The organism is Chitinilyticum piscinae, assembly GCF_015223195.1.
In the GTDB taxonomy this organism is placed as follows: Bacteria; Pseudomonadota; Gammaproteobacteria; order Burkholderiales; family Chitinibacteraceae; genus Chitinilyticum; species Chitinilyticum piscinae.
The window spans coordinates 282,275-397,060 of the sequence record NZ_JADFUA010000002.1; the positions used below are offsets into that span (position 1 = coordinate 282,275).

The window sequence follows — 114,786 nt, forward strand, 5'->3', positions numbered from 1 at the left end:
CGCCTGCGCGATGTGCTGCGTACCGGCGAGGAAGAGCTGGCGCTGCCCGAAGGCACGACGCTGGCCGGGCTGGTGGCGCTGCTGGTGGCGCGCGGCGGCGACTGGGCGGCCGAATTCGGTGGCGCGCGCGTATTTCGCGCCGCGATCAATCAGGACATGGCCAGGCCGGACGACGTGATTCCGGCCGGCGCCGAGGTGGCGCTGTTTCCGCCAGTGACCGGGGGTTGAGATGCCGGACCGGGAAATGGACGTCACGATCCGGGTGCAGGAAGGCGACTTCTCGCTGGCCGAGGAATACGCAAAGCTGACGGGTCGCCCCGAGGCTGGCGCGGTGGTTGCCTTTGTCGGCTCGGTGCGCGACGTGGCCAGCGGGCTGGCCAGCATGACGCTGGAGCACTATCCGGGCATGACCGAGAAACAGCTGGGCAAGATTGTCACTGAAGCCGGTACGCGCTGGCCGCTGTCGGCCGTGACGCTGATTCACCGCGTGGGCGAGCTGCAACTGACCGAGCAGATCGTGCTGGTGCTGACCGTCAGCGCACACCGCGATGCCGCCTTTGCCGCCAATCAGTTCATCATGGATTACCTGAAGAACGAAGCGCCGTTCTGGAAAAAGGAAAGCACCGGTGCAGGCGAGGCCTGGGTCGAGGCCAAGGACAGCGATGCGGCCGCGCTGGCCCGCTGGGATGCGCAATGAGTGCACTGGTCAGCGCGCTGATCCTGGCAGGTGGCCGCGGCCAGCGTCTGGGCGGTGTCGACAAGGGGCTGGCGCTGCTCGCCGGCCGCCCGCTGGTGGCCTGGGTGAGCGATGCGCTGGCCAGCCAGACCGAGCCAGTTGGCGACATCCTGATTTCTGCCAACCGTAATCCGGACAGCTATCGGCGCTATGGAACGCGAGTGCTGGCGGATCTGGCTCCGGATTTTCCCGGCCCGTTGGCCGGCATCGAAGCAGGACTTGCTGTCTGCACTACCCCTTGGCTGCTGGTACTGCCCTGCGATGTGCCGCAACTGCCGGCGGATCTGCTTGCGCGCCTGCTGGCGGCCGTACAGGAAGGGGCGCCTGCGGCGTATGCCGTCAGCAGCACGCGCAGTCACCCGGCGCTATGCCTGCTCGCTGTGCAGCTGCTGCCGCATCTGCAGGCGTATCTGGCCAGCGGCCAGCGGCGACTGCAGGGCTGGCTGGATATGGCAGGGGGTATGCCGGTGGCGTTTAGTGATACATTCTTTCCCAATCTGAATACCCCCGAGGATATCCGCGCCATGAGCGAGACACTGGGCAATCACGAGGGCCTGACGCATTTCAATGCGGCGGGCGACGCACACATGGTGAATGTCGGCGGCAAGACCCCGACGCAGCGCGTCGCGCGTGCCGCAGGCCGGATCGTCATGCAGCCGGATACGCTGGCAAAGATCGCCGCCGGCACGCACAAGAAGGGCGATGTGCTCGGTATCGCGCGCATTGCCGCCATCATGGGCGCCAAGCGTACGGCTGATCTGGTGCCGCTGTGCCATCCGCTGCCGCTGTCCGGGGTTGAAGTGGCATTCCGGCTGGATGAGGCCGCCAATTGTGTGCACTGCGAAGTGACGGCATCAACCTTTGGCGTCACCGGCGTTGAAATGGAAGCGCTGACGGCTGTTCAGGTCGCGCTGCTCACCATCTACGACATGTGCAAGGCCGTGGACAAGGGCATGGTCATGGACGGCGTGCGGCTGCTGGAAAAAACCGGTGGCAAATCCGGGCACTGGCGGGCGGAGGGTGTATGAGTGTGGGCGACGCATGATGTTCAGTAGCGTGCAGCTGCCGCGCCAGCGGCTTTCCACCCGCGTGCTCGGCTTTCTGATGCTGACGCTCATGATCGGGCTGAGCGTGATCGGCAGTACGCTGTATCTGTCCTGGCAGCTCGAAGGCGGTGCTGCGGCCATCAATGCGGCTGGCAGTCTGCGCAAGCAGACTTACCAGTTGGGGCTGAGCCTGCAGGAATACACTGCAACCCCCGGTCCTGCCCTCAAGCAGCGCATCCTGGATGAGCGCGATACTTTTCGTGCGACGCTGACGCTGCTTGACCACGGTGATCCGGCCCGGCCGCTGTATCTGCCGCGCGATGAGGGGGTCAGGGAAATTTTCAACGGCATCCGCGCGCAGTTCGACCAGCACATCGCCGTATGGGCCGACGATGCCCTGCAGGGCAAGCCGCTGCCGGCCTGGGCGGAGATGCGCGCCGATTCGGATCGGTTTGTCGCGCAGGTGGATTCGCTGGTGAGCGAAGTCGAGCGCTACAACGCGCGGCGCACGCTGATGCTGCGCCTGTCGCAAATGGTGCTGATTGCCATGGCCGTGGTGGGCTGCGTGGCACAGATCTACCTGATGTTCCTGCTGATCTTCCGTCCGCTGGAGCGGCTGCAGGACGGCATGCAGCGCATGGCCCAGCAGGACCTGAGCGTGCGTCTGCCGGTGGAAACCCGGGATGAATTCGGCGAGCTGGCCGAGGGCTTCAACCGCATGGCTGATCGCCTGTCCGAATCCTACGCGACGCTGGAGGCGCGCGTGGCCGACAAGACTGCAACGCTGAACGACCAGAACCGCGAACTGTCGCTGCTGTACGGCTCGACCGCTTTTCTGAATGAAATCCACCCCGCGCAGGAGCTGTGTCGCGGCTTTGCCGTGCGCCTGCGCGAATGGTTTGGTGCCGATGCGGCCAGCGTACGGGTACTCGACCCGGCGCAGCAGAATGCGCACCTGATGATTGCCGACCAGTTGCCCGAAGTCCTGCAGGATGCGCCGCAATGCCGCCAGATCAATGACTGTCTGTGTGGCGAAGTGGTGCAGAGCAACCATGCGGTCATCCATGATTTTCGGCGAGGCACGCCGGCCGCCAGGGAGCGCGAATGCGAAAAGCAGGGCTTCAGCCAGGTTAGCGCGTTCCCGATCCGTGCACGGCAGGAGCAGACCGGGTATTTCAATCTGTATTTCTCCAGTGCGCATGATTTCACTGCCCGCGAGCTGCAATTGCTCGACACGCTGGGCCACCATCTGGGCAATGCGCTGGAAAACCTGCGGCTGGCCGCCAGCGAACGCGAACTGGCCGTCACGCAGGAGCGCAATCTGCTGGCGCAGGGGCTGCATGACAGCATTGCGCAGGGTCTGTCCTTCCTGAACCTGCAGGTACAGATGCTGGAAGATTCGCTGCGCCGCGATTCGCTGGATGAAGCCCGCGAGATCGTGCCGCTGCTGCATGCCGGTGTGCAGGAAAGCTACGACGATGTGCGCGATCTGCTGCTGAATTTCCGCAGCCGCCTGGGCGAGGGCGATCTCAACAGCGCGCTGGAGTCAACCGTGGCCAAGTTCCGCCGGCAAACCGGCATGAAAGTCTCATTCACCAGCAGTGGCCACGGTGTGCCGCTGCCGCCGGACGAGCAGATCCAGATTCTCTTCATCCTGCAGGAAGCGTTGTCGAACGTGCGCAAGCACGCCATCGGTGCCGACCAGGTAACGGTGATTTTTGTCGAGGGCCCCGATCTGCAGCTCACTGTGCGCGATAACGGCCCGGGTTTTGATGAAGCACTGAAGGCCGAGCGTGCCGAGCGCCACGTCGGCATGCGCATCATGCAAGAACGCGCTGGTCGCGTTGGTGCCGAACTGCATGTCAGCTCGGTGGCCGGGCAGGGCGTAACGGTAAACCTGCTGTTGCCCGAAGCGCGCCGGCATAAAATCCAGAATACTACCGCTTGAGGAAACACCATGTCCGATACCCCGATCCGAGTACTGCTGATCGATGACCACACGCTGTTTCGCAGCGGCGTGAAGCTGTTGTTGTCGAAACAGGCTGACCTGCAGATTGTTGGCGAAGCCAGCGACGGTGCCGAAGGGCTCAAGCGCGTGAACGAGCTGAAACCCGATGTGGTGCTGCTCGATCTCAACATGCCGGGCCTCTCTGGCCTGGAGGTACTGCAGCTGATCCTGCAGGATTCGCCGGATACGGCGGTGCTGATGCTGACTGTTTCCGAGGACGCCGAAGACCTCGCCACCGCACTGCGCAACGGTGCGCGCGGCTACCTGCTGAAAAACATCGACGCCGATTACCTGGTCAACGCCGTGCGCCGTGCGCATGACGGCGAAGCGGTGATCGCCGAAGGCATGACCGCCAAGCTGGTGCAGCAATTCCGCGCCGCCGGCAGCGCACCCGTCGCGGTGGAAAAGGACAAGCTCACCCCGCGCGAGCGCGAAATCCTCGCCTGTCTGGCCCATGGCTCCAGCAACAAGGTGATCGCCCGCCAGCTCGACGTGGCCGAAAGCACCGTGAAAATCCATGTGCAGAACATCCTGAAAAAGCTCGGGCTATCGAGTCGTGTGCAGGCGGCGGTGTATGCTGTTGAACACGGCATTCAATAAGGGGTTTGGCTCGATACTGGCAAGGGTATTGACCTGCTAGCTGCCACCCATGGCCAAGAAATTCCCCCTCAATCCCGCCCACCCCGAGCGCATCTGCTGGGGCTGCGACCGCTACTGCGCCGCCGATGACCTGCGCTGCGGCAACGGTGCCGGCCGCACCCAGCATCCCATGGAAAGCTGGGGCGAGGACTGGGCGACGTGGGAGGGGGAAGAAGAATGCTCTGCCGGAAAGGCTGTCGCGCAAGCAGACTGTTGAAATTTGTCGGCAGCTAGTGCTAGCGTGGGTTGGACAGTTGCATGCTCCACAGGAAATCCCTTCGGGAGAAGCCCGGACATGTGGGAATGCTCATGTTGGGCTTCAAATATTCAGCCCAACGAACTGCAATGCCGCACCCGCAACGTCTCGCGCAGTACATCCAGCAAGCGCGGCGCGGCAGTCCCATCCGGCTGTGTACTTTCTGACATAATCAGCCTCAAGTATTTGAAAAACAAATAAAAAAATGTGTAGCATGCTGCGTTATACACACAGACAACCCAAATATACACCTGCACAGGTGTATATTTCACGTTAGACGCTTCGACCATGCGCTATCTCACACTAGTCACCGTAATTCTTGGCGCATTGCTTCTTGGGCAAGTCGCAATTGCCTCTCAAGAGGGAGTTTTAGCGTTTGGAGAGTTTCAGTTCTCCTCCCCTGGTATCGGGGAGTCTGGTCCTGTGGTTGTTTCTGGCGCGCAGAGCGGAAGTCAAATAACAGCCCTTGCTGTTCAAGCATTCGGAAAAACGATTCGCCTTTCAAAATTCGAACTTTCCAAGCTTAAGGTTGGCTTCATCAACGGAATCCAAGTCTCGTACGAAGCCGGCTACAAAGACTTGGGAGGCCGCACTGTTTATTTGGTTCTGTCCAAAGGCTTTACTTCTGGCACAAAAAACAGCCAGCACATTTCTATAAATGAGCACGGCAAAGTGGAGATCGCGAGTCCAAATGAAAAATAGAGCGTCTAACCTTTCGGTCAACCGGTCCGCCCAAAAGCTGCGCTTTTTGGGCCCCTCCGCGCTGCGCGCTGCGGCGGCCGGTTACCTCCAACGTTAGGTCACACGATGAATTGGCGCCCGCTTGCAAACTGCAAGAAAAAATCTTTTGGAAGAGGTGTGGTATTCCGTTTCCCTGCAAAAGCTCCATTTGAGAAAATCGTCGATTTCATGATTATCGAGGAACATGATTCACCAACGTTTTATAAGCTGATATGCTCATCTGGCCATCATGCCGGGCAAACCGAGTTGGTGTTTCCAGCCGAAGCAAAACATGAAACTGGCGCAGTATCAGTGGCTTGGCTAAAGAAGAATTGGCAAACCTGGATTTATCCTGAGTGCGAAGTTGAAGCTGTCAGTTACGTGGACTGTTATCCACCGGGCCACGACGTGAAACCTAACTAGCAAGCGTAGCCTGCGCAAGCTGACGTAGGGTTTGCAAACCGCCAGCTTTGCGAACGCGGTCATCCGCCGCGATTACCCGAGTTGTTTATTTGAACGAACGGCCTTGTGGTGCGTAATTCCCCGTGGGTTTTGCGACACCCTACAGTCCACATTTTTACGAGCCCCCCATGTCTGATCCCGTCAAAATCGGCCTTGTTTCCACCTCCGACCGCGCCAGCCTCGGCGTATATGAGGACAAGGGCATTCCGGCGCTGCGCGAGTGGCTGTCTGGCGCTTTGCTCAATCCCTGCGAATTTGTCGAGCGGCTGATTGCGGATGAGCAGGCCAACATCGAGGCGGCGCTGATTGAACTGGTTGACGAGCACGGCTGCGATCTGGTGCTGACCACCGGCGGCACCGGGCCGGCGATTCGTGACGTCACTCCTGATGCCACGCTGGCGGTGGCCGACCGCGTGATGCCGGGCTTCGGCGAGCAGATGCGCCAAGTTAGCCTGCATTATGTGCCGACCGCGATTCTCAGCCGGCAGGTGGGGGTGATCCGCGGGCGCTGCCTGATTCTGAATCTGCCGGGCCAGCCCAAGTCGATCAAGGAAACGCTGGAAGGCGTGAAGGATGCCGAGGGCAAGACGCTGGTGCATGGCGTGTTTGCCGCCGTGCCGTATTGCGTGCAGCTGTTGGAAGGCCCGTATCTGGAAACGCGCGCCGAGGTGGTGGCCGCATTCCGCCCGAAATCTGCGCAGCGATAATGCGGGGTATATGGGTGTAGCCATTTTCTGATAATGGCTATGGTCATATACATGGCTATCTATATTGTGGCGGTCTACTCGTGCGGGTTGGGCGCCGGAGTGCCGCGCCCTTAATCCTGCCCGCGCTGCTGTTGCGCTTCGCGGCGCAGCCGGGCGTCGAGTTCTTCGACCTTGGCGCGTGCCCATGGCGTGCGGCGCAGGAATTTCAGGCTGGATTTGATCGAGGGCTCGTTGTGGAAGCACTGGATGGGAATCTGCCGAGCCAGCTCCTTCCAGCCGAAATAGTCCACCAGATCGAGCAGCATGCGCTCCAGCGTGATGCCGTGTTGCGGGTTGTTCTTTTGCGTCTCGTTCATCGGCGTTGTCTGTCTGGTGAATGCGGAAAGCTGGGCAGTATATGCGCCACAGCGTTTCTGCCCAAGCAGCCACAGGGGCGGCCTGCGACCGGTTGCACCGGCGTGTTGCGGATTCTGGCGGAACTGGCCGCGCTTTGGGGTATGCCAGCCTGCCATGTATAAGCCGGAAGCACAGGCATGCCATCGCTTATGGGTTGATACCCTGTTTGGTATTTGTGTTTGCACCGACTTTGCCCGTGTGGCTGTACGGTGCTTCGCCGTTTGGCCGTGCTGATGTCGATCAAGCCCACCGCAATCAGCGAGCCGCCTAGTTCGAAGGAACTAGGGTGACCACGTCGTTTGGTGGCTTGGCTCTAGCCCGCTTGCGCGGGAACTCTGCACCCATTGATGAATGCCGCCCGGTGCCTGTCGCTCGTATGCTTTGTCCATATGCCTTGAAGGGTTTTCAGGACGGGAGACGGACATGACTGCAAGCACGCATGCCGGCCGCAAGTGGTCGGTACTGGTGGCCAGTACGCTGGCGTTCACTGTCTGTTTCACCGTATGGATGATGTTCGCGGTGATCGGCATTCCGATCAAGAGCACGCTGGGCCTGAATGAAACCGAGTTCGGCCTGCTGACGGCGATGCCGGTGCTGACCGGCTCGCTGGTGCGGGTGCCGCTGGGCATCTGGACCGACCGCTTCGGTGGGCGGGTGGTGCTGTTTGTGCTGATGCTGGCCACCGTGATTCCGATCTGGCTGATTTCCTATGCCACGGCCTACTGGCATTTCCTGGTGCTGGGCCTGTTTGTCGGGCTGGCGGGTGGTTCCTTTTCGGTGGGCACGCCGTATGTGGCGCGCTGGTTCGGCAAGAGCCAGCAAGGTCTGGCGATGGGGATTTTCGGCGCCGGCAATTCTGGCGCGGCGGTCAACAAGTTCATCGCGCCGGTGCTGATCGCGGCCTATGGCTGGGTGGTGGTGCCGCAGGTGTATGCGGTGGGCATGCTGCTGATGGCGGTGGCATTCTGGTTCCTGAGCAGTACCGATCCCAGCCATCACAGCGGCGCAGGCATCAGCTTCGGCAAACAGCTGTCGATGCTCAAGGATGCCAGGGTATGGCGCTACAGCCAGTATTACTCGGTAGTTTTCGGCGGATACGTCGGTCTGTCGCTGTGGCTGGTGAAGTATTACGTCACTGAATACAACCTGGATATCCGGCATGCCGCGCTGCTGGCGGCGTGTTTTTCGCTGCCGGGCGGGGTGTTGCGGGCACTGGGTGGCTGGCTGTCCGACAGGTTTGGTGCCTACAAGGTCACCTGGGGTGTGATGTGGGTGATGTGGGTGGCGTTGTTCCTGCTGTCCTATCCGCAGACCGCGATGATCGTCCAGACCACTCGAGGCCCGCTCGCGATGGAAATCGGCCTGTCGGTTGTGCCCTTTACCGTGCTGCTGTTCGTGGTGGGTATCGCCATGGCGATCGGCAAGGCCTCTGTCTTCAAGTTCATTTCCGACGATTTCAGCAGCAATATCGGTGCAGTCTCTGGTGTAGTCGGGCTGGCCGGCGGGCTGGGCGGCTTCATCCTGCCGATCATGTTTGGTGCGCTGCTTGATCTCACCGGTGTGCGTTCCAGCTGTTTCATGCTGCTGTATGGCACCGTGTGCGTCAGCCTGGTGTGGATGCATTTCAGTTTCAAACCCCTGGCCGAAGCGGAAGCCATCCGCCATGCGTCGGCGCAGAAAACCGCCGCAGCCAGTGGCAAGCTTTAATCAACGAGGAGAACCATAATGTCGAGTGCCGTACTGAAACGCTGGGAGCCGGAAAATTCGGCCTTCTGGCAAGACGAGGGTAGAAGTATTGCCCGGCGCAATCTGTGGATTTCGATTCCCTGCCTGACTCTGGGGTTCGTGATCTCGGTGCTGTGGTCAATGGTGACGCTGAATCTGCCTAATGCCGGCTTCACCTTTACCAAGGATCAGCTGTTTCTGCTGACTGCGTTGCCGCAATTGTCGGGTGCCACCCTGCGCATTTTCTATTCCTTCATGCCGGGGGTGTTTGGTGGCCGCAAATGGACCACCTTCTCGACCGCGCTGCTGCTGATCCCCGCGTTGTGGCTGGGTTTTGCCGTGCAGGATCCGACCACCTCCTACCCGGTCATGCTGACCATCGCGCTGCTGTGCGGTCTGGGTAGCGGCAACTTTGCCAGCTCGATGGCCAATATCGCTTTCTTCTTCCCGGCTGCCGAAAAGGGCAAGGCCAACGGGCTGAATGCCGGTTTCGGCAATCTGGGCGTGTCGCTGGCGCAGCTCCTGATTCCGCTGATGATCACCATGCCGCTGTTTGGTGCCTTTGGTGGTGATGCACAGCACTATCTGAAGGATGGTGTGGAGAAGAGCCTGTGGCTGCAGAACGCCGGCTTCATGTGGGTGCCGCTGATTGCTGTTGCCGCCATTGCGGCCTGGTTCGGCATGAATGACATCGCTGCTGCCAAGTCTTCCTTTGCCGATCAGGCGGTGATTTTCAAGCGTCGCCACAACTGGATCATGTGCTACCTGTACATCGGTACCTTCGGCAGCTTTATCGGCTTTGCCGGCGCCTTCGCGTTGCTGACCAAGACCCTGTTCCCGGAGATTCCGATTGCCAAGTTTGCCTTCATCGGCCCGATGATCGGCGCACTGATCCGTCCGGTAGGCGGCGCCTTGTCCGACAAGGTCGGTGGCGCCAAGGTGACACTGGCGGTGTTCTTCGGCATGGCAGCCGGCGTGTTCGGCGTGCTGTCCGCATTGCCGGTAAAGGTGGATGGTGCCCTGGCTGGTGGCAACTGGACCATGTTCCTGCTGAGCTTCCTGTGGCTGTTTGCCTGGGCCGGCATCGGTAATGGTTCCACCTACAAGATGATCCCGACCATCTTCTCCACCGTCTGCCGTCGCGAAGCCGAGGGCAAGGGTGAGGCTGCGCTACAGCAGGCCAAGCTGGCAGGCCTGAAGGAATCGGCGGCCGCCGCCGGCTTCATCAGTGCGATCGGTGCCTATGGTGGTTTCTTCATCCCGCAGAGCTTCGGCATGTCGATGAAGAGCACTGGTGGTCCGGAAATGGCGCTGTACTGCTTCCTGGCCTTCTATGTCACTTGCATCGTGATTACCTGGTATTGCTACGCACGCAAGAATGCCGAATTGCCGTGCTGATATGACATAAATCGGACAGTTCGCTCCTTGGATGGCCCGCCGGAAACGGCGGGCTTTTTCTTTGCCTGCGGGCGTTAGGGGGGAATGAGTCTGTCAGATTAATTGCTGTTAATTTGGTGTTTGTGGCCTTAAAGCATAATGGAGTTCCATACCAATAAAGTTTGGAGGAATGAGAAGTGCATAATAAAAAACTAATTTATGCTTTGCTATCAGCCGTATCAGTCATTTCTGTGCAGACCTATGCCGCACAGGCCTGGGTTGAGGGTAATACCTATCAGGCCGGTGCTGTTGTCAGCTATGCGGGCAAAGACTATCAGGCGCTGGTCACACATACGGCCTATGTCGGTGCGGGCTGGACGCCGCCCAGCACCCCGACACTGTGGAAGGAAGTAAGTGGCACGGTTAGTCCGACACCGACTGCCACTCCGGCGCCGACTGCCACTCCGGTACCCACGGCGACCCCGACGCCCGTCGTGACGGCAACGCCGACCGCTACCCCGGCTCCCACCGCAACGCCAGCCCCAACCGCCACGCCGACGCCGGTGGCTTCCGCCTGTTATCAGAACTGGATTGCCAGCACGGCCTACAACGGCGGGGCCCGTGTCACCTTTAATGGCCGCAATTACGAGGCCAAGTGGTGGACGCAAGGCGACGATCCGACCAAGTCCGGTGAATGGGGCGTGTGGAAGGATCTGGGTGCCTGCGGTGCCACTCCGACGCCGACGGCCACCCCGACTCCGACGGCAACCCCGACACCGACGGCAACCCCGACACCGACGGCAACCCCGACTCCGACGGCAACCCCGACTCCGACGGCAACCCCGACACCGACAGCAACCCCGACTCCGACGGCCACCCCGACCCCGACAGCAACCCCGACTCCGACGCCGACCGTCACCCCGACGCCGGTTGCCGGCAACAACGACCAGTGCCGCCCGCAGGGCATGGCTGTGTCTGGTGTCAGCAATGTGCCGTACTGTCTGGTCTACGACGATTTCGGCCGCGAAAAGCTCGCCAATGGCCTGCAGCGCCGCAATATCGGTTACTTCACCAGCTGGCGTACCGGCAAGGATGGCCTGCAGCGCTATCTGGCCAGCGACATTCCGTGGGATAGCCTCACCCACATCAACTACGCCTTTGCCCATGTCGATGGCAACAACAAGGTATCGGTGAACCAGGATGTGGCCGGCAACGAAGCCACCGACATGAGCTGGCCGGGGATTGCCGGTGCCGAGCTGGATGCGGCCTTGCCGTACAAGGGCCACTTCAACCTCTTGAACAAGTTCAAGAAGCTGCATCCCGATGTGAAGGTGCTGGTGTCGATCGGTGGCTGGGCGGAAACCGGTGGTTACTTCGGTGCCGATGGCAAGCGCGTGGCCTCTGGCGGCTTCTACAGCATGACGGTGAACGCCGATGGCACCGTGAACACGGCCGGCATCAATGCCTTCGCCGATTCCGTGGTCGCCTTCCTGCGACAGTATGGTTTTGACGGTGCGGATATCGATTATGAATACCCGACCACCATGGAGCAATCTGGCAATCCGCTCGACTGGTCCTTTGCCACGCCGCGCCAGAAGGGCCTGCAGGCCGGTTATCGCGAGCTGATGAAAACGCTGCGCGAGAAACTGAATGCGGCGGCAACGGCTGATGGCAAGTACTATCAGCTGACCGCAGCCGTTCCGGCTTCGGGCTATCTGCTGCGCGGCATGGAGGCCTTCCAGGCCGTACGCTACCTCGATTTCGTCAACGTGATGAGCTATGACCTGCACGGCACGTGGAACGAATTCGTCGGCCCGAATGCGGCCCTGTTCGACGACGGCAAGGATGGCGAGCTGGCCTTCTGGAATGTGTACGGCGATGCGCAGTACGGCAATCTGGGTTACCTGAATACCGACTGGGCTTTCCACTACTACCGTGGTGCCATGCCGGCTGGCCGCATCAACGTGGGTGTGCCGTTCTACACCCGCGGCTGGAAGGACGTCAGCGGCGGCGTGAACGGCCTGTGGGGCAAGGCCTCCACCCAGACCTGCCCGAACGGCCTGACTCCGCCCTGCGGCATCGGGGCTGCCGGCATCGACAACATCTGGTTCGATGTGGACGAGAAGGGGTCGGTGGAAGACGCCGGCTCCAACCCGATGTGGCATGCCAAGAACCTGGAAAAGAACATCGCCGGTGATTACCTCACCAGCTACAAGTTCGGCGCCAAGGACATGGTTGGCCAGTATGCCCGCTACTACGACGCGACGCTGGTGGCACCGTGGCTGTGGAACGAGCAGAAGAAGGTGTTCCTCTCCACCGAGGACGAGCAGTCCATCCAGGCCAAGGCCGACTGGATCATCAAGCACGGTGTTGGCGGTGCGATGAACTGGGAGCTGGCAGGTGATTACGACTGGGATGCCAGCCGTGTGAACCTGAATGGGACGAAGGGCCAATATGTACCGGGGGCAACGCTGACCCGTCTGCTGGCCAGCAACTTCCGTACGGCCAGCCCGATGGGGGCAACCATTGCCAATGGCGCAGTGCCGGCACAGGCAGTCAATCTGACTGCCGAGCTGACGGCCTTCGCGCTCGGTGAGCAGAACTACCCGATCGAGCCGAAGCTGCATATCGTCAACAGCACCGGTCTGACCATTCCGGCCGGCGCCAAGCTGCGCTTCCAGTACCCGACCTCGGCACCGGACAACTTCACCGCCAGCGGTATGGTGGTGACGGCATCGGGCCACACCGGCAACAACATCGGCGGCCTGAAGGGGGATTTCCATACCGTCGAGTACACGCTGCCGAAGCTGGTGCCGGGTGCGGTGAAGGACATCAAGGTGACCTACCGTCTGCCGATTACCGGCCCGAGCAACTTCGTGCTGATCGTCAATGGCAAGGAGTTCGCGCTGTCTCAGGAATATCCGACCAAGCCGCAAGGCACGTTCTGATTGGTTCTGCCTGAGTGAAACAGGGTGGCTGCGGCCACCCTGTTTTTTTGTGCCGCGACAAAATTCATGCGCGCAGCAGGCTGCTTAGGCGATGCACCAGTCCAGCAAAGACAGCCAGCCAGACCGCGCAGGCAATCCAGATCATCAATGTTGCAATCAGCTGCAGTGGCGGAAACTCGGCGGCGAGCCCGAGGCGCGCGCTGGCAACTGCGTACATGCCCAGTGGGAAGACAAAGCTCCACAATACGGGTTCGTAGGCCAGCGGCAGCCGCTTCGCAACATGCTTCCACACGGCAAACAGCAGCAGCATGGGAAGCCACCATGTCGCCCAGGCCCAGCACATCATCGTCACCCCATTGATGAAGGCGTGCTGTTCACGCAAGAAGGGCAAGCCAGCCGGTACCTGCAGCAGACTGGTGCCGGCATTGGCACTGATGGCGGCCGCACCCATGATCACGCCGAACAGCGGCGACACATCCTGCGGCTGCAGGGTCAGAAAGAAAATGCGATAGCAGAACAGCGTGACAAATATCCCGTAAAACACCAGGCCCAGCCCCCACAGCATGTGTATTTCGACCAGCATGAAATTGGCCCACTGCCCGAGATCGGGGGCGATGCGCGCGCCCAGCAGTACCAGCGACTGGGTGCCGACGATGGTGATCAGCCAGCCGCCATGCACGATGTTCACATTATGTTCGTGGCTGACGAAGGTGAGCACGCTGAAGGCGAGGTACAGCAGCGAACACCAGACGACAAACGCCATTGTCCAGCAACCGAGCGCCAGCGATGTGTGCCCGCGGGCATGCAGCAGGATACCGACGATGTCGGTGGTGGCCACCAGCGTGAAATAGCCGAATACCAGGCGCGGGTTCAGCAGGTCCTGTCTCACGGCCGGCAGGTGGCGCAGCAGTCTTAGCACTATCAGTGCCAGCAGGGTGCACCCGCTGCAGAGGGTAAAGAAGTAGAACAGCTCGGCAAGCAATGGCTGACCCAGGGTAGTAAAACCGCTAGAGAGAATGCCGCTGGCCATGACGATTGCGAAATTGCCCGGGTGCAAGTTGCGCAGTGAGTACTTGCTGGCGTGCTCTGTCTGTTGCGTATGGAGGGTATGCTCGGAAAAGTCCATTTGCACTTGGCTTGTATGGTTATGGGGTTGCGGGTATTCGGGGTTTCGATGAGTGGCTCGCGGCCGGAATCAGGACGGTGTGCGCAGCCTGGCGCGAATCGGCAGCCCCGTCGCAGCGGATTGGCTGTTTCCGCTCAGAACCATGCGCCGCCGTGTGCGCCGATTATGCCGCCAGCCATGGTCAGCAGGGCAAGCGCCAGCAGGGCATAATGTAGGCGCTGCAACAGCTGCAAGGTGCCGGCCGGATCGTGACGGGCGCGTTCCTGCAATCTGCCATGCAGTACGATGGGTTCCAGCACGAACAGCATCAGCGTAAAAATCGCCCAGGTTGCCAGCATGGCCCATAGCCACCAGGTATCCCGCAGGCGTGCCCAGCTGTCGCTGAGCCAGAGCATGGCCATTCCGGAAACGAATGCCAGCTGCGTCGTGATGCGCGCCTGGCAGGCGAAGCGGCGCTCAAGTGCATCAAATGCGGCATAATCACAACCTTGCCTGCGCAGAGCAGGGAGCAGTACTGTGGTGACGAAAGCTACCCCGCCGATCCAGAAGACCACCGCCAGCACGTGCAGGCCGCGCCAGAGGGCATGAGCATTCCAATCCATGTGTTTCTCCGAATGTTTCCCGCCAGCAGGGCTGGGCGTGAACCGCTGGCAGCGGGTATCCAGCCTGTAACTGGTCACCGACTGACCGGCGGCATCTGCCAAGAGTGGCTGAAAGTTTCATTTAAAGTACGATATTTAACTGCAGTTTCGCAACGAGTCCTGCCATGCGTCTGAATGCCTTTACTGATTACTCCCTGCGCACGCTGATCTATCTGGCTGTTCAGCCGGAAGGCCTGGCGACCCGCGCGCAGATTGCTGCAGCCTATGGCGTGTCGGATAACCATCTGATGAAGGTCGTGCACTTTCTGGGCAAGGCCGGCCTGATCGAGACGCTTCGCGGACGGGGAGGCGGCATCAGGCTGGGACGTCCGGCGGCTGACATCCGCATTGGTGCGCTGGTGCGTCTGTGCGAGGACGACGCACCCATTGTCGAATGTTTCGAAGAGGGCGGTGGCGGCTGCCGTATCGACGGTATGTGCGTGCTCAAGCGCGCACTGTATGAGGCTCGCGAAGCCATGTACGCCGCACTGGACCGCTACACGCTGGCCGATCTGATTCTCAACCGTGACGCGCTGGCTGGCCAGCTTGGCGTGATTGCCCTAGTACGGGCTGACTGAGGCTGTACCTCGCTCCTGCTTAAATACACTTCCGGGTATTTGCTTGTGGCTGATTTTTAATAGGAGCTCTAGGCATATACCCAGCCATGATCTGCTTCCAGGGACGTTTTCCGCGCTGAGTCTTGCCGCCGCGCCGGCAGCGCGGGGCATCATCAGTGACTGCCGCTTTGCTCGCCCGCACGCCTTGCCTGTTCCTGCAAGACCATGAACAGCTCGCGCTCTTCAAAGCGTACATGCGCAGCCAGCGTCTCGCCGAATTCCGCTAACGCAGCCAGTTCACCCTGCTGTAACCGGTGCATCAGGGCGCGCAAGCGTGCGTGCTCGCCGGCAAAGCGGGCGGCCAGCACTGGCAGTGCGGCCAACGCCGGGGCGAACTGGATTTCTTCGGCGGCAAAGTGGCTTTCCAGTTCGGCCAGAAATGCCGGTGTCGGCATCAGTGCGGCCCGTTCGTGCTCTGCCGCGTGCTGGATACGCTTGGCCAGCACCAGTGCCGGGTGGTGTTCACGCGAGAACTGAATCAGCGCCGGGCTACGTTTCATGGCTTTCTCCTGCCTTGTTGCGACTTTTAATGTGCAAGTATTTTACATATTTAAAGCGCGCGTTCATAATGTGCAAACAAAATACATTTTATTGTCAAGGAGAGTGCAATGGGCGCATTGAGCAGAAGGTGGCGCGGCTTGCTGGCCGTGTTCGTGCTGTCGTTTGCCGTGCTGGGCTGGATCGGGCGCGAGATCTATCTCGCCAAGCCGCCAATCCCGGCGCGGGTCATCAGCAGCAGCGGGCAAGTGCTGTACAGCGGCGAACAGATTCGGCAGGGGCAGTCGGCCTGGCAGGCGGCGGGTGGCCAGCAGGTCGGTTCGGTCTGGGGGCATGGCAGCTATGTGGCGCCGGACTGGTCGGCCGACTGGCTGCATCGTGAAATTGTCGGTTTGCAGGAGGTGCTGGCGCAAAAGCAGTTCGGCCGTGGCTTTGCGGCGCTGAATGCCGCTGAGCAGGCGGCGATCACCGCGCAGGTGAAAGCCGAAATGCGCCGCAATGCCTATGATCCGGCGACCGATACGCTGACCGTCAGCGCCGAGCGTGCGCAGGTGATTGCGCTGCTGGCGCGGCATTATTCCGGCCTGTTCGGTACTGATACGGCACTCAATACGCTGCGCGAAAACTACGCGATGGTGCCGGGTAGCATCCGTGATGCGGATGACCTCAAGGCCTTGCCGGCGTTCTTCTTCTGGTCGTCGTGGTCGGCCGCTACTGATCGGCCGGGCGAGACCAATCTCAGCTACACCAGTAACTGGCCGCACGAGCCACTGATCGGCAATACGCCGACGGCGGGGGCCGGCATGTGGTCTGTTGCGAGTGTGATTCTGCTGATCGCCGGCATCGCCGCGATGATCTGGTACCACAACGCGCACAAGGACGAGGGCGACCCGGTTGCCCCGAAAGCCGATCCGCTGTTCAAGCTCAAGCCCACCGGCTCGATGCTGGCCACGCGCAAGTATTTCTTTGTGGTGATCGCGCTGATCCTGCTGCAGGTGGTGATGGGCATCGTTTCCGCGCATTACTCGGTGGAAGGGCAGAGTTTCTTCGGTCTGCCGCTGGCGGAAATCCTGCCGTTTGTCGCCAGTCGCACGATGCACACCCAGCTGGGCGTGTTGTGGATTGCCACTGCCTGGCTGGCAACCGGGCTGTATATCTCGCCCGCGCTGTCCGGCCATGAACCAAAGCTGCAAAAGCTGGGCGTGAATGTGCTGTTCTGGGCGCTGATCGTTGTTGCACTGGGATCGCTGTTGTGTGGCTGGGTGGGTACGCAAGAGCGCCTAGGTACAAGTTTTGCCTTCTGGCTGGGCAATCAGGGGCTGGAATTCACCAGCATGGGGCGCATCTGGCAGATTGGTCTGTTTATCGGCCTCTTGCTATGGCTGCTGCTGATGGGCCGTGCGCTGTGGCCGGCGTTGAAACAGCCGGGTGAAAGCCGTGGCCTGATCGCGATGGTGTTCCTCTCGGCAATGTGCATCGGGCTGTTTTATGCCAGTTCGCTGATGTGGGGCCAGCGCAGTCACTATTCGATGATCGAATACTGGCGCTGGTGGCTGGTGCACCTGTGGGTGGAAGGTTTCTTCGAAGTGTTCGCCACTGCGGTGATCGCACTGATTTTCAGCCGTCTGGGGCTGATCCGCTCGTCCACCGCCAATGTGGCGATCGTGCTGGAAACCATTGTCTTCCTGTTCGGCGGCATTCTTGGCACCTTGCACCACCTGTACTTCACCGGTACGCCGACGGCGGTGATTGCGATTGGCGCGGTGTTCTCCGCGCTGGAAGTGGTGCCGCTGACGCTGATCGGCTTTGATGCCGTGGCGATGTATCGCCGTAGCAAGGCTGCGCCGTGGGTGGCGGCGTACCGCTGGCCGATCCTGTGCTTTGTCGCAGTGGGTTTCTGGAACATGGTCGGCGCCGGCTTGCTGGGCTTTGCGATCAATCCGCCGATTGCCCTGTACTACGTGCAGGGGCTCAACATGACCCCGGCGCACGGCCATGCCGCGTTGTTTGGCGTGTACGGCATGCTCGGCATCGGCCTGATGCTGTTCTGCCTGCGAGGCCTCTATCCGCGCGAAAACTGGCAGGACAAGCCACTGGCGATTGCCTTCTGGAGCCTGAATATCGGTCTGGCGATGATGGTATTCATGTCGCTGCTGCCGGCCGGCATTTACCAGGCCTATCACAGCGTCACCAGCGGGCTGTGGCTGGCGCGCTCGGCCGAAATCGTTCAGTCGCCGGTGATGCACGCTTTCGTCTGGCTGCGCGTGCCGGGTGACATCGTGTTCTCGGTCGGCGTGCTGTTCCTGGCGCTGTTTGCCTGGCGCCTGCTGCTGGGTGCGCGTCGCCGCGCAGCTGAGCTTGCCGCCGCCCGCGCCTGATCAATTCATCCATTTTTCGGCAGGCCTGCGGGCCTGCCCTGCAAACCCCAGGAGAAATACCATGGCCCATGATTGTTCCATTCCCGTCATCCAGGACGGTACCTACGCCTTCGATGCACGCGGCATCGCCCGCCGTTTCCGCCACGCGGCGATTTTTGGCGCGCTCAACGCCTTGCAGCCTGGCGAAACCATGCGTTTCTGCAATGATCACGACCCGCTGCCACTGCTGGCGCAGATCGAGCAATTCTTCGGCGCGCGCGTGCGCATCGAATACGTGCAGCGCGAGCCGGGCGAGATCGTGATCGATTTCCGCATCATGGCGGCAGCTTGACTGGATTGAGGGGATGAATTCGATGAATGCAGGGAATCAAGAGTTTAAACTGGATGCGGCAGAGGCCATCGGCCAGATTGCCGTGGCGCTGCCCGGGGCTACCGGGATTTTCCGGCGACTGAAGCTCGACTACTGCTGTGGCGGCCAGATCAGCCTGCAGCAGGCCGCTGCCGACAAGGGTCTGGATGTGCAGACCATTCTCGCCGAGTTGGCCACGCTGCAGCGCAGTGATGCCACGCCACAATTCGCCAGTGCGGCCGAGCTGATCGACCACATTCTGCTGCGCTTTCACGAGGTGCACCGCGCCCAGCTTCCCGAGCTGATCGCCATGGCCAAGCGCGTCGAAGCCGTGCATCGCGATCATCCGGAAACGCCGGCCGGGCTGGCGGCGCTGTTGGTGGAGATTGAAGGCGAGCTTCTCGAACACATGCAAAAGGAGGAACAGGTGCTGTTCCCGATGCTGAAATCGGGCGGGAATCCTTTTGTCGTGCATCCGATCGGCATGATGCGCAGCGAGCACGTCGAACACGGCGCGAATCTGGACAAACTGGCCGCGCTGACCCATGACATGACGCCACCCGCCGATGCGTGCACCACCTGGCGCGCACTCTATGCGGGCCTGCGGCAGCTGGCGGATGATCTTGTCAGCCACATCCATCTGGAAAACAACGTGCTGTTCCCGCAGTTTGAAGCTGCAGCCACGGGTTTAGGCTGCGGGCCCGGTGGCTGTGCGTGCAGTGGCGCCTGATCTGCAGACGGTTGCGGGCTGGTGACAGAAGGGCTGTTAACACGCGAACTGGCCGGATGCGCACAGCCTGTCCTGTATGGACAGGCTGTGCTGCTTACAGGCTTGCGCCAGCGCGCAGCGTGTCGAGAGATCCGGAGGGGGGGGGCTGCGCAGCATTAATACATAAATGGGTATGTCAATGAATGTGTTTTCTGAAATAGACTCTGTGGCTATACCCTGTTATTTCTCGCGCTGGCGTAGTGCGCGATCCGGCAGGGTGAATGGCATATCATCCGAAAGGACTAGTTCCTCCTAGCCCGTCGATGAGCTGGCCATGCTGCCATTGGCGAATGTAGCGCTGGCGGCCACAGGCGTAGCCTGACAGGTGTGCAAAAAACGCCTGAACGGCCCTTGTGGAGGCTCCATGAGTCATTTTCTTGATCGTCTGAAATTCCTCTCCCGCACGGTCGATACCTTTGCCGATGGCCATGGTGCCGTCGTTGCGGAAGATCGCCAGTGGGAAAACGCTTACCGTGCGCGCTGGCAGCAGGACAAAGTGGTTCGCTCCACGCACGGGGTGAACTGTACCGGATCGTGCAGCTGGCGCGTGTTCGTGAAGAACGGCCTGATTACCTGGGAACTGCAGCAGACCGACTACCCGCGCACCCGCCCGGATCTGCCCAACCACGAGCCGCGCGGCTGTCCGCGTGGCGCGTCGTATTCCTGGTATGTGTATTCCGCCCAGCGCGTGAAATATCCGCTGATCCGCGGCAAGCTGGTGGAAATGTGGCGCGAAGCGCGCCAGACCATGGATCCGCTTACCGCCTGGGAATACATCAGCCAGAATCCGGAGCGCGCCAAGGCCTACAAATCCATCCGTGGCCAGGGCGGTTTCGTTCGCGCGGACTGGGATACCGCCACCGAGATCATCGCGGCGGCCAATGCCTACACGATCAAGGAATACGGCCCGGACCGCATTATCGGCTTCTCGCCGATTCCGGCGATGTCGATGGTGTCCTACGCGGCCGGCAGCCGCTACCTCAGCCTGATCGGTGGCGTGTGCATGTCGTTCTACGACTGGTATTGCGATTTGCCGCCGGCGTCACCACAAGTCTGGGGCGAGCAGACCGACGTTCCCGAATCGGCTGACTGGTACAACTCGACCTACCTGATGGTGTGGGGCTCGAACGTGCCGATGACGCGCACCCCCGATGCCCACTTCTACACCGAAGTGCGCTACAAGGGCACCAAGACCGTCGCCGTATCGTCCGATTTCGGTGAAATGGCCAAGTTCGGCGACATCTGGCTGGCCCCGAAGCAGGGTACCGATGCCGCACTGGCGATGGCGATGGGCCATGTGGTGCTCAACGAATTCCACAAGACGGGCAAGAGCGAGTACTTCAAGGCCTACGGCAAGCAGTACACCGATTTCCCGATGCTGGTCATGCTGAAAGACAACGGCCAGGGGCTGGTTGGCGACCATTACCTGCGCGCCTCGCACCTGTCCGGTCACGACGATGCGAATAATCCCGACTGGAAAACGCTGCTGATCGACGAGAAGACCGGCGACATCGTTGTTCCAAATGGAACAGTCGGTCTGCGCTGGGGCGAGCAGGGTGGCAATGTTGGCAAGTGGAATCTGGAACTGAAAGCTGCCGATGGCCGCGAAATTGATCCGCTGCTCTCGCTCAAAGACAAGAGCGACGAGATTGTCAGCGTCGGCTTCCCGTACTTCGGTGGCGAACACAATGACGTGCTGCACCGCAATGTTCCGGCCAAGCGCATTACGCTGAAAGACGGTTCATCGGTTTTGGTGGCGACCGTGTATGACCTGATGCTGGCCAACTACGGCGTGGACAATGGCCACGGTGGTGGCAATGTGGCCACGTCCTACGATCAGGACATCCCCTACACCCCGAAGTGGCAGGAAAAGCACACCGGCGTGAAGGGTATCGACGTGGAAACCGTCGCGCGCGAATTTGCCGACAACGCTGACAAGACGCACGGCAAGAGCATGGTGATCGTCGGTGCGGCGCTGAACCACTGGTACCACATGGACATGACCTATCGCGGCATCATCAACCTGCTGATGATGTGCGGCTGCGTCGGCCAGAGCGGTGGCGGCTGGGCGCACTACGTGGGCCAGGAAAAGCTGCGCCCGCAACAGGGCTGGGTGCCGCTGGCCTTTGCGACCGACTGGAACCGCCCGCCGCGCCACATGAACTCCACCAGCTTCTTCTACAACCACACCAGCCAGTGGCGCCATGAAAAGCTGGGCGTGAACGAAATTCTCAGCCCGACCGCGCAGGCCGCCAAGTTCAAGGACATGGCGCTGCTGGATTTCAACGCCAAATCCGAGCGCATGGGCTGGCTGCCATCCGCACCGCAGCTGGAAACCAACCCGCTGGAAGTGACCCGAGCGGCCGCGGCTGCCGGCAAGGATCCGGTGGCCTACGCCGTCGAGAATCTGAAGGCCGGCACCTTGAACATGTCCTGTGATGATCCGGACAATCCGCGCAACTTCCCGCGCAATATGTTTGTGTGGCGTTCCAATATTCTGGGTTCTTCCGGCAAGGGGCACGAGTATTTCCTCAAGTACCTGCTGGGCACGCAGAACGCGCTGTTCGACAACGAGGCCGACGGCATCAAGCCGACTGAAGTGAAGGTGCGCCCGGCTGCGGAGGGCAAGCTCGACCTGCTGACCGTGCTGGATTTCCGCATGAGCACCACCTGTCTCTACGCTGACATCGTGCTGCCGACCGCGACCTGGTACGAAAAGGACGACCTGAACACGTCCGACATGCACCCCTTCATCCACCCGTTGTCCGAAGCCGTGCAGCCGCTGTGGCAGGCCAAGAGCGACTGGGAAATCTACAAGCTGATTGCCAAGCGCCTCACGGAAATCGGCGGGCCGGTGCTGGGCACGCAGAAGGATCTGGTGCTGGTGCCGCTGCTGCACGACACCCCGGGGGAACTGGGCCAGCCGCTGGAGCCGAAGGACTGGAAAAAGGGCGAATGCGACCTGCTGCCGGGCAAAACCGCGCCGAATATGGTGGTGGTCGAGCGCGACTACACCCGCATTCACGAAAAATTCACCTCGATCGGCCCGCTGCTGGAAAAGGCCGGCAACGGCGGCAAGGGGATTGCGTGGAAAACCGAGCACGAGGTGCATGAACTCGCCGGACTGAACGGCAAGGCGGCCAACGGCCAGCCCAGGCTGGAAAGCGCGATCGATGCCGCGGAAATGATCCTGACGCTGGCGCCGGAAACCAACGGCCACGTTGCCGTGAAGGCCTGGGATGCGCTCTCGAAGATCACCGGGCGCGATCACAAGCATCTGGCAATTCCGCGCGAGCACGACAAGATCAGGTTCAGGGATGTGCAGGCGCAGCCGCGCAAGATCATCTCCAGCCCGACCTGGTCCGGTCTGGAAAGCGAAGAGGTCAGCTACAACGCCGGTTATACCAATGTGCACGAGCTGATTCCCTGGCGCACGCTCACTGGCCGCCAGCAGTTCTATCAGGACCACCGCTGGATGATCGACTTTGGCGAAGGTTTCACCGTCTACAAGCCGCACGTCGATCTGAAGACCACTGACGCGATGCTGAACAAGCTGCCCAACGGCAATCCGGAGCTGGTGCTCAATTTCATCACACCGCACCAGAAGTGGGGTATTCACTCCACCTACTCGGACAACCTGCGCATGTTGACGCTCAGCCGTGGTGGCCCGCACGTGTGGCTTTCCGAGGCGGATGCGAAGAAGGCCGGCATTGTCGACAACGACTGGATCGAGGTCTTCAACGTCAACGGTACGCTGACCGCCCGTGCGGTGGTGAGCCAGCGCGTTCCCGACGGCATGACGCTGATGTATCACGCCCAGGAAAAGATCGTGAATGTGCCGGGCGCCGAAACCAGCAAGAAGCGTGGCGGCATCCACAACTCGGTCACCCGTGCGGTCACCAAGCCCACGCACATGATCGGCGGTTATGCGCAGCAGGCTTACGGCTTCAACTACTACGGCACGGTGGGCAGCAATCGTGATGAGTTTGTCATCGTGCGCAAGATGAAGAACGTCGAGTGGCTGGATCAGCCGCTGAACAAGACCGAGGCCTGAGGAGAAAACCATGAAAATTCGTGCACAAGTGGCGATGGTGCTCAACCTCGACAAATGCATCGGCTGCCACACCTGTTCGATCACCTGCAAGAACGTCTGGACCAGCCGTGACGGCGTCGAATACGCCTGGTTCAACAACGTCGAAACCAAGCCGGGCATCGGCTATCCGAAGGAATGGGAAAACCAGGAAAAATGGAAGGGCGGCTGGCAGCGCAACAGTGCCGGCAAGCTCGAACCGCGCCAGGGCGGCAAGCTGCGCATTCTGGCCAACATCTTCGGTAACCCGAACCTGCCGGAAATCGACGATTACTACGAGCCGTTCACCTACGACTACGAGCACCTGCAGAATGCCCCGCTGATGCAGACCCCGCCGACGGCGCGTCCGGTCTCGGTGATTACCGGCCAGAAGATGGACAAGATCGAGTGGGGCCCGAACTGGGAAGACGATCTGGGCGGCGAATTCAGCAAGCGCAGCAAGGACCAGCTGTTCAAGGATGTCGAGAAGGAGATGTACTCGACGTTTGAGAACACCTTCATGATGTACCTGCCGCGTCTGTGCGAACACTGCCTGAATCCGGCCTGTGTGGCGTCCTGCCCGTCGGGCTCGATCTACAAGCGCGAGGACGACGGTATCGTGCTGGTGGATCAGGACAAGTGCCGCGGCTGGCGGATGTGCATCTCCGGCTGCCCGTACAAGAAGATCTACTACAACTGGGAGTCGGGCAAGGCCGAGAAGTGCACCTTCTGCTACCCGCGCATCGAAGGCGGCCAGCCGACCGTGTGTTCCGAATCCTGTGTGGGCCGTATCCGCTATCTGGGCGTGCTGCTGTACGACGCCGACCAGATCGAGACGGCGGCGAGTGTGGCCAACGAAGAAAACCTGTACAACGCGCAGCTCAAGGTCTTCCTCGACCCGAACCTGCCGTCCGTGATCGAGGAAGCCCGCAAGCAGGGCATTCCGGAATCGTGGCTGGAATCCGCACGCAAGTCGCCGGTGTACAAGATGGCCGTGGAATGGAAGATCGCCTTCCCGCTGCACCCGGAATACCGCACGCTGCCGATGGTGTGGTACATCCCGCCGCTGTCGCCGATTCAGGCGGCCGCCGAGCGCGGCGTGCTGGGCCGCAACGGCATCCTGCCGGACGTGTCCGAAATGCGCATTCCGGTGAAGTACCTGGCCAACCTTCTGACTGCCGGCGACGAAAAGCCGGTACTGGCGGCGCTCGACAAGATGCTGGCCATGCGTGCCTACATGCGCGGCGTGAGCGTGGACAAGACCGAAAATCTGGAGGTGCTGAAACAGGTGGGATTGACCCAGGCGCAGGTCGAAGAGATGTACCAGATCATGGCGATTGCGAATTACGAAGACCGCTTCGTGATACCAAGCAGCCACAAGGAAATGGTCGAGGACAGCTTCAACGACAAGGCCAGCTGTGGCTTCACCTTTGGCAACGGCTGCTCGGGCGGGGTGTCCAGCGGCACGCTGTTCGGCAAGAAGAAGGAAGGCTCGATCATCTTTGTCGACATGCCGAAGTCCCGCAAGAAAGCGGCTCAGGCCGAGTAAGGAGGGGTATCGATGAAACACTTCCAGATTCTGTCGGCTCTGCTGCAATACCCGGAGGAGGTATTGATCGAGGCGCTGCCGGAAATCTGCCAGGAGCTCGAAGACGCACCGGCCGGCATGGCCGGTGTGCTGGAGCCGCTGGTGGATTTTCTTGCCAGCCAGCCGCTGATCAGCCTGCAGGAAAGCTACGTCAACACCTTTGATCGCAGCCGCAGTCACAGCCTGCACCTGTTCGAGCATGTGTACGGCGAAAGCCGCGACCGGGGCCCGGCGATGGTGAGCCTGATGCAGGAATACACCGATCGCGGTTTCTTTATCGCGGCCGACGAGCTGCCGGATTACCTGCCGCTGTTCCTGGAGTTTCTGGGGCAGGTCGATGCGGCCACGGCGGAGGAATTCCTTGGCGAATCGATCCACGTGATTGCCCGCATCGGCGAAAAGCTGCAGGAATCGGGCAGCCCGTATGCCTGTGTGTTCGATGTGTTGCGCAGTCTGACCGACGTTGCGCCGCTGCCGCTGGCCGAACCGCCAGTCCGTGACATGGACGAAGTCATGGAGCAGTTCGGTGCCGGCTTTGACGGCATCGAGCCGCTGCTGCAATTGTCGAAGCCAGGCAGCGCTTGTGGCGGCAATACGCAAACCATCCAGTTCCATCCGCGCAGCAATACCGCTGTGCAGCAAGGAGTATAACGATGAGCTATCTCGACCAATTCCTGTTCGGGATTTACCCGTACATCGCGCTGGCGATTTTCCTGTTCGGCTCGCTGGTGCGCTTCGAGCGCGAACAGTACACCTGGAAGGCCGATTCCACCCAGTTGCTGCACCGTGGTGCGCTGATCACGGGCTCGCGCCTGTTCCACTTCGGCGTGATCGGCGTGTTCCTCGGTCACCTGGGTGGGCTGCTGACGCCCCTGTCGGTGTGGCATGCGCTGGGCGTGGCACCGGAAGCCAAGCAGATTCTGGCAATAGCTGCTGGTGGCATTCTGGGCGGCATCGGCCTGCTCGGCTTGCTGATCCTGCTGCATCGTCGCCTCAGCAATGAGCGCCTCGCTGCCGTGACGCCGCTGCGCGACAAGGTGCTGCTGTCCTGGCTGCTGGTGACCTTGGGTCTGGGGCTGGCGACCATTCCGGTGTCGATGGGGCATATGGATGGCCAGATGATGATGCTGTTCATGGAGTGGGCGCAGCGCATCGTGACCTTCCGCGGTGATGCGGCCAGCTTTGTCGCCGGAGCGCCGCTGGTGTTCAAGCTGCACATCTTCTTCGGGCTCTCCTTCTTCATCATCTTCCCGTTCACCCGCATGGTGCACGCGTGGAGCGGCTTCGGCAGCGTCGGCTATATCACTCGCGCCTGGCAGCTGGTACGCCCGCGCTGACACAAACCGGCACCGGGGTGTTTGCCCCGGTGCTGAACAACGCCCGGGTGCCGGTCCTGTCGCGGTCGTGCAGTTTGCCGATTGCCACCGCGACCTGACCGGCATCCCGGCGTTTCTGCATTCAAAGGAGAGTCGCATGGCCATTCTGGTAAACGGTGTGGAAATCACCGACGCAATGATCGAGGCCGAGCTGCCACACCATCAGCAGGCGGCCAAACCGCTGGATGCCGCCGTGCAGGAGCTGATCCTGCGCGAAGTGCTGCAGCAGGAAGCCGCCAGCCAGGGCTTTGCCGGCGAAGACGCCATTGCCGATCTGCTGGACAGCGCCATTCGCATCCCTGCCGCTGATGACGCGGCCTGCCGCCAGTGGTACGAGCAGCATCCGCAGGCCTTTGTGCATGGCGAGCTGGCTGCGGCCAGCCATATCTTGTTCCAGGTGACCGACAGCGTGCCACTGGATCTGTTGCGTGCGAAGGCCCAAGGGGTATTGGCCGAGTTGCAAGAAAAGCCGGAGCTTTTCGGGCAATACGCCAGGCAGTATTCCAACTGCCCCTCCAGTGACGTGGACGGTAGTCTGGGGCAGTTCGGCCGCGGGCAGATGGTGCCCGAATTCGAGAAAGTCGTCTTTGCGCTGGAGGAGGGCACGATTGCGCCAAGACTGGTGGAAACGCGCTTCGGCCTGCACATCGTGCGCTGCGAACGCAAGGTAGCCGGCATTCGCGCGCCCTTCGCAGCGGTGCAGCAGCGCATTGCCGACTACCTCAGCGATGCGGCCACCCGGCAAGCCATGAATCACTATCTGCAGCAGCTGGCTGGCAAGGCCAGAATCGAAGGCTTCGAGCTGGCCGTGCCGGCATCACCGTTGCTGCAATAGGCAGGGCCCGGCCATGCTTCAGCCGTTCGCCCGACCGTTCAGCGCGCCGCACCGCCTGGGTTTTCTTTGTGGTGGCGCGGTACTGCTGACCGGTTTTCTGCTATGGGGGATCGAGCTGCTGCTGCGCGAGGGCGGTGTGCTGCTGCCGGGTATTCCGCCGCTGTTCTGGCATGGCTATGTGATGCTGTATGGCTTCTTTCCGCTGTTCATGCTGGGTTTCATCTACACGGCGGGGCCGCGCTGGCTGAATGTCACCGTGCCGCCGCGCCGCCATTACGCACCGGTGGTGCTGCTGTATGCCACGGGCAGCGTGCTGGCCTTGCTGGCGCGCGCCTTGCCCTGGCTGCTGCTGCCGGCACTGCTGTTGCATCTGGCCGGCTGGACGCTGGCCTGCCTGATCTGGTTTCGCCTGATCGCCCGCAGCCCGGCCGCCGACAAACTGCATGCGCGGCTGGTGGCGCTGGCCTTCCAGCTGGGGCTGGCGGGGCTGGCCGCACTGCTGCTGTGGGCGCTGAACGGCGACGCCGAGCTGTGGTTGCACGGAGTACAGCTGGGCGTGTGGGGATTGCTGCTGCCGGTGTTTCTGACCATCTGCCACCGCATGCTGCCGTTTTTCAGCGGCAATGTGCTGCAACCCTACCTGCCGTGGCGTCCAGACTGGCTCTTGTATACCTGGGTGGGGTGTTGCTTGCTAGATCTTTTCCTTGAATGGCTGCAGCTCAATACCCTGATTATTGATCTGCCATTTGCTGCCTTACTGCTGTACACCTCCTGGCGCTGGCAGCTGCGGCGTGCGTTCGCGGTGAAGCTGCTGGTGATGTTGCACGCGGCCTTTGCCTGGGCCGGACTCGCACTGCTGCTCTTCAGCATCAGCGAACTGCTGGGGCTGGCCGGGCGTGCGGGGCTGGGGCTGGCGCCGCTGCATGCCCTGACGCTGGGCTTTTTCTGCACCATGCTGCTGGGTTTTGTCACCCGGGTGACGCTGGGGCATTCGGGGCGGCCACTGATTGCGGGCGGGCTGGCATGGACTTGCTACTGGCTGATGCATGGGGTGGCGCTGACCCGGGTCGTGGGCGAGATCGTGCCGGTATTCGGCCACTATGGCTATCTGCTGGCGATGGGCATGGCGCTCGTGGCGCTGGCGCTATGGGGGCGCGTCTACCTGCCGATGTACTGGCAGGCCCGCATAGATGGGCAGGCCGACTAGCGCTGGCTGCCGGTTTCGCTGGCGCTGCCTGCAGGCAGCTTGAGCCCCACGCTTGTGATCTGCCCCTGCTCGATGGCGTGTACAGTGAGCCATACGCGCCCCAGCGCAATCTGATCGCCGACCACCGCCGGGCGATGCAGTGCGTGCCGGATCCACTCAGCCAATGTCTGGTCTTCGGGGCCGGGCAGGCTGCAGCCACAGAACAGCGACACCTCGCCGAGTTCCGCATCACCATGCAGATAGAATTCGCCAAAGAACCGGGTCGCCGGCAGCGTGGCTTCGCTGTGGGACGCGGCAAAATGGTCGCCCAGCTCGGCCATGTCGGCGTCCGCCGCGGCCAGCAGTACCAGATCGCCGGGGCGAAAGCGCAGTCCCGCTTCACGATGCAGCAGCATGCCCTGGCGCCAGACCCCCAGCACCTCGACCACCCCGTGCCTGATTGGCAGCTCGGTACTGGCGACATCGACCACATCGGCATGTTCTGCGACCCGGTATTGCAGCAACTGCCAGTCCTGCGTATCGGCGTCATGCAGGCCATGCTGCGAGAGTGGATCAGGATAGCCGGGGATGTCCACTTTCAGTTTGCGCGCCAGCCAGCCCAGCGTGCTGCCCTGAATGAGCAGCGAGCAGACCACCACGGCCAGCGCCGCATCGAACATCAGCAGGGCATGATCAAGCCCTGCCAGCAGCGGGAACACCGCCAGAACGATGGGCACCGCACCGCGCAGCCCCACCCAGCTGATGAAGACCATTTCCCGCCAGCGAAAGCGCAGCCAGGGCAGGCACAGCATCACGCTGAGCGGGCGGGCCACCAGCATCAGGAACAGCGCAATCGGCAACAGCAGCGGCAGCTCGGGCAACAGACGCGACGGCGTGGACAGCAGCCCCAACAAGAGAAACATGCTGGCCTGAGCCAGCCAGGCCATACCGTCCAGCACATGCAAATTGTGATCGCGCGCCTGCATGGGGCGGTTGCCGATCAGCATGCCGGCGCAATACACCGCCAGAAAACCGCTTCCGCCCAGCTTGGCCGTGGCCCCGAACAGTGCCAGTGCACTGCCCAGCAGCAGCAGCGGATGCAGGCTTTCCGGCAGGAGCAGGCGGCGCGTCAAGCGCCAGATCAGCCAGCCTCCGGCGACACCCGCCAGCAGGCCGATGCCGAACTGGCGGATGAACTCCATCACCATCATCCCGACGGTCACTGCACCGCTTTGCACCATGGCAATCAGCATGATGACCAGGAAAATCGCCATCGGATCATTCATGCCCGATTCGATTTCCAGTGTCGCGCCAACCCGTTCGTTGAGCCGGATGCCGGAGCTGCGCAGCAGGGCAAACACTGCTGCCGCATCGGTTGAACCGACAATCGAGCCGATCAGAAAACCATACAGCAGTGGCAATTGCAGAATCCACGCGGCAAATCCGCCGGTAATCCCTGCCGTCAGTGCTACCCCCAGTGTTGCCAGCAGCAGTGCCGGCCTCAGTGCCACGCGGAAGGTGGCAATCTTGGTGCGCAAGCCGCCATCAAACAGAATGACCGCCAGCGCCAGATTGCCGACGGTAAACGAGAGATCGAAATCGTTGAAAATCAGCCCGCCGGGACCGCTGTCGCCGGCAAGCATGCCCACACCCAGAAATACCAGCAGCAGCGGCATCCCCAGCCGCTTGGTCAGCGAGGTTGCCACCATCGCGGTCAGCAGCAGCGCACCGAACAAGAGGGCCAGGGTATTCACATCAGTCATGTGCGCACTCCTTGTGCGGTGCAGGGCAAGGGGAAGGACATGTAGCCATGCCCAGTCGTCTGGACAACCAGAGTGGTAGAAGAGTTTCGCAGGTTCAGGGGATCATCTATGGCTTCTTGGGGGTTACCTATACGATTTGTTGTACCCGAAGGCAGCAATTTCTAAAGCTGTGCTGAGGGGACTGACTGGGTTATATCCCGCTGGCTGAGATGGGTTGAATTCAGCCGTTGTTTTATTGGTTTGTACCGAGATGATCTGGTTGATAACACTCGCATGCGGCCGGCTCCGGCTGCGGGTGGGCGACTTTTCGGGTAACGAACAGATGTCCAGGGGGCGTGGCATCTTTGGACCGGATAGCAGTGCGTGTTAGCGGATTTGCTTGCATGCTGCAAGCCTTAATGAGCTTCACGTTTGCAAGAGGCTACCAACTGTGTGATGATTAGTAGATCGACTAATTAATCTATTAATTATGCGCCCCATCAATCCTGAACGGCAAGCCGAACGTCGCCAGCACATCCTGGCTGCCGCGCTGCGCTGCTTTGCGCAGAAGGGCTTTCACAAGACGCGCACGGCGGATATTTGCGCCGAGGCCGGCATGAGCCCCGGCAACCTGTTTCATTATTTTGCCAGCAAGGAGGCCCTGATCATTGCCCTGGTCGAGGCTGATCAGGCCGAAGTCTGTGCGCGCTTTGCCAGGGCAACGCAAGCCGAGCAGGGTTGGCAAGCGCTGCTGGCTTTACTGGACCACCACCTGGGCCTGTGTGCCGAACCTGTCTACGTCCAGTTGACACTGGACGTGATCGGGGAGGCCGTACGCAATCCAGCCTTGATGGCCTGCGTACAGCGCAGCGAAGCCGAGCGGCGCGAATGTCTGGCACGCCTGTTCGAACGTCATGCGCAGACGGGCGATTTCCAGCTCAGCAGCCCGCCCGGCCAGGTCGCGGACTGGTTTCTGCTGCTGCTCGACGGCGTGCTTGGACGCGCGATGGTGGAAGCAGATTTTGTCCCGGCGCGCTATCGCGCTGATTTGCTGGCCGCGCTGCAGTTGCAGGTGCGGCCACTCACTTCTTGATTCGGGAAACAACCCGCATGAACAAAACGACTTCAGTCCGGGAAAACCATGTTGATGCGCTGCGAGGCTTCGCTTTGCTCGGCATCGTCATTGTCAATAGCGGTGCAATGGCATCGGCCTGGTACGGCAGTGGCGCAATGGCTCCGGCTTTTTCCGCTCCGCTGGATCAATGGGTGCGCGGGCTGATTGCTGCCCTGTTTGAAACCAAGTTCTACCTGCTGTTTTCCTTCCTGTTCGGCTACAGTTTCACCCTGCAAATGGCGTCCGCCGCGCGTGAGGGGGCCGATTTCATGCCCCGTTTCCTGCGCCGCCTGGCCGGGCTTGCGATATTCGGCCTTGTGCACGCCGTGTTCTTGTTTCAGGGCGATATTCTGTTTACCTACTCCCTGCTCGGTGCTGCGCTGCTCTGCCTGCGCGGCATAGCGCCCCGTACTGCGCTGAAGCTCGCTCTGGGCTTGTGGCTGTTTACCATGCTGGCCTGGGCCGCGCTTGCCGCACTGAGCAGCCTGGCCCCGCAAACGATGGATGTCGCCGCCCTCAATGCTCAGGCAAGCGCCGCCACCGCAGCCTATCAGGGGAGCCCGCAGGCCGTGATCGGGCAACACGTGCGCGACATCGAACAGGGCATCGCGCTGGTGTTGCTGCTGATACAGGCACCTTGCGCCTTTGCCTGCTTCCTGCTGGGTTTCGCGGCTGGCCAGTCCGGCTTTCTGAATCGTCTTGCAGCTGATCCGCTTCGTCTGTGCAGGGCGTTCTTCCGGATGCTCGTCCCGGGTTTGCTGGGAGCGCTGGCTTATGTGTACCTGGAGCGCCAGGCGACTACAGAGCATCAAGCCTTGTTTGCCTTGGCCATTGACCTCGCGACAGCACCCTTTCTCAGTGCCGCATGGGCGCTGGCTTTGCTGTGGAGTTTTCACACGGCCCGCGGCGCCCGCCTGGAAGCGGCGCTGGCACCTGCCGGCCGCCATGCCTTGACGCACTACCTCGGACAATCCCTGATCGGCGCGCTGATTTTTACCGGCTGGGGGGCGGGCCAGATCGGTCTCTGGTCACCGCTGGCCATCCTGGCCTTGGCTGGGGCTGTCTGGTTGCTGCAGGTCGTTCTGTCCAGGTTCTGGGTTTCTCGCTTCGCCTATGGCCCTGCGGAGTGGTTGCTGCGCTCGCTGACCCTTTGGCGCAGGCCGCGCTGGCGACTGCAAGCGGCAAGCTGAGACAGCGGCTCCGGCATACCCGCTAACCGGTGTGCCTGCGGCCACCGGAAAGACTCCATGCGGGATGCAGGCGAGCACAAAGCCGATGGCTGCTGGATGGCGGCAAACTGCGCTTACCCATGCACTGGCTCAATGGAGCATCTTCACCATTGCCCATGCGCATCAGTTCTGGACTTCGATACGCCCGTCGCTGACCCGCACGGCATAGCTCGCCACCGAGTAATCGCGGTTTTCCAGGCACAGGCCGTCGCGCAGGCGAAAGCGCTGTTTTTTCAGCGGGCTGGCCACCCACAGCTCGCCCTGATGCTCGCAGATCAGCCCGCGCGAGAGCACGCTGGCCTCGGCAAACGGGTCGATGTTGGCGATGGCGTAGACGGTGTCATCCGCATGCGGGCGGAAGATGGCGATCTGTGCATCGCCCACCAGCGCACACACGCCAGTGCCGGGGACGATGGCCTTGAGTTCACACACGGTGGTCCACATTACACGGTCTCCACGGGTTTGATCGGGATGATCTTGCGTTCTGCCGGGCTGGCCGGGCGGTGCTGAGCGCGTGCCGGAACAAACTGCACATTCGGGTCGTGCGCGGGACTGTTGATGAAGTGGGCAAAGCGGGCGTGCTGGCTTGTGTCTTCGACGGTCGCTTTCCACTCGCATTCGTACTTGGCGCGGACTTCGGCCATGTCGGCTTCCAGTTGTGCCCCCAGCTCGAGCCTGTCGTCCACGATCACTTCGCGCAGGTAGTCGATGCCGCCGTCGAGGCTTTCCAGCCAGGTCGCGGTACGCTGCAGCTTGTCGGCGGTGGTGGCATAGAACATCAGGAAGCGGTCGAGATAGCGCAGCAGCGTGTCGTGGTCGAGATCGCTTGCCAGCAGGTCGGCGTGGCGCGGTTTCATGCCGCCGTTGCCGCCGACAAACAGGTTCCAGCCGGCGTCGGTGGCAATGATGCCGACGTCCTTGCCCTGGGCTTCGGCACATTCGCGGGTGCAGCCGGATACGCCGAATTTCATCTTGTGCGGTGTGCGGATGCCCTTGTAGCGGTGCTCCAGCTCGACGCCCAGGCCAACGCTATCCTGCACGCCAAAGCGGCACCAGGTACTGCCGACGCAGGTTTTCACCATGCGCAGCGACTTGCCGTAGGCCTGTCCGGTTTCAAAGCCGGCGTCGATCAGCCGGCGCCAGATTTCCGGCAGGTCGCCCTTGTGTGCGCCAAACAGACCAATGCGCTGTGCGCCGGTGATCTTGGTATACAGCTGGAAGTCTTTCGCTACCTGGGCTACTGCCAGTAACCCCTCGGGGGTAACCTCACCGCCGGCCATGCGCGGAATCACCGAGTAAGTGCCGTCCTTCTGCATGTTGCCGAGGAACACGTCGTTGGTGTCCTGCAGCGGGGTGTGCTCGGGCTTGAGGATATAGTCGTTGTGTACCGTCGCCAGAATCGACCCCACCGTCGGCTTGCACACCTCGCAGCCATAGCCGTGGCCGTGTTTCGCAATCACTTCGCCGAATGTCTTCAGGCCGCCGACTTTCACCAGGTGGAACAGCTCCTGGCGTGAGTGCGGGAAGTGCTCGCACAGGTGATTTTTCACCTCGATGCCCTGCTTGGCCAGCTCGGCATTGAGCACCTGGGCAATCAGTGGCACGCAGCCGCCGCAGCCGGTGCCGGCACCGGTTTCCGCCTTGATTGCGGCCACCGTATGGCAGCCGGCGGCAACCGCGTCGGCAATGCGCTGTTTGCTCACGTCAAAACAGGAGCAGATTACGGCCGAAGCGGGCAGGGCATCGACGCCCATCGCCGGCTTGGCGCCGGCGTAGGCCGGCAGGATCAGCGTATCCGGGTGTTCGGGCACCGGCAGATCGTTGAGCTTCATCTGCAGCAGTTGGCCGTAGTCGTCCACATCGCCGACCAGCACCGCGCCGATCAGTTTCGTGCCATCGGGCGAGACGACGATTTTCTTGTAGATGCCCGCCTGATCGTCCTGGAAGATGTAGTTGCGGCTGCCCGGCGTTCTGCCGTGCGCGTCGCCGATACTGCCGACCGATACGCCCAGCAGTTTCAGCTTGGCGCTCATGTCCGCGCCGGTGAAGTTCAATTCCTTGCGGCCCAGCAGGTGGTCGGCGGCGACCTGCGCCATCTTGTAGCCCGGCGCCACCAGGCCGAAATACTGGCCGTGCCACGACGCGCATTCACCAATCGCGTAGATGTCCGGATTGCTGGTCACGCACTGGTCGTTGATGACAATGCCGCCACGCTCGGAGACAAACAGCCCGCTGTAGCGCGCCAGCGTGTCCTGCGGCCGGATGCCGGTGGAAAAGACGATCACATCGGTATCCAGCGTGCTGCCGTCGGCAAAGTTCAGCCGGTGCAGGCCGGTGCGCCCGCCGTGCATGGCGATGTTCACCGTATTGCGGCTGGTGTGTACCGATACACCCAGCGAATTGATCTTGCGGCGCAGCATCTCGCCGCCCATGCGATCCAGCTGCTCGGCCATCAGCACCGGCGCATATTCAACCACGTGGGTATCCAGCCCCAGCGCCTTCAGCGCGCCGGCGGCTTCCAGCCCCAGCAGGCCACCGCCGATCACCACACCGCTCTTGCCCTGCTTGGCGGCGGATTCGATGGCGTTCAGGTCTTCGATGGTGCGGTAAACAAAACACTCGTGGTGCGCGCTGCCGGCAATCGGCGGCACCCACGGATACGAGCCGGTGGCCATCACCAGCTTGTCATACGGCAGGATCTTGCCCTTGTTCGAGTGCACCTGTTTTTGCGCGGTATCGATCTGCTTGACCGCCTCGCCGACCAGAACAGAAATGCCGTACTTCTCGAAAAAGCCGGGCTTGACCAGCGACAAGTCTTCGTCGGTGTGGTGCGAGAAATAGGAGGACAGGTGCACGCGGTCGTAGGCGACGCGTGGCTCGGCACAGAAGACGGTAATGTCGAAGGCGGCCGGGTTGCCTTTCTCGCACAGCTCCTCGAGAAAACGCTGGCCGACCATGCCGTTGCCGACGACGATAAGGCGGGTTTTTGCCATGCTGCAGCTCCGCGATGTGAACGCCAAAATAAAAGAATGAACCCATCTTAAAGCCGCGCAGGCGCAGAAAATTGATGCAGACTAAGATTGGCCCGCCACCCCTGCTACGGGTCTAGTCATTTGGAACTAGAGAGCGATTGCCGTCTCCGCCGGGCGGGCTAGGGTGAGCTTGTCGGTATTGGGGAATGGCTGTGGACGGGTATGCGTCTGTAGCAATCAATAGAATTGATCTGCAGGCAGATGGGGTGATGTGTATCTGCCTTGGCCAAGTGTCGCCCTGCAGACAGCCGATGCGATAATGAGGCATCCGGCCTGAATGGGCTCTGGTGAGAGGAGGCACGCTGCTGCGGCAAATACCGCAGTTGTTGAGCCATAGCGCGGCCAGTATTGACCTGAGATTCGGAGAAACGCAGTGGCTTTTGGGCCACCATTTTCCACCGTTTTCGCCTATAATCGCGCCTTTTTCGGCCTTTTCGCCCATTCTTACGCATCATGAATCATCGCCAGCAGAAACTGAAACGCCTCGCCCTGTCCATGCAATCCCGTGGCAGCAAGCCCCTTGCCGCTTCGGTGGTGGTTGCCAAGCCTGTCCTCCAGCCGGCCGTAAAGGTCGAGGCGATTGTCGCCAGTGCCGGGGCCCGCGTGACGACCAGCAAGGATTACGCCGAAGCTGAGGGTATCAGCGTGTCCACCGCGCGCAGCCGACTGGAAAAACTGGTAGCCGCCGGCGAAGCCAGCCGTGCCGACGTGGTGCGCGATGGTGTGCGCTGCATCGAGTACACCCTGCTGGGCTGATTCTGTCCCGCCGCAGCCACAGACCGCCTCATGGGGCGGTTTTTTTGTGCCGCTTGCGGTTGCTGGCTGGCAAAGCGGCGCGTGTTGAGCCATTACTTGAAGTGGGTTGGCATGGGATGGGGTGCGTTCACGATGGCAGAGCAAGGCAAAACCGGTTTGCCCTCGTCCTTTGTGCGGGTCGGGGAGGCGCTGCCGGTCGATGTCTATCACAAGAGCGGCATCCTGCTGCTGAAGAAGGGGCATTTCGTGCTCAGCCCGGAGCAGCGCAGTGTGCTGGTGAATGCCGGGCAGGGGGATGCGGCGGAAGTGGCGGCACTGCTGGAGCAGGACCGCGAGCGGCGCGAGCTGGCCGAGCGTACCCGCCAGCGCCAGCGCGAGGCCGAATCCCGGCCGCCCAATCCCTTGAGCGAGTTTGCCTTTCTGCTGCGGCGCGGCGAGGGGCTGCTGCAGCACGGGCTGGCGCTCCCGGGGCTGGGGCAGGCCCTGCAGGCGCTGACAAATAGCATCATTGCGCTGGCGCACCAGCAGCCTGATGGTGCGCTGGCGGCCCTGCTGCTGGTGCCCGGGCAGCATCCGGCAGCGGATCATGCGGTGCGGGTCGCGTTGCTGCTGGCCCTGCTGGGGCGGCGCCTCGAACTGGATGAGACACGGCTGCACAGCCTGTGTGCGGCCGGCTTGACGATGAATATCGCCATTACGCCACTGCTGGCGCGGCTGGAAGGGCGGGTGGACCAGATGACGCCCTGGCAGCAGGAGGAGATGCTCACACACCCGCTGACCGGCTCGGCCATGTTGCGTGAGGCAGGCATCGATGACGAACTCTGGCACCTGCTGGTGCAGACGCATCACGAGCAATGCGATGGCAGCGGCTTTCCGCAGGGCTTGCATGGCGACGAGGTGCCGGCTCTGGCATCACTGATCGCGCTGGCTGATCGCTACGATGAACGGGTCAGTGTCGGGCAACAGTTGCCGGCACAAGTGCTGGGAGCGCTGTTTCGCGGAGGCGAAGCAGGGGTTGATCCTGCCCAGGTCAGCCTGTTGGTGCGCGAGCTGGGCATTTATCCGCCCGGCAGTTCTGTGCGGCTGGCCAGCGGCGAGCTGGCGGTGGTGACGCAGCGCACCGGGCGCGCGAATGCCCCGAAAGTTGCTGCCTTGCGCAAACAGGATGGCCCGCCCTATGTGCAGCCGCTGCTGCGTGAAACACGGCAATCGGCATGGCAGGTGGTCGAAGCTGTCGCCGCCGCGGAGCTGCGGGTGAAGCCGGGTTTCTTGCTGCCGCTGTGGCAGCGTTGAAGTGTTAGCGCGGCACAGGGGACAAGCGCAGCAGCGCGCCGTCCTCTTCGTCGGTGAGCAGGTAAATCAGCCCGTCCGGCCCAGTACGCACATCGCGGATGCGGCCATAGCGGTTCTGCAGTAATCGCTCTTCATGGATGACCCGATCACCATCGAGCTCCAGTCGCACCAGCATCTGGTATTTCAGTGCGCCGGCAAACAGATTACCCCGCCAGGCCGGAAAGGCGCTGCCTGCGTAAAAGGCCAGCCCGGATGGAGCAATCGAGGGTGTCCACTGGTGGATGGGCTGCTCCATGCCGGCCTTGGTTGTGCCTTCGCCGATCTTGCTGCCGCTGCCGTAATTGGCGCCGTACGTGATCACCGGCCAGCCATAATTGCGGCCGGCGCGCAGGATATTCAGTTCGTCGCCACCCTGTGGCCCGTGCTCGGTTGCCCAGATTTCGCCTGTCTGCGGGTTCAGTGCGGCGCCCTGCATATTGCGGTGCCCCAGGCTGTAAATGGCCGGATGCGCACCTTTGCGACCGGCAAACGGGTTATCGGGTGGATAGCGGCCATCATCCAGCAGTCGAATACTTTTGCCTGCCAGATCGTCCAGCTGCTGAGCGCGCTGCATTTCGCCACGCTCGCCCTGGGCGATGTGCAGGCCGCCTTGCTTATCGAATACCAGTCGCGCTCCGTAATGCACGTCCGAACTGCCTGCGGGTTTCTGGCGATAAATCTGCTGCAGTTGCGTCAGCCGTAGCACACCAGCATCGTCCGTCAGTTTGCCGCGCACGACCTGCGTACTGCTGCCGCGATCTTCGGCACCGGCATAGGCCAGATACACCCAGCCGGTGCGGACAAAATCGGGATGCAGCGCGACATCCAGCAGGCCTCCCTGACCACGGGCGATGACCGCCGGTGTGCCGGCGACCGGCTCTGGCTGCAGCAGGCCGTCACGGCCAAGCAACCGCAGCCGTCCCGGGCGCTCGGTAACGAGCATGCGGCCATCCGGCAGGAAGGCAAGGCTCCAGGGGTGGGTGAGCCCACGGGTGAGCACGCTGACTTCAAAGCGGACTTTCTCGCTTTGCATCACGTCACCAGCACACGCCACGGCGCTGGTCAGCAGGCTTAGCAGGAGCAAGATGTGCGGCATAGCTGCAGTTCCTTGGAAATCAATTCGCAGGCTGCCAGCCAGCCGGCTTCGAGCGCCTGTTTGCCGGCCTGGCTTAAACCGCTACCAAGCTCGAATGTATTGCCCTGCAGCTCAATGAGGATGGCGTGTGGAATGCGGATACCCAGGAGTGTATCTGCATACCACAATAGCTCGGCCGGTGTGGCAGCATGACTGGCCCAGCAGGCTGGCGCTACCGGAGCGAGCAGGCTGCAGCGGCAGGGCTCACTGATGCGAAGACTCGCATCGGCCAGGATCAGCAGGTGGCGGTCGTACAGATCGCAGGCGTGTTCGGGGCTGAGCTGGAAATCCTCAAGCACCTCAACCTGTTCCTGCAGGCCTTGCTTCCCAAGCCAGTCGGCCAGCCGTGCTGCCAGCAAGGGCCCGAGTGCATCGTCGCCGCGCGCCGGGTTGCCATAGCCGAAAAACAGGATGGGCGCGGTCATGGCAGAGCCCGGCTGAACTGGCCGTCGGCATGGCGGATCAGCTGGCTGACGGGCTGGCCGTCGGCGGCCAGCGCTTCGACGATCAGCGGCATCTGCCCCAAGGCATGCGTGGCACACGACAGGCAGGGATCGTAGGCGCGGATGGCGACCTCGATGCGGTTGAGCAGCCCTTCGGTGATGGTGCGCCCGTCGAAATACTGCGCCGCCACGCCGCGCACGGAGTCATTCATGCCGCGGTTGTTGTGTGTGGTCGAGACAATCAGGTTGGCACAGGCAATCGTGTCGTCCTCGGCGAGACGGTAGTGATGGATCAGTGTGCCGCGCGGGGCCTCGATCACGCCGACTCCTTCGCGCAGCGTGTCGGATGACTCGCCCATGACCTCGCTGCCGGTGAGTTCGGGGGCATCCAGCAGCTCGCGGATGGTTTCCGCGCACATCAGCGTATCGATCATTCTTGCCCAGTGCTGTGCCAGCGCCGCCTGAACCGGTTTGCCGCCGCCATAATCGCTGAATTCGCGTCGCGCCGCTTCAGCCAGCGGCGTGGGCAGGACATCGGCATTGTTGATGCGCGCCAGAGGCCCGACGCGGTAATAACCGCCGTCATGCCCGAAGGGCGCGAGGTAGGGGAATTTCATGTACGACCAGGGCTTGACCTCTTCACGGATCAGATCGCTGTAGCGGGCCGGGTCGTGCCCGTCGACGATGAGTCGCCCTTCGGCATCCTTGACCCGCAGGACGCCGTCATACAGCTCGGCGGCCCCATCAGCTGTCACCAGCGACAGAAAGGCCGAGCGGGTGGCCGCGAAGTTGCGGTATTCGGCCTCATTGGCCAGATACTGGTCGCGCGCCAGCTGCAGGCTGGCTGCGCACCAGTCGATGATCGTGTCGATGTCCTGCTGCATGCTGGCACGAGCCGCGAGGCTCAGTGGGTGCAGAAAGCCGCCGGGAGCACTGCCGGTACCATGCACGCGCTTGCCGGTCAGCAGCCGGATGACTTCCTGCCCGTATTTGCGGATGCGGATCCCGCGCAATCCCAGTTCCCTGTTCGTGGCCAGCACGCCGAAGACATTGCGCTGAGCCGGGTCGGCGTCAAAGCCGAACAGCAGGTCGGGGGATGCCAGATGGAAAAAATGCAGCGCATTCGATTGCAGCACCTGTGCGTGATGCAGCAGGCGGCGCAGCGCCTTCGCCGTGGGGGTAATGGCGGAGGAGCCCAGTACAAAGGGATCACAGGCCTTGGAGGCTGCCAGCAGGTGGCTGACCGGGCAGATGCCGCACAGGCGCTGCACCAGTGTCGGCACTTCACGGAATGGCCGCCCCTGGATGAAGCGCTCGAAGCCGCGGAATTCGACAATATGCAGCCGGGCCTGCTGTACGCGGCCGGCATCATCCAGCAGCAGTGTTACCTTGCCGTGCCCCTCGACGCGGGACACGGGTTCGATCACCAGGCGCTGCAAGCCCTCGGGCTGGCTGGCCTGTTCCAGATGCTCGTGCATGGCGCGCCTCCCTTGTCAGTCAAAACGCCGCAGGGCGTACTCCAGTGCCGGTGGCTGCCCCGCGATGATGGCCGTCAGCAGCGCGTGAAATGCAGCTGCCGGTGGCGGACAGCCCGGCAGCACATGATCGATGCGGACGACTTCGTGCAGCGGGTAGACGCGATCCAGCAGCAAGGGCAGCTCGGGGTCGTCCGGTACGCCGGCCGCTTCGATTCCCGGGCCGTGCAGATAGGCTTCACCCAGGCACGCCGCCAGCGGGATGCCGTTGCGCAGTGCAGGCACGCCGCCCGTGAGCGCACAGGCGCCGACGGCTACCAGAATCCGGCAGCGGCTGCGGAATTCGCGCAGCGTGTGCACATTTTCGGCGTTGCAGACGCCGCCTTCGATCAGGCCGATGTCGATGCCGTCCCCGGCGAGGTGCTTGATGTCGGTGAGCGGGCTGCGGTCGAGCTCGATCTGTTCGGCCAGCCCGGCCAGTTGCTCGTCCAGATCGAGAAATGACATGTGGCAGCCGAAACACCCGGCCAGCGAACAGGTTGCGATGCGCAGCTTGCTCATGGCATTTGCTCCGGGGAGGGAGGATCGGGCGGTGCATTGTGCGCAATATCGCGGAGATCGTACTGGCGAGCCCCGATGGGGCGGAGGTAGGCCTCGCGTTTCGGAATCAGTGCGCCGGTGGGGCAGATGCGGGCGGCAACATCGTCTGCGCTGAAATCACTGTCGCCGAGCAAGCCGCTTTCGCTATTGACCACCACCCGGGTGCGGGAGCCGCGCCCGGCCAGCCCGAAGACTGCCTTGCCGTCGCTCTCGAGGCTGGCGCGCACGCACAGTTCGCAGGCAATGCAGCGGTCGCGGTCAAGCAGCATGTCGGGGTGCGAGGCATCGAGCTGGCGCAGCGGGTAGAAGTGCGGATAGTGCGAATCGGTCATGCCGACGTGATAGGCCACCGCCTGCAGCTGGCAGTTGCCGCTCTTTTCGCAGTGCGGGCAATAGTGGTTGCCTTCGACAAACAGCATCTGCACGAGGCGCCGCCGCATCGCGGTCAGTTCATCCGTATCGTTGTCGATCTGCATGCCCGGTTGCACCGGCATCGTGCAGGCGCTGCCGAAGCGGCCGTTGATTTTGACCGTGCACAGTTTGCAGCTGCCGCGCGGACGGTAATCCGCGTGATAGCACAGGTGCGGGATGTAGATGCCTGCCTGTGTCGCGGCCTCCATGATGGTCTGGCCGGGTTCGAAGCGGATGTTCTCGCCGTCGAGCACAAAGGTAAAGTCATTGCCATTCATCGTCGTGCTCCTGCGCCCTCGCTGTTGACGATGCAGCCGAGCTCGTCACAGCGCTGGCCAAGATGTGCTGCAGCGTCATCCCGCCGGCTCAGCTCCCGTGCTGGCGCCAGTGCACCATCGAGATCGAAGCCCGGCACGAAATCCAGCGAGGTCAGCCGCGATTCGTACAACGGGCGCATGCGCTGCAGCGTATCGAGCAGCGGATTGGCGCAGGTCTGGCCCAGCCCGCAATGGCTCATGCTGCGGATGGTGCTGGCGGTTTCGGCAATATCGGCCAGCTCGCGGGCGCTGGCATGGCCGGCCATGATCTTGTCGATCGACTGCCTCAACAACTGGGTGCCGACCCGGCAGGGTGTGCAGAAGCCGCAGGATTCGCCGGCAAAGAAGTGCGTGAAATTCTGTACCACGGCGAGCATGTCCCGGCTGCGGTTGAACACCATGAAGGAACCTCCCGTGGACAGATCCTCGAAGCTGATGGCGCGGCCGAATTCCAGCGGGGTAATGCAGGTGCCGGATGGACCGCCAACCTGAACAGCCTGGGTATCTGTCGCTCCGCAAGCATCCAGAATGGTTTGCACGCTAACCCCAAACGGGTATTCGTAAATCCCCGGGCGGGCGACATCCCCGCTGACCGACAGCAGCTTGGTGCCCGGCGAATGCCGCGTTCCCGATGCGAGAAACCAGTCGGCACCATTGCGCGCGATCAGGGTGGTTTTGACAAAGGTCTCGACGTTGTTGCAGATGGTGGGCTGGTGCAGGTATCCGTGAGTGGCGGTATAGGGCGGGCGGGTACGCGGTACGGCGCGCTGGCCTTCCAGCGACTCGATCAGTGCACTTTCCTCGCCGGCGACATAGGCTCCGGCCCCCAGATGGATGTCGATGTCGAAGTTGAAGTCATGCCCCAGAATCTGGTGCCCCAGCAGGTGCTCGGCACGACGGCGTGCCAGTACGGCCACCAGATGCGGATACAGCCAGCCGTATTCGGCACGCAGGTAGAGAAAACCCTGCTCGGCACCGATCACGTATGCGCCCAGTGTCATGCCCTCGAAGACCTCATCGGCAAAGCGGGTTAGCAGGGTGCGGTCCTTGAAGGTACCGGGTTCGCCTTCGTCAGCGTTGCACACGACGTAGTGTGCCTTGCCCGGTGCGTCGCGGCTGACACGCCACTTCAGTGCCGTACGAAACCCTGCACCACCGCGCCCGCGCAAGCCCGAGCGGTCGATTTCCTTCAGCAGTCGCTCCGGTCCCTGCTGGAATGCCGCCTGCAGGGCCCGCCCGGGCTCACTGCGTGCGGCGAGTACCGGGCCTGCCAGCCGCAGCGATTCTTCCACCTGAAACCAGTGCGCTGGCCAGGCATCGAGTGGCTCGGCGGCATTGATGCGCTCGGCAATTTCGCCTGCCAGGGCAGGCGTGAGCCGCGTAATGGGGCGCCCGTTGACCAGCAGCGCGGGCCCCTGGTCGCACAGTCCGGTGCACGAGGTGTAATCCAGGTGGACACGCCCGTCGGCGCGGGGCTGGCCGCGCCTGACCTGCAGGTCTTGCTGCAGCACGGCCATGATGCGCTCGTTGCCGAGCATGCGATCCGTAATGTTGTCGGATAGATAAATCCGGTAGTCGCCCAGCCGCTCGGGCGAGAGAAAATGGTAGAACTCGACGACTCCGTGTACCTGCGCCTGCGGTACGTTCACTGCCTTGGCAATATAGTCGCGCACCGCTGGTGGACAGCCGCCGTAGTCGTGCTGAATGCGGACCAGGATCTGCACCAGCCTGAGCGGATCACGCCGGTGTTCGTCGAGAATCCTGTTGATCTGCCGGTAATCGACGGCCTGCATCACTACGCTCCCTGAGCCTGACTTGCATGTTTCGTTCTAGCTCACGACAGGCATGGCGGTGGCTGGCGCTGGACAGGATCGTGATATGCGGCATCGTCGTGGCGGGGGCGTGTCAGAGCCAGCGACCGGAGCGGCGCCATACGTGGCTACCTATTGCTTTCTATGGCTTCAGGCAGGCTGTCCATAGACAGATACATGCGGGTAAAGCACATTGAAGCCCGCATCCCGCAGGTGTTCGATCACCGCCTCTTCCAGATGCCGGTCATGCCAGCACTGACCGGCCAGTACGATGGTATCCAGTCCCTCTGCTCTGGCTGTGACGGCAGCCCAGGCACTCAATCCGGCGGCCAGGGTGGCATGCAGCAGGCTGCTGCCGGTTTTTGCGTCCTGTGCGGCCAGCAGGCGGGTGAACAAGGGCCGGAAATCCAGCGTATTGCCCGCATCGATATGCCAGCCAGCGGTCAATGCTGCGGAAGGCTCAGCCAGGCTTTCCAGTTTCTGCAGCAGCTCGCCAGCGTCACGTTGCTGCAGGCCCAGTCCGAGCAGTACGGCCACCGCATCCAGTAGTGCCCCCAGCTGGTGGCTGTGTGGCAAAGTCTGGTCGCGATCGAGCCGGATACTGACCAGTTCGTGACCCACTGCAGCGGCAAAGCGCTGCGGAATTTCTGCACCGAGCTGCAGCTGGTGCAACAGTGCTGCGGCAAGCCGCCAGGGCTCCTGTTCGACAACGTCGGCGCCAGCCAGCGGCAAACCGGCCAGTTGCCCCAGTGACTGTATTCTCCCGTGATCCATGCGCAAGAGCTGTGTTCCGCCAAGATCCGGATTGCCAGCGCCGTAGCTGCCCAGTACCAGACCCAGTACCGGGCCGTAGTGGCGGTGTTCGCGCAGGATTAAGTCGATTTCAGCCGCCGTTGCTGCCGGCGCAGCTGTAGGGGTCTGAGTTGCCGCAGGCGGTGGTGACGTGTTGCTGCGGAGATAATGCGTGCTGCCATCGCGCCGAATCCGCAGTTCGTCGGCGGCGCCGAGCAGGGGATAGGGCCAGTCATGCAGCAAAAATGCATCGGCAATGCGACCTAGTTGTTCTCGTGCGAGCACATTGTCCGCGTGGCCAGCCCCATCGCCACTGCGGGCACCATGCATCACCAGCAGCATCTCCTGCGGCTTGTCGAGCCAGCCGGTGCCCGCAGGGCTGCCTGCGGCCAGATGAAACAGCAGATAATGCAGTGCATGCTGTGGCAGCATGACCCGCAAGGTGGCCAGACCTGGCGCCAGGGTATGCGGCAGCCAGCTGCCGGGCAGGCGTTCCAGCTGGACGATCGGGCGCAGCGGGGCATTCAGCCAGTGTATTTCCGTGTCAGTGAGCTGAACTTCGCCAGCCAGGGATGCGCTATTCGCCGCCATGATGGCGAGCGGGCGGTTTCGTACGCCCAGTTGCTCGCGCAGTCGGGCGATGGCAACCGGATTGCGGGCGTCACAGCACAGCTCGAAGCCGCTGCCATCCTTGATGGCGACGATGCCGCCGTTGCGCAGCAGTGCCAGTGTGGCTGCGACGGCATAGCTGCCATTCTGGCCGGGGCGGTCGCAGGCAATCGAGGCGCCGTTGGCCAGCTGCAAATCCAGCAAGGGCCCGCATTGTGCGCAGCGCGGGTCGGTCTGAAAGTGCCGGTCAGCCGGATTGGCAGCTTCGGCCCGGCAGGCGGCACAGCTGGCTTTATGGCTGTCTTGGACCGCAGCGCCTGCGCAGTCACGGCAGGCGGTGAATGGATATTGCCAGCGGCGCGAGCCCGGGGTGCACAGCTCGGTCAGGCAGGCATGACAGGTAGCTGCAGCGCTTGCTGTTCCGCTGTTGCGGGTGGTTGGTGAATAGGGTGCGGCATTGGCGGGGGCAGCCATGAGATGTCCTGAATATTGCTCTGGTAATACTATGGGCAATACTTTCCTGACATGCCAGTGTCAGACGGTGCGGATGTTGCGATGCAAAAGAAAAGAGCCGGCAAAGCCGGCCCGAATTGAATGCAAGCGCTCGTGCACGCAATCAGCGGCGGCGCAGCTTGCCGGCGCCGTTGATCGCGAACAGACACAGCGTGCCGGCAATCAGGCCAACGACGATGTCCAGCACACTGGGCACCACGATGTGCAGCGGACCGGTCTGGCTGGCGATCTGCTCGATGCCGTGATGCAGGAAGGGAACGGCATGGGTGATGATGCCGCCGCCCACCATGAACATCGCGACGGTGCCGATGACGGTCAGGGCTTTCATCAGTTTCGGTGCGGCCGCCACCAGCAGGCCGCCGAAGCTCCGTGCCAGGGCCGAGCTCTGGCGCTGCAGATAGAAACCGATATCGTCCATTTTGACGATGCCGCCGACCAGACCATACACGCCGACCGTCATGAGTACACCGATCCCGGCCAGCACTGCCGCTTTGGTCGCCAGCGGAGCCGTGGCAACCGTGCCCAGCGCAATCACGATGATTTCGGCCGAAAGCACAAAGTCGGTACGGATGGCACCCTTGATCTTTTCCTTTTCCATCGCAAGCAGATCGAGGTTTTCATCGGCCAATGCGTTGACCAGTTCCTGATGCTCGGCGGCATCCTCCTCGGCGCTGTGGAAATACTTGTGGGCGAGTTTTTCAACACCTTCGAAACACAGATACAGGCCACCGATCATCAACAGCGGCAAAATGGCCTGCGGCAGTATCCAGCTGATCAGCAGAGCCGAAGGAACCAGAATCAGCTTGTTTTTCAGCGAGCCGACCGCCACGGCCCAGACCACCGGCAATTCGCGTTCGGCGCGCACGCCGGAAACCTGTTCGGCATTCAGTGCCAGATCGTCGCCCAGTACGCCGGCGGTTTTTTTGGCGGCCACCTTGGTCATGACGGCCACGTCGTCGAGAACGCTGGCGATATCGTCAATCAGTGCAAGCAGGCTGGCTCCGGCCATAGTGGTATTCCTTGGTGGTGTGTCAGTGATTTTCAGTCGCGCGAAAGCTTGTGCAGCGCGGCGCGTTATCGTAGTCGCATACGCCTTCACTGTCATCCCGTTCGGGCAATGCTGCGCAGTGCCTGCAACAACGGCATGCGTGCTTCGCCTTGACGCCCTTTCGCGTGGCCGCTACTGTGGGAGGATTTTTCATGGCAGACGCGGTCGATGGCCAAAACGAGCAAACTTCCCGGCAATTTCGAGGCAGGGCTGAGCGAACTGGAGCAACTGGTAGCCGAAATGGAAAGTGGCAAGCTGCCGCTGGACGCGGCGCTCGCGGGCTACCAGCGCGGCATCGAGCTGATGCGCTTCTGCCAGGGCAAGCTCAGCGATGCCGAGCAGCAAATCCGGGTACTGGAAGCCGGCGAGTTGCAGCCTTTTGCGGGCGGGCAAGGCACCGATACGGCCGCCGCGCAAGAATGACCCCTGACCATCCGTCCACGACAAGATCCGAGTGATGTCCGATTTCGATTTCAAAGGCTGGATGCATGCCGTCCAGCAACGCATGGAAACCTGCCTGTCTGCCAATCTGCCGGCCGAGACCCATTTGCCCGAGCGTCTGCACGACGCGATGCGCTATAGCGTGCTCGATGGCGGCAAACGTGTGCGGCCCCTGTTGACCTTTGCTGCCGGCATGGTCGTGGATGCGGATCCCGAGCGCTTGCAACACGCGGGGGCTGCGGTGGAAATGATCCATGCCTATTCGCTGGTGCACGACGATATGCCGGCCATGGACAACGACGTGCTGCGTCGCGGCAAGCCGACTGTGCACGTGGCCTTCGGCGAGGCAACGGCCTTGCTGGCGGGCGATGCGTTGCAGTCGCAGGCCTTTGACGTGCTGACCAGCCGCACGCTCGCCGATGCCCCGGCTGATCAGCTGAAGATGGTTAATCTGCTGGCGCGTGCGTCGGGCAGCCTTGGCATGTGTGGCGGGCAGGGCGTGGATCTCTTCAGTGTCGGCAAGGAACTCAGCCTGCCGGAGCTGGAGCTGATGCACATTCTGAAAACCGGCGCGCTGATCCGTTGTGCGGTGCTGCTGGGTTCCTACTGCGGCCGGCCGCTTTCTGATGAGGAGCGCGGGCGGCTGGATACCTATGCCAAATGCGTGGGGCTAGCCTTCCAGGTGGTTGATGACATTCTGGATTGCGAAGCTGATTCGGCAACCCTGGGCAAGACGGCTGGCAAGGATGCCGCCAACAACAAGCCGACCTATGTGTCGCTGCTGGGGCTGGCGGGCGCCAAGGAAAAGGCCGCAGATCTGAAAGCCGAGGCTCTGGCCGCACTGGCGCCGTTTGGCGAGAAGGGCGTTGCCCTGGCAATGCTGGCCGAATTCATTGTCGAGCGTCGCTCCTGAAAGAAATACCATGACTGTACCGATGACTTATTCCCTGCTTGACCACATCGACACTCCGGCAGACCTGCGCCGGCTGGAGCGCGAGCAATTGCCGCAGCTGGCCAGCGAATTGCGCGCCTTCCTGCTGGATACGATCAGCCAGACTGGCGGGCATTTTGCTTCCAATCTGGGGGCGGTCGATCTGTCGATCGCGCTGCATTATGTCTTCAATACGCCGGAAGACCGGCTGGTGTGGGATGTCGGCCACCAGAGCTATCCGCACAAGGTGCTGACTGGCCGCAAGGGGCAGATGCACACCATGCGCAAGCACGGCGGGCTGGCCGGTTTTCCCAAGCGCGAGGAAAGCCAATACGACACCTTCGGGGTAGGGCACTCGTCCACGTCCATCGGAGCGGCGCTGGGCATGGCCGAGGCGGCCTTACTCAAGGGCGAAAAACGCCGCGCGATTGCCGTGATCGGCGACGGTTCGATGACCGCAGGGCAGGCCATCGAGGCGTTGTTCAACGCCGGGCATCGCGACGAACTCGATCTGCTGGTCATTTTGAATGACAACGAAATGTCGATTTCGCCCAATGTCGGCGCGTTCAACAACTACCTGGCCAAGCTGCTGTCGGGCAAGTTTTACAACGGCTTTCGCGATGTGTCGGGCAAGGTGCTCGACCGTCTGCCTTCACTGAAGGAACTGGCAAAAAAAGGGGAAGAGCACGTCAAGGGCTTCTTTACCCCCGCTTCCTTCTTCGAGGAGTTGGGCTTTAATTACATTGGCCCGATCGATGGCCACGACATGGATACGCTGGTGACCACGCTGGCGAACATCAAGGAGCTCAAAGGTCCGCAGTTCCTGCATGTGGTGACCAAGAAGGGGCAGGGCTACAAGCTCGCGGTCGATGACCCGGTCAAATACCACGCCGTCACGCCGTTTACCCCCTGTGACGGCATGGCCGGCAGCAAGGGGGCCGGCAAGCCGACCTTCACGCAGATTTTCGGTGACTGGCTGTGCGACATGGCCGCCGCAGACCCGAAGCTGGTCGGCATTACGCCGGCCATGCGCGAAGGCAGTGGCATGGTGCGCTTCCATGCCGAATACCCGAAGCGCTATTTCGATGTCGGCATTGCCGAGCAGCATGCGGTGACCTTTGCCGCCGGGCTGGCCTGTGAAGGGCTCAAGCCGGTGGTAGCGATCTACTCGACCTTCCTGCAGCGCGGCTATGACCAGTTGGTGCATGATGTGGCACTGCAGAATCTGGACGTTACCTTTGCAATCGACCGTGCCGGTCTGGTCGGTGCCGACGGCCCGACGCACGCCGGTTCGTTTGATCTGAGCTACCTGCGCTGCATTCCGAACATGGCCGTGCTGGCGCCTGCCGATGAAAACGAATGCCGGCAGATGCTCTACACGGCTTACCAGCACCCCGGGCCGGCCGCCGTGCGCTACCCGCGTGGCAGCGGCATGGGCATCGCGGTGGAGAAAGCCATGACCGGGCTGGCCTGGGGCAAGGGCGAAATTCGCCGCTCCGGCACCAGGATCGCCATTCTGTCCTTTGGCACCCTGCTGGGTGCAGCGCTGGAGGCCGGCGAGACGCTGGATGCCACGGTGGCCAATATGCGTTTCGTGAAGCCGCTGGATTGCGAGCTGATCCGGCAACTGGCGGCCAGCCACGATCTGCTGGTTACGCTTGAAGAAAATGCGGTCATGGGCGGTGCAGGCAGCGCCGTTCTCGAATGCCTTGCAGCCTGTGGTTTGCCGATCCCGCTGCTGCAGCTAGGCTTGCCAGACAGCTGGGTCGAACACGGCGATCAGAAACAGTTGCTGGCCGATTGCGGGCTGGATGCGGCGGGAATCGTGGCGTCTGTAAAGAAACGCCAGGGTTAAGTATGGGTATGGGCTGAATATCCCTTTCTTGTCGGTTCTTGAACGCAATACATGGTTGGGTATGTGGCCTGACCTTGCAGCAAAACGGCGCCCTTGGGCGCCGTTTGTGCTAATGCTGTTCGCCTTCGTCGCGGAATCGGGCTGCAATGGCTGCAAACTCGTCGGCCATCTGCAGAAACACCTCGCAGATGACCGGATCGAAATGGCTGCCGTGACCCCGGCGCATGATGTCGAGCGCTTCCTCATGGCTGAATGCCGGTTTGTACACGCGCTTGCTGATCAGTGCGTCATACACATCGGCGATTGCCATCAGGCGGGCCGAGAGCGGAATCGCCTTTTCCCGCAAGCCCTGCGGGTAGCCGCTGCCATCCCATTTTTCCTGGTGGCAATAGGCAATCTCGCGGGCGTAGCGCAGAAAGTCGTCGTTGCCGCTGAGGTTGGCCTCGGCACGTTCGATGGCATCGCGCCCCAGCGTGGTATGGGTTTTCATGATCTCGAATTCGTCGTCGGTCAGCTTGCCCGGCTTGAGCAGGATGTGATCGGGAATGCCAACCTTGCCGATATCATGCAGCGGTGCTGATTTGTACAGCAACTCGATCACCTCGTCGTTCAGCTCGGCTGCAAAATCGGGATGCTGCTGCAGTGCCTTGGCCAGCGCCTTGACATAGCGCTGGGTGCGCAGGATGTGATTGCCCGTTTCGTTGTCGCGGGTTTCGGCCAGCGAGGCCATGGCCATGATGGTGACATCCTGTACCTGCTGTACCTGGCGGGTGCGGCGTTGCACTTCGCTTTCGAGATAGCTGTTCTGGTCGACCAGAAAGTCGCGTGCCTGCTTCAGCGTGAGATGGGTGGCGACGCGCGCCAGCAGGATGGGCGGGCTGATCGGTTTGGTGATGTAATCGACGGCCCCCAGCTCGAAGCCGTGAGTCTCGTCGTCGACTTCATTGCGGGCGGTAAGGAAAATTACGGGGATGCTACAGCTGTCCAGCTCGGATTTGAGTTGGCGGCAGACTTCATAGCCATCCATTTCCGGCATCATGATGTCGAGCAGGATCAGATCCGGCGGCTGGCGGCGAACGAGTTCCAGCGCCTGCGCGCCACTGGTGGCCACCCGAACTTTATAGCGATCTTTCAGCAGCGCACTGACCAATCGCAGGTTTTCGGGAGTGTCGTCAATGACCAGAATATCGGCGTTTGTCATGCCTTGTTTCCTGTGGTGCGTCCCAGCCTCAGCGCAGCAGGGAAGTCGAACTGGTGAATGGCCCGGGCAAATGCCGCAAATTCAGCTGGTGCAAAACAGGCGGCAATCGCCGCTTCGTGTTCCAGCAGATAATCGACGGCTTCGCTGTCCTGCCCATCTAGCAGCTGCAGCAGTGCCAGCAGCTGCTGCGGGTCGGCTGCGGCCTTGGTGGCAGGCGTATCTCCGGATATATCCAGCTGTGCGCGGATGCTTGTGGTTACGCGTTCCAGCTCGCCGGCCAGAGACTGGAAGGACTCCGGTTGCCAGCCGCTTTCCTTCACCTGCATTTCCAGTTTTTCGGCGCAATGTGCCAGCAGGCCGGCTCCGATATTGCCAGCTACGCCCTTCAAGGTGTGCAGCAGGCGTGCGGTTTCCAGCCAGTCACCGCGCTGGCGGGCGGATTCGATCTGCGCGGCATAGGTCGCATAGTTGCCGGCAAACTGGCGCAGTACGTCGTGATACAGCTTCTCCTTGCCATTGAGCCGGTGCAGCCCTTCGGCGTAATCGATGCCGGCCAGCTCCCGCGGGCCGGTTGTGCCTGCTGAGGGCGGTACGGCTTGCGCTGGCGTCTGCTGGGCGGCTGGCTGACGGTACCAGCGTTGCAGCGTCAGCAGCAGAGCCTGGGGATCGATCGGTTTGCTGATGTGGTCGTTCATGCCGGCATCGTTGCAGCGCTGGCGCTCTTCCTGCAGCGCATGTGCGGTCATGGCGATGACCGGCAGGCCGGCAAAGCGCGTTTGCCGGCGGATCAGCTGGGTGGCTTCGAAGCCATCCATGACCGGCATCTGCACATCCATCAGCACCGCATCGAAGCTGCCATCGGGGTTGTCCTGCAACAAGCTCAGCGCCTGTTTGCCATTGCCCGCGACCGTGACGATGGCACCCGCTTCGCTGAGCAGCTCGACCGCGATCTGCTGGTTGATTTCGTTGTCTTCGGCCAGCAGCAGCTTCATGCCGGCCAGCATGCCCGGCTGAATCGCATGACCAGCCTGATCCGCTCGGGGGTAGGCCGGCCCCCCATAAACTTCACTCAGGCAATCGACCAGCGAAGACTGGGTAACGGGCTTGTACAGCGTACCTTTGAGCTGCAGTGCCTGCAAATGGGTCTGCGTGTGATCGGTATCGCCCAGGGCCGTCATCAGCACTACGGCGGTGCCGGCATGGCCGGGCAGGGCGCGGATACGCCGGGCGGTGGCCTCGCCACTCAGGCCCAGCATCACCCAGTCGAGCAGCACCAGATTGAAGTGTTCCTGCTCCAGCCGGGCCAGCGCCGCTTCGCCAGAAGACGCCACCTCGGCCATCACGCCCGCGCGAGCCAGCATCTCGCTCAGGATGCGGCGGGTGGAGGGATGATCGTCAACGACCAGTACGCGGGCATCGTTCAGGGCCGGTGTCACGGGCTCGGCACTGGCGCTGGCTTCGCCAAACACCGCCGTAAAGCTGAACACCGAGCCGAGCCCTTCGACGCTTTCCACGTCGATGCTGCCCTGCATGGCTTCGACAATGCGTTTGCTGATGGTCAGGCCCAGTCCGGTGCCGCCATACTTGCGGGTGGTCGAGCCATCGGCCTGCGTGAATGGCTGGAAGAGCTTGCTGCGCTGTGCCGCGCTCATCCCGATGCCACTGTCGCGTACCGCGAATTTGAGGATCAGCCCCTCCGTCGCCGCGCCAACGCGGCTGATGTGCAGCTCGACCTGGCCCTGTTCGGTGAATTTCACCGCGTTATTTACCAGATTGATCAGCACCTGCCCCAGCCGCAGCGGGTCGCCACGCAGCTGAGCGGGAACGTCGCCCTCCACCTGCATCAGGTATTCCAAGCCCTTGTCGTGAGTACGGCCGGCGGTCACCGTGGCCACTTTGCCGAGTACCTCATCCAGGCGGAAGTCGGTGGATTCCAGCTCCAGCTTGCCGGCTTCGACCTTGGAGTAATCCAGGATGTCGTTGATGATGCCCAGCAAGGAGGTGGCCGCGCCATGCACCTTGTTGAGGTAATCCCGTTGGCGGGCGTTCAGCTCGGTCTTCAGCGCCAGGAAGGACATCCCGATGATGGCATTCATCGGTGTGCGGATTTCATGGCTCATGTTGGCAAGGAATTCGCTCTTGGCAACTGTGGCCGCCTCGGCCCGCTCCTTGGCCTGGCGCAATTCCTCTTCGGCGATATTGCGGCTTTCGTTGACCAGCACGATCCACCATGTGGCAATGCAGGCCAGTACGGCGAGACCGAAGAAGGCACGCACGGCATAGCCGCGGAAATGCCCCCCCATCTCGGCGGCGAATTCGGATAGGCCGACCGGCAACGTCATCCACAGCGCCAGTGCGATCAGCCCCATCATGACCAGCCAGACCAGCAGGAAATTTGCAATACGGGTGATGGTACGTTCCTGTAGTTCCCGTCGCAGAAGCCATTGCAGGCCATACCCAAGGTACTCGCGGTAGTAATCCAGCGTGGTCTTGATTCTGGGCTTGCACATGTCGTGGCAGTTGGCTTCCAGCGTGCAGCACAGCGAGCAAATCGGCGCCTGGTGGAAAGGGCAGTAGGCCGAGTCGGTCTCGGCGTAGTGGTGATCGCAGACCCCGCACTGGGTGAGGATGTCAGAGCGCAGGCGGTAGTGGGGCTGGCGGGCGATGTAATAGCGGCCCTTGGTCAGCCAGGCGATGACCGGCGGCAGCATAAAGCTGACGACGGCGGCGATCAGCCAGGCGTAGGCCTGCGCATAGTCGCCAAGCAGGCCGCTGAAGGCGATGGTCGATACGACTGAGGCAATTACCACGCTCATCACGCCGACCGGATTGAAGTTGAACAGGTGGGCGCGCTTGAATTCGACAATCGGCGGGCTCAGCCCCAGCGGCTTGTTGATCGCCAGATCGGAGACCACGGCGCAGGTCCATGCCACGGCGATGTTGGAGTACATGCCCAGCACATTGTTGATGGCGGCAAAGAGATCCAGCTCCATCAGCAACAGTGCAATTGCGCTGTTGAACACCAGCCACACCACCCGCCCGGGGTGCGAGTGCGTCACGCGGGAAAAGAAATTCGACCAGGCCAGCGAGCCGGCGTAGGCATTGGTCACGTTCACCTTCATTTCCGAAATGATGACAAACAGCGTGGTGACCAGCAGCGCGGTGGACGGGTTATCCAGCACGTACTGGAAGGCATGGTTGAAGATCTGCACCGGCTCCTTGGCATCAGCGATGGCGACGCCGGCCAGTACCGCACTGGCGGCCAGCAGCACACCGCCCAGCTGCTTGATGAAGGCAATCACCACCCAGCCCGGACCGCCGATCAGCATGTTGAACCACCAGCTGGTATTGCGGCCTTCCTTTTGTTCGGGCATGAAGCGCAGGTAATCGACCTGTTCGCCAATCTGCGCGATCAGCGCGAAGGCAATGCCGGCGGCCACGCCGAAATGGAGCCAGTCGAACTGGCTGCTCTTGCTGGCCTGGCCTGCGAACTGCCCCAGCTGGTCGAGTGCCTGCGGGTCGCGCACCAGCACAAAGGCGAAGGGAATGATCATCAGCACCAGCCAGATGAATTGCGTGTACTGGTGAAAGCGGTTGATCGCGGTTACCCCGTAGAACACGATGGGAATCACGACCACCGCGCAGATCAGGTAGCCCAGCCACAGTGGAATATCCCAGCACAGCCTGAGTGCCTGCGCCATGATCGCCGACTCGAAGGCCAGAAAAATGAAGCAGAACGAGGCATAGATCAGCGAGGTAAAGGTCGAGCCCACATAGCCGAAACCGGAGGCGCGGGTCAGCAGATCCATGTCGATGTTGTACTTGGCCGCGTAGTGACAGATCGGCAGCCCGACGATGAAAATCACAATCGCGGCGAAAATCAGCGCTGCCATTGCGTTGCTGAAGCCGAAATCCAGCAGCAGCAGAGCGCCGATTGCTTCGTAGGACAGTGCGGAATTGGTGCCGATCATCGTGTGGCCGATCACCGAAGGACTCCATTTGCGGAAACTCGCTGGCGAATAGCGCAGCGCGTAGTCTTCGATGGATTCGTTGGCGACCCACTGGTTGTATTGCCGGCGGACTTTTTCGACTTCGGATCTGGCCATGCGCGCACTTCTCCCGGTTTCCGTCACTCATGCGGTGGTGACGGTTACCGGTAAATAAAGAAGGCGCAGCGTACAGAGTCAAGAATGAGTGCTGTTTTCTGCAGCCGGATCCGTCGCGGCGGCGTGCTGGGCTAGCCTGGCGGCAGGCAGCAGAAGAGAGGCTGCTGTGCGGTCAATGTAGTGGGGCTGGCAAGGCGTACGCTGTGTGGCATGACAAAATACAGCGACAAGTATGCTTATGAAAGTCTTATATCGATTGGCTTGAAAAGGAATACCCGGCTAAGCCGGGTATTCTGTCGATGCTGGCTCAGCCGGCACCACCAATGAAGGGGCGGTGTCGGGAGACTTATCCGCCGGTCTTGCCCAGCAGCGAATTGCGCCGGGCGTAGGCGAAGTAGGCTACTAGGCCGATCAGCAGCCAGATGCCGAAGGCCAGCCAGGTGATCGCGGCGAGCTGGGTCATCAGGAATACGCAGAAGGCAATCGCCAGCAAGGGCACGACCGGCATGCCCGGACAGCGGAAGGCACGGTTCAGGTCGGGGCGGGTGCGGCGCAGGATCAGCACCGCCAGCGAAATCAGGCTGAATGCGGCCAGCGTGCCGATATTGATCAGCTCGGCCAGCACGTTCAGCGGCACCAGTGCAGCGATCAGCGCAAACACGATACCGACGGCCCAGGTGGTGAAGAACGGTGTGGCAAAGCGTGGATGGATGATAGAGAGGCGCGCCGGCAGCAGGCCATCGCGGCTCATGGCGAAAATGACGCGGCTCTGGCCGTAGGCCATGACGAGGATGACGGTGGTCATGCCGATGATGGCGCCCAGATCGATAAAGCCGGCCACCCAGTTCTGTCCCGCGTATTGCAGCGCCAGCGACACCGGATGATCCACACCGGCAAAGCGGGCGTAAGGCACGATGCCGGTCATGATGGCCGCCACAATCACGTACAGCACGGTACACACCGCCAGCGAGCCGATGATGCCGATCGGCAGATCGCGCTTGGGGTTGCGGACTTCTTCGGCGGCCGAGGTGACTGCATCGAAACCGATGAAGGCGAAGAACACCAGTGCGGCGGCACTGAATACACCGCTCATGCCGAAGGGGGTGAACGGGGCCCAGTTGGCAGGCTTCACATAGCCTGCACCCACCACGATGAACAGCAGTACGACGCTGATCTTGATGGCGACCATGATGTTGTTGAGTTTGGCAAAACCGCTCACGCCTAGCGAAAGCAGGGTGGTAATCGCGATGACGATCACGAAGGCAGGCAGATTGAAGAGCGTCTCGGCACCCGGAACCGCGCCGGGGGCGGCGGTCAGCAGGGTGGGCAGCGTGATGCCCAGCCCGGCCAGCAGCGACTGGAAATAGCCCGACCAGCCCACGGCGACCGCCGAGGTGGCCAGGCCGTATTCCAGCACCAGATCCCAGCCGATGATCCAGGCAACCAGTTCGCCCATGGTGGCGTACGAATAGGTATAGACCGAGCCGGAGACCGGAATCATCGAGGAAAACTCGGCATAGGCCAGCGCGGCGAAACCGCAGGCCATGGCGGCAATGACGAAGGACAGCATCAGGCCGGGCCCGGCGGTGAGTGCGCCGGTGCCGGTCAGCACGAAAATGCCAGTGCCGATGATGGCGCCGATTCCCAGAAAGACCAAGTCGAGCGGACCCAGCACTTTTTTCAGGCCGCCTTGCCCGGTGTGGGCAGCGGCAATCATGGCATCGATGTTTTTGGTACGGAACAGACTCATGGCAACCTCGAAACGCACCGGATGAGTTTCGCCCAGGGCAAACTGATCCGGTCAGACGCGCTGCTTGCTGTCACCGAACCAGTACAGTTCCCGGCAAGAAGCGCCAAAGCAGTTACCGTATTCTTACAACTGCTTTTCCGCCATGAGAGATAGCGGCATCAGTGCAATCCCGATTGGGGGTATCCCTGATTCATCGTTGCCTTGCTCCGGCAATGCCTGCCGCGAAAGTGTTGGCAGGTCTCCAGCCGCAGTTGTCGGGTATTGCGGAGGCTGCGTGCATTGCTGCATGGGCAGCCCGCGCAAGGCCGGAAGATAAGGAGATGCCCAGGTTACATTATTGGGTATATGGTTATAGCCATTTGAAGATAATGGCTCTGTCCATATACCTGCTGATCAGGCTGGCTGGCGTGTCGCTGCCAGCACGATCTCGCGGATACACACATTCTGCGGGGCACTATAGGCGTAATGGATGGCACTGGCCACGTCGTCGGCCGCGAGCACGCCGCCCATCTCCTGTTTCCAGTCCTCGTAACCGGACTTGATCGCCGCATCGGTGGTGTGTCCCAGCAGCTCGGTTTCGACTGCGCCCGGTGCGATGGTGATCACGCGGACATTGCTGGCCGAGACTTCCTCGCGCAAATTCTCGCTGATCGCATGAACGGCGAATTTGGTGCCACAGTAGGCCACGTGATTCGGGAAGGTCTTGCGTCCGGCAATCGAGCTGATATTGATGATGGTGCCGTGGCGGCGTGCGACCATGCCGGCCAGCACCGCGTGGATGCCGTTGAGTACGCCGGTGATGTTCACATCCAGCATGCGCTGCCACTCGGCAGGATACTGCTTGCTCATTTCACCCAGCAGCATTACTCCGGCATTGTTGACGATGGCATCCACCGGGCCGAACTGCGTTTCGGCCTCGCTGATGGCGGCATCAAGTGCGCCGGCATCGGTGACGTCGACAGCACGACACAGGGTGGCGGGCAGCGCCAGTGCCTGCAGGCGCTCGATGCGGCGTGCCAGCAGCAGCAGCGGGTGGCCATGGCTGGACAGGAGGCGGGCGGTGGCGGCGCCGATTCCCGAGCTGGCACCGGTAATGACAATCAGACCCTTGGACATGAGCATGCTCCTTGCAGATGATTCATAATTGGTTTTGATGCTGGCTAGTCTAGTTGGCGTCGATCTGTCTGAGAAATGCCATTTTCTTGTTGGTGGAATAAATAAAATTTATGGATGTGCGCCAGCTCAAGGCCTTTATTGCCGTGTTTGAAGAACGCAGCATCACGCGGGCTGCCGCGCGCCTGTTCATTACCCAGCCGGCGCTCTCGGTCACCATCCGCCAGCTGGAAGACGAGCTGGCCACCACCTTGTTTGTCCGCGAAGCGCGGGGCATGGCGGTCACCGAGGCTGCCCGTCTGCTGTACCCGCAGGCGCAGCGTCTGCAGCAGCAAATGAGTGCGCTGGCCGGGCAATTCCGCCAGCAGCACCATTGTCTGCCGCTGTCGCTGGGGGTCGACCAGGGGGATATCGCCGGGGCGCAGCTTGCCGCTGTGTGTCGCCGGCTGGTCGGCGCCGTGCCGGCCTTGCAGTTGCTGCTGCTGGATGGCTGCTCGGGCGTGCTGCGGCTGGCAAGCGAGGCCAGCCGCTGCGAGGACGAATTGTTCCTGCCGCTGCTGGATGAGCCTTATGTGCTGGCGGTGCCGGAATCCGATGCGCTTAGTGGCGATGGTATTGAGGTTGCCACGCTCGACATGGGCGAATGGCTGACCTGTCCAGCCCATCCCGCACACCAGCGCCTGCTGGCACTGCTGGGCACCGACACGGCCTTGCTGCAGAGCAGCCATCAGGCCGCGACGCTCAGCCAGCTGGGCTGGCTTGTGGCGGCCGGGCTGGGCCGGGCGCTGCTGCCGCAAAGCCTGGCGGTACTGCCCGGGATCCGTACCCTGGATTTGCAGGGCGCCGTGCCGCGCCACCGCATCGGACTATGCTATACCGCCGCCCGCCGCGACGAACTGGTCGTGGGGCAAGTCATTCAGGCGCTGCAGTCGGCCGGGTGAGGCCGGCAACAAAACCGGCTTGGTCAGCCCGGCATTGTTGCCACGGTACTTAGGGTTCGAAGCCTTCCAGCACGATCTTGCCGCGTGCCTTGCCGCTTTCGAGCAGTGCATGGGCACGACGCAGGTTGGTGGCATTAATGCGCCCGAAGTGTTCGGCCTGCGTGGCCCGCACGGTGCCGGCGTCGACCAGTGTGGCCAGCTCGTCCAGCAGCTCATGCTGGCAGAGCATGTCTTCAGTGGCAAACAGCGAACGGGTGAACATCAGCTCCCAGTGCAGCGAGATGCTCTTGGCTTTCAGTTTGCGGATGTCGATCACCTCGGCCGGATCATCGATCAGCGCCAGTTTTCCCTGCGGGGCAATCAGTTCGCAGATGGCCGCAAAATGTTGCTCGGTGTGGGTGAGGCTGATGACATGACTGACGTCCGCGTAGCCAAGCGCCTGCAGTTGCGGCAGCAGTGGCAGGGTGTGGTCGATGACGTAATGTGCGCCATTCTGGCTGACCCAGTCACGGGTTTCCGGCCGTGATGCCGTGCCGATGATCGTCAGCCCGGTAAGCTGGCGGGCCAGCTGCACCAGTACCGATCCCACACCGCCGGCGGCGCCGATGATCAGCAGGCGATCCTTGCTGCTGCGCCGGTCGGCTGGCAACTGCAGGCGGTCGAACAGCAGCTCCCAGGCGGTGATGCCGGTCAGCGGCAGTGAAGCGGCTGCCGCGAAATCCAGCGTCTGCGGCATGTGGCCGACGATGCGTTCGTCTACCAGTTGCAGCTCGGCATTGCTGCCGGCGCGGCGCAGGTCACCGGCATACCAGACGCGGTCTCCGGGCTTGAATAGCGTGACATCGGGGCCGACGGTGCGCACGATGCCGGCGGCATCCCAGCCCAGTACGACCCAGTCATCGCCGGCCGCTGCGCGGCTGGCTCGGACTTTGGTATCAACCGGATTGACGGAAACGGCGCGGACTTCGACCAGCAGATCGCGGCCCTGGGGTTGCGGATCGGGCAGGGTGATGTCCAGCAGGGCGAGTTCGTCGGTAATGGCGGCAGGTTTCTGGTAGGCAACGGCTTTCATGCGGGGCTCCAGTGGATTCAGGTAGTGTGGGTGGGGTAATCGGTATAGCCGGCGGCATTGCCGCCGAAGAGCGTGGCGGGGTCGTGGCTTGCCAGCGGTACATTGGCGGCCAGTCGCTGCGGTAGATCGGGATTGGCGATGAAGGGGCGGCCAAATGCCACCAGATCGGTCAGCCCGTCAGCCAGCAGGCGCCGGGCGCGTTCGGCGTTGTAGCGGCCGGCGACGATCAGGCTGCCGTCGAAGGCCTGGCGCAGGGCGTGGCGGAAATCATCCGGGATGACGGGGGCATCGTCCCAGTCCGCTTCCGAGAGGTGCAGATAGGCGATACCGAGTTCGTTCAGCCGCCTGGCTGCTGCCAGAATGGCCGGAATGATCTCCGGGCAGGCCATGCCACGCGCGGTGATGAAGGGGGCCAGCCTTACGCCGACCCGCTCGCCGCCGATTTCTTCGACAATCGCGGTGGCTACTTCGTCGAGAAAGCGCAGGCGATTGGTCAGCGTGCCGCCATAGTTGTCGTTACGGTGGTTGGACGTGCTGCGCAGGAACTGGTCGATGAGGTAGCCATTGGCGCCGTGGATTTCCACCATGTCAAAGCCCGCGCGGATGGCGTTGCGGGCAGCCCGGCGGTAATCGCTAACAATGTCCGCGATTTCGGCGGTTTCCAGTGCGCGGGGCACCGGGCAGTCGAGCATGCGGCCTGTGCCGTGTTCATCGGCGACCCAGACGTGTGCCTGCGGAGCGATGGCCGACGGGGCAACCGGCAGGCCCCCATCGTGAAACAGCGGATGCGACATGCGGCCGACATGCCAGAGCTGCAGTGCGATGCGCCCGCCGGCCGAATGAACTGCTTCGGTCACCAGCCGCCAGCCGGCAATCTGGCTTTCGCTGTAGATGCCCGGGGTAAAGCTGTAGCCCTGACCCTGGCGGGAAATCTGGGTGGCTTCGCTGATGATCAGCCCGGCCGAAGCGCGCTGGGCGTAGTAGTGCGCCATCAAAGCGTTGGGGATGTCACCGGGCTGGTCGGTCCGGCAGCGCGTCATGGGCGCCATCACGATGCGGTTGGGCAGCGTCAGACGCCCAAGGTGGGTAGGATTGAACAGCGGGTTGGTCATCGCAAGTCTCGGGTCAGCAGGGATGAGCCATGATCTGTCGTTCATGATTTTCAATCAATTATCTGCATGTATAATTACTTTCAATAAAACATTGAAAGTTGGCCATGAAAGGTTTTCGCGAACTGGAACTCTTTGTGCGTGCCGCCGAAGCAGGCAGCCTGTCGATGGCGGCGCGGCTATTGGATCTGTCGCCGGCGGTGGCCAGTGCCATGCTCAAGCGGCTGGAAGCCGATCTCGGGGTGATGCTGTTTGTGCGCTCCACGCGCAGCCTGCGCCTCACGCAGGCTGGCGAGGCTTATCTGCAGCATGCACAGCAGGCGCTCGAGGAGCTGGCGGCCGGCTGGGATGCCATCCAGCAGGGCAGCCAGGCGCCGCGTGGCGTACTGCAGTTGTCACTGCCCTCCGATCTGGGGCGCAATCTGGTACTGCCCTGGCTGGATGAATTTCTGATGGCTTATCCCCAGCTGGAGCTGCGGCTGGATCTGAGCGACCAGCTGGCGGATGTGTACCGGCAGCGTATCGATCTGGCGCTGCGCTACGGTATTCCCGACGATTCCGCGCTGGTGGCCTTGCCGGTCGCGCCGGAAAACCGCCGCGTCCTGTGTGCTGCGCCGGCCTATCTGCAGCGGAACGGCATGCCGGCAACGCTGGACGAGCTCGCCCATCATCGCTGCCTGTGTTTCATGCTCGACGGTTTTGTCTACAACCGTTGGCGGTTGTTTGGTGAAGGGCGCGAGCAGGTGATCGAAGTCCCCCCTTGCCGCGTATCGTCAGATGGCGATGTGGTGCGCCGCTGGGCGGTGGCGGGCCAGGGCATCGCTTACAAGTCGGCGCTGGATGTCAGTGAGGATCTGCTGGCGGGCCGTCTGGTTGCGTTATTGCCGCAGTATCAGGGCGAAGCAGCTCCGCTGAATCTGGTCTGTCCCGGGAGGCGGCAGATCTTGCCGCACATCCAGGCTTTGCAGGCGTGGCTGAGCAGGCACTGCCGCGAGCGCCTGAATGCGCTGGCTACCCTGCTGGCAGGGTAGTTGGATGGGTGAATAGGTATGTGACGGTGCAATAAGGTATCAGTGCTTTTGGGTGGGTATACCCCTGTTTCAATGAATATTCCTGTGGGCTGATCTTGATTGCTGGGCAAATACTGCCATCTTGAGCAGGCATATCCCAATCCGCAAGGAGCACTCCATGCTGTTCGACCCGTTTGACAATGGCCGGCTGCGTCTGCAGAACCGGATCGTGATGGCACCGATGACCCGCTGCCGCGCAGTCGATGCCAATACCCCGAATGCGTTGATGGCCGAGTATTACGGCCAGCGTGCCAGCGCCGGTCTGCTGATTACCGAAGGGACCTCTCCCTCGCCGGACGGGCTGGGTTATGCCCGGATTCCGGGCTTGTTCAATGCTGCGCAGCGTGATGGCTGGCGGCTGGTTACCGATGCTGCGCATGCTGGTGGCGCAAAGATCTTCATCCAGTTCATGCATTGTGGCCGCGTCAGCGCCACCGCCAATCTGCCGGCTGGTGCCCGTGCGGTTGGCCCGGTCGCTGCCGTGTGTCCGGGCGAAATGTATACCGATACTGCCGGCATGCAGCCCCATGCCTTGCCGCATGCACTGGCGGAGGCGGAAATCCCCGCGCTGGTAGCCGAATTCGTGGCGGCTGCCAGGCTGGCAGTCGAAGCGGGTTTTGACGGCATCGAGCTGCACGCGGCCAATGGCTATCTGCTGGAGCAGTTCCTCAATGCCAATGTGAACACCCGTACCGATGCCTACGGCGGTTCGGCCGCGGCACGCAACCGGCTGGTGCTGGAAGTGGCCCGTGCCTGCGTCGATGCCATTGGTGCCGAGCGTGTCGGTATCCGCGTATCACCCTATGGCGTGTTCAACAGCACGGGAGCGTTCGAGGGCGTCGAGGAGCAGTATCTCGCGCTGGCACGCGATCTGTCGGACATCGGGCTGGTCTACCTGCATCTGGTGGATCACTCGGCGATGGGGGCCCCGGAAGTGCCGGCTGATTTCAAGGCACGCCTGCAGGCGGCCTTCGACGGCGCATTCATTGCTTCGGGCGGGCTGACAGTCGCAACGGCCGAAGCCGCGCTAACCGAAGGGCGTGGCGATCTGGCCGCCTTTGGCCGCCCCTTCATCAGCAACCCCGATCTGGTGCGACGTCTGCAGGATGGCTTGCCGCTAACCGAGCCGGATGCCAATACCTTCTACACGCCGGGGGCGGCAGGCTATACGGATTACCCGCTGGCTTCCTGATTCGGTGGCGGGTATTGCCGGGATGACATCGATAGGAGGTGGCATCCCGGCAACCTGAAGCAAAGTCTTTGCTCATGAGCTGCATCCGCTGTCGTGACTATTACCCGTCAGAACTTCCTCAGGTCCGTATGTGGCCAATGCGTGAAGGCCGCGCCACGCCCCTGGAAGTCATACATGGGGAGGTGGCGCTAGCCGCCGGCAGCCAGCATGCTGTTGTCGGGTCTAGCCCAGGCGATAGCGGAAATCATCCCGCTCTGCACGGACGTCGGCGAGCAGCAGCGCGAGTTGCTCGCACAGTTCGCCGGCATGCTGGCGGTCAGCGTTGTGGCTGGGCCACTCCAGCTGGATGGGGCCGGGCAGATCGTTGCACAGCACGTCGAACAGCGCATCCAGATTGTGGGCGAAATAGTCCGGTGTTTCGGCCTGGGCGGCGAGCTGGCGACAGGCATCGCCGGTATGGCGGATGTCTTGCCAAAGAATGCGGGTCAGCGACATGGCGGAATCTCATGAAAACTGGCGTAGTGATCGACGGTGAGGTAGCGGGTTTCGTGGCTGAAAACCAGTCGCTTGGCATTGCGCTTGCCGCCGCGGTAGTCGAGATCGGCTTCGCTGTAACGGCCAGCCGGCAGGCGCCCTTCGCGATTGCCGAAGCGGTCGCCGCCGATGCTTTTGCCCGGCAGCACCTGCCAGAGATCGCTCCCGGGGCGCCAGCCGGCACGCTGTGCGTCACGCTTGCTGACATAACGTGGTGGCAGTCGCCCGTCGCGTGACAGGCCAGCGAGGGTGCTTGCCAGTTCTGTCTGATCAAGTCCGTAGCGGCTGGCGAAGTCGCGTGCGACATCGCGGCAATCGGCCGCACTGGCAAGTGGCAGCAGGCAGGCAAGGATGGTGGCAGTGAGCAGTGAAGGCAGGCGCATGGCATGGCTCGACAGGCAACGTGCGCAGTGTAAGTAGCAATGGCGGCCCCGGCAATTTTTCTGCTTGTCTGTCTGTGACTTTGTACCGCTGTCGCCGTGGCTGCGGTCACGGGCGGTTCAGCCCGGCACTGGCATACTGTTGCCATGAATCTTATGGAGAAGCACGATGAAAACACTGGCGATGACGCTATTTCTGGGCTTGATGGCCGCGCAACCGGCACTGGCCAGCGAGCGGGATTATGAATGCCGCGACAGCATCAGTCGCAGTGTGCGACAAGTCAGTGACAATGCGATCTGGCTGCAGGAGGGGGAGCTGCAGATGCTGATGCAGCGTACGCGCAGTGCCTCGGGAGTGCGCTATGCCAGCGGCAACACCGTCTGGTGGGAAAAGGGAGCCAGTGTCATGTTCGAACAGGCAGGCAAGCCGGTTGTCGCGTGCACTCCCAGCCTCGAGCAGGCCGTGAGCGACCGCGCAGTAACGGCGCATATCAGCTGGCTGCAGCGCCGCCTGTTCCCCGGCGCCACCCTGGAAGTGGCTTTGCTGGATGTCTCGCTCGCTGATGCGCCGGCCAGGGTGATCAGCAAGCAGTCCATCAGGCTTGAGCAGGGGGCGCCGCTGAGCGTATCGCTGCCTTACTCGGCCGGGCAGATCGACGAACGTTTCAGCTACGCCGTACAGGTGCGGATGCTGCAGGATGAGAAGCTCATCATGATCAATACCACTCGCTCCAGCGTGCTTACCCATGGCGCAGGCCAGGAAGTGAATGTGCTGCTGCAGCCGGTGCGCTAGCCGGCGTCTGTGATCTCGCCGGGCGGTGAACGGGATGGCCCGGCAGGGGTTAATCTGCCAGCGTCACGGCCAGTTTGGTACCCTGGATGTTTTGCAACTCGGCTTGCCCGGCGTAATCCGGTACCGGCAGTCGCCAGGCACAGTGTTCGCCGCTTGGTAAGCCATCATGGCGAATTACGGCGACGTTGCCGGAATACGACAGCGTTTCACTGACGCGACCCTCCTTGCGCGCCAGTAGCGGCAGTTTGCCGCTGTCACTGGCAAGCCAGTGCAGCGTGAGCTGTGGCTGGCAAGCCGCTTGTGCTTGCAGCAGGTACAACACCCGCTGGCTGCCCCAGCCGGAAGATTCGTGGCGTTGCAGCAGCAGGTAGTCGGCACCGCTGCTGATGATTGTCATGTTGCTGATTTCGGGCAGGTAAATCACATGGGTTTGCGGCAGGCGGGTGGCAAATTCGAAGCCATGTACCACTGCATAGGTGCCATTGCGCCAGCCGTTACCGTGGGTGTCGCCATGAATGTCGCGCAGGAAGTAGCGCCCCTTGGCAAAATCATCGGTGATCTGCGGCAGGTATGGGATCTGCAGCGAGGGCAGTACGATGCGGTGCACGCCCTGCTGCTGGTATAGCCGCATCAGTTCCTCGCGGCGTGCGGTCTGTTGTTGCGTGGCATGGTTTTGCTCCAGCGTGGTCAGCACGTCAGCCCCCAGCACCGGAATCAGAATGCCCAGCAGTGGCAGGTGCCAAAAAGCTTGCCAGCCCCGATCCCAGAGCGGATGTGCCAGCGCGAGTGCCGTGGCGATCCACAGAATCTCGGCCGGGAAGGCGGTACGAGTGGCAAAATTGATGCCGGTCGAACCCACCATAGCCAGCGCCAGCAGCAGCCCGGTCAGCGCCAAGAGCCAGCTACGTTTCAGCTCGGCCCCTTGGCGTGTTGTGAGGTTCAGTACCAGCAGAAGCAGCAAGACCACGGCAATCGGTGCAACCTGTGTCGTGTGCTGCCAGATGGTGAGCAACAGACTGCCCAGGCGCTGCGTCATCGGCAGGTGATCGTCCTGCATGGCAAAGCGCACCGCGTTGCCTGGTGCTGCAAACAGCACCGCGGCACCAGCCAGCAGCGCGGCGGCATTGGCCAGATACCAGCGCGGCAGAGTGCGGAGGCCTCGGTAAAGCAGCGAGATCGCGCAGGCGATGATCAGCACGGCACTGACATTTTCCAGCGCCATGCCCAGCCAGAAGGAGCCCAATGGCCACAGCCAGATCCGCCAGCGAGAATCCGTCGTCGGCTCCTGATCCAGCAGCAGTTCCAGATAGGGTGTGGCAAAGCACAGCGCACCGAGCATGACCCACAGGTAGGCAATCGCGCCGGTTTTCCAGAGCACCGCTTCCCCGAAGGATTCGGTAAAAAACCACACCCCCATCCAGGCCAGCAGCAGGCTGAGCAGGTCGGTACGGCGTGCGCCGGGCCAGCGGCCGGCGGCAATGCGGAACAAGGCCGCCAGCAGCAGGCAGAAGGCGAGTGCATTGAGCAGATTGAAAATGACCAGCGCCAGCGGCCAGCGGGCCAGCATCACGAAGGTAGCGAGCAGCACACCGGCGCGGCCGGTCCAGTTGCGGTATTCGTCGCCAATCTGCGCGAGCATGCGGCCGGCATCCTCCGGGGGGAGAGAGCGGTACCAGTCATCCCCCCAGGTGGGAGTCCAGGTGTTCAGCAGTAGCAGCAGAGCAAAAACGGACAGGAAAAAGGCCGAAAACGGCCAGCCCGCCCTGAGCCGGGCGGTAAGTGTATGGGTCATCATTTCCTCCAACGCCGGCAGTGCGCAGACTCTGTGGAGGTGGTCGTTGGCTACTGCGGCAGTGCTGATTCTGCGGTTGCTGTCGCAGTGCCGCAAGCGGCTGTTGTGGCGGATGGCTTGCGCTGACGCAAACCTTGTATACCCATTTTGGTATTGGCTTTGAGGCGAATATTTGATTAGGTTGCAGGGTGATACATGGGGATTTTGGGAGGGTGGAGACAGGAACTTTACGCAGGTTTACATCCAGCCTGTCGCATCCTGGCTACAGCACCCCGTAGCGCAGGCGGATTTCCCGCAGTTTGCCGCTGCGTTCCAGTCGCTGGATGGCCGCATTGAGTAGCCTGATATCCTGCTCGGTTGCCGCCTTGCGGCTGAGCATGAAATGCACCTTGTCCCGTACGGGGGTGAAGCCCAGTGGCCTTACGCGAACGCCTTGCAGCTGGGCAGTCCAGTTGATGGCTCCCAGATCCCCCAGTAGCAGGCGCCCGCGTCCAGCTGCCAGCATTTTCATGCCCTGCCCGATGTCCTCGTAGTGGGAGACCAGTCCGCCTGCGCGCAGCGCTGGCAGCAGGTGTTCGTACTCCTCGCCATACCAGCCACTGTTGGGGCTGATCAGCGTAATGTGCTGCTCGAGCAAATCAGCCAGCGAACGGACTTCCGGGATCTGTCCAGCCGATGATTCGAGGCTGGCAAGGCCGGTGATTTCATCGCGGTAGGGTTCGGTGAACCAGCTGTACTGTTCGCGTTCTGCGGTCTGGGATGCGGCCAGCAGCAACGAGAGTTCGCCGTTCTGATGCATGACCAGCCGCCGTTTGCGGGGAACTTCCCGACCGATGATCAGTGTGCAGCCCGCTTCACGGAATACCGCCTGGACCAGCTCGATGTCCAGCCCGGCCGGTTTGCCCTGCGCATCGCGGTACACATACGGAGGCCAGTTTTCCGTCGCCATGGTGAAGGTGCGGCTGCACGCCGCATTGGCCAGGGGAGCCTGCAGTGCCGGAAGCAGCGCGAAGAGTACTAACAGAAGGCGGTACATCGTGAGGGGATTCGCAGGAAGTCTGTTTCGGCAGTATACGAACAAGGCGCAGCCCCAAGCGGGATAATTGCATGAGTGGCTGATCAAGCCCCTGTTTTTCATGGGGATTTTATGGTGTTGCAGTTTCCCCGGGCAGCCAAACGCGCTACAATCGCGCCCCTTGTCGAATCTGAATGCCGCGAGTTGTCCCGATGACGCTGAAAGTCCCCGAATTGCTGTTGCCTGCTGGTGATCTGGAGCGCATGCGCGCTGCCTACGATTATGGTGCCGATGCCGTGTATGCCGGCCAGCCGCGCTATTCCCTGCGCGCGCGCAACAACGATTTCAAGCTGGAAAACCTGAAAACCGGCATCGAGGAAGCGCATGCGCGTGGCAAGAAGCTGTTTGTCGCCAGCAACATCCTGCCGCACAACGCCAAGATCAAGACCTATCTGGCCGACATGGAGCCGGTGATCGCGATGAAGCCGGATGCGCTGATCATGGCCGACCCCGGGCTGATCATGATGGTGCGCGAGAAGTGGCCCGAGCAGGTGATTCATCTTTCCGTGCAGGCGAACACGGTGAACTATGCCGGTGTAAAGTTCTGGAAGTCGATGGGCGTCGAGCGCGTGATTCTGTCGCGCGAGCTGAGTCTCGATGAGGTTGAGGAAATCCGCCAGCAATGCCCGGATACCGAGCTGGAAGTCTTCGTGCACGGCGCGCTGTGTATCGCCTATTCCGGCCGCTGCCTGCTGTCGGGCTATTTCAACCACCGCGACCCGAATCAGGGCACCTGTACCAACGCCTGCCGCTGGGATTACAAGACCATCGACACGCAGGAAGACGATGCCGGCGACGTGAAGCCGCAGGTGATCCAGTTCGACTTCAACAAGGCAATGTCGGATGCCAACCAGAGCTTTGCCGCCTGTGGCGGCGCCGAACGCCACCCGCTGGCCGACAAGACCTACCTGATCGAAGAAGCCAACCGCCCCGGCGAGCTGATGCCGATCATGGAAGACGAGCACGGCACCTACATCATGAATTCCAAGGACCTGCGCGCCATCGAGCACATCGAGCGTCTGGTCAAGATCGGCGTCGATTCGCTGAAGATCGAGGGCCGCACCAAGAGCCTGTATTACGTCGCCCGCACCGCGCAGACTTACCGCCAGGCGATTGACGACGCCGTCGCTGGTCGCCCGTTCAATCCGGCACTGCTGGCTGATCTGGACGGCCTGGCCAACCGTGGCTATACCGATGGTTTCTACGAGCGCCATCACACGCACGAATACCAGAACTACCTTGACGGCCATTCCAAATCCAAGCGCAGCCAGTACGTTGGCGAAATCGGCGAGATCAAGGATGGCTGGGCGCAGGTGAATGTGAAGAACCGCTTCGAAGTCGGTGACGAACTCGAAATCATCCATCCGAGTGGCAATATCGTCATCAAGCTCGACGCCATTCGCGGCAAGGGTGGGGCGATGGTCGACGCGGCGGCCGGCAATGGCGTGGAAGCGGCGATTCCGCTCGATGCGAAATATGCCAACGCGCTGATCGCGCGCATCCTGCCGGAAGCCTGACATGGCGGTGCGACCGGTGCTGAAAATGGGCGAGCCGCTGCTGTTGCGCCGCGCCGAGCCGGTCGCCGAGTTCGATACGCCTGAATTGCACGCGCTGGTGGCCGATCTGTTCGACACCATGGCCGCCACCGGCGGCGTCGGCATTGCTGCACCGCAGATTGGTGTATCACTGCAGGTGGTGATTTTCGGCTTCGAGAAAAGCGAGCGTTACCCGGATGCCGAGCCGGTACCGCAGACGGTGCTGATCAATCCGGAAATCGAATTGCTCGGGCAGGAGCAGGAAGAGGGCTGGGAGGGGTGTCTGTCTGTGCCCGGCTTGCGGGGTAGCGTGCCACGCCATACCCTGATCCGGTATCGCGGCTTTGATCAGTTCGGCCAGAGTATCGACCGTAGCGCCAGCGGCTTTCATGCCCGCGTTGTGCAGCATGAATGCGATCACCTTTGGGGTGTACTGTACCCGCAGCGCATCCGCGACATGACAAAGTTCGGTTTCACCGAGATCCTGTTTCCCGGGCTGGTTTAGTCCGTTAGAGGGAGTGAATGCGCCGGAGGGGCGGCTTCGCTGTCGCCAGCCGGTGCGGCCTGTTGTTTGTCCATCCGGGCTTCTGACCAGGAGCAGGCAATGGCAAACAGGGCGATTGCGCCAAGAATTTCGAGTATCAGAGCCAGTGCCTGCATCTGTTTTTCCTCCGGAGAAGGTATTAGCTTAGTAAGCTGACAGACGAAGTCAAGACGCATGATGGATCCGGCGCGCAGGCAATAAAAAACCCGGCTTGCGCCGGGTTTTTTGCGATCAGAGCAGCTAATTACAGCGGCTTGATGGCGGAAGCTTGCAGACCCTTTTGGCCTTGAGCAACTTCGAAGGAAACGCGCTGGCCTTCAGCCAGGGTCTTGAAGCCGTTGGTTTGGATCTGGGAGAAGTGAGCGAACAGGTCGTCGCCGCCTTCGTCCGGAGTGATGAAGCCGAAGCCCTTGGAGTCATTGAACCACTTAACGGTACCGGTAGCCATGGAAATATCCCTTGGTAAAAATTTAGTAAAAACGGTCCGCACGCAAAGCGTGACGGATGCAGACAATCAAGGGAAATGGCAATACGAGGAACTGCAAAGGTTACGACGATATGCTGCAAATCACCGCCTGAGCATCTGGCGAGAGCCTTTGTACGCGAACTCGAGGGAGAACACAAGCGTTTTCGTAGAAGGGAGGCAAAATACCCCTCATGTTCGTGCTGCTCGCCAGCGAAAAAACCGGCAGGGCTAGCCTCGCAGTTGCTGGCCTTGTTTTCCGCAAAGCGGGCGCAGCAGGTACAATAGCGGTTTACTTATTTGCCCAACCCCGCCGCCGCGGGGCAATCGACCGCATGACGATCCAGCAACTGCTTTCCCTGCGTGTGCAGGCGGCCTTGGCCGCTGCCGGCGCTCCCGATACACCCGCCGTGGTGCAAGCTTCCTCCAAGCCGGAATTCGGCGATTTTCAGGCCAATGGCGTGATGGGTGCGGCCAAGGCGCTCAAGACCAATCCGCGTGCTCTGGCGCAAAGTGTGGTCGAGCACCTTGATCTGACCGATATCGCTGACAAGGTCGAGATTGCCGGCCCTGGATTCATCAATATCCATTTGGCACCGGCCTTTTTGGCGGCGCGCCTGCAGGCCGCACTGGATGATGCTGCGCTGGGTATCCGCAAACCAGCTGCGCAAAAGGTGATGGTGGAGTATTCGTCACCGAATCTGGCCAAGGAAATGCACGTCGGCCATTTGCGCTCGACCATCATCGGCGATGCGATCGCCCGCGTGCTGGCGTTTGTCGGCCATGATGTGACGCGGTGCAATCATGTGGGGGACTGGGGTACCCAATTCGGCATGCTGGTTGCCTACCTGGTCGAAACGCGCCAGTCCGGCGACGCCGAGCTTGAGCTGGCCGATCTGGAGAATTTCTACCGCAAGGCCAAGGTGCGTTTCGATGAAGATCCGGTCTTTGCCGATACGGCTCGCCAGTATGTGGTCAGGCTGCAAGGTGGCGACGCGGAAGTGCTTGCGCTGTGGAAGCAGTTCGTCGCCGTGTCGATGGAGCACTGCCAGGCGGTCTACGACAAACTGGGCGTCGGGCTGACGCTGGATTCGGTACGTGGCGAATCGGCCTATAACGATGACCTTCCCGTGGTCGTCAGTGATCTGCGCGCGGCCGGCTTGCTGGTCGAAGACCAGGGGGCGCAGGTGGTGTTCCTGGATGAATTCAGGAATCCCGAGGGTGATGCGCAGGCGATGATCATCCAGAAAAAGGATGGTGGCTATCTGTATGCCACGACCGATCTGGCTGCGGTGCGTTATCGCCACCGCGCGCTGGATCTCAAGCGCGTGATCTATGTGGTTGATGCACGCCAGAGTCTGCATTTCCAGCAATTGTTCACATTGTCGAAAAAGGCCGGCTTCGCCCCGACGGACATGCAACTGGAACACGTGGCCTTCGGTACGATGATGGGCGACGATGGCAAGCCGTTCAAAACGCGGTCGGGCGGCACGGTCAAGCTGGTCGAGCTGATCGATGAAGCCATCGAGCGAGCGTATGCATTGGTAAGCGAGAAGAATCCGGCTCTTGCTGAGGATACCCGTCGCAGTATTGCTGCTGCAGTCGGTGTGGGCGCCGTGAAGTACGCGGATCTTTCTAAAAACCGCACCAGTGACTACATCTTCAACTGGGATACCATGCTAGCTTTCGAGGGCAATACTGCGCCGTATCTGCAGTATGCCTATACTCGCGTCCAGAGCGTATTCCGCAAAGTAGGTGATTTTGATGCATCGGCCGCTGTGGTCATTGATGCGGCCGCCGAGAAACAGTTGGCACTGCATCTGGCGCAATTTGACGAGGTGATTGAATCGGTGGCTTCAAGCTGCCAACCCCACCAGCTCTGTGCGTATCTGTTTACCCTGGCGCAGCAGTTCTCGCGTTTCTATGAAGCCTGCCCGATCCTTTCCGCTGAAGGCGCCACCCGTGCCAGTCGCCTCCAGCTGGCTGCCCTGACTGCACGCACACTGCGTACCGGGCTCGACTTGCTGGGAATCGCCGTACTGGACGAAATGTAAAATATTGATCGGGAATAGAAAAAGCCGCCTTCGGGCGGCTTTTTCTTTCTTTCCGCTGAACATCTGGATTGCTTTGCTGTTCGATGCTGAAAGCAAATCTTTGGTGTTGCTGCTGCCTTTGGACTATACCGAGTAGCAATGGGCATGCTGGATAACGCGCCTGAGAAAGGGGTTCCGCAAAATCCGCCCGCCCACAGATGCAGCCAGGGATACAGGAGAACACAAGCATGGCCAAGCGCGTTTTGACGGTGGATGACTCGGCATCGATCCGCCAGATGGTGGCCTTTGCACTGAAAAGTGCTGGGTATGAAGTAACCGAAGCCCCCGATGGGAATGCCGGCCTCAGTCAGGCCAAAACCCAGCAGTTCGATCTGGTGCTTACCGATCAGAACATGCCGGGCATGGATGGGCTGACCTTGATCCGCAATCTGCGCGCCTTGCCCCAGTACGCCAGCACCCCGATTCTGATGCTGACCACCGAGGCGGGTGACAGCATGAAGCAGCAAGGGCGCGCGGTTGGTGCAACGGGCTGGCTGGTCAAGCCCTTTGATCCCCAGAAACTGCTGGAAGTGACCCGCAAGGTTCTCGGTTAAGCGCTTCCCGGAGGGGTGATCATGACCATCGACATGAGCCAGTTCATCGGCGTGTTTTTCGATGAAGCGGCTGAACATCTGGCCAGCATGGAAAGCCTGCTGCTGCAGCTGGATCTGGCTAACCCGGATGATGAATCGCTGAATGCGATTTTCCGGGCCGCGCACTCGATCAAGGGCGGTGCTGCAACCTTTGGCTTCAGTGATCTTGCCGATGTGACCCACATCCTGGAGAACTTGCTGGATCGGCTGCGCCGGCATGAGCTGGCCTTGCAGGCCGTCATGGTCGATGTCTTCTTGCAGGCGGGTGATGTTTTGCGCTCGATGCTGGATGCGCATCGTGGCCAGGGTGAGGTGGATCCGGCGGCGGTTGCGGCAGTCAGCGGCCGGCTTGAAGAGTTGGCGGCGTTACAGGATGCTGCAACAGAGGCTCCGACGCCAGTCCTGCCGGATCAGGCCGGGGTTGCCGGAGTCAGCGGTACGCTGCACATCGCTCCGCAGGCGAGCGTTACTCGTGAAAATCTGGAGCGCAGCCTGGCGGCTCATGGTGTGGTTCATTCGTACAGCAATGCTTCACCGGATGGCGAAACACTGGTTGGCATGACACTCAACGGTACGGTCGAGGAGTTGCTCGGCGAACTTGAATTCGCGATCGCTCCGGAGCATTTGCGCTGGCAGGCCACGAACGCCGCAGACGTTGATCCGGGATACGGTTTTTTTGAGCCGGAAGTCGTGCAGTCTGACCCCGGTTACGGCTTCTTCGAGCCCCTTGCCGCAAAGCCTGCTGCCGAAGAGGGGGATGGTTATGGATTTTTTGAACCTTTGCCCCAGCCTTCCCGGCAAACGCATGAAGGTGACGGCTTCGGATTTTTTGTTGACCCCGCCAGCCTGCCGGCTGTGGCCACTGCCCCCTTAGAGCCAGCGCAGCAGGACACGGCGCCATCTGTAGCCCCGGTCTCTGCTGCAGTGATGAATGAAGTGGCGAGCGTACCCCCGCCGCAAAAATCCAATGCAGCTAAAACCGCGGCTTCCCATGAATCATCCATTCGCGTTGGTGTGGAGAAAGTTGATCAATTGCTTAATTTGGTGGGCGAACTGGTCATCACGCAATCAATGCTGGCGCAGAACGTCGCTGCCCTTGATCCTGCAAGCTACGGCCATTTGATCAGTGGTGTTCAGCAACTGGAGCGGAATACGCGGGAGCTGCAGGAGTCGGTGATGTCGATCCGCATGATGCCGATCTCATCCGTATTCAACCGTTATCCGCGCCTCGTGCATGACCTGGCAGCCAAACTGGGCAAGAAAGTCGAGCTGCGCATGCTGGGGGAGCAAACTGAACTCGATAAGGGGTTCATCGAAAAACTCTCTGATCCCCTGACACATCTGGTACGTAATAGTCTGGATCACGGTATTGAGGCTCCAGAAACCCGGGTGGCCAGAGGAAAATCCGAAACGGGCACGCTCACGCTGAAAGCGTTTCATCAGGGCGGGAGCATCGTGATCGAGGTGCGTGACGATGGCGGCGGATTGAATCGGGAGCGCATTCTGGCCAAGGCGCGTGAACGAGGGATGGGCGTGTCGGACTCGATGCCCGATAGCGAAGTCTGGCAACTGATTTTCGAGGCGGGTTTTTCGACTGCAGCCGAAGTAACCGATGTCTCAGGGCGCGGTGTGGGCATGGATGTGGTGCGCAGAAACATCCAGTCCATGGGGGGGCGGATTGACATTGAATCAATGCTGGGGGTGGGCTCGACTATCAGTATCCGGTTGCCGCTGACGCTGGCTATTCTGGATGGCATGTCGATCCAGGTTGGGGAGGAAATTTACATCATCCCGCTTTCGTTCATTGTGGAATCACTGCAACCGGCCAAGGATATGGTCAAAACCGTAACCGGCCAGGGGCGGGTGATCAATGTGCGGGGGGAATACCTTTCTCTGGTTGCCTTGCATGAGGTCTTTCATGTTGAACCGCGTATCACCGAATACCACCAGGGACTAACCATCATTCTGGAAGCCGACGGACAGAAGGTTGCGCTCTTCGTCGATGATCTGCTCGGCCAGCACCAGGTCGTGGTGAAAAACCTAGAAACCAACTATCGCAAGGTCGCCGGTGTCGCCGGCGCGACCATTATGGGTGATGGGCGGGTCGCCTTCATTCTGGATGTTTCCACACTAGTGAGGCTGGCCCAGAGTCGCCAGTTTGCTGCGCCGGAATTGGCGCATCACTGATTTTTGCTTCAACTGAGGAATCTGACCATGGAACAGCTGCAGGATGCAGGCAATCAGGAGCTTCTGGTGTTTACGCTCGGCGTCGAGGAGTACGGCATCGATATCCTGAAAGTGCAGGAAATTCGTGGCTACGACGCAGTGACATCGATCGCCAACGCCCCTGCCTTCATAAAGGGGGTGATCAATTTGCGCGGCAATATCGTGCCTATCGTGGATATGCGGATCAAGTTCAACCTGGGAAATGTGACCTACGACCAGTTCACCGTGGTGATCATCCTCAGTCTTGTCGGCCGTACGGTGGGGATCGTGGTGGACGGTGTTTCCGATGTGGTGACGCTGAATGCCGAGCAGCTGCGCCCCGCGCCCGAGTTTGGAGCCGTACTGGATACCAGCTACATCAAGGGGCTGGGTGCCATTGACGAGCGGATGATAATTTTGCTCGATATCGAAAAACTGATGACAAGCCAGGAAATGGCGCTCATTGAAGAAACTGCAGTCTGAGAGGAGATACGCGCATGACTTTTCAACGCCGTTTGTTGATGGTGCTGGCAGGTATGATCATCACCATGCTGATTATTGTGATGGTGAGCTTGTTGGCATCCGCCAAGACAAGTCGTGAGATTAGCGATCTCACTTCCGATCATCTGCCTCATCTGTTGAAAAGTCAGGCCATTTTCAATGAAGTAAATACCTTGGCAAGAGGTCTGCGCAATGTGCAGATCACCGCTGACCAGAATCCCACTGATAAGAGCGGGGTTGATGCCGAATGGGCGCGTGTCAACGAAGCGGAACGTAAGTTGTCCTCTTTGCTGGACGAATGGGAGTCGGATGCCAAGGCAATGGGCGATCAGGATGCTCTTAAGGATATTGCCCAGATCCGAGCCAAAAGTGCTGACTATGTCAAATCCCAGGATTTGTATCGCCAACATCTTGAGCGCGGTGATCTGGTGGCTGCTAGGGGTTTGATTCTTGGTGAATTGCGTAACAAGTACAATGCATTCCGAGACGAAATTCTGGCAGCCAGTGAGCAGGAAAAAACTGGCGCACTGGCTGCTGCCGGGGATATCGATTCGCAGGCAAGTGTGAGTATCAAGCTGGTGATTGGGCTGGGCGTGACTGGCATTGCTATCGCACTGGCCTTGTTCTATTCGCTAGTCAAGCGCGTCCGCAAGGATCTGGGCGGTGAATTCGAACAGATTCAGCAGCTGGTCACGAAATTGGATGCTGGAGATTATTCAGTCTCGCTGACTTTGCGCAGCGGAGATACGGGTAGTCTGCTGGCGCGCTTGCTTGAACTGCAACATCGTTTGGCTGATGCAGATCTGCTGGCGAAGGAAAATGCCAGAGTACGTACCGCCCTGGATGCGGTGTCTACCAGCGTCATGATTGCTGATGCTGGACGCAATATCATCTACATCAATCCAGCGCAGCAGCAATTGTTGAGCGAGGCAGAGGCCGATTTGCGTGCGGTGCTGCCGCAATTTGATTCTCGCCGGATTATTGGTGTGAACATCGACAGCTTCCATAAAAATCCTGCGCACCAGCGTGGCATGCTGGAACGATTGACTGGAAAGCATGCAACCAAACTCACAATTGGCCGCAGGCATTTTGCTCTGACCATCAATCCGATTTTGGATGCGCAGCGGAAAATTGATGGTTTTGCTGTCGAGTGGGTTGATCAGACGGAGCTGGTGGCACAGCAGGAGCGCGAACGCAAAGCCTCGGATGAAATGAGCCGGATTATGGGGGCTCTGGAAACCACGTCTACCAACGTCATGATCGCGGACGCTGACCGGAACATTATTTATATGAACCGCTCCGTGCGGGACATGCTGACCGAGGCGCAAGCCGATTTGCGCAAAGCGCTACCGCATTTCGATGTCAGCAAGGTGGTTGGCTCGAATATGGATATCTTCCATCGTAATCCGGCGCACCAGGCTGGATTGCTTGGTGGGCTGACCAGTACCTACCGTGCCCAGATAGTTGTGGCGGGCCGAACCTTCCGTCTGATTGCGAATCCGATTTTCAATCAGCAAGGGCAGCGGCTGGGTTCGGTGGTTGAATGGCTGGATCGGACGGCTGAAGTAGCAGTGGAGAAAGAGGTCGCGGAAATTGTTACCGCAGCTGCTGAAGGGGATTATTCCCGCCGTATTGGCCTGAATGGCAAGGAAGGCTTTTTCAAGTCACTGGGGGAAAACCTCAATCTGCTTATGCAAACCAACCAGGAGAGTATCAGCGAGGTTGCTACAGTCCTCTCCGAGCTGGCCCAGGGAAATCTCACCAAGCGGGTTACTGGCAACTATCATGGTTTGCTGGGCGAGCTGAAGGATGATTGCAATCTCACCATTGAGCGTCTGGGTGAGATTGTCATGCAGATCAAGGAGGCGGCCACCACCATCAATGGTGCGGCACAAGAGATTGCGGCAGGCAACAGCAATCTCTCCTCCCGTACCGAACAGCAGGCAGCAAGTCTGGAAGAAACTGCATCCAGCATGGAGGAGCTCACCAGCACGGTTCGCCAGAATGCCGAGAATGCCAAGCAGGCCAACCAGCTCGCGATCGGCGCTTCCGATATCGCCGTGCGTGGTGGCAATGTGGTCGGTGAAGTCGTATCGACCATGGCGGAAATCAACGATAGCGCCAAGAAAATCGTTGATATCATCACCGTCATCGATGGTATTGCTTTCCAGACCAATATTCTGGCGCTCAATGCAGCGGTAGAAGCGGCCCGAGCCGGTGAGCAGGGGCGCGGCTTTGCGGTTGTGGCATCCGAGGTGCGCAGTCTGGCTCAGCGTTCGGCTGGCGCGGCGAAGGAAATCAAGGCGCTGATTGGCGACTCGGTAATCAAGGTTGAAAGCGGCAGCAAACTGGTTGACGAGGCCGGGCAGACCATCAAGGAGGTGGTTGGAGCGGTAAGGCGTGTGACAGACATCATGAGCGAAATTTCAGCGGCTTCTTCCGAGCAGAGTGCTGGGATCGAGCAAGTCAATCAGGCCGTGACCAATATGGACGAAAACACGCAGCAGAACGCCGCTTTGGTCGAAGAGGCTGCGGCCGCCGCGGAAAGCCTGGAAGAGCAGGCGTCTGCGCTCGCTGTGGCGGTCAGTGTCTTCAAGACCGGCAACGACACATTTCAGCCCCCGCGGCGTGCAGCAACGCCTGCCCGCACGGGTATCGCGGTGGCCAGCCCCCGGCCTCAGGCTGCACTTGGCAAGCCGGCCCCGGAAGGTGATGACTGGGAAGAGTTCTGAATTCCAGGCCCGGAGGCAGAGTGACAGTCAATCTGGATAGGGAGTTTGATTATACCCAACGGGATTTTGCCAGGGTTGTCAGACTTATCCGCGAACATGCTGGCATTCAGTTGAATGCCAGCAAGGAGCACATGGTCTATAGCCGGCTGGTACGCCGGCTGCGCGCCCTCGGGATCGGCAGTTTCCAGCAGTATCTGGACATGCTTGAGGCCGCACCCGCTGATCCGGAATGGCAGTTGTTTATCAACGCGCTGACGACCAATCTCACCTCTTTTTTTCGCGAGCCGCATCACTTCGAACTGCTGCGCAACCATATGCTGCAACATGGTGACAGCAGGCCGTACCGGATCTGGTGCGCGGCCTCATCGACAGGGGAGGAGCCGTATAGCCTTGCAATAACTGCATTTCAATGCATGGGGTCGGATACGGCAAGGAGTATAGAGCTGATTGCTTCGGATCTGGATACGCATGTGCTGGAAACGGCAAGACAGGGTATTTATCCGCTGGAGCGGCTGGAGAAGCTGCCAATCGAAATAAAGCGGCGATTTTTCCTCAAGGGTGCAGGTGCCCGCCAAGGGCTTGCACGGGTGCGGAAAGAGGTCCGCGATGTGCTTGAATTCCGGCAAATCAATCTGCTGCATGAAAACTGGCCTCTGTCGGGGCAATTCGATGCCGTTTTTTGCAGAAACGTGATGATTTATTTTGATCAGTCGGCGCAGCGGAAGATTTTGCTGCGGATCGCTGCGCTGATGAAACCCCACGCCTTGCTTTGTGTGGGCCACTCTGAAAGTTTGCATTTCATGGGTGATGTCTTCCGGCCTTGTGGCAGAACCGCGTATCACCTCGGGCGTGTGGCTGCTGGAACGGAGATACGGGCATGAAAACCGAATTCGAGCAGGTGCTCAGCCCATCCGTTTATTACGACCGGAATTTCAGTCTGGAAGCGGCCAAAATCCTGCCCGGTGAATACTACACAACATCCAGGGATATGCTGATCGTGACGGTACTTGGCTCATGTGTCGCAGCCTGTTTGCGTGATCCGGTCAACAATATTTCCGGCATGAATCATTTCATGTTGCCAGAAACCGGGGAGAGTCTTGCTGCATTGAACGGTTTGCCTACCCGCTACGGCACCTACGCCATGGAGATGCTGATCAACCAAATGTTGAAAATGGGGGCGCAGCGCAACCGAATCCAGGCGAAAATTTTCGGAGGGGGAAAGGTCTTGCATGGCTTTACTGTTTCCGATGTCGGCGCGCGTAATGTCGCGTTTGTAAAGCGTTTTCTCGAACTGGAGAATATCCCGGTAGTGGCCGAAGATCTGCTCGACATCTTTCCACGCAAGGTATATTTCTTTTCCCAGACTGGCAGGGTTCTGGTGAAGAAGCTGAGATCCGTTCACAATAATACGATTATCGAGCGGGAAAAAGATTACAGTGCACGCCTGCGCTATCAGGAGCCCTCTGGTGATGTCGAGCTCTTCAGCTAGCTGCGTACGGTGAAAATATGGGCAGAAAAATTAAAGTTGTGGTTGTGGATGATTCCGCCCTGATCCGAGGATTGCTGCGCGAAATTATCGATGCTGCTCCGGATATGCAGTGTGTTGCGGTTGCGCCCGATCCACTGATTGCGCGTGAGCGGATCCGGGAGCTTGATCCCGATGTCATTACCCTGGATGTTGAAATGCCCAAGATGGACGGGCTGGAATTTTTGTCCAGATTGATGCGCTTGAAACCGACACCGGTGGTCATGGTATCTTCGCTGACTGAACGGGGCACCGAAATTGCCCTTCGTGCACTGGAACTGGGGGCAGTGGAAATCGTGGCGAAGCCGAAGATCGACATCGTGAATGGCATGAACAATTACGCTGACGAAATCAGGGAGAAAATCCGTGCTGCCGCACAGGCTTCGGTGCAACGAGCCGCGATGCCTGCAGTGCCGCCCAGCCATACTGCGGATGCCGTGCTGCCCAAGCAATCCAAACCCTTGCTGAAGTCGGAAAAGCTGATCATTGTCGGAGCTTCGACGGGTGGAACCGAGGCCCTCAAGGAGTTTTTGCAGCCCATGCCGGCGGATGCGCCTGGTATTCTGATTACCCAGCACATGCCAGAAATGTTCACTCGTTCTTTTGCTGCGCGGCTCGATTCGTTGTGCAAAATTACCGTGAAGGAGGCGGAGCACGGGGAGCGGGTGTTGCCTGGTCATGCCTATATTGCCCCGGGGCATTCCCATTTGCTGCTCGGGGTTTCCGGCGCCAACTATATTTGCGAGCTATCGCAGGCTCCACCGGTCAATCGGCATCGTCCTTCTGTGGATGTCCTGTTTCGGTCTGCGGCAAATGTTGCCGGTCGCAATGCGGTCGGGGTAATTCTCACTGGCATGGGCAAGGATGGTGCTCAGGGCATGCTCGAAATGAAGCAGGCGGGCGCTTACAATTTTGCCCAGGACGAGCACAGTTGCGTGGTGTTTGGCATGCCCAAGGAGGCAATAGCTGCGGGCGGGGTCGACGAGATACTGCCTCTACGAGAAATTGCGCCACGCTTGCTACACTGGCTGAATACCAAGGGTGGCCGTGCTACCCGCATTTGATTATCTGTTTTTCCACATTGGATTATTGAGCATCGCATGAGTCCTTTTTTGCCTGTTCTCGTTGTTGAGGACGATGATGCTTTGCGTGAAGCTCTGGTTGATACGCTCGAATTGGGTGGTTTTGAGGTTCTGACTGCCGAAGATGGTTCTGCTGCATTGCGCGTTCTTGCCTGTGAGCGGGTGGGGCTGGTGCTGTCCGATGTGCAGATGAAGCCCATGGATGGCGAGACGCTGCTCAATGAAGTAAAGCGGCACTATCCATGGCTCCCCATGATTCTGATGACTGCCTACGGGATCGTCGAAAAGGCTGTTGCTGCATTGCACGCGGGAGCCTGCCACTATCTGCCAAAGCCCTTTGAGCCGGCGAAATTGCTCGACGAAGTGCGCAAGTTCGCACTGTATGCCAGCAAGGACGCAGATCTGGTGGCGACAGATCCGGCAATGGTAAGCATGCTTGATATGGCCAAGCGTGTTGCCCTCACCGATGCCTCGGTACTGATTACTGGCGAATCCGGAACCGGTAAAGAGGTACTGGCACGGTTTATTCATGCTCAGAGCCCGCGCAGGGATAAGCCATTTGTTGCGATCAACTGTGCCGCCATTCCGGAGCAGCTTCTCGAATCAACGCTCTTTGGTCATGAAAAGGGCGCATTTACCGGGGCTACGGGGCAGCATCAAGGCAAGTTCGAGCAAGCTCAGGGCGGTACGCTGTTGCTGGATGAGATCACTGAAATGCCGCTGGCCTTGCAGGCGAAGTTGCTGCGCGTGCTTCAGGAGCGGGAAGTTGAGCGGGTGGGGGGGGCTCGCAGCATCCGTCTGGATATCCGTGTGCTGTCGACCTCGAATCGCGATATGGCCGCAGAAGTATCTGCCGGGCGTTTCCGCGAGGATCTGTATTATCGGTTGAATGTATTCCCCTTGCACTTGCCGTCGCTGCATGAACGCCCCGGTGACATCGTGCCTTTGGCGCGTGCTTTGCTCGCGAAGCATGCGGCCCGTCAGGGGGGGCGGATGCCGGTTCTTGCCGAGAGGGCCGCGCAGCTTTTGTGTAGCTATCATTGGCCCGGGAATATCCGAGAGCTGGATAACGCTGTCCAGCGAGCCTTGATTCTGGCTGCTGGCGATCTTATTGATGCTGATGCGATTTTCTTGCCGGTTGCGGCAAAAATTGCCGCGATTGCGGCGCCCCTTGGCGGGGATGCTGAGCAAGTTACCGATCTGCGAGAGGTGGAGAAGCGCCATATTCTTGATGCCCTCAAGGCGGCGGGCGGTGTCAGAAAACTGGCTGCGGAGCGCTTGAATATGAGCGAGCGAACCTTGCGGCATAAACTGGCGCAGTACCGTGAAGAGGATGGCGGGCTGCCGGTTTGAGACATGGCGCAGGAATTGCTTGCTGCTAACTGCTAGCCCCCATACAATTTTGCCAAGAAGGATAGGCCAACATGAGTGTTCAAGGTATTGACCAGATGCTGGGTGAACTGCGCTCGATGAGCGCGGCCGCCAGCGGGCAGACTGCGACACCGGCAACTGATGCTGCGGCCCAGCCTGATTTTGGCACGATGCTCAAGCAGTCCATAGATCAGGTCAACGCAATGCAGCAGGCTGCGCAGGCTCAGCAACAGGCATTCCAGTCCGGTGATCCGGAGGCGAACCTGCAGGACGTCATGGTGTCCTTGCAGAAAGCCAGTCTGAGCTTTCAGACTATGGTGCAGGTTCGCAACAAGCTCGTCAGTGCCTATCAGGAAATCATGAACATGCAGGTCTGACCTGCAGGCATCGACTTGGCTAGGGTATGGCGGAAGCGGGTACGGCAGCGCAGACTATCAACGCAGGACAGGCTCTAGGCGGATTCCAGCAACGCTTTGCTGCGCTCTCCGGTGGGCGCAAGGTGCTGCTGATGGCGGTCGGTGCAGCGCTGGTGGCGGCTTTGATTGGTGGCATGCTCTGGTCGCGCGAACCTTCCTATCGCCTGCTTTTTACCAATATCCCCGACAAAGATGCTGGTGCAGTGGTGCAGTCCCTGCAACAGATGAATATTCCCTACAAGCTTGATGCGGGCGGTATTTCCGTGCCGGCGGACAAAATCTACGACGCCCGCTTGCGACTGGCCGCGCAGGGGCTGCCCAAGGCGGGAAATGTTGGTTTCGAACTCCTGGATAACCAGAAATTCGGTGTTTCGCAATTTACTGAGCAGGTAAATTATCAGCGAGCAGTCGAGGGGGAGCTTGCCCGTTCCATAGAGTCGATTTCCGCTGTAGAAAAAGCAAGAGTGCATCTTGCGATTCCGAAGCAATCGGTTTTTTTGCGGGATCAGCAAAAGCCGACTGCCTCCGTAATCCTGACTTTGCATTCGGGGCGCCTGTTGGACGATGCCCAGGTGGCAGGCATCCTGCATCTGGTTTCCAGTAGCATTCCCGAGTTGCAGGTCAAGAATGTCAGCATTGTTGATCAGGACGGCAATCTGCTGTCGAACAACAACCGCATCAATCAGGCCAATCTCGATCAGAAGCAACTGCAGTACATTGCCCTGATCGAACGTGGTTACGTCGAGCGGGTGCAGGCCATTCTGGCGCCTCTGGTGGGCAAGGATAATGTCCGTGCCGAAGTGACGGCTCAGGTGGATTTTGCCGAGGTCGAGCAGACCTCCGAAACGTACCGCCCCAATTCCCCGCCGAATGCCGCAGCAATCCGCAGTCAGCAGACTCTGGATCAGCAGGGGCGCAGTACCGATCCTGGCGCGATGGGAGTACCTGGGGCGCTCTCGAACCAGCCGCCAGGGGCCGCAACGGCGCCGATCACGGCGCCGGTAGGATCCGAGGTGGCGAGTGCATCAGGTGCGAGTGGCAATAGCCGCCGTGAAGCAACAACGAATTATGAAGTCGACAAGACCGTGCAGCATGTCAAGCAGCCCGTCGGGTCGGTAAAGCGACTCTCGGCGGCTGTGGTACTCAATTTCAAGCCGGGCAAGAACAAGGATGGCAAGCCTGATTATGTGCCGTTTACCGCGCAGGAAATGGCCCAGATCAACAACCTGGTACGCGAGGCCATCGGTTACAACCAGTCTCGTGGTGATTCGGTGAATGTGGTCAATGCGGCTTTTGCCGACGCGCGTTCGCTGGAAGACAAACCTGTCGTCGAGAAGGCAACCGATTACCTGCAAACCAACTGGCCTAGCGTACTGAAAGCCTTGTTGCTGGCCATTGCCGTCATTTATCTGCTGTTCTTTATCGTCCGTCCGCTGATGAAGGATATCACCCGCAAACCCGAGGCCAAGCCGCTCCAGCTTGATCTGGGCGAGGGTATGGGAAGCCTCACTGCCGACAATGGTGAGGACGGGGAAGGTGGCGGTCGCTCCAGCGAAGAGGATCAGGCCCAGATGGCAGCCTTTGCTGATCTGCTGCAACAGGCCAAGGAGCTGGCCAAGAATGACCCGCGCATGGTGGCCACGATTCTGCGTGAGTGGATGAATGAAGACGAAGGCAAGAACGACAATCCCAACAAGGTTGGGTAAGGCGGGGTAGTCATGGCTGCAAACATGAACGAAGAGGGTGTACGGCGCAGTTCGCTGCTGCTGATGACGCTGGGCGAAGAGGCTGCCGTAGAGGTCTTCAAGTTTCTGGGACCTAAAGAGGTGCAGAAACTTGGCTTCGCAATGGCCAATATGAACAATGTCAAGCGTGAGGAAGTCGATCAGGTGCTGGGTGATTTCGTTGCAGCGACCCAGAACCGCGCCAACCTTGGTGCGGCTGACGAGTATATCCGCTCCGTTTTGACCAAGGCACTGGGGAATGACAAGGCGGCGAACCTGCTCGACCGCATTTTGCAGGGCAATGACAACAACGGCATCGAATCCCTGAAATGGATGGATTCTGCCGCGGTGGCCGAGCTGATCCGCAATGAGCACCCGCAGATCATTGCAACGATTCTGGTGCACCTTGAGCCCGATCAGTCTTCCGAAATCCTGGCCCATTTTGTCGAGCGTTTGCGCAATGATGTCATGCTGCGTATCGCGACGCTGGAAGGGGTGCAGCCCTCGGCCTTGCGCGAGCTGAATGACGTGTTGACGCAGTTGCTCTCGGGTTCGGACAAAATCAAGAAAAGTGCAATGGGTGGCGTTTCGGTGGCCGCCAATATTCTCAACTTCATGGGGGGTGCGGTCGAGGCGTCTGCCATTTCGAATATTCGCGAATATGATCCGGAGCTGGCGCAGAAAATTCAGGACAAGATGTTCACCTTCGACAACGTGCTGGATATCGATGATCGCGGTATTCAGCTGCTGTTGCGTGAGGTGCAGTCCGATGCGCTGATCATTGCGCTCAAGGGAACCAGCCAGGCATTGCGCGAGAAAATCTTCAAGAATATGTCGTCTCGAGCCGCGGAAATGCTGCGCGAAGACCTCGAGGCCAAGGGGCCGGTCAAGTTGTCCGAGGTTGAGGCTGAGCAGAAGGAAATCCTCAAGATCGTGCGTCGCCTGGCGGATGAAGGGCAGATCGTGCTTGGCGGCAAGGGTGACGAAGGGCTGGTGGAGTAAGCGATGGCCTCCAATTCCCGCCGGGTAATTCCGAGCGAAGAGCTTTCCGGTTTCCAGCGCTGGCAATTCGGCTCGTTGCTGGATGGCCTGGCGGCGCAGCCTGCTCCCGTGGCCGAGTCTGTGCCCGATGCTCCCGAGTCGCCGGCTGAGCTGCTTGGTGTTGATGAGGGTATGCAGCCCACTGCATTCATAGATGAGGAATCGGGGGGGGTACCTGATGATGTATCCCCCGAGCTGAGTGACGAGCCGGCTCTTCCTTATCCAACCGCTGAAGAAATCGAAGCAATTCAGCGGCAGGCGCACGAAGAAGGTTATCAGGCTGGCCTGCAGACCGGGCGTCAACAGGCAGAGGTCGAGCAGCGTCGACTGCAGCAGCTGGCGGATGAGTATGGCGAATGGCTGCAGCAGGCTGAGGCAGCCCTTGCGGAAGAGGTGCTGGATCTTGCATTGGTGGTGGCGCGCCAGGTACTTCGCGATGCGTATGCTGCAGACCGCAAGATTCTGCTGCCCGGTATTCGCGAGGCGCTGGCAGCCCTGCCGGCGGCGCGTGCGCCGGCGCGTTTGCATCTGCACCCTGATGATTGCGAATTGCTACAGGGCGATCTGAAGCTTGAGCTGACCGATGATGTCTGGCGGCTTATCCCTGATCCTGCCCTTGCGCCGGGTGGCGTGCGGATCGAGACGCCTGCCTCTTCGCTGGATGCGTCACTGGTCGCGCGCTGGCAGTCGCAATTGAGTGTCTTGCGACGCAATCAGCGTGAAGACTTGCAGCTGGAGCTCTCCGGATTGCCTGAGGACGGGCTTGCATCCGATGACCAAGGCGATTGACCGGACACGGCAATACCTTGCGGACTGCACGGTGGCCTCGCAGTGGATGCGTCCGTGGTTGCCGCAGGGGCGATTGACCCGTGTTTCCGGCTTGGTGCTGGAGGCTTCGGGTCTGCGCCTGCCGATCGGTACGTCCTGCGATGTCATTACCCCTGGTGGGCATCCTGTCGAGGCGGTGGTCGTTGGTTTTGATGCTGACCGGCTGTTCCTGATGCCGATCGCCGAGTTGTATGGTGTCGAGCCGGGCGCCAGGGTGGTGCCGCATGAAGATGTGGCGGCCTGGATTCCCGAATACGGTTCCGAGCGTCCGTTGATGCGCCGCCAGGAAGATCACGGCAGGCAGATGCCGGTGGGCTGGGGCTTGCTGGGGCGGATTCTTGATGGGCTGGGACGTCCGCTGGATGGCAAAGGCAAGCTTGAATCCGATGCCTGGCAGCCGCTCTTTGCCCGGGCGTATAACCCCATGGATCGCGAGCCTGTCCGTGATGTGATGGATGTGGGGGTGCGTGCGATTAATGCCATGCTGACGGTTGGCCGGGGGCAGCGGCTGGGCCTGTTTGCCGGTTCCGGGGTTGGTAAATCCGTGCTGCTGGGCATGATGGCACGGTTCACCACGGCCGATGTCGTGGTGGTGGGGTTGATCGGCGAGCGCGGACGCGAAGTAAAGGACTTCATCGAGAATATTCTCGGAGAAGAAGGCTTGCGTCGCTCGGTGGTTGTTGCTGCTCCGGCGGATACGCCGCCCTTGTTGCGCCTCTACGGCGCGGCTTATGCGACTTCGATTGCCGAGTATTTCCGCAATCAGGGGCAGAATGTGCTGCTGATCATGGATTCGCTGACGCGCTACGCGATGGCCCAGCGGGAAATTGCTTTGGCAGTCGGCGAGCCTCCGGCGACCAAGGGTTATCCGCCTTCTGTGTTTGCCCGTTTGCCGCAACTGGTTGAGCGTGCAGGGAATGGGCGTGAGGGTAGTGGTTCGATCACGGCCTTTTATACCGTGCTTTCCGAGGGGGATGATCAGCAGGATCCAATTGCCGACAACGCGCGGGCAATTCTCGATGGTCACTTTGTGCTTAGTCGGCAGCTAGCCGAGGCGGGGCATTATCCCGCGATTGATATTGAGGCTTCGATTTCGCGCGTCATGCACGACATCATTCCGCATGCCGAATTCGAGTTGGTGCGCCGTTTCAAATATTTGTATTCACGCTATCAACGCAGCAAGGATCTGATCAGTGTGGGCGCCTATGTGCCTGGTAGTGATCCGGTACTGGATGAGGCAATTCGTCGTTATCCGGTGTTCGAGCAGTTTCTGCAGCAGGCCATCAATGAACGCGAGGATTATGCTGGCGCTAGAATGAAGCTGGCACAACTCTTCTCGGTGTGAGGTAATGGCTCAGTTCCGCTTTGCCTTTCTGCTTCAGCTGGCGCGTGACGAGCGTGAGGATGCGGCTCGTAAAATGCAGGAGGCCCAGGCGAGCTGGTTGACTGCACAGGGTAAATTCCAGCAGCTGGACGGTTATCGCGCCGAGTATCGCGCCAGGCTCACTGCGCAGAACCAAGGAGGAATGACGGTTGCACAGTGGCGGGATTATCAGCTGTTTCTCGGCAAGCTGGATGAAGCGTGTTCGCTGCAGCAGCAGGAAATCCAGCGTCTTGAACTGCGTTACCAGCAACTGCGTGCTGTCTGGCAGGAAAAAGACCGCAAGGTCAGTGCGTTCGAGGCGCTGCAGCAGCGGCATGACAAGGCCGAGTTGCTGCGCGAGGGAAAGCAGGAGCAGAAGCTGCTCGATGAATTTAATAGTCGCCTGAAGCGCAATTAGCAAGGCTGTTTAATTTATTAAACAATCATTCGTTTTTCGTGAGCTTGACCTTGTTGTTTATTTGAGTGAACATGAGGCATGCGCAAGTCAGACATTTTGCAGCTTTTCGGTACCCAATCCCGCTTGGCCGAGGCGCTTGGTGTTGGGCGCTCGGCCATTTCGCAATGGCCCGAGCAATTGCCGCAGCGCCAATCCGATCAGGCGCTTGGCGCGGCACTGCGCCTCGGGTTGCTGCAACACTTGCCTGCTCATTTACGACTCAAGCCAGAGGATCAAGCAATGCAAAAGGTACGCAAGGCCGTATTTCCCGTCGCCGGCATGGGCACCCGTTTTCTGCCTGCCACCAAGGCCAGTCCCAAGGAAATGATGCCGGTTGTCGACAAGCCCCTGATCCAGTATGCGGTAGAAGAGGCGATAGCGGCAGGCATCACCGAGATGGTGTTCATTACCGGGCGCAACAAGCGGAGCATCGAAGATCACTTCGACAAGGCCTACGAGCTGGAAAACGAACTGGAAGCGAAGGGTAAAGACAAGCTGCTGGAAATTCTGCGCGGCATCATTCCGAAATCCGTGACCTGCATCTATATTCGCCAGCCTGAGGCGCTGGGGCTGGGGCATGCCGTGCTGTGTGCCAAACCTGTTGTCGGAGATGAGCCCTTTGCCGTAATTCTGGCCGATGATCTGATCGACGGGCCGGAAATGAAGCACATGGTCGAGGTCTTCAACGATACGCATTGTTCAGTACTGGGGGTCGAGGAAGTTGCCAGGGAGGAAACGGCTTCCTACGGGATTGTTGAAGTCCAGGATGCTCCGGCTAGTCGCTTGCGCATCAATAACATCGTCGAGAAACCGAAGCCGGAGGAGGCGCCTTCCAACCTCGCCGTGGTGGGGCGCTACATTCTGACTCCGCGGATTTTTCACCACCTGCAGCATGTGCAGCCTGGCAAAGGGGGGGAAATCCAGTTGACTGACGGGATTTACGCGCTGATGCAGGAACAGCACATCCTGGCGCACAAATTGCACGGCACTCGCTATGATTGCGGCTCGAAGCTTGGATACCTGAAGGCGACGGTTGAGCTTGGCCGCAAGCACTATGAAGTAGGTGCGGACTTCGATGCCTATCTGAAATCGCTATGCGCCAGCAAGTAAACGTGCAACCCTGAGACGACTAGTCAGGGTGTCGCATTGCAGCCGCAGAAAGGCTCCAGTTGGAGCGCTGCGGCTTTTTCTTATTGGTTTTCGGCATTGCCAGACGGTATCCTCGTTAAAGGGGCGTCACTGGGCGTCCGCGAGTTCAGCCTGATTCAAGAGAGTGTCCATGTTTGATGATAAATCCATCCTGATTACCGGTGGTACGGGTTCCTTTGGCCGTAAATTCATCCGTACCTTGCTTGATCGTTACAAGCCGGCGCGGGTGGTGGTGTTCTCGCGCGACGAACTCAAGCAGTTTGAAATGCAGCAGGAATTCACTGATCCGTGCATGCGCTTTTTCCTAGGTGATGTGCGTGATGGCGAGCGTCTCAAGCAGGCGATGCGCGGCGTCGATTATGTAGTGCATGCTGCCGCGCTTAAGCAGGTGCCCGCCGCCGAATACAACCCGACCGAGTGCATCCGTACCAATGTGGTTGGTGCGGAAAATGTCATCAATGCGGCCATTGAGAATGGCGTCGAAAGAGTGATCGCCCTTTCCACCGACAAGGCCGCCAGCCCGATCAATCTGTATGGCGCGACCAAGCTGCTGTCAGACAAACTGTTTATCGCTGCCAACAATATCGTGGGGGGGCACCGTACCCGTTTCGCAGTGGTGCGTTACGGCAATGTGGTTGGCTCGCGCGGTTCGGTTGTGCCGTTTTTTCGCAAGCTGATTGCCAATGGTGCGCAGAGTTTGCCGATCACTGATGCGCGCATGACCCGCTTCTGGATCACCCTGCAGCAGGGCGTGGATTTTGTCCTGAACAATTTTGGTCGCATGCAAGGTGGGGAATTGTATGTGCCAAAAATCCCATCCGTGCGCATTACCGACTTGGCGCGTGCCATGGCTCCCGATTTGCCGCAGCACATCATCGGCATTCGCCCCGGGGAAAAGCTGCATGAGCTGATGATCTCGCCAGATGACAGTTTTCACACCTATGAATATTTCGATCACTATGTGATTGCCCCGTCGATTACCTTCGTGACCCAGCATGGCTACGACAGTAATAACCTTGGTGAACAGGGGGAACTGGTCGCCGAGGGGTTTTCTTTCGCATCTGATAACAATCCCAGCTTCCTGAGCGTGGCCGAACTGCAGGAACTCGACCGGACTACACCATGATTCCCTATGGCCGTCAGCAAATCAGCGAGGAAGACATTGCTGCCGTCGAGGCTGTCCTGCGTTCGGACTGGCTGACGCAAGGGCCTGCAGTGCCTGCTTTCGAGGTGGCTTTGAGTGAGCGTACTGGCGCAACCCATGCTGTAGCGGTCAGTAGTGCCACGGCCGCATTGCATCTGGCCTGTCTGGTTGCGGGAGTGGGAGAAGGGGATCGGGTCTGGACGAGCCCGAATACCTTTGTTGCTTCAGCAAACTGTGCCAGGTATTGCGGGGCATGTGTTGATTTTATTGATATTGATCCAGATACCCTGAATATTGATATCGGGTTGCTGGCCAGGCGGCTGGCTGTCGCTGCGCAGAGTGACGCGCTGCCGAAGGTCGTGATACCGGTGGCCTTTGCGGGCCGTAGCGCCGATATGCAGGCGCTGCACTCATTGGCCCGTCAGTATGGCTTCGTGGTGATCGAAGATGCCTCGCATGCGGTGGGTGCAAGCTATCTCGGACAGCCGGTGGCGAGTGGTGAATATGCTGACATGACGGTGTTCAGCTTTCATCCAGTAAAAATCATCACCACCGCCGAAGGCGGAGCGGTGCTCACCAACCGTCGCGAGTGGGCCGATCAGCTGCAGCGCCTGCGCAGCCACGGCATTACCCGCGACCCGGTGCTGATGCATTCAGCCAGCGAGGGAGACTGGTACTACCAGATGCTGGAGTTGGGTTTCAACTACCGCATGACGGATCTTCAGGCTGCGCTGGGTCTGTCCCAGTTGCAGCGACTTGATGTCTTTCTAGAGCGGCGTCGCCAACTGGCGTGCCGTTATGCTGCCCAGCTCGCTGAACTGCCGCTGATTCTGCCGTCTCCCAGTGAGGAATCGGCCTGGCACCTGTATGTGGTGCAGCTGGTCGATGCCTCCCGCCGCAAGGCCATTTTTAACGAACTGCGCGCACGTGGCATCGGGGTGAACGTGCACTATATTCCCGTGCATCTGCAACCTTATTACCAGGCGCAAGGCTTCACTAGGGGCTATTGCCCGGTTGCCGAAGCATATTATCAGCGGGCAATCACGCTGCCACTGCATGCCGGAATGACGGATGCGCAGCAGGATGAAGTGGTCAGTGTATTGAAGGAGTTGTTGCAATGAGTGGGTGTATCGCCATCATTCCAGCACGAGGAGGCAGCAAACGGATCCCGCGCAAGAACATCCGGCTGTTCCACGGCCAGCCAATGATTGCCTATTCGATCAGGGCCGCGCTGGATTCAGGGCTGTTTGATCGTGTGGTTGTCAGTACCGACGATGCAGAAATTGCTGCTGTGGCGCGTGAATGTGGGGCAGAGATACCGTTTGTTCGTCCCGATGATTTGTCGGATGACTACGCCACTTCAATGTCAGTGGTGCAGCATGCTATTCGTGCGCTTCAGGAACAAGGTGCACAGATGGAGTTTACCTGCTGCATTTATGCAACGGCACCCTTTGTACGTCCCTCTTTTTTGGCGGAAGGATTGGCTAGGCTGCAGGCGAATCCGAATGCCTCCTATGCATTTTCCGTAACTCGGTTTCCTTTTCCGGTGCAGCGTGGAATCCGGATTAATCGCATGGGCCGAGTTGAGGCTTTGCAGCCAGAGTATCGCTTTACCCGGTCGCAGGACTTGGAGGAGGCATATCATGATGCCGCCCAGTTCTATTGGGGTAGAACCGAGGCATGGGCAAAAGATGATCTTCTATTTTCCGAATTGTCTATCCCCATAGTTTTGCCGCGCTACCTTGTACAGGATATTGATACTGTTGAGGACTGGAAATGTGCGGAGCTAATCTACACCGCCATTGCAGCTAGGGACAATTTGCCTTGAAGCGGGTGTTGATCCGGGCGGATGCGTCTGCTGAGATTGGTAGTGGCCATGTCATGCGGTGTTTGACCCTTGCAGATGCGCTTCGATCCAATCATTATGACGTCCACTTTTACTGTAGTAAGTTACCTGGAAATTTGATCGAATCAATCGAAGCTCAGGGCTACAAGGTATTCAAGGGTGGTGGCCTGGTTGCTGGTGATCAAACATCTGGATTTTGGGATGATGAATGCATAGTCAATCCATTGATGGTTGACTATGAGTGGTTGATTGCCGATCACTATCAACTTGATGTCCGGTTTGAAAGCAAAATGCGCAAGAAATGCCGTTTCGTCGCGGTTATTGATGATTTATGCAATCGTGTGCATGCTGCTGATATCGTTGTTGACCAAGGGATTGATGCGGACCTCTCCTCATATCGAGCCTTGGTTTCGCCTGCATGTCGACTCCTGCTTGGGCCGAAATTTGCATTGCTGAGAAGGGAGTTTTCAGAGTTCGCTTGTCAAGCACCCAAGCATTTGGCAAAAAAAATCTTGGTGAATTTTGGCGGGGCGGACCCGCATGGATCAACTTTGCAAGTATTGCAGGCCTTATCTGGTCGGGCACAATTTGAGCCAGTTGTAGTGGCTGGCTGGGCGAATCCGGATTGGGATAAAATTCATCAGATATGTATTGCTGAAAATTGGCGAGCATATCGCTCTGTTTCCAATATGGCCGAGCTAATGTCCGGGATGGATCTGGCAATTGGCGCGGTTGGTGGGAGTACTTGGGAGCGCTGTGCAGTTGGACTGCCTGCAATTTGTATTGCGGTTGCTGAGAACCAGCTTGGACTCGCCAGATCATTAGAAAGTCATGGTGTGATCGAGTTGCTGGGTGAGGCTGCGCAAGTGACAGAAAGAAAGATTCTAGATGCACTTGAGGGGCTTGCCCCAGATTTGCTGAGGCGTGAAAAGATGGTTCAGCGTGGACGTGCACTGGTTGACGGGCAGGGAGTACGGCGTGTACTCGATGAAATGCGCCGTATCGAGATAAATGGGGCAACAGATGCAAGAATGGGATGAAAAAATGAAAACGGACGGTGTGCGTGAACATGAGCTCGGGTTTTTTCAGCTCGATCCGATTCCATCGGGTGGGGAGCTGACCTCATTTTATCAAAGCCGCTATTATGATTTGTTGCGTCAAGGAGGTCGGGCACCTGAAATTCGAAAATTGCTAGATGCGCAAGGTGAACGTCAAGATGAACTTGACTGGTTGCAGGCAACTCTGTACCAAGATGTTGCTGATGCAATTCGCCAGCATGTCCCGCAAGGGGGGCGCTTGCTCGATGTTGGATGTGGCTCCGGTGATTTGCTGGAGTATTTGTCCAGCCAGGGTTTTTCTGCAAGTGGCATTGAGCCTTCCACTGATGCAACAGCAATTGCAGTGTCAAGGGGATTGAAGGTCAATACGGCAACACTGGAGAATTGGGCTGCCTTGCCAGAAAATAAAGCAAGCTACGATGCAATTACATTGATGAATGTTCTTGAGCACGTCCCAGATCCGCTTCAAGTGCTCGAATGCCTTCATTCTCTGCTACGGCCATCTGGTGTACTTTGCTTTCGTGTGCCGAATGACTTCACTCCGTTGCAGGCTGCTGCAGAGAATATGGGAATCAGTCGCAAACAGTGGTGGGTTGCCAAGCCTGATCACATTAATTATTTTTCCGAGGAATCGGCACGGGCGTCTTGCGCTACCGTTGGGTTGGAGGTGGTTGATGTCACAGCTGACTTTCCGATGGAGTTCTTTCTGCTGATGGGCATGAACTACATCGATGAGCCTCAACTTGGTAAACAAGTGCATGGAATGCGTCGCTCACTTGAAATGGCGATGCCAACACCCATGCGCCAGACCTTGTATCGAGCATTTGCTGAAATGGGTATGGGTCGGAACATCATGGTTACTGCAAAGCGGCAATGAATGTTCTGATTTGTAGTGCTGCGAGAAAGGTATGGCTTATTGACGCATTCAAGTCCGCCCTTTCCGAATCGGGTGGGCTGGTCTTTGCTGCGGATGCAGACCCCTTGGCCGTTGCATTGCGGGTTGCGGATGGTGGACTAATCTTGCCCTGTCTCAATGTTGCTGAATATGAACAGGTATTATTGCAGGAGTGCAAAAAGCATAACATCCAGCTGATTATTCCAACAAGAGATGCCGAATTAACTTGGTTTTCTGAGAGGCTGGGATTTTTTGCGCTGCATGGCATACAGGTGATGCTTTCGTCCAGTGAGTCTGTACGTATTTGCCAGGATAAATTGAGTTTCTGTTTACACTGCGAGTGCTATGGGTATTCTGTACCAAAACGCGCAGTGTCTCTGACGGATAAACCCGAGTACCCCTTGTTTGCCCGTCCCAGAACAGGAGCTGGGGGTCGTGGCACTTGTCGGATCAATGATGATGTTTCTCTGCAGCAGTTGACCCCATGGAGTCAATGGCTTATTCAGGAGTTAATTGAGAAGCCGGAATATACTCTCGATCTTTTCGCAGATTTCGAAGGGCGGGTGTTAAGTGTTGTTCCGCGGCAGCGACTGAGGGTCGTGGCGGGAGAAAGCACGGTTGGTGTGACTGTTGAGGCACCGTACCTGATTGAGCGTGCTATCTCCTTGGCTCAAAGCCTCCATCTGGTCGGGCATAACACGCTGCAGTGTTTCTGGGACGGGGGGGAGCCACTTTGGATTGAAATTAATCCGCGGTATGGGGGGGGGGCTTCACTTGGCTTTGCGGCAGGTGCGAACACCCCGTTGATGTTATTGCGCTTGCTTGCCGGGGAAGAAGTGTTGCCGTGCATTGGGGAATATGAAAGAGGGCTTTATTTATATCGCTACAGTACTGATCTGTATGTGCGAGGTGCAATGTGAGCCTGGCAGGGATTCTGCTCGATCTGGACGATACCCTCTACCCTGAGAATGACTATTTCCGAAGTGGTCTGGCTGCGGTAGCTGAGTGGTTGCATTTGAATTACGGCAATGCTCCTGGTCTTCAGGATTTACTTGATGATGTTGGTAAGCACGGCCGAAAAGGTGTGCTGGATCGAATCCCTGTACCTCTTGCTGCAGTCGGGATGGATCGTTCCGCATGGCGGCATATGCTGCTGCAAATTTACCGGTTGCATGAACCTGAAATCCATTTAAGTCCCGATTTTGCTAACTTTCTTGAGGATTGTCGTAGAAGACAATGCCGAACTGCTCTTATTACTGATGGTAAATCTTGTGTTCAATGGCGAAAGATTAGGGCGCTAGGATTGCAGTCGCTAATTGATGTAATAGTTGTCACTGACGATATTGAAGCACCGAAGCCATCATTGTTACCTTTTTTGATTGCTTCACAACGCTTGCAATGCCAAGTTGATGAGTGCATTTATATTGCAGATGATGCCAGTAAGGACTTTTTTGCACCACGGCAGTTAGGTATGAGGACGTTGCAAGTCAGTCGAGCACTGCAGTATCCGCTTGCCCGTCCAGCTCCTTCGGTGGATTATGAAGCCGAGCATTGTGTTGCTTCTTTGGCTGATGCGGCATCTTTTATTTTTGGAGGGCATGAATGAGTACGGCGTTCAATATTGGTGGTCGTGTGATTTCACGCGAGGTTTCCCCTTTTGTAATAGCAGAAATGTCCGGTAATCATAACCAGTCCTTAGAGCGGGCGCTGGCTATTGTTGATGCCGCTGCGGCCGCTGGTGCGCATGCAATCAAGCTGCAAACGTATACGGCAGATACGATGACCCTCGATATTTCTGCCGGCGAATTCAGTATCGAGGACCCGAATAGCCTTTGGTATGGGAGTTCTCTCTATCAACTTTACCAGCAGGCATACACTCCTTGGGAGTGGCATGAGCCGATCATGGCTCATGCTCGCCAGCTGGGAATGCTATGTTTTTCGACGCCATTTGATGAGTCCGCTGTTGATTTTTTGGAAGGGCTCAATGTGCCAGCGTATAAAATCGCGAGTTTCGAAAATACAGATTTGCAGTTGATCCGCAAGGTGGCTGCTACTGGCAAACCTATGATTATCTCAACGGGAATGGCTAGTGTCTCTGAATTGGGTGATGCTGTTGCGACTGCGCGCGATGCAGGTTGTAAAAATCTCATCTTATTGAAATGTACAAGCACGTATCCTGCGTCGCCAGCCAATACGAATTTGCTGACTATTCCTCACATGAGGCAGCTTTTCGACTGCGAGGTGGGTATTTCTGATCACACTATGGGGGTTGGCGTTTCTGTGGCTGCGGTAGCGCTAGGTGCTACTGTAATAGAGAAACATTTTACTCTTTCTCGTGATGATGGTGGGGTTGACTCTGCTTTTTCCCTTGAGCCCCATGAAATGGAAGCTCTTGTTATTGAAAGTGATCGGGCTTGGAAAGCAATGGGCGGCATTCATTATGGGAGCAGTAAAGCAGAAGAGCAGAGCAAGTTGCATCGGCGCTCATTGTATGTGACCCAAGATTTGCCTGCTGGTGCTGTTTTAACGCGGGAAAATATCCGGGCGATTCGGCCGGGGCTTGGCTTGCCGACCAAATATTTTGAGCAGGTTATCGGGCGGAAAATCAATGTGTCGGTCAAGAAAGGGACGCCGGTTTCATGGGCGTTGCTTTCATAATGGTTTGGCTGTTTTCAGTGTAATATGTGTTCTTTGACGCAAGTTTTTATCGGGTGAGGTGCTTGGTGGCTAAATCGGCTTTGTCGGCTATGAAGTTGGCGCGTGATGTCGGCATGAAAGGCGAATTGTTGCGTGCCTATCGAATCGCTGAAAAGTACGAGGGGCAGTTGCGTGAGCATTACGAGGCGCAATATCTTTTTGCATCACTTGCGGCAATGTTGTCAAAGTATGATATTGCTCTTTTGGCTGCGCTTAGAGCTTATGAGCAAAATCCTGATTCGTATGATGCAGCCTTGCTTCTCGGAAAGATATACTTGGCACTGAGAGAGCGTGACAAGGCGTGTGAGTTTTTTGCTTTTGCGCATGCCATCGCTCCTCAAGAGAAGGAGGCTGCAGTTTATTATGCGGTTGAACTTTATAACGCCAGCAAACCGAGCGAGGCGGAGACAGTTGTTCGTGAATTGTACGGGGTGTTGGGCGACGATCCAGATGTCAATTCGATTTTGGCGATGATATGGTCTGGGGCGGGTTTGAATTCTGAGGCCAGAGCCCTGATCGAGCGATGCAATTGTAACGAAATTGAGAATATTGATTTTTTGAGTCGCTATTTTGAAGTGCTTATTTCGGCGCAGGATGTTAATGCTGCCATTAAGGTTGCAGAGCGCATGATCGCCATTTTGTCCCGTAACGGCGGGCGAGCAGGTCAGCTTGCTTCGGCCTGGGGCGATCTCGGCGCCGCATATGTTGCCGCAAATAATTCGGTTGCGGCAATGGAGGCGTTTCGAAAGGCACTTGATATTGACCCGTCCAGTAAACAGGCTCTGGTTAATAAAGCGGCGCTTCATAAAAGTCTCGAACAATATGTGGATTCGGTTGCTTGTTATAAAGTTGCAGCCGCACATTATCCGAATGATCCGCAGTTGTGCCATCATCTTAATTTGCTTCTTCGGGAAATGGGCTTTCTGGAAGAGTCGATTAAATATGGCGAAATGGCCGTGGCCATGCGCCCTGATTCCGTCAATTATCTGACCAATCTTGGATGCAGTTACTTTGCAACAGGCCGACTGGATAGAGCATGGACTTATTATGAGTATCGCATGAATGAAGTTGCGGCTACATACCGTGGGCTGGGTCTTCCGTTCTGGCAGGGAGATGCATTGAATGGTCGTCGTTTGCTGGTTGTTCGCGAGCAGGGGATTGGCGATGAAATGTTGTTCTCCCCTTTGCTACGCGATTTGCCTGTTGAAACAGAGCAGATCGGCTTTGCTGTGCAACCAAAACTGCTTAACCTGATGCAGCGAACCTTCCCGGCACTGAAGGTATTCTGTGCAGATACTGCGTCGCATGAATGGTTGCGTACCAACTTTGATTGTGTGATCTCACTGGCATCCCTTGGCGGTTTGTACCGCAGAAATGTTTCTGATTTCTATGGAAAAATTGTTGCCTTGGAGCTTGATCCGGCCAGGGTTGAAGCGTTCACAGACCGGTTTTCTTTGCTGCCAAGTGGCTTGAAAATCGGTTTTTCTTGGCGAAGCGGCTTGCGTGGTCTGCGCCGTGATGTGCACTACCCGGATGATTTCAACCTCTGGCAGCCACTGTTTGACTTGCCAGGAATCCAATGGGTGAACGCCCAGTACGGTGTTACAGAGGGTGAAATCACTGAACTCCAGCAGCGATTGGGATCGCGCTTTCATCCGTTTGCGGACGTTGATCATTATGCAGATCTGGATTCTTCCTGCGCGTTGCTGCGATCTTGCGATCTTGTGATCGCTCCATGTAATTCGATCGCGGTTCAGGCTGGGATGGTTGGGCGCCCCGTGCTGCGGATGGCATATGGCACAGATTATTTTATGCTGGGCACCGACCACTACCCATGGCTGCCCACCGTTCAGCCCATGGTGCGTGCGTATGATGAGCCTTGGGAGGGCGTTTTTTCTCGCTTGCGGTCCATCCTTTCTGGCTTGCTTGGTTGATACTGTGCCATGTATGGCATTGCAGTGCTTTAAATGCAAGAGTTCTGGTGGGATAGGGTTGTTTTTTCGCGATTTTAAAATTTCTATCATCAAGCACTAAAGTTCTTGCCGCGACTGGACGATATAGCTTCCAAGAGCCAGGGCAGGCGATGGTTTCGGGGCCTGACTGATTGCTTCTGACATCTAGGAGAAGATCATGCAAGTTATTCAAACCAATGTTCCGTCGCTGAACTCGCAAAACACGTTGGCCAAGACCAATAGCGGTATGGCTACCGCAATGCAGCGCCTGTCGTCAGGCATGCGCATTAACAGCGCCAAGGATGATGCGGCTGGTCTGGCCATTTCTGATCGGATGTCGAGTCAGATCAATGGTCTGGATCAAGCTCGTCGCAATGCCAATGATGGTATTTCGCTGGCGCAAACTGCCGAAGGTGCCCTGCAAAGTTCGGGCGACATTCTGCAACGGATCCGTCAACTGGCTGTGCAGTCGGCAAACGGCTCCAATTCGGGTAGCGATCGCCAGGCTTTGCAGGCGGAAGTGTCGAATCTGGTGACTGAACTGGATCGGATCGCCGGTTCAACCAATTTCAACGGTCTGAATCTGCTTGACGGGTCGAACGGTTCGCTGGACTTTCAGGTTGGCGCTAATGCCTATCAGACCATCAATGTTTCTACTTCCGACGTTCGTACCAGTAAATATGGTTTGAATACTCTCGCGACGTCGGCCTTGGCCGCGGTAGCATTGACCACTACTACTGGTGGTACCAAGTTGACCAACGGTACTCTAGTTATCAATGGTTTGACTTCGGCTTCGCTGACAGTGGGTTCGCTTGATAGTGCCAAGGACCTAGCGGACAAGATTAACTCGAAATCTGAAATTACCGGCGTTACTGCATCGGCGCAGACCTTTGCCAAGCTTACTTTTACATCTTCTGGCTCCAATACCATCAGCCTGAAGTCGAACAATAGTACAGCTGTTAACGTAACGTTCAATCTCGGCGCCGGTCTGGATGCGGCTGAAGATTTCACTCAGGCTGTAAGCGAAATCAACAAGCGCTCATCCGAAACCGGTGTGACCGCAAAGGTCGGTGATGATGGCAAATCGATTGAACTGCAAAACGGCAATGGCAATTCAATCGCCGTGTCTTCCACTCAAGTCGCCACCCTGACTACCGGGACTCGCTTGGCGAGTGGTCATATCACCTACTCGGCTGCAGGCCTGGCTACTACTGGCCTGACTTTTGGCGCAGAAGCCCAGGGTACGGTGACATTGGATGCGACCAATGGCTTCAGCCTCGCTGGTGCAGCCAATGCCAATTTCTTGGGTACTAATTCGGATGCGACCAATACAGTAAATACGATCAGTGTCGGTACAGCGCAAGATGCCGCCATGGCAATCCGGGTTGTCGACGCCGCGCTGGGTAATATCGATAGCATCCGTGCCAACTACGGTGCAATCCAGAATCGCTTCGAAACGACTATCCAGAATCTGGCAACGACGTCACAGAACCTGTCGGCTTCCCGCAGTCGTATCCGCGATACCGACTACGCGGCCGAAACGGCAAATCTGGCCAAGTCGCAGGTGCTGCAACAGGCTGGTACGGCGATGCTGGCGCAAGCCAACGCACTGCCGCAGCAGGTGCTGACACTGCTGCGTGGCTAACCCCGGATCTGAGTATCGAGTAAACTAGGAGTGCCCCGGAGCAGTCGCTTCGGGGCACTTGCGCAAAGGAGATCCGATCATGCAGATCAATTCCTTGGGTTCAGCCAACTCGGCAGGCTTGCCGCGTGCTGAAGAACAGCTCAGACAGGCGTCCACACAAAGTGCTGGCGTGAAGGTGAGTGATGCCGTGTCGGTGGCGCGTGATGCAGTTCCGGCGGTTCAGCAAGCCGAGCGCAGCAATGAGGTTGCGGAAGCGGTTAAAAAGATCAACGAAACGATCAAGTCGTTCAATCAGAATGTGGGTGTCGAATTCTCTACCGACAGCGATACCAGCACGCCGGTAGTTCGTGTGATTGACACCACTTCGAAAGAAGTTCTGCGACAAATTCCGACCGAGGAAGCGCTGCAGATCGCGAAAGCGATTGACCGCTTGCAGGGTCTGCTGGTACGTGACAAGGCTTGATCAGCCGCTGATTTGTAAGGAGTGGAGCCATGGCTGGCGCGATTAGTGGTAGTGGCGGTATCGATGTGAATTCGCTGGTATCCCAGTTGATGAACGCCGAGCGTCTGCCTGCGCAAAAAATGCTCGTCAAGGAAACGTCGCTCAAAGCGAAGCTGAGTGCCTATGGCACGATCAAGGGGGCACTCGGGGCGTTTCAGACATCCTTGGCAAAACTGAATAGCCAAGCGAGTTATCAGGGCTCTACCTCCGCCACTACGTCCGATGATACTGCTGTCAAGGTGGCTGCGGGTGCTGCGGCACAAGCTGGCAAATACAATATTGAAGTCACTCAGCTAGCGACTTCGCAAAAACTGGCCACCAGTGCGGTATTCAGCAAACTGACCGATGAAGTGGGTACTGGTACGCTGACCATCGATTTTGGCACGCACGGCACTGGCGGCTTTGCCCTGAATCCGGAGCGCACTTCTCTCAATATTACTATTGATGCCAGCAACAATTCTTTGGCCGGCGTCCGTGATGCCATCAATAAGGCCGGAGCTGGTGTGACGGCCAGTATTGTGAATGATGGTACGGGTTATCGTCTTGCCCTGTCGTCTACAGAAACAGGCAGCAAGAATGCAATGCGGATTACCGTGGCCGAGACGGGCAGCGCGCCGACCAATACGGATAACAGCGGACTCTCCGTGCTTGCTTATGATCCATCTGCCACGACCCCTGCTCCTGTTCCGGGCGATCCGCCTGTGCCGGCTCCCGTCGGCTCCATGACGCAGAATCAGGCTGCCAAGGATGCCGTGTTCAAGGTCGATGGTATTGCGATCACTAAATCAAGCAATGTGGTCAGTGACGCGGTCGACGGCTTGACGCTGACACTGCTGAAGGAAACCACCAGTGCTGCAAAGGTGGAGGTCAACAAGAGTGCGGCTTCGATCAGTGCCCCGCTACAAGCCATGGTCAAAGCCTATAACGAACTGGTCAAAACCATGCGGGATCTGACCAAGGCTTCGACCGAGAACCAGAAGCCTGGCCAGTCTAACGATGCCCAGGTATTGAACGGCGAGAGTCTTCCCCGCTTGATCGAAGCAGAGTTGCGTGCAGTGATGAATCAGGCACTTCCTTACACGGGGGGGGATGTCAAGGCACTGGCCCAGGTCGGAATCAGTTTTGATCGAACTGGCGTCATGAAACTTGATGAGAGCAAACTGGCGGCTGCCATGGCGGCAGATCCGGATGGGGTCACCAGCCTTTTTGCTTCAAATGGTCGCATTGATGACAAGTTTGTCAAAATCGAATCGCTTGGTAAGGGTCTGGATGCGGGCAACTATGAACTGAATGTGTCCCAGCTCGCGACACAGGGGAAGTTTGCTGCAGCCTCAGGCTTGGCAGGCTCTGTGGTGATTACTGGCAGCAACAAGTCGCTTTCCTTGTCGGTTGATGGCACTGCAATCGGGATTGATCTTACCGAGGGCACCTATACGCCAGCGCAACTCGCCGCTGAATTGCAGACCAGAATCAACTCGCATAGCAGCCTTACGGCCAAATCCAGCAAGGTAGAGGTTTCGCTGGATGCTTCCAATCAGCTGGTCATCTCTTCGCAGAAATACGGTGATGAATCGAAAGTCAACGTAGCAAGTGCGCACGCAGATCTGGGGTTGACCGGCGGTACGGCTACTGATGGCGTCGATGCCGCTGGTACCCTGAATGGGATTGCCCTGAAGGGTGATGGACAGAAGTTGTACACCGACGCCGGCTTCAAGGTTACTGTTTCCGGTGGATCTACCGGCAGCCGTGGTGCGGTTGAAGTTTCGCAAGGTTTCGCTTATCAGCTGGATCAGACCATTGCCAAAATGGTGGATGGCAAAGGCGCCATTGGCGTGAAACTGGAATCGCTAAACAAGAGCATTCGCAGTGTTCAGGATCAGCAACAGCGTTTCGAACTGCGAATGGGGATCATCGAAAAACGCTACCGAGCCGAATTCGTGGCTCTTGATGGTTTGTTGACCTCCATGCAGAGCCAGAGTAATGCGCTCAGCCAGCAACTGGCAGCATTGCCTGGGCTGTCGTCCTCCTAAGGGCAAAACATGAGTACCATGATCAATAAAAAAGCAATGGCGGCTTATGGCGCGCAGAGTCTCGATGCCGATGTTGCGGCCGCGTCACCGCATCGCCTTATTATTTTGTTGTATGACGGAGCGATACAGTCCGTGACGCTGGCCAGGATGTTCATGGAGAATGGTTCAATCGCGGAAAAAGGGGCTGCCATTTCCAAAGCGATTGCCATTATTGAGGATGGCCTGCGCCTCAGCCTGGATCGCGAAACAGGCGGGGAGCTCGCGGATAATCTGGATGCACTGTATGAATACATGAGCCATGTGCTCCTTGAGGCCAATTTGCATAACCGGCTGGATTCACTCGATCAGATCCTGATCTTGCTGAAGGATTTGCGTGAGGCTTGGGAGAGTATCCCATTCGATGCTCGCCATCAGTCTTCGGCGCAGGTTGAGGCCATCCAGCATGGACGAGTCTGATTTCCGCCTGATTCATGAGCAGTACGCTCTGCTGTTGCGGGGGCTGACTGCTGCTCGGGATTTGGCGGGAGCAGAAGACTGGGATTCGCTGATGCCCTTGCTGCCTGCTTTGCAGCATGGCATGGACACCCTGCCTTACGTGGCTGTGAATGAGCTTGATGCATCGCAATTGATGTGCTGGACTGAAATGGCGAATGCGTTGCAGCAAGCATTTGCGGGGCTGCATCCTGTACTGGCCGGTCGCCGAGCAAATCTGGCGCTTGAATTGCAGGGCCTCAACAACCAGGGCAAATTACTGCGTACATACGGCGGCTGAGCTGCCTGGTCACAGAGAGAGGCGCACCGTGCAACCGCTATGGCTGATTGTTCCTGTTGTTGTGCTACTTGTCGTGATGGTGCTGTTCGCGCTGCAGTTTCGCCAGCTGTCCCGGCAACGCACAGAAATCGGCCTCTTGGCGGAGCGAATTGCCGTGCTTGAACAAGACCTGGCCAACCAATCCCTGCGCCTATCCGCGGTTCAACTGGTACAGAACCACGCCTTGGATGATGGGGCCACCAGCTTGCCCGATTCCCAGTCCGATACCAGCCCCTATCAGCAGGCGATACGCATGGTGACGGCTGGTGCTGGTGTTGAGGAAATCCAGCGCGAGTGTGGCCTGGCACGCGGCGAGGCAGAGCTGATCGTGTCCCTGTACCATCTGCCGCGTCATGGCTGATTGCCTGCGGAGTTCGTGATGCTGCCTGGTTCAACTCCTGTCAGTCTCGTGCAGAATTACCTCCGAGTTCAGGAGGGCTTGGTTGATACGCTGCGCCCTGAATCCGTAGGAAAGCTGCTGCTCACGGTCGGGGAGCGTGTGCAGGCGATCGTGCAGGATGTGCTGCCCAATGGCCGATTTGCCGTGCTGGTCAAGGATCAGCTGCTCGACATGAATCTGCCCCGCAATACCCAGCCAGGTAGTAAGCTGGAACTCACTGTTCTAGAGGCTTCTCCAAGAATACGGTTTGCCCTCTCTGGTGGTGCGGCCGTGGAAGGGCAAGCCCTTCCGGTCGCGCTCAGTCAAACTGGCCAACGCCTCGCGGCATTGCTTGAACAGTTTGCACCGCCTGATAAAGCCGCGGTTCCAACCGCAGGAGCTCCCTTGATCGCCGACGAGCAGCCGGATATACCACAGCTCGCACGTCAGCTTGCGGCCCGTCTCGGAGAGAGTGGTCTGTTCTATGAGTCTCATCAGGCCGAGTGGGTGACGGGTACTCGCAGTTTGCCGCAATTGCTGGCGGAGCCCCAAAGCAACTGGAGCAAGGAGGCCGTTGGCTCTGCGGCGAATCATCCCCCCGCCGGCAAGACCATGCACGATGCGTCGGAGCCGGTTGTGCGGCAGAGCCAGCAGGCAGCTCCAACCGCTGCCGGTCCCGAAGACGGACGTATTCCGATGACTGATCCTCAGGGCAGGGGGGCGCAGCTTGCTGATGCGCAGGCCGCCAGTTTGCGGCAGATGGTGCAGCAGCAGTTGGCCTTGCTCGAACAGCGCCCCCTGGTTTGGCAAGGGCAGGCATGGGCTGGTCAGCCTCTGGAATGGACCTTGAACTGGGAGCGGGATGCCCGCAGCCCGGATGGGGCTTCCGCCGATGATGCACGAATATGGCAGAGCCGGATGGATCTGCAACTGCCCAGGCTTGGATCCTTGACGGTGCTGACGCGAATGCATCAGGGGGAGTTCAGTGTGCGCATTGTGATCCCCGATGAGGCTGGCCGTAGTGAGTTCGCTGTCGCATTGCCACAGCTGGCTGGCCGTTTTGCCGCCGCTGGTTTGCCTTTGGTGCAGGCGCAGCTGAGCGCGAGCGAATCAGCCGAGGAGGACGGATGAAAAAGGTGCAGCGGCAGGCTGACCGGCTGCAGGCGGTGGCGCTCGCCTACGCCGAAGGAAGTGGTGCGCCACGGGTCGCTGCCAAAGGGCGTGGACTGCTGGCCGAGAAAATCATCGATAAGGCGAAAGAGGCCGGCGTGTTCGTGCATGAGTCGCCCGAGCTGGTATCACTGTTGTTGCAGGTGGATCTTGACCAGCATATTCCTCCGCAACTCTATCGTGCTGTTGCAGAGCTGCTGGCCTTTGTCTATCTGCTGGAGAAAGGTGCTGCACCGGACAGTCCGGATTTGACAGCGCTGTTGCCGGCGGGTGACGATGCGCAGGCAAATTCCCCTCCTTCCATAGCCGAGTAAGTTCATGTCTTTGTCTGCTGCACGTTTTCGCCGGGCACATCTGGCGATTGCCACCCTGTTTTTTGCGCTGGGGATCAACTACGGCACTTGGGCGGCACGTATTCCGGCGCTCAAGCAGCAACTGCAGATGAATGATGCCGAGGTAGGAATTTTTTTGCTGGCATCTGGATTGGGTGCGGTTTTTTCTTTTCCGTTGACGGCCTGGATTTTGCAGCGCTTTGGTACACGAACAGCCTGTCTGCTGGCAGCTGGCGGTTTACCGCTGGTATTGCTGTTGCTGGCGGGCGTAAGCAACTACCCGGCTGGCGTGAGCATCATGGTATTTGAGGGGGTATTGGCCAGCTGTCTGAATGTCGCCATGAACACGCAAGCCGTGGAGCTTGAGGCGCAGTCCGGCCGGATGGTCATGTCGCGGTTGCACGCCATTTTCAGCCTGGGACTATTCTCTGCAGCCCTGCTCGCATGGCTGGTGCAAAGCATCACGCCGCTGTTGTGGCAGCATTTTGTGCTGGCTGCTGTATTGCTGATCAGCGCTGCGATCTATGCGGCAGGCGGGCTGTTGCCGACAAGGCCGGCGGCAGAGGAGCCGGGAAGTCAGGGCAGGCGCTTCGCCTTGCCTGCCGGTGCCGCACTGGGATTCGGTGTGCTGGCTTTTTGTGGCACGATTGTTGAGGGTTCCATGAATGACTGGACTGCTCTCTATCTGAAAGAGGTTGCCGGGGCCAGCGAGCGGGCAGCGGTGACCGGCCTTGCTGCCTTTTCGGCGACGATGCTGATTTCACGCTGGTTCGGTGATGCATGGCGCTTGCGGTTTGGTGCCCGCAAGTTGCTGCTGGGTGGTGGCTTGCTGACTGGCCTGGCCTTGCTGCTCGGGGTCGGTCTGGCGGGATTCTGGCCGGGGGTCTTGGCATTCGCGCTGGCTGGGCTCGGGATGGCGGCGGTGTCTCCCTGTGTGTATCAGGGAGCCGCAAGACATGGTGCGATCACGCTGGCGGCGGTAACCACCATGGGATCGATCGGTGCACTGCTTGGGCCACCCCTGCTCGGTTTTGTTGCGCACGCCTCTTCGCTGGCTTGGGCGATGGCGATTGTGGCGGTCATGGCGCTGCTGATTGCTTTGCTAAGCCGTTCCGTGAGGTGGTGATGGGTATGTGTCGCTAAGCCATTACTTTCAGAGGGTGCAGCGAGATACATTGTTATGTGTTAGCAAACGAGTGTGTAAGGCAGGTAGTGGCTGAACTGGCTGCGCACACGATCGACGACCTCCTGGCTGGGGGGCGGAGTATCGGTCAGTTCGTACTTCATGCCCAGCTCCTCCCATTTATGTTCGCCCATCTTGTGGAAAGGCAGAACTTCGACGCGTTCCAGTAGCCCCGGGCCGTCGCGATTGAGTTCGGCGAGGAAGGTGGCAAGGGCATCAACGTCCGCTTCATCATCTGACCAGCCGGGTACCAGAACATAGCGAAGCCAGATTTTTTTCTTCAGGCGGATCAGCCGCCGGGCGAAATCAAGGGTGGGCTGCAGGGGTTTGCTGGTCAGGCGTTCGTACTTCTCGGGGTTCATCTGCTTGATGTCCAGCAACACCAGGTCGACATTGTCGAACCAGCTGTCGTCCAGATGTGCCGCCAGAAATCCTTGCGTATCGAGCGCGGTGTGCAGCCCCCACTGTTTCTTGACCCGGTAAAACACTTCGCCGACGAAATGAGCCTGCATGAGGGGCTCGCCGCCCGTGATGGTCAGGCCGCCGGCAAATTTCAGGAATTTGGCGTATTTACCAATTTCGGCGACAACATCATCAATGCGCATCTGCCGTCCCGAGTAGATTTTCCAGGTGTCCGGGTTGTGGCAGTAAAGGCAGCGGAACTGGCAGCCGGACATGAACAGCGCGAAGCGCATGCCGGGCCCGTCAACTGCCGCGCCGGTTTCAAAAGAGTGAATGTAGCCGACCAGATGCCCTTGGTCGTCAACTGTAGCCGGGAAAATCTCGCCGAGTGGTTTGGAGGGGTCGCTCATGGCTGTCTGTAAATTGTGCTGTAGCTTGTCATTGTAGAGGCTTTGCCGGATCTGGACGAAAAAACGGGCTAGCCTTGGCTAGCCCGTTGCATGCAGCGGAACTGCTTAGGCGTGCATGTGGAAGGTGCGGTTGATCACATCCAGCTGCTGTTCGCGGGTGAGCTTGATGAAGTTCACTGCATAACCCGATACACGGATGGTCAGCTGCGGATAGTTTTCCGGGTGTTCCATGGCGTCGATCAGCATGTCGCGGTTGAGCACGTTCACGTTGATGTGGAAGCCCGAAGCGCCGCAGAAGCCGTCCAGACAGTTGGTCAGGTTATTCACGCGATCCGCCAGTGTGTGCCCCAGTGCATCCGGAGTGGCCGAGGCGGTCCAGCTGATGCCGTCCAGCGCTGCGTCATAGGGCAGCTTGGCTACCGAGGCGCCAGCGGCGACGAAACCGGACTTGTCGCGGCCATTCATCGGGTTGGCACCCGGGGCGAACGGTTCGCCTGCACGGCGTCCATCCGGAGTGTTGCCGGTCTTCTTGCCATAGACAACGTTGGAGGTAATGGTCAGCACGGACTGGGTCGGCATGGAGTTGCGATAGGTCTTGTGCTGCTTGATCTTGTTCATGAAGGTTTCAGTCAGCCACACGGCAATGCTGTCGACACGGTCATCATTGTTGCCAAAGGCCGGGTAATCGCCTTCAATCACGAAATCGGTGGCGATGCCGGCTTCGTTACGGACAGTCTTGACCCGGGCAAACTTGATGGCAGACAGCGAGTCAGCGGCGACCGACAGGCCCGCGATACCGCATGCCATGGTGCGCAGGATGTCGCGGTCATGCAGTGCCATTTCGATGCGTTCGTAATGGTACTTGTCGTGCATGTAGTGAATGGCATTCAGTGCCTTCACATAATTCTTGGCCAGCCAATCCATCATCTTGTCGAACTTGGCCACGACCTCATCGTACTCCAGGTATTCAGAGGTGATCGGCTCGAAACCCTTGGCGACGATGGCGCCGGATTTCTCATCGACACCGCCGTTGATCGCATACAGCATAGCTTTGGCCAGGTTGCAGCGGGCGCCGAAGAACTGCATCTGCTTGCCAACCCGCATCGCGGAAACGCAGCAGGCAATTGCGTAATCATCGCCCCATTGCGGCAGCATCAGGTCGTCGGATTCGTACTGGATGGCCGAGGTTTCGATGGACATCTTCGAGCAGAAATCTTTGAAACCACGCGGCAGCTTGGTTGACCACAGGACGGTCAGGTTCGGTTCCGGAGCCGGACCGAGGTTGGACAGGGTCCACAGGGTACGGAAGCTGGTCTTGGAGACCAGAGTTCGACCGTCTTCACCCATGCCGCCAATGGATTCGGTTACCCAGGTCGGATCGCCGGAGAACAGCTGGTCATATTCCGGAGTGCGCAGGAAGCGAACGATGCGCAGCTTGATCACCAGGTGGTCGATCATTTCCTGGGCTTCGGATTCGGTGATGCGGCCTTCCTGCAGATCGCGCTCGAAATAGATGTCGAGGAAGGTGGAGATGCGGCCGATCGACATTGCTGCGCCGTTTTGTTCTTTCACGGCGGCGAGATAGCCGAAATATGTCCACTGGACGGCTTCCTGCGCGGTAGCGGCAGGACGGCCGATATCGAAGCCGTACTTGGCGGCCATTTCTTTCAGCTCAGCCAGAGCCTTGATCTGCTCGGACAGCTCTTCGCGGGTACGGATCACGTCTTCGGAGAAATCCACGTCATCCAGTTCGGCCTTTTCTGCCTTTTTGGCCTTGATCAGGAAGTCCACGCCATACAGCGCAACACGGCGATAGTCGCCGATGATGCGGCCGCGGCCGTAGGCATCAGGCAAACCGGTAATGACGCCGGACTTGCGGCAAGCCAGAATGTCCGGGGTATAGGCGTCGAAAACGCCCATATTGTGATCTTTGCGGTAGAGGTTGTAGGCCTCTTCAACTTTCGGGTCGAGTTTGAAGCCATAGGCGTCAAGGCCGGATTGCACCATGCGCAGGCCGCCATTCGGTACAATGGCGCGCTTGAGCGGCGCATCGGTCTGCAGGCCGACGATGACTTCCAGATCCTTGGCGATGTAACCTGCATCGTGCGCAACAATGCTGGTGCCACGATCGGCGGAAACATCCAGAACACCCTTGGCGCGTTCTTGTTTCAGCAACTCGGAGAGAACCGCCCATTGCTTCTGCGTCCGCTCGGTCGGGCCGGCCAGAAAGCTGTCATCGCCTTCGTACGGGGTATAGTTCAACTGGATGAAGTCGCGGACTGCAACTTGCTTTTGCCAGTCTCCGTTGGCGAAACCGCGCCAGGCGTCGAGTTGGAGGGTGGTTTCCGGTGCGTTCATGATGATGCTCCTAGTGGCAATGTCTGTTTGACTACCTGTACCTCGTCGAGCAGGGTAGGCTCGGCTAGGTGAAATCCCTGATCTACGTGGCATAGATTAGCACGCCGTTTTGGTGTAATGCCTCGTAAATATGTACGCTCAATCGTAGCAAGGATGGCGAAGGAAAAATTGATCTTGATCATGTTTTTCCTGCTGTTGTTGGAATGGCTTTTGCTACATTTTCTGTTGCGATGCAACAATTTATGCGCGTGCATGGCGATATGCCGGTATTACCTTGTGGCGTTCAAATTTGAATAAGCGGATCGGATTTGCAATGGCAATATGTGGTTTCAAGCGATGTGTGGCTGTGGTGCTGTGTATGAGCTTGCTGGCATGCTCCAGTGCACCCAAGAAAACTGGGCCTGCGCCCGCGTCAACGGTACTGTTGCCTTCGGCGCTGGGGCAGGAGGTCGTGCTTCAGGCGCTGGCACTCATTGATACTGGCTACACCTTTGGCGGGGCAAATCCGGAGGCGGGGCTCGATTGTAGTGGCTTGGTTCGTTTTGTTTACGGACAGGCTGCGGGAATTGCGTTGCCACATAATGCAGCACAGATCGCCGAATTGGCACGTGCCGTCTCGAAAGAGCAATTGCGACCGGGGGATCTGGTATTTTTCAATACCCTGGGCAAACCGAAATCTCATGTCGGGATTTATATTGGTGACGGTCGCTTTGTGCATGCGCCGAATTCCCGGGGAAAGGTTCGGGTTGAATCAATGAATCAGTCGTATTATCTCAGTCGCTTCGAAGGGGGTGGAACGCTTTTGCTCGACTGATGATGGTGTGAATCCGGCAGGGATCAGGCTGAACCGCGGTGTCTGCCGCTGCCTGGGGTATTGCTCAGTTTGCCGTCAGCTGAATAGGCTGCGCTTTCATCATGCTGACCTGTCTGGAGTAGCTGCTGCAGAAATTGTGCTTCAATTTCCTGGCGGTTGCTGATCAACTGGCCGTTGGTACGGTTGAGCAGATCGGCTTCGCGTGTGCAGTCAATCAATTGCCCCCAGGTCGTCAGGAGTGCAGGCTGGTAGGTGCTGAACCAGTTGCGGATTGTTTCGCTGCTGTCCAGTACCTGTTCACTGCTGAAAAACGCCCGGCGTGCCTGCCCGGCGGAATCCAGCGCTTTCAGTAGTGCAGCCTTGTTTTCCAGCAGTGTGCTCAGATCGTCGAGGCGGCGTTCCGTCAGGGCCTGCTGTTCCTGACGCAACAAATGACAGAGCTGGCGCATTAGTGCCAGCTCTTCTGTGAGGGCTTGCGATAGTTCCTGAAGCATGACTTTGATTTAGCGTTGGTCGCGAGTCGGTGTGGTCTAGCGCTCGAGTAGTTCCTTGACGCTATCAAGCAGGCCGTTGGCGATGGCTTCGGGCTTTACCTGGAATCGGCCTTCGGCAATGGCCTGGCGAATCGCCGCAACTTTTTCAGCGTCAAAGCTGCTTTCGGTCTGGCCCACTGCCGCACCGGCACCCAGCTGCACATTCTCCCCGGATATGGTGGGAGATTCGCTGCTTTTGCTGCTGTTTGCCGCCTTGGTTTCGCCGCTGCGCAGCTGTGTAGGGGCCAGCGGCTTGCCCTGACTGTCGATTTTCATGGTCGGCTCCATCGTGCCAGATGCAGGGCTTGCGCCCTGACAATTGCTATATTAAGCGCTTTATCGGCGTTCTGGCGTACTTCTTGAGTAAATCCTTGCTTTTCTAGTCGTCCCTGTTCGGGCGCCACCGGAAATCGCAGTTGCTGCAGTGGCATTCATAGTCGATATGGTGGCTGGGTAGCTTATTATCGGCTATCTGATTGCTGCTCGCCCCGCAGTCAGGGCATCCGGGTTTCGAATCAGTCCGCGGATGGGGCTGCTGCTGCATGGCATGTGCTGCTGCGGTGGTATACTTGTTCTGCATTGAGAATACCCTGCTCTGTATTACGCTGTTGCTGATGATTCGTAAGGCTTTCAGGGTGATACGGTCGATCCAAGTCGCTGCTGGTACAAGTGTTCGCTGAAGCCGACGATGATGTCTCCATCCGCCAGTAGGAGTACCGGGCGCTTGATCAGGGAGCTGTAAGTGGCCATTGCCGCGCAGGCGCTGGCCGTGTCGCAAATTGCGGCCTGTTCTACCAGGGGTAGTTTTTTCCAGGTTGTTCCTTTGCGATTCAGCAGGGTTCCCCATCCGCAAAGTGCTGCCCAGTCATGAAGTTGAGCGGCGGAAATTTCCGACTTTTTAAAGTCGTGCCAGTGATAGGCAACCTGCCGTTCATCCAGCCAGCGCTTGGCCTTTTTAACTGTGTCGCAATTGCTGATGCCGTACAGGTGCAGCATCAGTGCAGCTCCATGTTGAAGGAGACTTCAGGCTCGTTGCTTTCCGGTGGCTGCTGCGTGGTCGACTTGCCGCTGCTGGCTGCCTTTTCCTGTTCCTCGACGGTTGACGAATTGTTGACCATCCAGGAGAGGTTGGTAGCAGAATCAGCATTGCGCAGCGCTTCATCGAGATCCACTTCGCCGGAACGGTAGAGTCGATACAGCGATTGTTCGAAGGTCTGCGAGCCTTCGGATAGGGATTGCTCCATGGCGTCCTTGATGTCCGCCAGATCGCCGTTGCGGATCAATTCGGCGATGCGGTTGGTGTTGAGCATGACTTCAACGGCCGGAACCAGTACGCCCTGCTTGTTACGGACCAGGCGCTGCGAAACGATCGCTTTCAGCGAGGTGGAGAGATCGTAGAGCAAGGCTTCTCGAGCTTCCTGCGGGAAGAAGTTAACGATACGGCTCAGCGAGTGATAGCTGTTGTTGGCGTGCAGGGTGGAGACACACAGGTGGCCGGCTTGGGCATACTGCATTGCGTAGAGCATCGTTTCCCGGTCGCGGATTTCGCCCATCATCAGCACGTTGGGGGCTTCGCGCATGGCGTTCTTCAGGGCTTCGGAATAGCTGCGGGTGTCGATGCCGACTTCGCGCTGGTTGAAGATGGACTTCTTGTGCGGGTGGAGGAATTCGACCGGATCTTCAATGGTGAGAATGTGGCCGGCGTGATTTTCATTGCGGTAATTCAGCATCGCCGCCACTGTGGAGGACTTGCCCGAGCCGGTCGCGCCGACCAGCAGGATGATGCCGCGCTTTTCCATGATCAGGTCTTTGAGTACCGGCGGCATGCGCAGTTCTTCAACCGTGGGGGCGTTGATGCGGATGTAGCGGGCCACGAGGCCGATATTGCCGCGCGCCTTGAAAATATTGATCCGGTAGCTGCCGGTGCCAGGTACTGACAGCGCGAAATTCATCTCCCATTCCTGCTCGAAGCGGGCGATCTGTTCTTCATTCATCAGCTGGTAGGCCAGCAGCTTCACGTGTTCGGGGTTGAGTACCTGATTGTTGACCGGATGGCATACGCCCTGGATCTTGATGACGATAGGGGAGAAGGCGGAAAGAAACAGGTCCGACGCATTGCGTTCGGCCATCAGCTTGAAAAACGGCAGCAGGTTCATGGCGCTGGTCCGGCGGGTTGCGAGTATCTTCGGGATTGTACCTATACCACCATATGGCCGTGCAAGCGCTTGTCGCGCGCTGTTGCGGTGATGACCGGTCAGGTCGGGGGGGCTTGGCAGTTTTCTCGCGGGAAGACTTCTGTTATGATTCGCAAAAGCTCGCCGGTAGTGTGTGTGGCGGGCTGTCCTTTTTTCGAATGTCGAATGGGCGCAGTTTTGCAGCCCATTTTTTGTTTGTGGTGCGTGAAAGCGAGTTATGGCAGTCAGTCTGCAAAGTTTGGTTGAAACCACCTTGCCCGGTATGGGGTACGAGCTGGTTGATCTTGAGATCGGTGCGGGGGGTATGGTACGCCTGTTCATCGATAAGGACCCCGGCGGGGTGACGATTGATGACTGTGTTGCCGTCAGCAATCACCTGACACGCCTGTTTATGGTCGAGGAGGTTGCCTACGAGCGCCTGGAGGTGTCGTCGCCAGGGCTTGATCGGGTGCTGAAAAAACCATCTGACTTTAGCCGCTTTGCCGGCCAGCATGTGCGGGTGAAATTGCGCCTGCCCTTGCCAGACAAGCGCCGCAATGTAATTGGCCGACTGATTGGGCTGCAGGATGACTGTGTCGTCGTGCAGGTGAATGAGGAAGAGCTGCGTCTGCCGCAGTCTCAGATTGATCGCGTGCGGCTTGA

At 59.4% G+C, this 114,786-nt stretch carries 104 protein-coding genes (2 of these 104 only partly in view); 71 read left to right on the forward strand and 33 right to left on the reverse strand.

The genetic code is table 11. The annotated features are described in order from the left end of the window. The 9 genes from INR99_RS05185 to mog all read left to right on the forward strand — a co-directional run. Positions 1–228, forward strand: the 3' portion of a protein-coding gene (locus INR99_RS05185) for a MoaD/ThiS family protein (RefSeq protein WP_228098089.1). It extends 30 nt beyond the left edge of the window; only the last 228 of its 258 coding nucleotides appear in the window; its start codon lies beyond the left edge, outside the window; the stop codon is at positions 226–228. A 16-nt stretch (positions 229–244) separates the two neighbouring features. After that, positions 245–697 carry a molybdopterin synthase catalytic subunit MoaE gene (gene moaE, locus INR99_RS05190; RefSeq protein WP_194115264.1) on the forward strand — a complete coding sequence of 151 codons (453 nt, stop codon included), beginning with the start codon at positions 245–247 and terminating at the stop codon, positions 695–697. Beyond that, complete coding sequence (gene moaC, locus INR99_RS17980; protein ID WP_194115265.1) at positions 694–1,764, forward strand: cyclic pyranopterin monophosphate synthase MoaC; 1,071 nt, start codon at positions 694–696, stop codon at positions 1,762–1,764. The genes moaE and moaC overlap by 4 nt, the downstream gene beginning before the upstream one ends. 13 nt (positions 1,765–1,777) lie before the next feature. Next, positions 1,778–3,730 carry a HAMP domain-containing protein gene (locus INR99_RS05200; protein WP_194115266.1) on the forward strand — a complete coding sequence of 651 codons (1,953 nt, stop codon included), beginning with the start codon at positions 1,778–1,780 and terminating at the stop codon, positions 3,728–3,730. Between the two features lie 9 nt (positions 3,731–3,739). Continuing rightward, a complete protein-coding gene (locus INR99_RS05205) occupies positions 3,740–4,390 on the forward strand; it encodes a response regulator (RefSeq protein ID WP_194115267.1) in 651 nt (216 codons plus the stop codon). A 49-nt stretch (positions 4,391–4,439) separates the two neighbouring features. After that, positions 4,440–4,646 (forward strand): DUF3079 domain-containing protein, encoded by a 207-nt coding sequence (locus INR99_RS05210; RefSeq protein WP_194115268.1) that lies wholly within the window; start codon positions 4,440–4,442, stop codon positions 4,644–4,646. Positions 4,647–4,973: 327 nt separating this feature from the next. Then, on the forward strand, positions 4,974–5,387 hold the full coding sequence (locus INR99_RS05215) for a hypothetical protein (RefSeq protein ID WP_194115269.1): 414 nt from the start codon (positions 4,974–4,976) through the stop codon (positions 5,385–5,387). A 105-nt stretch (positions 5,388–5,492) separates the two neighbouring features. After that, on the forward strand, positions 5,493–5,828 hold the full coding sequence (gene imm45, locus INR99_RS05220; protein ID WP_194115270.1) for an Imm45 family immunity protein: 336 nt from the start codon (positions 5,493–5,495) through the stop codon (positions 5,826–5,828). A gap of 167 nt (positions 5,829–5,995) precedes the next feature. Beyond that, positions 5,996–6,574, forward strand: coding sequence for a molybdopterin adenylyltransferase (mog, locus tag INR99_RS05225; RefSeq protein ID WP_194115271.1), 579 nt, complete (start codon positions 5,996–5,998; stop codon positions 6,572–6,574). 110 nt (positions 6,575–6,684) lie between these two features. Here the strand turns inward: mog and INR99_RS05230 are convergent, their stop codons facing one another. Next, positions 6,685–6,930 carry a VF530 family protein gene (locus INR99_RS05230; protein ID WP_194115403.1) on the reverse strand — a complete coding sequence of 82 codons (246 nt, stop codon included), beginning with the start codon at positions 6,928–6,930 and terminating at the stop codon, positions 6,685–6,687. A 463-nt stretch (positions 6,931–7,393) separates the two neighbouring features. On the opposite strand from INR99_RS05230, the gene INR99_RS05235 reads away from it, so the two are divergent. The 3 genes from INR99_RS05235 to INR99_RS05250 all read left to right on the forward strand — a co-directional run bounded on the left by INR99_RS05235 (position 7,394) and on the right by INR99_RS05250 (position 13,020). Further along, on the forward strand, positions 7,394–8,677 hold the full coding sequence (locus INR99_RS05235; protein ID WP_194115272.1) for an MFS transporter: 1,284 nt from the start codon (positions 7,394–7,396) through the stop codon (positions 8,675–8,677). A gap of 18 nt (positions 8,678–8,695) precedes the next feature. Next, entirely contained in the window at positions 8,696–10,093 is a 1,398-nt protein-coding gene (locus tag INR99_RS05240) for an MFS transporter (RefSeq protein ID WP_194115273.1), read from the forward strand. A gap of 230 nt (positions 10,094–10,323) precedes the next feature. Beyond that, entirely contained in the window at positions 10,324–13,020 is a 2,697-nt protein-coding gene (locus tag INR99_RS05250) for a glycosyl hydrolase family 18 protein (protein WP_308431446.1), read from the forward strand. 64 nt (positions 13,021–13,084) lie between these two features. On the opposite strand, the gene INR99_RS05255 is transcribed toward INR99_RS05250, so the two are convergent. Then, positions 13,085–14,146: a tellurite resistance/C4-dicarboxylate transporter family protein gene (locus INR99_RS05255; RefSeq protein WP_194115274.1), complete on the reverse strand. Its 1,062-nt coding sequence runs from the start codon at positions 14,144–14,146 to the stop codon at positions 13,085–13,087. Between the two features lie 134 nt (positions 14,147–14,280). After that, positions 14,281–14,748, reverse strand: coding sequence for a hypothetical protein (locus INR99_RS05260; protein ID WP_194115275.1), 468 nt, complete (start codon positions 14,746–14,748; stop codon positions 14,281–14,283). A gap of 164 nt (positions 14,749–14,912) precedes the next feature. On the opposite strand from INR99_RS05260, the gene INR99_RS05265 reads away from it, so the two are divergent. Further along, positions 14,913–15,365 carry an Rrf2 family transcriptional regulator gene (locus tag INR99_RS05265; RefSeq protein WP_194115276.1) on the forward strand — a complete coding sequence of 151 codons (453 nt, stop codon included), beginning with the start codon at positions 14,913–14,915 and terminating at the stop codon, positions 15,363–15,365. 152 nt (positions 15,366–15,517) lie between these two features. Here the strand turns inward: INR99_RS05265 and INR99_RS05270 are convergent, their stop codons facing one another. Beyond that, a complete protein-coding gene (locus INR99_RS05270) occupies positions 15,518–15,904 on the reverse strand; it encodes a hemerythrin domain-containing protein (RefSeq protein ID WP_194115277.1) in 387 nt (128 codons plus the stop codon). Positions 15,905–16,012: 108 nt separating this feature from the next. On the opposite strand from INR99_RS05270, the gene INR99_RS05275 reads away from it, so the two are divergent. The 9 genes from INR99_RS05275 to INR99_RS05315 all read left to right on the forward strand — a co-directional run bounded on the left by INR99_RS05275 (position 16,013) and on the right by INR99_RS05315 (position 28,473). After that, a complete protein-coding gene (locus tag INR99_RS05275; RefSeq protein ID WP_194115278.1) occupies positions 16,013–18,280 on the forward strand; it encodes a nitric-oxide reductase large subunit in 2,268 nt (755 codons plus the stop codon). Between the two features lie 61 nt (positions 18,281–18,341). Continuing rightward, on the forward strand, positions 18,342–18,611 hold the full coding sequence (locus tag INR99_RS05280; protein ID WP_194115279.1) for a DUF2249 domain-containing protein: 270 nt from the start codon (positions 18,342–18,344) through the stop codon (positions 18,609–18,611). 13 nt (positions 18,612–18,624) lie between these two features. Further along, positions 18,625–19,359 (forward strand): iron-sulfur cluster repair protein YtfE, encoded by a 735-nt coding sequence (ytfE, locus tag INR99_RS05285; RefSeq protein ID WP_228098090.1) that lies wholly within the window; start codon positions 18,625–18,627, stop codon positions 19,357–19,359. A 403-nt stretch (positions 19,360–19,762) separates the two neighbouring features. Beyond that, complete coding sequence (locus INR99_RS05290) at positions 19,763–23,452, forward strand: nitrate reductase subunit alpha (RefSeq protein WP_194115280.1); 3,690 nt, start codon at positions 19,763–19,765, stop codon at positions 23,450–23,452. Positions 23,453–23,462: 10 nt separating this feature from the next. Further along, entirely contained in the window at positions 23,463–25,016 is a 1,554-nt protein-coding gene (gene narH, locus INR99_RS05295) for a nitrate reductase subunit beta (protein WP_194115281.1), read from the forward strand. Positions 25,017–25,028: 12 nt separating this feature from the next. Then, the gene (gene narJ / locus INR99_RS05300; protein ID WP_194115282.1) at positions 25,029–25,706 is read left to right on the forward strand and encodes a nitrate reductase molybdenum cofactor assembly chaperone; all 678 of its coding nucleotides are present in this window, start codon (positions 25,029–25,031) and stop codon (positions 25,704–25,706) included. A 2-nt stretch (positions 25,707–25,708) separates the two neighbouring features. After that, positions 25,709–26,392: a respiratory nitrate reductase subunit gamma gene (gene narI, locus INR99_RS05305; protein WP_194115283.1), complete on the forward strand. Its 684-nt coding sequence runs from the start codon at positions 25,709–25,711 to the stop codon at positions 26,390–26,392. Positions 26,393–26,528: 136 nt separating this feature from the next. After that, positions 26,529–27,266 (forward strand): peptidylprolyl isomerase, encoded by a 738-nt coding sequence (locus tag INR99_RS05310; RefSeq protein WP_194115284.1) that lies wholly within the window; start codon positions 26,529–26,531, stop codon positions 27,264–27,266. 13 nt (positions 27,267–27,279) lie between these two features. Next, entirely contained in the window at positions 27,280–28,473 is a 1,194-nt protein-coding gene (locus tag INR99_RS05315; RefSeq protein WP_194115285.1) for an NnrS family protein, read from the forward strand. On the opposite strand, the gene INR99_RS05320 is transcribed toward INR99_RS05315, so the two are convergent. Next, positions 28,470–30,215 carry a potassium/proton antiporter gene (locus INR99_RS05320; RefSeq protein ID WP_194115286.1) on the reverse strand — a complete coding sequence of 582 codons (1,746 nt, stop codon included), beginning with the start codon at positions 30,213–30,215 and terminating at the stop codon, positions 28,470–28,472. The genes INR99_RS05315 and INR99_RS05320 overlap by 4 nt on opposite strands. Positions 30,216–30,684: 469 nt before the next feature. Between INR99_RS05320 and INR99_RS05325 the strand changes: the two genes are divergently transcribed. Both INR99_RS05325 and INR99_RS05330 read left to right on the forward strand, forming a co-directional pair. After that, complete coding sequence (locus INR99_RS05325; protein ID WP_194115287.1) at positions 30,685–31,287, forward strand: TetR/AcrR family transcriptional regulator; 603 nt, start codon at positions 30,685–30,687, stop codon at positions 31,285–31,287. 17 nt (positions 31,288–31,304) lie between these two features. Continuing rightward, positions 31,305–32,498 carry a DUF418 domain-containing protein gene (locus INR99_RS05330; protein WP_194115288.1) on the forward strand — a complete coding sequence of 398 codons (1,194 nt, stop codon included), beginning with the start codon at positions 31,305–31,307 and terminating at the stop codon, positions 32,496–32,498. Between the two features lie 162 nt (positions 32,499–32,660). Here the strand turns inward: INR99_RS05330 and nirD are convergent, their stop codons facing one another. Beyond that, positions 32,661–32,981 (reverse strand): nitrite reductase small subunit NirD, encoded by a 321-nt coding sequence (gene nirD / locus INR99_RS05335; RefSeq protein ID WP_194115289.1) that lies wholly within the window; start codon positions 32,979–32,981, stop codon positions 32,661–32,663. Then, positions 32,981–35,530, reverse strand: a complete 2,550-nt coding sequence (gene nirB, locus INR99_RS05340) for a nitrite reductase large subunit NirB (RefSeq protein ID WP_194115290.1) — start codon at positions 35,528–35,530, stop codon at positions 32,981–32,983. Before nirB ends, nirD begins: the two co-directional genes overlap by 1 nt. Before the next feature lie 492 nt (positions 35,531–36,022). Here nirB and INR99_RS05345 point away from each other — a divergent pair, with 492 nt between their 5' ends. Both INR99_RS05345 and INR99_RS17770 read left to right on the forward strand, forming a co-directional pair. Beyond that, on the forward strand, positions 36,023–36,325 hold the full coding sequence (locus INR99_RS05345) for a hypothetical protein (RefSeq protein ID WP_194115291.1): 303 nt from the start codon (positions 36,023–36,025) through the stop codon (positions 36,323–36,325). A 132-nt stretch (positions 36,326–36,457) separates the two neighbouring features. Beyond that, positions 36,458–37,618: an HD-GYP domain-containing protein gene (locus tag INR99_RS17770; RefSeq protein WP_194115292.1), complete on the forward strand. Its 1,161-nt coding sequence runs from the start codon at positions 36,458–36,460 to the stop codon at positions 37,616–37,618. Positions 37,619–37,622: 4 nt separating this feature from the next. On the opposite strand, the gene INR99_RS05355 is transcribed toward INR99_RS17770, so the two are convergent. From INR99_RS05355 to INR99_RS05390, 8 genes are all read right to left on the reverse strand, one after another. Then, entirely contained in the window at positions 37,623–38,753 is a 1,131-nt protein-coding gene (locus tag INR99_RS05355; protein WP_194115293.1) for a PQQ-dependent sugar dehydrogenase, read from the reverse strand. Further along, positions 38,729–39,217, reverse strand: coding sequence for a Ni/Fe hydrogenase (locus INR99_RS05360; RefSeq protein WP_194115294.1), 489 nt, complete (start codon positions 39,215–39,217; stop codon positions 38,729–38,731). The genes INR99_RS05355 and INR99_RS05360 overlap by 25 nt, the downstream gene beginning before the upstream one ends. Beyond that, on the reverse strand, positions 39,214–40,713 hold the full coding sequence (locus INR99_RS05365; RefSeq protein WP_194115295.1) for a Ni/Fe hydrogenase subunit alpha: 1,500 nt from the start codon (positions 40,711–40,713) through the stop codon (positions 39,214–39,216). The genes INR99_RS05360 and INR99_RS05365 overlap by 4 nt, the downstream gene beginning before the upstream one ends. Before the next feature lie 15 nt (positions 40,714–40,728). After that, complete coding sequence (locus INR99_RS05370; protein ID WP_194115296.1) at positions 40,729–41,271, reverse strand: NADH-quinone oxidoreductase subunit B family protein; 543 nt, start codon at positions 41,269–41,271, stop codon at positions 40,729–40,731. After that, positions 41,268–41,999, reverse strand: a complete 732-nt coding sequence (locus INR99_RS05375) for a 2Fe-2S iron-sulfur cluster-binding protein (protein ID WP_194115297.1) — start codon at positions 41,997–41,999, stop codon at positions 41,268–41,270. Before INR99_RS05375 ends, INR99_RS05370 begins: the two co-directional genes overlap by 4 nt. Then, a complete protein-coding gene (locus INR99_RS05380; protein WP_194115298.1) occupies positions 41,996–43,831 on the reverse strand; it encodes an NAD(P)H-dependent oxidoreductase subunit E in 1,836 nt (611 codons plus the stop codon). The genes INR99_RS05375 and INR99_RS05380 overlap by 4 nt, the downstream gene beginning before the upstream one ends. A 168-nt stretch (positions 43,832–43,999) precedes the next feature. Continuing rightward, positions 44,000–45,724 carry a Kae1-like domain-containing protein gene (locus INR99_RS05385; protein ID WP_194115299.1) on the reverse strand — a complete coding sequence of 575 codons (1,725 nt, stop codon included), beginning with the start codon at positions 45,722–45,724 and terminating at the stop codon, positions 44,000–44,002. Between the two features lie 142 nt (positions 45,725–45,866). After that, the gene (locus tag INR99_RS05390) at positions 45,867–46,772 is read right to left on the reverse strand and encodes a DUF808 domain-containing protein (RefSeq protein ID WP_194115300.1); all 906 of its coding nucleotides are present in this window, start codon (positions 46,770–46,772) and stop codon (positions 45,867–45,869) included. Between the two features lie 207 nt (positions 46,773–46,979). Here INR99_RS05390 and INR99_RS05395 point away from each other — a divergent pair, with 207 nt between their 5' ends. From INR99_RS05395 to dxs, 3 genes are read left to right on the forward strand one after another with little or no spacing between them, the layout of a single operon-like run. After that, positions 46,980–47,234, forward strand: coding sequence for an exodeoxyribonuclease VII small subunit (locus tag INR99_RS05395; RefSeq protein WP_194115301.1), 255 nt, complete (start codon positions 46,980–46,982; stop codon positions 47,232–47,234). Positions 47,235–47,268: 34 nt separating this feature from the next. Next, positions 47,269–48,165 carry a polyprenyl synthetase family protein gene (locus INR99_RS05400; protein ID WP_194115302.1) on the forward strand — a complete coding sequence of 299 codons (897 nt, stop codon included), beginning with the start codon at positions 47,269–47,271 and terminating at the stop codon, positions 48,163–48,165. Positions 48,166–48,175: 10 nt separating this feature from the next. Continuing rightward, positions 48,176–50,038, forward strand: a complete 1,863-nt coding sequence (dxs, locus tag INR99_RS05405; RefSeq protein WP_373308272.1) for a 1-deoxy-D-xylulose-5-phosphate synthase — start codon at positions 48,176–48,178, stop codon at positions 50,036–50,038. A 109-nt stretch (positions 50,039–50,147) separates the two neighbouring features. Here dxs and INR99_RS05410 read toward each other — a convergent pair whose 3' ends face one another. From INR99_RS05410 to INR99_RS05425, 4 genes are all read right to left on the reverse strand, one after another. Further along, positions 50,148–51,239: a response regulator gene (locus INR99_RS05410; protein ID WP_194115304.1), complete on the reverse strand. Its 1,092-nt coding sequence runs from the start codon at positions 51,237–51,239 to the stop codon at positions 50,148–50,150. After that, entirely contained in the window at positions 51,236–55,345 is a 4,110-nt protein-coding gene (locus tag INR99_RS05415) for a response regulator (protein ID WP_194115305.1), read from the reverse strand. Before INR99_RS05415 ends, INR99_RS05410 begins: the two co-directional genes overlap by 4 nt. Positions 55,346–55,691: 346 nt before the next feature. Continuing rightward, the gene (gene bcaP, locus INR99_RS05420; RefSeq protein ID WP_194115306.1) at positions 55,692–57,095 is read right to left on the reverse strand and encodes a branched-chain amino acid transporter BcaP; all 1,404 of its coding nucleotides are present in this window, start codon (positions 57,093–57,095) and stop codon (positions 55,692–55,694) included. A 393-nt stretch (positions 57,096–57,488) separates the two neighbouring features. Beyond that, on the reverse strand, positions 57,489–58,211 hold the full coding sequence (locus tag INR99_RS05425; RefSeq protein ID WP_194115307.1) for an SDR family oxidoreductase: 723 nt from the start codon (positions 58,209–58,211) through the stop codon (positions 57,489–57,491). Positions 58,212–58,321: 110 nt separating this feature from the next. Between INR99_RS05425 and INR99_RS05430 the strand changes: the two genes are divergently transcribed. After that, positions 58,322–59,149: a LysR family transcriptional regulator gene (locus INR99_RS05430; RefSeq protein ID WP_194115308.1), complete on the forward strand. Its 828-nt coding sequence runs from the start codon at positions 58,322–58,324 to the stop codon at positions 59,147–59,149. A gap of 49 nt (positions 59,150–59,198) precedes the next feature. Here INR99_RS05430 and INR99_RS05435 read toward each other — a convergent pair whose 3' ends face one another. Next, positions 59,199–60,221 carry a zinc-binding alcohol dehydrogenase family protein gene (locus INR99_RS05435; protein WP_194115309.1) on the reverse strand — a complete coding sequence of 341 codons (1,023 nt, stop codon included), beginning with the start codon at positions 60,219–60,221 and terminating at the stop codon, positions 59,199–59,201. Positions 60,222–60,238: 17 nt separating this feature from the next. Continuing rightward, positions 60,239–61,333, reverse strand: a complete 1,095-nt coding sequence (locus INR99_RS05440; protein WP_194115310.1) for an alkene reductase — start codon at positions 61,331–61,333, stop codon at positions 60,239–60,241. Positions 61,334–61,437: 104 nt separating this feature from the next. Here INR99_RS05440 and INR99_RS05445 point away from each other — a divergent pair, with 104 nt between their 5' ends. Both INR99_RS05445 and INR99_RS05450 read left to right on the forward strand, forming a co-directional pair. Next, positions 61,438–62,361 (forward strand): LysR family transcriptional regulator, encoded by a 924-nt coding sequence (locus INR99_RS05445; RefSeq protein WP_194115311.1) that lies wholly within the window; start codon positions 61,438–61,440, stop codon positions 62,359–62,361. A gap of 157 nt (positions 62,362–62,518) precedes the next feature. Continuing rightward, positions 62,519–63,592: an alkene reductase gene (locus INR99_RS05450; RefSeq protein ID WP_194115312.1), complete on the forward strand. Its 1,074-nt coding sequence runs from the start codon at positions 62,519–62,521 to the stop codon at positions 63,590–63,592. A gap of 222 nt (positions 63,593–63,814) precedes the next feature. Here INR99_RS05450 and INR99_RS05455 read toward each other — a convergent pair whose 3' ends face one another. Together INR99_RS05455 and INR99_RS05460 are read right to left on the reverse strand one after the other, a co-directional pair. Next, on the reverse strand, positions 63,815–64,087 hold the full coding sequence (locus INR99_RS05455) for a barstar family protein (protein WP_194115313.1): 273 nt from the start codon (positions 64,085–64,087) through the stop codon (positions 63,815–63,817). After that, a complete protein-coding gene (locus tag INR99_RS05460) occupies positions 64,078–64,509 on the reverse strand; it encodes a ribonuclease domain-containing protein (RefSeq protein WP_194115314.1) in 432 nt (143 codons plus the stop codon). Before INR99_RS05460 ends, INR99_RS05455 begins: the two co-directional genes overlap by 10 nt. A 166-nt stretch (positions 64,510–64,675) precedes the next feature. Here INR99_RS05460 and INR99_RS05465 point away from each other — a divergent pair, with 166 nt between their 5' ends. Continuing rightward, complete coding sequence (locus INR99_RS05465; RefSeq protein WP_194115315.1) at positions 64,676–65,299, forward strand: YbaY family lipoprotein; 624 nt, start codon at positions 64,676–64,678, stop codon at positions 65,297–65,299. A 49-nt stretch (positions 65,300–65,348) separates the two neighbouring features. Here INR99_RS05465 and INR99_RS05470 read toward each other — a convergent pair whose 3' ends face one another. Continuing rightward, positions 65,349–67,091 carry a DUF6056 family protein gene (locus INR99_RS05470; protein ID WP_194115316.1) on the reverse strand — a complete coding sequence of 581 codons (1,743 nt, stop codon included), beginning with the start codon at positions 67,089–67,091 and terminating at the stop codon, positions 65,349–65,351. A gap of 262 nt (positions 67,092–67,353) precedes the next feature. After that, a complete protein-coding gene (locus INR99_RS05475; RefSeq protein WP_194115317.1) occupies positions 67,354–68,127 on the reverse strand; it encodes a substrate-binding periplasmic protein in 774 nt (257 codons plus the stop codon). Positions 68,128–68,324: 197 nt separating this feature from the next. Here INR99_RS05475 and trhP point away from each other — a divergent pair, with 197 nt between their 5' ends. Both trhP and def read left to right on the forward strand, forming a co-directional pair. Beyond that, positions 68,325–69,683 carry a prephenate-dependent tRNA uridine(34) hydroxylase TrhP gene (gene trhP, locus INR99_RS05480; protein WP_194115406.1) on the forward strand — a complete coding sequence of 453 codons (1,359 nt, stop codon included), beginning with the start codon at positions 68,325–68,327 and terminating at the stop codon, positions 69,681–69,683. Between the two features lies 1 nt (position 69,684). After that, the gene (gene def, locus INR99_RS05485; RefSeq protein WP_194115318.1) at positions 69,685–70,206 is read left to right on the forward strand and encodes a peptide deformylase; all 522 of its coding nucleotides are present in this window, start codon (positions 69,685–69,687) and stop codon (positions 70,204–70,206) included. On the opposite strand, the gene INR99_RS05490 is transcribed toward def, so the two are convergent. Further along, positions 70,203–70,421 carry a hypothetical protein gene (locus tag INR99_RS05490; RefSeq protein ID WP_194115319.1) on the reverse strand — a complete coding sequence of 73 codons (219 nt, stop codon included), beginning with the start codon at positions 70,419–70,421 and terminating at the stop codon, positions 70,203–70,205. The two genes, def and INR99_RS05490, sit on opposite strands and share 4 nt — an antisense overlap. A 68-nt stretch (positions 70,422–70,489) precedes the next feature. Beyond that, positions 70,490–70,693 (reverse strand): cold-shock protein, encoded by a 204-nt coding sequence (locus INR99_RS05495; RefSeq protein ID WP_194115320.1) that lies wholly within the window; start codon positions 70,691–70,693, stop codon positions 70,490–70,492. Positions 70,694–71,043: 350 nt separating this feature from the next. Between INR99_RS05495 and argS the strand changes: the two genes are divergently transcribed. The 34 genes from argS to INR99_RS05665 all read left to right on the forward strand — a co-directional run bounded on the left by argS (position 71,044) and on the right by INR99_RS05665 (position 107,375). Next, positions 71,044–72,762 carry an arginine--tRNA ligase gene (gene argS / locus INR99_RS05500; RefSeq protein ID WP_194115321.1) on the forward strand — a complete coding sequence of 573 codons (1,719 nt, stop codon included), beginning with the start codon at positions 71,044–71,046 and terminating at the stop codon, positions 72,760–72,762. A 227-nt stretch (positions 72,763–72,989) separates the two neighbouring features. Next, complete coding sequence (locus INR99_RS05505) at positions 72,990–73,355, forward strand: response regulator (protein WP_194115322.1); 366 nt, start codon at positions 72,990–72,992, stop codon at positions 73,353–73,355. 21 nt (positions 73,356–73,376) lie between these two features. Continuing rightward, positions 73,377–75,581 (forward strand): chemotaxis protein CheW, encoded by a 2,205-nt coding sequence (locus INR99_RS05510; protein WP_194115323.1) that lies wholly within the window; start codon positions 73,377–73,379, stop codon positions 75,579–75,581. 27 nt (positions 75,582–75,608) lie between these two features. Then, positions 75,609–76,082 carry a chemotaxis protein CheW gene (locus INR99_RS05515; protein WP_194115324.1) on the forward strand — a complete coding sequence of 158 codons (474 nt, stop codon included), beginning with the start codon at positions 75,609–75,611 and terminating at the stop codon, positions 76,080–76,082. A gap of 14 nt (positions 76,083–76,096) precedes the next feature. Beyond that, positions 76,097–78,832, forward strand: coding sequence for a methyl-accepting chemotaxis protein (locus INR99_RS17895; RefSeq protein WP_373308273.1), 2,736 nt, complete (start codon positions 76,097–76,099; stop codon positions 78,830–78,832). Positions 78,833–78,852: 20 nt separating this feature from the next. Beyond that, on the forward strand, positions 78,853–79,713 hold the full coding sequence (locus INR99_RS05525; protein ID WP_194115325.1) for a CheR family methyltransferase: 861 nt from the start codon (positions 78,853–78,855) through the stop codon (positions 79,711–79,713). Then, positions 79,710–80,321 (forward strand): chemoreceptor glutamine deamidase CheD, encoded by a 612-nt coding sequence (cheD, locus tag INR99_RS05530; RefSeq protein WP_194115326.1) that lies wholly within the window; start codon positions 79,710–79,712, stop codon positions 80,319–80,321. The genes INR99_RS05525 and cheD overlap by 4 nt, the downstream gene beginning before the upstream one ends. 17 nt (positions 80,322–80,338) lie before the next feature. Next, complete coding sequence (locus INR99_RS05535; RefSeq protein ID WP_194115327.1) at positions 80,339–81,421, forward strand: protein-glutamate methylesterase/protein-glutamine glutaminase; 1,083 nt, start codon at positions 80,339–80,341, stop codon at positions 81,419–81,421. Between the two features lie 36 nt (positions 81,422–81,457). Next, on the forward strand, positions 81,458–82,792 hold the full coding sequence (locus INR99_RS05540; protein ID WP_194115328.1) for a sigma-54-dependent transcriptional regulator: 1,335 nt from the start codon (positions 81,458–81,460) through the stop codon (positions 82,790–82,792). A 71-nt stretch (positions 82,793–82,863) separates the two neighbouring features. Then, positions 82,864–83,187, forward strand: coding sequence for a flagellar hook-basal body complex protein FliE (fliE, locus tag INR99_RS05545; protein ID WP_194115329.1), 324 nt, complete (start codon positions 82,864–82,866; stop codon positions 83,185–83,187). 26 nt (positions 83,188–83,213) lie between these two features. Beyond that, positions 83,214–84,932: a flagellar basal-body MS-ring/collar protein FliF gene (fliF, locus tag INR99_RS05550; protein ID WP_194115330.1), complete on the forward strand. Its 1,719-nt coding sequence runs from the start codon at positions 83,214–83,216 to the stop codon at positions 84,930–84,932. Between the two features lie 24 nt (positions 84,933–84,956). Continuing rightward, positions 84,957–85,952, forward strand: coding sequence for a flagellar motor switch protein FliG (fliG, locus tag INR99_RS05555; protein WP_194115408.1), 996 nt, complete (start codon positions 84,957–84,959; stop codon positions 85,950–85,952). 3 nt (positions 85,953–85,955) lie between these two features. After that, a complete protein-coding gene (locus tag INR99_RS05560; protein WP_194115331.1) occupies positions 85,956–86,780 on the forward strand; it encodes a FliH/SctL family protein in 825 nt (274 codons plus the stop codon). Beyond that, a complete protein-coding gene (gene fliI, locus INR99_RS05565) occupies positions 86,764–88,164 on the forward strand; it encodes a flagellar protein export ATPase FliI (RefSeq protein WP_194115332.1) in 1,401 nt (466 codons plus the stop codon). Before INR99_RS05560 ends, fliI begins: the two co-directional genes overlap by 17 nt. Positions 88,165–88,168: 4 nt before the next feature. Next, entirely contained in the window at positions 88,169–88,600 is a 432-nt protein-coding gene (fliJ, locus tag INR99_RS05570; RefSeq protein ID WP_194115333.1) for a flagellar export protein FliJ, read from the forward strand. Between the two features lie 78 nt (positions 88,601–88,678). Beyond that, positions 88,679–89,749 carry a UTP--glucose-1-phosphate uridylyltransferase GalU gene (gene galU, locus INR99_RS05575; protein WP_194115334.1) on the forward strand — a complete coding sequence of 357 codons (1,071 nt, stop codon included), beginning with the start codon at positions 88,679–88,681 and terminating at the stop codon, positions 89,747–89,749. 169 nt (positions 89,750–89,918) lie between these two features. Next, a complete protein-coding gene (gene pseB, locus INR99_RS05580) occupies positions 89,919–90,914 on the forward strand; it encodes a UDP-N-acetylglucosamine 4,6-dehydratase (inverting) (protein ID WP_194115335.1) in 996 nt (331 codons plus the stop codon). Then, entirely contained in the window at positions 90,911–92,053 is a 1,143-nt protein-coding gene (gene pseC / locus INR99_RS05585) for a UDP-4-amino-4,6-dideoxy-N-acetyl-beta-L-altrosamine transaminase (RefSeq protein WP_194115336.1), read from the forward strand. The genes pseB and pseC overlap by 4 nt, the downstream gene beginning before the upstream one ends. Then, the gene (gene pseF, locus INR99_RS05590; protein ID WP_194115337.1) at positions 92,050–92,760 is read left to right on the forward strand and encodes a pseudaminic acid cytidylyltransferase; all 711 of its coding nucleotides are present in this window, start codon (positions 92,050–92,052) and stop codon (positions 92,758–92,760) included. Before pseC ends, pseF begins: the two co-directional genes overlap by 4 nt. Before the next feature lie 5 nt (positions 92,761–92,765). Further along, complete coding sequence (gene pseG, locus INR99_RS05595) at positions 92,766–93,818, forward strand: UDP-2,4-diacetamido-2,4,6-trideoxy-beta-L-altropyranose hydrolase (RefSeq protein ID WP_308431450.1); 1,053 nt, start codon at positions 92,766–92,768, stop codon at positions 93,816–93,818. Next, complete coding sequence (locus tag INR99_RS05600) at positions 93,802–94,713, forward strand: class I SAM-dependent methyltransferase (protein WP_194115339.1); 912 nt, start codon at positions 93,802–93,804, stop codon at positions 94,711–94,713. The genes pseG and INR99_RS05600 overlap by 17 nt, the downstream gene beginning before the upstream one ends. After that, complete coding sequence (locus INR99_RS05605) at positions 94,710–95,651, forward strand: ATP-grasp domain-containing protein (RefSeq protein ID WP_194115340.1); 942 nt, start codon at positions 94,710–94,712, stop codon at positions 95,649–95,651. Before INR99_RS05600 ends, INR99_RS05605 begins: the two co-directional genes overlap by 4 nt. Beyond that, a complete protein-coding gene (locus INR99_RS05610) occupies positions 95,648–96,337 on the forward strand; it encodes an HAD family hydrolase (RefSeq protein WP_194115341.1) in 690 nt (229 codons plus the stop codon). The genes INR99_RS05605 and INR99_RS05610 overlap by 4 nt, the downstream gene beginning before the upstream one ends. After that, on the forward strand, positions 96,334–97,389 hold the full coding sequence (gene pseI / locus INR99_RS05615) for a pseudaminic acid synthase (RefSeq protein ID WP_194115342.1): 1,056 nt from the start codon (positions 96,334–96,336) through the stop codon (positions 97,387–97,389). The genes INR99_RS05610 and pseI overlap by 4 nt, the downstream gene beginning before the upstream one ends. A 113-nt stretch (positions 97,390–97,502) precedes the next feature. Continuing rightward, the gene (locus tag INR99_RS05620; RefSeq protein WP_194115343.1) at positions 97,503–99,362 is read left to right on the forward strand and encodes a tetratricopeptide repeat protein; all 1,860 of its coding nucleotides are present in this window, start codon (positions 97,503–97,505) and stop codon (positions 99,360–99,362) included. Positions 99,363–99,558: 196 nt separating this feature from the next. Beyond that, positions 99,559–101,025: a flagellin N-terminal helical domain-containing protein gene (locus INR99_RS17775; RefSeq protein WP_308431447.1), complete on the forward strand. Its 1,467-nt coding sequence runs from the start codon at positions 99,559–99,561 to the stop codon at positions 101,023–101,025. A gap of 79 nt (positions 101,026–101,104) precedes the next feature. Further along, positions 101,105–101,488: a flagellar protein FlaG gene (locus INR99_RS05630; RefSeq protein ID WP_194115344.1), complete on the forward strand. Its 384-nt coding sequence runs from the start codon at positions 101,105–101,107 to the stop codon at positions 101,486–101,488. A gap of 29 nt (positions 101,489–101,517) precedes the next feature. Continuing rightward, entirely contained in the window at positions 101,518–103,557 is a 2,040-nt protein-coding gene (gene fliD / locus INR99_RS05635) for a flagellar filament capping protein FliD (RefSeq protein WP_194115345.1), read from the forward strand. A 9-nt stretch (positions 103,558–103,566) separates the two neighbouring features. Continuing rightward, positions 103,567–104,013 (forward strand): flagellar export chaperone FliS, encoded by a 447-nt coding sequence (gene fliS, locus INR99_RS05640; protein WP_228098092.1) that lies wholly within the window; start codon positions 103,567–103,569, stop codon positions 104,011–104,013. 91 nt (positions 104,014–104,104) lie between these two features. Next, a complete protein-coding gene (locus tag INR99_RS05645; RefSeq protein ID WP_228098093.1) occupies positions 104,105–104,329 on the forward strand; it encodes a hypothetical protein in 225 nt (74 codons plus the stop codon). A 28-nt stretch (positions 104,330–104,357) separates the two neighbouring features. Beyond that, positions 104,358–104,729, forward strand: coding sequence for a DUF2802 domain-containing protein (locus INR99_RS05650; RefSeq protein ID WP_194115347.1), 372 nt, complete (start codon positions 104,358–104,360; stop codon positions 104,727–104,729). An 18-nt stretch (positions 104,730–104,747) separates the two neighbouring features. Then, positions 104,748–105,878 (forward strand): flagellar hook-length control protein FliK, encoded by a 1,131-nt coding sequence (gene fliK, locus INR99_RS05655; protein WP_194115348.1) that lies wholly within the window; start codon positions 104,748–104,750, stop codon positions 105,876–105,878. Further along, entirely contained in the window at positions 105,875–106,231 is a 357-nt protein-coding gene (locus INR99_RS05660) for an EscU/YscU/HrcU family type III secretion system export apparatus switch protein (protein ID WP_194115349.1), read from the forward strand. Before fliK ends, INR99_RS05660 begins: the two co-directional genes overlap by 4 nt. 4 nt (positions 106,232–106,235) lie before the next feature. After that, positions 106,236–107,375, forward strand: a complete 1,140-nt coding sequence (locus INR99_RS05665; protein ID WP_194115350.1) for an MFS transporter — start codon at positions 106,236–106,238, stop codon at positions 107,373–107,375. Positions 107,376–107,434: 59 nt separating this feature from the next. On the opposite strand, the gene pflA is transcribed toward INR99_RS05665, so the two are convergent. After that, positions 107,435–108,244, reverse strand: coding sequence for a pyruvate formate-lyase-activating protein (gene pflA / locus INR99_RS05670; protein WP_194115351.1), 810 nt, complete (start codon positions 108,242–108,244; stop codon positions 107,435–107,437). Positions 108,245–108,349: 105 nt separating this feature from the next. Further along, positions 108,350–110,602 carry a formate C-acetyltransferase gene (pflB, locus tag INR99_RS05675; RefSeq protein ID WP_194115352.1) on the reverse strand — a complete coding sequence of 751 codons (2,253 nt, stop codon included), beginning with the start codon at positions 110,600–110,602 and terminating at the stop codon, positions 108,350–108,352. Positions 110,603–110,960: 358 nt separating this feature from the next. On the opposite strand from pflB, the gene INR99_RS05680 reads away from it, so the two are divergent. Beyond that, entirely contained in the window at positions 110,961–111,416 is a 456-nt protein-coding gene (locus tag INR99_RS05680) for a C40 family peptidase (RefSeq protein WP_228098094.1), read from the forward strand. Between the two features lie 23 nt (positions 111,417–111,439). On the opposite strand, the gene INR99_RS05685 is transcribed toward INR99_RS05680, so the two are convergent. From INR99_RS05685 to INR99_RS05700, 4 genes are all read right to left on the reverse strand, one after another. Then, complete coding sequence (locus INR99_RS05685) at positions 111,440–111,910, reverse strand: flagella synthesis protein FlgN (RefSeq protein ID WP_194115353.1); 471 nt, start codon at positions 111,908–111,910, stop codon at positions 111,440–111,442. A gap of 36 nt (positions 111,911–111,946) precedes the next feature. Then, the gene (gene flgM / locus INR99_RS05690) at positions 111,947–112,225 is read right to left on the reverse strand and encodes a flagellar biosynthesis anti-sigma factor FlgM (RefSeq protein ID WP_228098095.1); all 279 of its coding nucleotides are present in this window, start codon (positions 112,223–112,225) and stop codon (positions 111,947–111,949) included. Between the two features lie 354 nt (positions 112,226–112,579). Further along, complete coding sequence (locus INR99_RS05695; RefSeq protein ID WP_194115355.1) at positions 112,580–112,945, reverse strand: ArsC family reductase; 366 nt, start codon at positions 112,943–112,945, stop codon at positions 112,580–112,582. Beyond that, on the reverse strand, positions 112,945–114,105 hold the full coding sequence (locus INR99_RS05700; RefSeq protein WP_194115356.1) for a PilT/PilU family type 4a pilus ATPase: 1,161 nt from the start codon (positions 114,103–114,105) through the stop codon (positions 112,945–112,947). Before INR99_RS05700 ends, INR99_RS05695 begins: the two co-directional genes overlap by 1 nt. 256 nt (positions 114,106–114,361) lie before the next feature. Between INR99_RS05700 and rimP the strand changes: the two genes are divergently transcribed. Further along, positions 114,362–114,786, forward strand: the 5' portion of a protein-coding gene (rimP, locus tag INR99_RS05705; RefSeq protein WP_194115357.1) for a ribosome maturation factor RimP. Its footprint extends 13 nt past the window's final position; only the first 425 of its 438 coding nucleotides appear in the window; it begins with the start codon at positions 114,362–114,364; the stop codon falls past the right edge of the window.

Excerpts from the sequence above, each read along its gene's own strand:
- INR99_RS05435 (WP_194115309.1), bottom strand. The coding sequence starts at position 60,221 with ATGAAAGCCGTTGCCTACCAGAAACCTGCCGCCATTACCGACGAACTC.
- pflB (WP_194115352.1), bottom strand. The coding sequence starts at position 110,602 with ATGAACGCACCGGAAACCACCCTCCAACTCGACGCCTGGCGCGGTTTC.
- argS (WP_194115321.1), top strand. The coding sequence starts at position 71,044 with ATGACGATCCAGCAACTGCTTTCCCTGCGTGTGCAGGCGGCCTTGGCC.
- INR99_RS05385 (WP_194115299.1), bottom strand. The coding sequence starts at position 45,724 with ATGGCTGCCCCCGCCAATGCCGCACCCTATTCACCAACCACCCGCAAC.
- imm45 (WP_194115270.1), top strand. The coding sequence starts at position 5,493 with ATGAATTGGCGCCCGCTTGCAAACTGCAAGAAAAAATCTTTTGGAAGA.
- nirD (WP_194115289.1), bottom strand. The coding sequence starts at position 32,981 with ATGTGGACCACCGTGTGTGAACTCAAGGCCATCGTCCCCGGCACTGGC.
- INR99_RS05380 (WP_194115298.1), bottom strand. The coding sequence starts at position 43,831 with ATGCAGGCCGTCGATTACCGGCAGATCAACAGGATTCTCGACGAACAC.
- INR99_RS05445 (WP_194115311.1), top strand. The coding sequence starts at position 61,438 with ATGAAAGGTTTTCGCGAACTGGAACTCTTTGTGCGTGCCGCCGAAGCA.
- INR99_RS05450 (WP_194115312.1), top strand. The coding sequence starts at position 62,519 with ATGCTGTTCGACCCGTTTGACAATGGCCGGCTGCGTCTGCAGAACCGG.
- INR99_RS05515 (WP_194115324.1), top strand. The coding sequence starts at position 75,609 with ATGGAACAGCTGCAGGATGCAGGCAATCAGGAGCTTCTGGTGTTTACG.
- INR99_RS05230 (WP_194115403.1), bottom strand. The coding sequence starts at position 6,930 with ATGAACGAGACGCAAAAGAACAACCCGCAACACGGCATCACGCTGGAG.
- INR99_RS05210 (WP_194115268.1), top strand. The coding sequence starts at position 4,440 with ATGGCCAAGAAATTCCCCCTCAATCCCGCCCACCCCGAGCGCATCTGC.
- ytfE (WP_228098090.1), top strand. The coding sequence starts at position 18,625 with ATGAATTCGATGAATGCAGGGAATCAAGAGTTTAAACTGGATGCGGCA.
- INR99_RS05370 (WP_194115296.1), bottom strand. The coding sequence starts at position 41,271 with ATGAGCAAGCTGCGCATCGCAACCTGTTCGCTGGCCGGGTGTTTCGGC.
- INR99_RS05345 (WP_194115291.1), top strand. The coding sequence starts at position 36,023 with ATGAATCATCGCCAGCAGAAACTGAAACGCCTCGCCCTGTCCATGCAA.
- INR99_RS05360 (WP_194115294.1), bottom strand. The coding sequence starts at position 39,217 with ATGACCGCGCCCATCCTGTTTTTCGGCTATGGCAACCCGGCGCGCGGC.
- INR99_RS05260 (WP_194115275.1), bottom strand. The coding sequence starts at position 14,748 with ATGGATTGGAATGCTCATGCCCTCTGGCGCGGCCTGCACGTGCTGGCG.
- INR99_RS05235 (WP_194115272.1), top strand. The coding sequence starts at position 7,394 with ATGACTGCAAGCACGCATGCCGGCCGCAAGTGGTCGGTACTGGTGGCC.
- bcaP (WP_194115306.1), bottom strand. The coding sequence starts at position 57,095 with ATGAGTCTGTTCCGTACCAAAAACATCGATGCCATGATTGCCGCTGCC.
- INR99_RS17895 (WP_373308273.1), top strand. The coding sequence starts at position 76,097 with ATGACTTTTCAACGCCGTTTGTTGATGGTGCTGGCAGGTATGATCATC.
- mog (WP_194115271.1), top strand. The coding sequence starts at position 5,996 with ATGTCTGATCCCGTCAAAATCGGCCTTGTTTCCACCTCCGACCGCGCC.
- INR99_RS05605 (WP_194115340.1), top strand. The coding sequence starts at position 94,710 with ATGAATGTTCTGATTTGTAGTGCTGCGAGAAAGGTATGGCTTATTGAC.
- dxs (WP_373308272.1), top strand. The coding sequence starts at position 48,176 with ATGACTGTACCGATGACTTATTCCCTGCTTGACCACATCGACACTCCG.
- moaE (WP_194115264.1), top strand. The coding sequence starts at position 245 with ATGGACGTCACGATCCGGGTGCAGGAAGGCGACTTCTCGCTGGCCGAG.
- INR99_RS17775 (WP_308431447.1), top strand. The coding sequence starts at position 99,559 with ATGCAAGTTATTCAAACCAATGTTCCGTCGCTGAACTCGCAAAACACG.
- INR99_RS05270 (WP_194115277.1), bottom strand. The coding sequence starts at position 15,904 with ATGAAACGTAGCCCGGCGCTGATTCAGTTCTCGCGTGAACACCACCCG.
- INR99_RS05425 (WP_194115307.1), bottom strand. The coding sequence starts at position 58,211 with ATGTCCAAGGGTCTGATTGTCATTACCGGTGCCAGCTCGGGAATCGGC.
- INR99_RS05665 (WP_194115350.1), top strand. The coding sequence starts at position 106,236 with ATGTCTTTGTCTGCTGCACGTTTTCGCCGGGCACATCTGGCGATTGCC.
- moaC (WP_194115265.1), top strand. The coding sequence starts at position 694 with ATGAGTGCACTGGTCAGCGCGCTGATCCTGGCAGGTGGCCGCGGCCAG.
- INR99_RS05205 (WP_194115267.1), top strand. The coding sequence starts at position 3,740 with ATGTCCGATACCCCGATCCGAGTACTGCTGATCGATGACCACACGCTG.
- INR99_RS05275 (WP_194115278.1), top strand. The coding sequence starts at position 16,013 with ATGGGCGCATTGAGCAGAAGGTGGCGCGGCTTGCTGGCCGTGTTCGTG.
- fliJ (WP_194115333.1), top strand. The coding sequence starts at position 88,169 with ATGGCTCAGTTCCGCTTTGCCTTTCTGCTTCAGCTGGCGCGTGACGAG.
- INR99_RS17770 (WP_194115292.1), top strand. The coding sequence starts at position 36,458 with ATGGCAGAGCAAGGCAAAACCGGTTTGCCCTCGTCCTTTGTGCGGGTC.
- INR99_RS05355 (WP_194115293.1), bottom strand. The coding sequence starts at position 38,753 with ATGCCGCACATCTTGCTCCTGCTAAGCCTGCTGACCAGCGCCGTGGCG.
- fliI (WP_194115332.1), top strand. The coding sequence starts at position 86,764 with ATGACCAAGGCGATTGACCGGACACGGCAATACCTTGCGGACTGCACG.
- narJ (WP_194115282.1), top strand. The coding sequence starts at position 25,029 with ATGAAACACTTCCAGATTCTGTCGGCTCTGCTGCAATACCCGGAGGAG.
- INR99_RS05395 (WP_194115301.1), top strand. The coding sequence starts at position 46,980 with ATGGCCAAAACGAGCAAACTTCCCGGCAATTTCGAGGCAGGGCTGAGC.
- INR99_RS05470 (WP_194115316.1), bottom strand. The coding sequence starts at position 67,091 with ATGACCCATACACTTACCGCCCGGCTCAGGGCGGGCTGGCCGTTTTCG.
- pseF (WP_194115337.1), top strand. The coding sequence starts at position 92,050 with ATGAGTGGGTGTATCGCCATCATTCCAGCACGAGGAGGCAGCAAACGG.
- INR99_RS05265 (WP_194115276.1), top strand. The coding sequence starts at position 14,913 with ATGCGTCTGAATGCCTTTACTGATTACTCCCTGCGCACGCTGATCTAT.
- INR99_RS05700 (WP_194115356.1), bottom strand. The coding sequence starts at position 114,105 with ATGAACCTGCTGCCGTTTTTCAAGCTGATGGCCGAACGCAATGCGTCG.
- INR99_RS05630 (WP_194115344.1), top strand. The coding sequence starts at position 101,105 with ATGCAGATCAATTCCTTGGGTTCAGCCAACTCGGCAGGCTTGCCGCGT.
- INR99_RS05490 (WP_194115319.1), bottom strand. The coding sequence starts at position 70,421 with ATGCGTCTTGACTTCGTCTGTCAGCTTACTAAGCTAATACCTTCTCCG.
- INR99_RS05680 (WP_228098094.1), top strand. The coding sequence starts at position 110,961 with ATGAGCTTGCTGGCATGCTCCAGTGCACCCAAGAAAACTGGGCCTGCG.
- INR99_RS05290 (WP_194115280.1), top strand. The coding sequence starts at position 19,763 with ATGAGTCATTTTCTTGATCGTCTGAAATTCCTCTCCCGCACGGTCGAT.
- INR99_RS05325 (WP_194115287.1), top strand. The coding sequence starts at position 30,685 with ATGCGCCCCATCAATCCTGAACGGCAAGCCGAACGTCGCCAGCACATC.
- INR99_RS05400 (WP_194115302.1), top strand. The coding sequence starts at position 47,269 with ATGTCCGATTTCGATTTCAAAGGCTGGATGCATGCCGTCCAGCAACGC.
- INR99_RS05505 (WP_194115322.1), top strand. The coding sequence starts at position 72,990 with ATGGCCAAGCGCGTTTTGACGGTGGATGACTCGGCATCGATCCGCCAG.
- INR99_RS05695 (WP_194115355.1), bottom strand. The coding sequence starts at position 112,945 with ATGCTGCACCTGTACGGCATCAGCAATTGCGACACAGTTAAAAAGGCC.
- INR99_RS05455 (WP_194115313.1), bottom strand. The coding sequence starts at position 64,087 with ATGTCGCTGACCCGCATTCTTTGGCAAGACATCCGCCATACCGGCGAT.
- INR99_RS05415 (WP_194115305.1), bottom strand. The coding sequence starts at position 55,345 with ATGGCCAGATCCGAAGTCGAAAAAGTCCGCCGGCAATACAACCAGTGG.
- INR99_RS05510 (WP_194115323.1), top strand. The coding sequence starts at position 73,377 with ATGACCATCGACATGAGCCAGTTCATCGGCGTGTTTTTCGATGAAGCG.
- pflA (WP_194115351.1), bottom strand. The coding sequence starts at position 108,244 with ATGAGCGACCCCTCCAAACCACTCGGCGAGATTTTCCCGGCTACAGTT.
- INR99_RS05390 (WP_194115300.1), bottom strand. The coding sequence starts at position 46,772 with ATGGCCGGAGCCAGCCTGCTTGCACTGATTGACGATATCGCCAGCGTT.
- INR99_RS05255 (WP_194115274.1), bottom strand. The coding sequence starts at position 14,146 with ATGGACTTTTCCGAGCATACCCTCCATACGCAACAGACAGAGCACGCC.
- INR99_RS05320 (WP_194115286.1), bottom strand. The coding sequence starts at position 30,215 with ATGACTGATGTGAATACCCTGGCCCTCTTGTTCGGTGCGCTGCTGCTG.
- pseI (WP_194115342.1), top strand. The coding sequence starts at position 96,334 with ATGAGTACGGCGTTCAATATTGGTGGTCGTGTGATTTCACGCGAGGTT.
- INR99_RS05475 (WP_194115317.1), bottom strand. The coding sequence starts at position 68,127 with ATGTACCGCCTTCTGTTAGTACTCTTCGCGCTGCTTCCGGCACTGCAG.
- fliG (WP_194115408.1), top strand. The coding sequence starts at position 84,957 with ATGAACGAAGAGGGTGTACGGCGCAGTTCGCTGCTGCTGATGACGCTG.
- INR99_RS05200 (WP_194115266.1), top strand. The coding sequence starts at position 1,778 with ATGATGTTCAGTAGCGTGCAGCTGCCGCGCCAGCGGCTTTCCACCCGC.
- fliE (WP_194115329.1), top strand. The coding sequence starts at position 82,864 with ATGAGTGTTCAAGGTATTGACCAGATGCTGGGTGAACTGCGCTCGATG.
- nirB (WP_194115290.1), bottom strand. The coding sequence starts at position 35,530 with ATGGCAAAAACCCGCCTTATCGTCGTCGGCAACGGCATGGTCGGCCAG.
- fliS (WP_228098092.1), top strand. The coding sequence starts at position 103,567 with ATGAGTACCATGATCAATAAAAAAGCAATGGCGGCTTATGGCGCGCAG.
- narH (WP_194115281.1), top strand. The coding sequence starts at position 23,463 with ATGAAAATTCGTGCACAAGTGGCGATGGTGCTCAACCTCGACAAATGC.
- INR99_RS05560 (WP_194115331.1), top strand. The coding sequence starts at position 85,956 with ATGGCCTCCAATTCCCGCCGGGTAATTCCGAGCGAAGAGCTTTCCGGT.
- INR99_RS05600 (WP_194115339.1), top strand. The coding sequence starts at position 93,802 with ATGCAAGAATGGGATGAAAAAATGAAAACGGACGGTGTGCGTGAACAT.
- INR99_RS05430 (WP_194115308.1), top strand. The coding sequence starts at position 58,322 with ATGGATGTGCGCCAGCTCAAGGCCTTTATTGCCGTGTTTGAAGAACGC.
- INR99_RS05460 (WP_194115314.1), bottom strand. The coding sequence starts at position 64,509 with ATGCGCCTGCCTTCACTGCTCACTGCCACCATCCTTGCCTGCCTGCTG.
- INR99_RS05660 (WP_194115349.1), top strand. The coding sequence starts at position 105,875 with ATGAAAAAGGTGCAGCGGCAGGCTGACCGGCTGCAGGCGGTGGCGCTC.
- INR99_RS05465 (WP_194115315.1), top strand. The coding sequence starts at position 64,676 with ATGAAAACACTGGCGATGACGCTATTTCTGGGCTTGATGGCCGCGCAA.
- fliF (WP_194115330.1), top strand. The coding sequence starts at position 83,214 with ATGGCGGAAGCGGGTACGGCAGCGCAGACTATCAACGCAGGACAGGCT.
- INR99_RS05375 (WP_194115297.1), bottom strand. The coding sequence starts at position 41,999 with ATGAATGGCAATGACTTTACCTTTGTGCTCGACGGCGAGAACATCCGC.
- INR99_RS05310 (WP_194115284.1), top strand. The coding sequence starts at position 26,529 with ATGGCCATTCTGGTAAACGGTGTGGAAATCACCGACGCAATGATCGAG.
- INR99_RS05280 (WP_194115279.1), top strand. The coding sequence starts at position 18,342 with ATGGCCCATGATTGTTCCATTCCCGTCATCCAGGACGGTACCTACGCC.
- flgM (WP_228098095.1), bottom strand. The coding sequence starts at position 112,225 with ATGAAAATCGACAGTCAGGGCAAGCCGCTGGCCCCTACACAGCTGCGC.
- INR99_RS05535 (WP_194115327.1), top strand. The coding sequence starts at position 80,339 with ATGGGCAGAAAAATTAAAGTTGTGGTTGTGGATGATTCCGCCCTGATC.
- pseC (WP_194115336.1), top strand. The coding sequence starts at position 90,911 with ATGATTCCCTATGGCCGTCAGCAAATCAGCGAGGAAGACATTGCTGCC.
- pseB (WP_194115335.1), top strand. The coding sequence starts at position 89,919 with ATGTTTGATGATAAATCCATCCTGATTACCGGTGGTACGGGTTCCTTT.
- INR99_RS05410 (WP_194115304.1), bottom strand. The coding sequence starts at position 51,239 with ATGACAAACGCCGATATTCTGGTCATTGACGACACTCCCGAAAACCTG.
- INR99_RS05540 (WP_194115328.1), top strand. The coding sequence starts at position 81,458 with ATGAGTCCTTTTTTGCCTGTTCTCGTTGTTGAGGACGATGATGCTTTG.
- INR99_RS05215 (WP_194115269.1), top strand. The coding sequence starts at position 4,974 with ATGCGCTATCTCACACTAGTCACCGTAATTCTTGGCGCATTGCTTCTT.
- INR99_RS05645 (WP_228098093.1), top strand. The coding sequence starts at position 104,105 with ATGCCCTTGCTGCCTGCTTTGCAGCATGGCATGGACACCCTGCCTTAC.
- INR99_RS05440 (WP_194115310.1), bottom strand. The coding sequence starts at position 61,333 with ATGACCAACCCGCTGTTCAATCCTACCCACCTTGGGCGTCTGACGCTG.
- narI (WP_194115283.1), top strand. The coding sequence starts at position 25,709 with ATGAGCTATCTCGACCAATTCCTGTTCGGGATTTACCCGTACATCGCG.
- INR99_RS05330 (WP_194115288.1), top strand. The coding sequence starts at position 31,305 with ATGAACAAAACGACTTCAGTCCGGGAAAACCATGTTGATGCGCTGCGA.
- INR99_RS05315 (WP_194115285.1), top strand. The coding sequence starts at position 27,280 with ATGCTTCAGCCGTTCGCCCGACCGTTCAGCGCGCCGCACCGCCTGGGT.
- INR99_RS05495 (WP_194115320.1), bottom strand. The coding sequence starts at position 70,693 with ATGGCTACCGGTACCGTTAAGTGGTTCAATGACTCCAAGGGCTTCGGC.
- fliK (WP_194115348.1), top strand. The coding sequence starts at position 104,748 with ATGCTGCCTGGTTCAACTCCTGTCAGTCTCGTGCAGAATTACCTCCGA.
- fliD (WP_194115345.1), top strand. The coding sequence starts at position 101,518 with ATGGCTGGCGCGATTAGTGGTAGTGGCGGTATCGATGTGAATTCGCTG.
- INR99_RS05365 (WP_194115295.1), bottom strand. The coding sequence starts at position 40,713 with ATGCACGAGCATCTGGAACAGGCCAGCCAGCCCGAGGGCTTGCAGCGC.
- INR99_RS05240 (WP_194115273.1), top strand. The coding sequence starts at position 8,696 with ATGTCGAGTGCCGTACTGAAACGCTGGGAGCCGGAAAATTCGGCCTTC.
- INR99_RS05685 (WP_194115353.1), bottom strand. The coding sequence starts at position 111,910 with ATGCTTCAGGAACTATCGCAAGCCCTCACAGAAGAGCTGGCACTAATG.
- INR99_RS05620 (WP_194115343.1), top strand. The coding sequence starts at position 97,503 with ATGAAAGGCGAATTGTTGCGTGCCTATCGAATCGCTGAAAAGTACGAG.
- def (WP_194115318.1), top strand. The coding sequence starts at position 69,685 with ATGGCGGTGCGACCGGTGCTGAAAATGGGCGAGCCGCTGCTGTTGCGC.
- galU (WP_194115334.1), top strand. The coding sequence starts at position 88,679 with ATGCGCAAGTCAGACATTTTGCAGCTTTTCGGTACCCAATCCCGCTTG.
- cheD (WP_194115326.1), top strand. The coding sequence starts at position 79,710 with ATGAAAACCGAATTCGAGCAGGTGCTCAGCCCATCCGTTTATTACGAC.